Here is a 115,343-nt window from a genome sequence, read left to right as displayed (position 1 = left end):
AACGGTTTGTCCCGGCGCAGTGGGTCGGGATGCTGGCGGCGGCGGCCGGACTGCTGTACCTGCTCGCCCCGGGCGGCGCGCCGCCGTCGTGGGCCGGCGCGCTGACGATGGGGGTCGCGGGCGTGGCCTGGGGATGGTATACGCTGCTAGGGCGTGGCGCCGGCGAGCCGCTGAGCCGCACCGCGGGCAATTTCATCCGGGCGACGCCGCTGATGGCGGTCGTCATGCTGGCCGGGTGGGGACGCGCGGAGGTGACACCCGCGGGCGCCGGCTGGGCGATCGCTTCGGGCGCGCTGACGTCGGGGATCGGGTACGCGATCTGGTATGCCGCGCTGCCCGGACTCAAGACATCGAGCGCTGCCGCCGTGCAGCTCGCCGTGCCGGCCCTCGCGGCCGCCGGCGGCATCCTGCTGCTCGGCGAACCGCTCACGCTTCGCTTCGTGGTCGCGAGCGCCCTGACGCTTGGCGGCATCGCGCTCGTCCTCCGCCTTCGGTGATCCGATGCCGGGCTACTCCCGCTCGGCGACGATCGGGTTTTCGGACAGGACCGTCGCGATCGCCTCTTCGGCATTGATCTGGAGACCGACCTTGCCGGAGTCGGACAGCTTCGTCCCGGTGTCCTTCAGGATCGCGTACGCCGCGTCGGGCGTGAGGTCGGGGTCGAGCGCCCGCATGACGCCCAGGAGGCCGGAGACGAGCGGTGTCGCCATCGACGTGCCGCTCTTGGGCTGGTAGCCGTTACCCGGCACGAGCGATACGATGTCGACCCCCGGCGCCGCGATGGGGCGCGTCAGGCTGGTGTTGGTGTTGGAGAACGACGCCTTGCGGCCCTGCGAATCGGTGGCGGAGACGGTGATCACGCCTTCGATGTTCGACGGCATGTGGAATTTCGCGTCCTGATTCGAGTTGCCGGCGGCGGCGACGACGATCACATTCCGCTTCAGCGCGTAGCGGATCGCGTCGGCCACGACTTTCGGGGGGATGGGCGAGTAGCCGCCGAGCGACATCGAGAGCACGTCCGCCCCGTCGTCCGTCGCGTCGATGATGGACTGCGCGATGGACTCGAGCGATCCGAGGCCGTCGGCGCCGAGGGCGTTGTAGCCGGAGACGTCGACATACGCGCCGTTCCAGTTCAGCGAGGCCATGCCCAGTTCGTTGTTGGTGACGGCGCCGGCGATGCCCGCGCAGTGCGTCCCGTGCCCGTGTTTATCGGTATTCCCCGGGCTGTTGACGAAGATGCCGGCGATGTCCTCATGCTTCGCGTCCACCCCCGTGTCGAGGATGGCGACATGCGCCTTGCGAACGGGCTTCGCGTGGCTCAGCATCTCGTGGGCGGCGTTGGCGTTGATCGCGTCCATCGCCCACTGGCGCTCGATCAGCGGATCGTTCGCGAAGATCGGCCGGCGTGTTTTGCGCTGCACCTCGGGCCATTCGCCTTCCGGCGGGGCCAGGCTCACCGTGGCGTTCCAGTAGACGGCGTCCACATTTTCTTCGTCGCGCAGGAGGTAGTCGATGATCTTCTTGAGCATCTCCCAGGAGCCCTTGAGAAGGTAGACCTGCGAGAGATCCGCATCTTCGTCGAGCGAAACGGTCGGGAACGCGCGTTCGGCCGTGACGCCATAGGTGTCGAGCAGCGGCTGGATCTCTTCGATGCGGTCGTCCGGCCCCAATTCGACGAGTACGCCCTGCGCATCGGCCGGCGCGGCGCCGCTCGCTTCCCCGGCGCCAACCAGGCGGCCTGTGAGGAAGAGCATCCCGGCCAGTGCCAGCGCGAAGAGGCCGATCGTGAAGAAGGGCTTGGCCTTGCCGCGACGGACGAGGAGCACGCCGGCGCCCATCCACATGCCGATCCCGAGATCCGTGAACGCGCCCGAGAGGGTCATGAAAAGGCCGGCGGGCGAAAAGAGACGCAGAAGCCCCATCGCGCCGATACAGGACAGCCCGATGATTACCGTCCACGGGTTTTTATTCTGGCGCTTGCTCGCGTCCCAGGCGAGAAGGAGGCATCCCAGGACGGCAAAGATCGTCGGCGTGGATAACGAAACGTTGAACATGGCGGATCAGAAGCTGAGTCGAGGATGCCAGGCCGTGGCTGAAACATCGTTCGGGTTGCCCCGGAGCCTGCAGCGCGCCTCCAACACGGGGTTGGGTCCTGAATGGCGTTCAGGAGACGGTTCTGCGGACCGATTTTTCAGATGGAGCCTAGACGCGATGTATCGTAAGCACGCGAACAGGTTGTCCCCACATGCGGAAGGAGATGGCCTGGACGGGTTCGACCTCGGCTTCGACGCGCGTCTGATTGCGCTGGAGGGAGACGGGGATCCCTTCGATCGGTTCGTACTGCACCTGATCGTCAGTTACGATGCCCCAGAATCCGCCCTCGATGTCCTGATAGACGACGTTGCCCGTGATTTTCATGGACCGGCCTTCGCGTGGTGATAAACGGTAGATGCCACGCTTACGGCCGGCGGGGCGGCCAGGTTGCAGCCGCCCCGCGGGTGGGTCATCCGACGCGCAGGTAGTCGATCATGCGCGCCCGGGACAGCTTGAAGAGGTACTGGAGGACATTGCGGTGGTGGATCTGGTAGGCCTCGCGGGACAGGTCCGGCATGTAGCTGCGCAGCGCGTCGTACTGGGACCGGGCCGGCGAGGCGTCGCTCAGGAACGTGGCGGCGAGCAGTTTCTTCACCGTGCGGAAGTACGTATCGAACAGGTCGAGGCTCATTTTGCCGCGGTAGACGTACGTGGAGACCATCGACGTCTGCACCTCGGTGGTGGCCGACTGGATGGCCTCCTCGACATCGTTTTCACCGTACACCGGCGACTCGCTCGTTTCGAACTCGTGGGCTTCCAGCCGGGCGAAGGCGCCGCGCAGCACCTGGGCGAAGGCGCTCAGCGGATACGCGTTCGAGTAATGCGGATGGGCCTCTACGAACGTGCGGAACGCGGAGACGGCTTCGTAGGTGTTGCCGGCCGGCCGGAGGGCGCTCATCATGTGCACCTCGAGGATCTCGGGCGGCGCCGACGGCTTCATGTCCGGCTCGCTCCCGTTCGCCACGACCCACGTGTTCTCCCGGTGGCGGATCAACGCCAGGCCGGCGTCTTTCTTGACGCCTTCCTTGATGTTGCGGATGATCTTGGACAGGTTGGGGTCTTCTTCCCGGTAGCTGCGGAAGAGGTTCTCGTGCACCTTGCTGAAGCAGAGCCGGCGGAGCGTGATATGCAGGTCCATCGCCGACATCCGGCGCCAGGGCATGCTGGCGAAATATTTTTCGAGGACGACGAAGCGGCCGGCGTCGTCACGCTGAAACAGCTCCGCGATGCAGTCCATCGCCAGATCCTCGGCCTGGAGCCCGAAGGCGCCGTCTTGCAGGCTGCCGCTGCGCAGCCGGTGCTTCAGATACGCATGCGCGAAATGATAGCAGCGCTGGACGAGTTCGTTTACGGCGGCGCGGTCCGGATGGGAGGACTGCAGGATGGCCTCGAGCGTGGCATTGAGCGGTAGGTTGTACACGGTGATGCGGATGGATGGGTTCTAGATGACGCACCGATCGCCCCTCGCAGGACGTCGTGTTAACCATCACTGCGAGGAAAGCCGGCAGAACCCGACAGGTCAGTCCAAAATGAAATGGGCACCGTGAAAAATGATGCCGGGGGAGGATCAACGGTGAATCGCCTCCCTATGCCTTTGCCCTGGTAAACGGGCGTTATGGGCCTGGTGCTACGATCCGATGCGGGATGCGGGATACAAGATGCAGGATACAAGATGCAGGATGCAGGATGCAGGATGTTTACCGGAAAACCGTGTCGTCGATCGGTGATCTCGCATCCCGGTATCCTCCTCTATCCCGCATCTTGCATCCCGTATCCCACATCTAGCATTCCTCCAATTATTTTAAAACGACCTGTCGGGTTTACCCAAGCTACTGCGCATATCCCTCTGAGCAACCCCTACGAAGTCGCTATCGCTCGGGTCCTTGCTACTCCTGGCGTACCAGGAGAAATACCCATGCAGGACCCTGGCGTCGGTCGCCCAGTAGCAGCCACGTGTTGCCTGATTGCCGTACGCTATATGCAGAGTTGGAGAGGAGCAGACCCTTTTGCGTGTGAATCGGACCTTTTGGTACGGTCTGATGATTGCACACACTCGCACGCGAAGGCTCGTCGATTCACCTCCCGGGGAACGCCAGGGGCTTGTGCCCCTGGCGCCTACCTCTCGACCCATGCACCCACAACACCCAAGGCCATGAAAAAAGAACAAGACGTGACGCAAGTCCTCATAGCGGCAAGCCAGGGGAATTCGCGGGCGTCCGAACAGCTGTGGTCTATCGTCTATAACGAACTGCGAAGGATCGCGCATCGCCAGTTGATGGGCGAGCGGGATCGCCGGTTGCTCTCGACCACAGGTCTCGTCCACGAAGCCTACCTGCGGCTGGTGGACGACATTCAGATCTCCTGGCAGGATCGTTCCCACTTTTTCGGCATCGCCTCCCGCGTCATGCGCCGCGTCATCGTCGACAACGCCCGCCGGCACTGCGCCCAGAAGCGCGGTGGCGGGCTGATGGACGAGTCGTTCGACGAGGAACGCTTCCTGCCCGACGACCGGATGCAGGAGGTGCTCGACCTCGACGACGCGCTCTCGCGCCTCACCGAGCTCAACGCGCGCTGGAGTCAGGTCGTCGAATGCCGCTACTTCGGCGGCCTCACCGAGGAGGAAACCGCCGAAGCCCTGGGCGTCTCCGTCCGCACCGTCGAGCGCGACTGGGTCAAGGCGCGCGCGTGGCTCTACAACCATATGACGGTGCCGGTGGAGGGCTGACCCGGGGGATCCCGAGCACAAGGTAGACGCACGGTGTACACCGTGCGAGCGAGGCCGCACAGGGGGCTTGAGGCCGGCGGACAACCCGTCCCGGCCTCGCCTTCTTCTGCGTGCCCTTTTCGATCTTCGCTCTTCCTTTCCTATCTTGGGCGTCTCCTCCCGCTATCGCTATCTCTGTCCCGATACGTCCTCCGCTCTTATGGAAGGTCCTACACGCGTCTGGGGCGCTCCCCGAACTGACGGTGCGGCGCCGCTGATCTCGCCCGAAGACTGGGAAGAGATCGACCGGATATTTGATCAGGTGCTGGATGCGCCGGCCTCGGAGCGCGCCGCCCTCCTGGATACGGCTTGCGAGGGCCGGCCGCTGATCCGTCGACAGATCGAACTGCTGCTCGCGGCCAGCGTCGAGGCGCAGCAGGAAGACTTCCTCGCGCCGCTACCGCACCAGCTCGACGGCGGCATGATCCGGCAATTCGTCGGCGAGGAGCAGCTCCGCGCCGGCGAACGCGTCGGCGTCTATGAAATCGTCCGCCCGATCGGAAAAGGCGGCATGGGCGTCGTTTATCTGGCCGAACGCCCGTTCGGACGCTTCAAGAAGCCCGTCGCGCTCAAGGTCGTGAAGCGCGGGATGGATACGGACGACATCCTCGAGCGCTTCCGGTTCGAACGCCAGATCCTCGCCGGCCTCGAACACGCCAATATCGCGCGCCTCCTCGACGGCGGCGTGACGGACGACGGGCTCCCGTATTTCGTGATGGAATACGTGGAGGGCAAGCCGATCGACCAGTATTGCGACGAGAAGAAGCTCGGCATCCGCCAGCGGATCGCGCTCTTCAAGGCGGTGTGCGATGCCGTCCAGTATGCCCACCGCAACCTCGTCGTCCATCGCGACCTCAAGCCCGGCAACGTCCTCGTCAGCGCCGACGGCGAGGTGAAGCTGCTCGACTTCGGCATCGCGAAACTGGTGGATCCCGAGTCGCCGAACGCGACCGTCCCCATCACCGACGCATCGAACCGGCGCATGACGCCGGAATACGCGGCCCCCGAACAGGTTCGCGGCGAATCCGCCACCACGGCGACGGACGTCTACGCCCTCGGCGTCATCCTGTATGAACTCCTGTCCGGCCGCCGGCCCTACCGGTTCAAGACCCGGCTGCTGACCGAGATCGAGGAGAAGATTTGCCAGGAAGTGCCCGGCCGGCCCAGCACGGCCGTCCTCCGCGCCGAAGGCGAGGAGACGCCGGACGAGATCGGCAAGCAGCGTAGCGCCACACCGGAAAAATTACGCAAGGAACTCGCCGGCGACCTCGATGCCATCACGATGATGGCCCTCAAGAAAGAGCCCGAGCTGCGCTACGCCTCGGCCGGCGAGCTGGCCCGCGACCTCGGGCGCTACATGGACCGCCGGCCCGTCCGCGCCGCCCGGGACTCGGCGACCTACCGCCTCCAGAAGTTCGTCGAACGCTACCGCACGACCGTCCTCGTCGCCGCGCTCGGGGTGTTTGTCCTCCTGGCCGGCGCCGGCACGACGTGGTGGCAATCCTACCAGAAGCGCCAGGAGGCGCAGCGGGTTCAGGACGAGGTGCGGGGTAAAAACGCGACGATCGGGTTCATCAACCGCATCTTCGACAAGGTCGACCCGGACCGCCCGCAGGGGCTCACGTTCTCTGCGACCGAACTGATTCGAGCCGGTCTCGAGGAGATCGAATCGCTCGACGGGCTCCCCGTGATCCAGGCCGATCTCATGAACCAGATCGGAAAGATCAGCGTCAACGCCGGCCTCGTTTCGCTCGCGGATTCCCTCCATCAAGCCGCCTATGCCATCCAGGAGCGCGTCCTTGGACCCGACGATCCCGCGTTGTCGATCACGTTGACGCGTCAGGGTGATGTATATGAGGCGATGGGAGACGCCGCCCGGGCCGAGGACTTCTATCTTCGCGCGATCGCGCTCAATCCCGACAACAGCGTCGCGCACAACAACCTCGGGCGCCTTTATCTGACGATCGGGCGGAATGACGAGGGCGGCGCACAACTCGAGAAAGCGATCGATCTCGAGCCCCAGAACCTGATGTATCGCCGCAATCTGGGTTCCTATTATTACAATACCCTGCAATGGGATAAAGCCAAGGAAGTATATCTGCAGACCGCAGCGGTAGATTCCTTTTATCTCGCCTACGCCAATCTCGCGACCATCTATTATTTCGACAAGGATTATGCGCAGGCGGCCCGCTGGTACCGTGCATCCATCCAGCTGAATCCGAATGACTACCGCATCTGGGGATATTACGGGAATGCGCTGTACTGGCGAGACGAAGCCGGACGAGCCGAGGCGGTGCCTGCGCTCCGCGAGGGAATTCGCCTGGCGGAAGAGCGGCTCTCCGCGCTCCAGAGCAGGGATCCCGAGGTGCTGGCTCAGATCTCGACGTTCTACGCCCTGCTCGGGGACAAAACGAATGCGTTTCGCTACGTGGACGCAGCGGCGGGCGAACAACCGGAAGATCCCTATCTTTGGTACGATCTGGCGTCGGCGCTGGAGACGGTCGGAGAACGCCAGGCCGCCATCCGCATGTTGCGCACGGCGATCGAGAAAGGGATTCCGGCAGAAAGCATCACGGATGATCCCGGTATGGCATCGCTACGAGACGATCCGGAATGGCTGGCCCGCTGACCGGATGGATGCCTGCAAAAAAGGGCGCACGATATGGATGAATACCTTCAGTCTACTGCATTTATCCGGACCCACTTTATCCCACTAAACATTGATCCCCATGGAAGAATCTAACATGCACGGCGTCCTTGAGATTATTCTTTTTCTTTTATGGCTTGTATTGATCTGGCTTTTCTGGTCGCGACGCAAGAAGGAAACGGGCGGTGGCGGCGATACGCCGCGGCCTCCGGCCGGCACCAAGCAGGTGTCGATCGGACTCGACGCGAATAGCGGCCGCTGGCAGATTCAGAACGCGGCGGGAGGCGGCCTGGCCCCGCCGATCGTCGCGCGACCGGGCGATGTGGTGACCTGGACGAATCCCACCTCGGCGCAAATCGATATCCAGTTTCCGAAGGATTCGCTCTTCGAGCTGGGCGGCGCGCCCAATGCCGGCGGAGAGCCCATCGATGGCTTCGTCGTCGTGGTACCGGCCGGCGCGACGCTCCGCCTGCCGGTGTCGCGCAAGGCGCTGCACGGGACGTACGAATATGCGTTCTGGGTGCGGGAAGCCGGCAGCGCGACAGGTTATGCCGTGGGAGGCTCGCCCCCGCGCATCATCATCGAAAAAGCCTGAACCTGGATCCTGTAACGGATCGGACACCGGGCGTCCTGTGGGGCGCCCGGTTTTTTTATTCCTCGTTGGGCGCCGGCGGATCGCCGAACGCCTTCTTGATCCGAGATAGAATGGAGCGGGTGTTCGGCAGCGGTTTTAGAAAACCGGGCGGGACATCGTCCTCGATACCTTCGAGTAAGATGTTGAGCCGCTGGCGGAGCGCCGGCTTGTCTTCGCAGATGCGGTCGAGGTAGGCCTGCCGGGCGGGGGTGGGGAGGTTGAGCGCCTGTTCGAGATAGGCGTCGATGTCGCCGGCGTCCTCGTTCGTTGGGGGCGGTTCCGATGCGGCGAACCAGGGAAAACGAATCGTATGCCGGTCCAGCCGAGGACGCGCATATCCCGGCAAATGGATCGTTTGCTGAACGGTCATGTGTTCGGCTGAGGCTGATTGAGTGGTTGTACTGCGTGGCGGGCTATAGGATGGTGCGCAGTTCCTCGCCCAAACCCGACACGGTCTCAGCCGTGGATGCCGTTCCTAGAGCGCGATTTCACGCGCGCGGCGCAGCTTCTCGTCCTTTTTTTCCTTCACGTAGTGGCGCCAGCGCCCAAATACGTAGGTGCCCATCGCGAGGTCGTACCCGATGCAGACGAACACGTACCAGCTGGGCACAAAGGTGGCGATGCGCCCCGTCTCATGGAGGATGTCCCACACGGCGTGCCCGATCATGCCGGCGGCGATGACCGCCAGCGACGTGCCGTAGCCGAAGACGGCGATGTTGCCGTAAAGCAGGAGTCCCCACATCTCCGGCCCCACGCGCTGTCCCGTCCATAACGCGATGAACACATACAGGAGGGGCAAGAGCAGGAGCAACAGCGTAAACTTGGTCTTCTCCGTGAAATTGCGGATGGCCCGGAGAAGCGGTAGCGTGAAGAGGGCCAGGAGGACGCCGGCCAGCATCTGAATAAACGACAACATAGTTCAGAACCGTTGGTTGGCGCCGGTGTGCGTCTCGTTATTGCTGCCGGCTGGGATCGGGAGGCCGTATGGTGGGCTTGTCGGTAGTGTCGAACCGGATCGGTACGCCGCTGAGCTCGTCGCCGAGCGCCTGCTGTGCGTGGATCGCGAGCGAGTCGTCCTGGCAGAGCACCTGGATCCAGGCGTCCTCGCTCGTGCCGGCGATGCCGACGCTGACGACGCCAGGAATGGCAAAGGCGCGGGCGTCGATGTCGCTCGCCTTGCGGATGGCGGCGACTTCGGCGGCCGTGTACGTGGGACGTTCGGCGCGCGCATCGGGTTGCGAAACCGATGTCTCGCCGGTCTTGCAGCCGGAGGACAGCACAACGCAGAGGGATAGCGTCCCTGCAATGAGCGCCGCCGGCAGGTGTCGGATGGACGGTTTCATGCGGATAAGTTCAAGGTTTGGTGTTCAAGGTTCAAGGGGGCGTGCCGATCGGGCCTTGAACTTGGAACGTCGAACCTGGAACGTCCGGCGCGAAGCGCGCCGGTTTTCGGCATGTACGCTGTATCGGTCGGTATGTTTTGTTTCACGTCGCCCCCTGGCCAGGCCCGCCGGCACGCCGCATCAGGCGGGCGCCGGCGACGACGATGACGATCGTCAGGGCCATGAGCAGCAACGCGATCGGGCGATCGAAAAAACTCGTCAGGTCCCAGCGCGATTTGATGGCGCTGACCATGAAGTTCTGCTCCAGAATCGGGCCGAGCACCATCCCGAGGACGACCTGCGCCAGCGGAAATCCGCCGCGCCGCAGCGCGAACGCCACGGCGCCCATCGTCGCCATCACCCACACGTCGAACGGGTTGTTGTTGATCGCGAAGGCGCCGACCACGCAGAGGATGGCGATGATGCCGAGCAGCTGGTTGAACGGCGCGCGCACGACGACATCGGCAAGCCGGCCCGTCAGATAGCCGTAGAGCGGGAGCAGGACGATGTTCGAGACCATAAAGGTCAGATAGAGCGTCCAGACGAGCGACATGTTCTGCTCGAAGAGGAGGGGACCGGGGGTGATGCCTTTCATCAGGAAGACGCCGAGCACGATCGCCGTCACGGTGTCGCCGGGCAGGCCGAGCGACAGCGCGGGAATCCAGGCGCTGGCGACGGCGGCGTTGTTGCTGCTCGTGCCGGCGAGCACGATGCGATCGGTTTCGTCCTCATCCTGTCCCTGCCGCATCTTCTGCACGCTGGTCGCCACCCACGAGCCGATGTCGGCGCCGGCGCCGGGCAGGAATCCGACCACCACGCCGAGCAGCGACGACCGCGCGACCAGCCAGCGCTCGCGCAGGATGAGCCGCAACGGCCGCCCGTAAAAGGCGGATGCCGTGTCGCCGTCGCCGGCGGACGCGATCGCGGCGGGCGCGGCCTGCTTGCGGTAGAGATGCTCGAGGACTTCCGAAAACCCGAACAGCCCGATCATCACGACGATGTAGTTGAGCCCGCCCAGCATATCCGGATGTCCGAAATCGAACCGGGGGAAGCCGAGCGTGGGGTCGATCCCGATCGACGCGAAAAAAAGCCCGATGAGCAGGGAGACGGCGCCTTTGATCGGCCGGCCGCCCGACGCAAAAATGCCGGCCGTGAGCCCCAGCACCGCGATCCAGAAATATTCGAACGACGAGAAGTTGCGCGCCAGGGCGGCGATGCTGGTCGCGAAGAAGATCAACAGCACCGTCCCGATCACCCCGCCCACCGCCGAGCCGAGCGCGCTCAGACCCAGGCTGTAGAGCGTGCCCTTCCGGCGGGCGAGGCCGTAGAGCTCGTCGACATAGGCGGCGCTCGCCGGCGTCCCCGGAATGCGCGCGATGGTCGATCCTACGTCGCCGGCGAAAATGGCGACGGATGAGATGGCGATGATGGCCGGCAGCGCGATGATCGGGTCGAGGAAAAACGCGATCGGGATAAACAGGGCGACGGCCAGCGTGGCCGTCAGCCCGGGGATGGCGCCGAAGAGCGAGCCGTAGAGGCCGCCGAGGAGCAACGCGAGGAGTCCTTGCCAGGAGAAGAGGGACATGGCGGTTTACAGCGGGACGCCCAGCAGACGGGTGAAGAGCAGGTAGACGACGCCGGCCGCCACCGCGGACGAAACGACCAGCGGCAGCCAGCGCGCGCCCAGCATCAGCCCGATCGCCAGCGCCAGCAGCGCGGCCACCGGCACGAAGCCCAGCAGGCCCTGCAGCCAGGGAAAGGCGACGACGAGGAGCAGTCCCGCGACGAAACGGCCGCGGCCGGCCCACCCGGCCGGCTCGACGTCGGGCCCCTCGGCCGGTCCGGGCTTCCAGAGCAGCAGGAGGCCGCACAGCACGAGGCCGGCGGCGACGAGCCGGGGGAACAGCGCGGGTCCGGGATGCCCGCCCTCGAGTTCGGGGAATGTGCCGGCGTACCAGCCGATCCAGCCGCCCAGCGCGAGGGCGACGAGGCCGGGCACGCGACGAAGCCAGGCGGACCGCGTCATGGGCTCGAAGCGCCGCCCGCGCCGAGGAGTTCGCCGTTGATCCGGTCCTGGGCCTCCAGGAACGCATCGAAGGCGTCTCCCGTGAGGAAACGCAGGTTGAAGCCGGCCCGTTTGAGCGGCTCGGTGTAGGCGGGGTCGTTGGCGGCGGCCGTGACGGCCTGCCGCAGCTTCGCGGCCACGGCGTCCGGCAGGCCGGCCGGCGCGCCGATCGACACCCAGCCGCCGAGGCTCCAGTCGATGCCCTGCTCCTTGAGGGTGGGGACATCCGGGAAGGCTTCGAGCCGCTCATCGGCCATCACGGCCAGCACCTTCACCTGGTTGGCGCGGTACATCGCTTCGGCTTCCGCCAGCGCGATGGTGACCACGTGTACGCCGCCGGCGAGGAGTTCCTGCAGGGCCGGCGCGGCGCCCTGGCTCGGCACCCACGGCATGGCCGATTCCGGCAGGCCGGCGGCCTTGAGAAAGCCCATCCGCGCCAGATCCCAGATGCCGCCCTTCGACGTGCCCGACGCCAGATACGTCCCGGGATTCGCCTCGAGGGCATCGAGCAACTCTTGCAGCGTATTCCAGGGCGCATCCGCCCGCACGGTGATCGCGGCCGGGTTATCCATCAGCAGCGCGATCGGGGTGTAGTCGCGGTAGGTCAACTCGGTGAGGCCGGCCCAGTGCATCATGGTGATTTCGACCGTCACCGCCCCGACCGTATAGCCGTCCGGGCGCGCCTGAGCGATGGCCAGATGCCCCACCACGCCGCCCCCGCCCGTCCGGTTCACCACGTTCATCGAGGCCCCGATACCGCCCTGCATCACGGCCGCGAGGGCGCGGGACACGGTATCGGTGCCGCCGCCCGGGTTCCAGGGTACGAGGTAGCTGATCGGCCGGCTCGGGTAGGTATCCTGCCGCTGGCCGCCGGGCTGGCAGCCGGAGAGGAAAACGATCAGCAACAGGGTAAGCGTACGCAACATGGACTTCGGGGATGGGGATGCGGGATGCTCGGTGCGGGATCCTCGATGGGGAGTGTGCATCGCATCCCGACTCAGGCATCCCCCACGACTATTCTGGAAAACGCATTTTCAGTATACTGCAAAACACACGGAATCCCGCACGAAAATACGGGTTGTTCGCTACCCCCGCCAATGCCTACCACGCTCTCCGTACCGGTTCTCGACGCCCGCAGGCTCGTTCTCGTCGTTCTGGGTTTTTTGCTCGGCTTGCCGGCCTCCGGGCAAACGCCGCTGTACGAGGCCGAAGAGCTCTTCGCACCGCAGCCCGCGCACGTGCACGGGTCGACGATCGTGGCGCTGCCCGGCGGGCAATTCCTGGCGGCCTGGTTTCAAGGGAGCGGCGAGCGCCAGGCCGACGACGTGGCGATCATGGGCGCGCGGTTCGATCCCGACACCGGGTGGAGCACCCCGTTCCTCATGGCGGATACGCCGGACTTTCCGGACATCAACCCGGTGCTCTTCAGGGATCCGCGCGGCCGCGTCTGGCTCGTGTGGTACACCGTCATCGCCGGCCAGTGGGAGACGTCGCTGCTCAAATACCGCATCTGCGACGACCCGGGAACGAACGGGGCGCCCGATTGGGACTGGCAGGATGTGATTCTCGTGCGGCCCGGCGACCCTGCCGGCTACGGCATCCAGCCCGGCGACCGGTTTGTTCGGGCCATCCGCGAAAAGGGCGCCGCCTATGCGGCGTATCTGCGCAGCGGGGGCGTCGACCCGGCGGAATGGCTGGCGCATGTCGCGCAGATCGACTCCCTGGCCACGGGCCGGAACTGGATCCGCGCGGGGCGGCTCTACGATGCGGAGGGCGGCTTCACCACGCAACCGCTCGGCTACCCGTATTTCCGCCGGATGGGCTGGCAGACGCGCAACAAGCCGCTCGTCCTGGACGACGGCCGCATCCTGCTCCCGCTGTATTCCGACGGCTTCGACCTGTCGATCGTCGCCATCACCGACGACCTCGGCGCGCACTGGTCGTTCAGCGAGCCGCTGGTGGGCGACGGCAACATCCAGCCGGCGATCCTCGCGCGCGACGACGGCACCCTGGTCGCCTACATGCGCGACAACGGCGGGCCGCCGAAACGGCTCCACGTCAGCGAATCGGCGGATCGCGGCATGACGTGGTCGCCCGTCACCGACAGCGAACTGCCCAATCCCGGCGCCGCGGCCGACGCCGTCGAACTCGCCAACGGGCACTGGGCCGTCATCTACAACGACGTCGAGGAAGGACGATCCAGCCTGGCCGTTTCCATCTCGGACGACGAGGGGCGCACCTGGAAGTGGACGCGCCACCTCGAACGCGACGACCGCCCCGAAGGCGCGCGGCGGAGTCATTACCCGGCCATCATCCAGACGGCGGACGGATCCCTCCATGCCATCTACACCCACCAGTACACCGGCGCCAACCCGGCCCGCACCATCAAACATGCCCGATTCAACGAGGCCTGGATTCGCCAGGGCGATACCCCTTAGTCTGATCGCGCTGCTTGCGCTGCCCCTCGCCGCGCCGGCCCAGACCTCCTACACCAACACCGCCGGCATGACCATGGTCGCGGTCGACGCCGGCACGTTTCTGATGGGGAGCGACGAGGGCGACCTCGACGAGGCGCCCGTACATCTCGTCATGATCGGGCAGTCCTTTTTTATGAGCGCCCACGAGGTGACGAACGCGCAGTATGAGCAGTTCGACCCGCAGCATCGCGCGCTGCGCGGCAAGCTCGGCTTCTCGACCGGGGACGACGAAGCCGTGGTGTTCGTCGACTGGCACCAGGCCGTTGCGTTTACCGAGTGGCTTTCGGAGAAGGAGAACCGCACCTACCGCCTCCCGACCGAGGCCGAGTGGGAATACGCCGCCCGCGCCGGCACGCGGACGCCGTATTTCACGGGCGACAGGCTGCCGGCTTCGATGCTGAAAAATGCGCGGGAAAGCTGGTATCCGGATCCCGAGCGTGCCGTCCCGGGCGATGTCGTCTCCCTCCGCGTAGGCCAGACGCCGCCGAACGCCTGGGGGCTGTACGACCTGCACGGCAATGTCGAGGAGTGGACGCTCGACTGGTACGGGCCGTATGAGGCGGATGGGCAGAAAGACCCGGTCGGCCGGTCCGACGGCGACTTCAAGGTGACCCGCGGCGGCAGCCACTCGACCACGCCCGAATACCTCCGCTCGGCCAACCGGATGGGCACCCTGCCGGAGGACGCGAGCTGGCTCATCGGGTTCAGGGTCGTGCAGGCGGACGCGCCGGCCACCACGCCGCTGCCGGCGCCGCCGGTCACGGCGTTGCACCAGCGCGACGTCAGCCAGGAGCGGCGTGCGGTGCGCCAGCCGGCATCCCGGACGCCCTATTTCGCCGAGCCGCGCCGCTATGTGGTTCTCGATCCGACGGAAAAAGGACCGTTCTTTTACCACAACCATCAGGACGCCATCACGGAAATGCCCAACGGCGACCTCCTGGCGATCTGGTACACGACGAAGTCGGAGGCCGGCCGCTATCTCGCGCAGGCGGCGAGCCGGCTTCGCTACGGCGCCGACGCCTGGGAGCCGGCGTCGATCTTCTGGGATGCGCCCGACCGGAACGACCACGGCAACGCCCTGTGGTGGGATGGCGACCGCACCATCTATCACGTGTCCGGTCTCTCCGCCGCGGCCACCTGGGGTAACCTCGCCATGCTCGTGCGGACCTCGACCGACAATGGCGCGTCCTGGTCGAAGGCGCGGATCGTGCATCCCGAACACGGGCTGCGCAATCAGGTCATCGCATCGATGGGCCGGCTGCGCGACGGCCGCATCTTCGTCACGGCCGACGCCGTGACCGGTGGAAACGGCGGGACGTCCTTCCACGTCAGTGCGGACGGCGGGCAGACGTGGACAGACGCCGGCGGCACGATCGCCGGCATCCATGCTTCGGCGGTGGGGCTCGAGGACGGACGCGTGCTGGCCTTCGGCCGCGGCGACGCCATCGACGGCCGCATGCCGAAGAGCATATCCTCCGACGGGGGCGCGACCTGGCGATCGACAGCCAGCGCGTTCGACCCGCTGTCGAGCACCCAGCGTCTCGTGCTCCTCCGCCTCGCCGAGGGGCCGCTCTTTCTCGCTTCGTTTGCCGATAACATGACGTTCACGGACGATCGGGGAGGGACCTACACCGGCTCGGGGATTTTTGGGGCCCTATCGTACGACGAGGGCGAAACGTGGCCCGTTCGCAAGCTGATCACGGCAGCCAATGCCCCGGCGTGGCGGGAAACGGCCCGGAGCCGGCCTTTCGTCATGAGCGCGCACACGGCCGAGCCGCGCGGCTACATGGCCGGCACGCAGGCGATGGACGGCACCATCCATCTCATCAGCACGGTGTACCATTACGCCTTCAACCAGGCCTGGCTCGAGACGCCCGCCGCGCCCAGCGCCGTGCCCCCCCTCGCGCCTCGCGGCGACCTCGCCGCGTCGTTTTCGCCGAACGAGGGCGTCTGGCGGTACGCCGGCCTCGGGGCGATGCCGGGCGATGCCGCACGACGGGACGGGGCCGGCCTGCTGCTGGAGGTGCCGGCCAGCGGCGAGGCGCGCTGGGCGATGGACCTCCGCGAGCCGACGCCGGTCGGCTCGACCGTGGAGATGACCGTTCAGGTGCAGGCAGCGGGCGCGCGCCGGCGTGGGGTCGAATGGGTCTACCGCCCGGTGTCGCACCCCGGCATGCAGTATCATCTCGCGATCACCCCCGATGGCGTATACAGCGACGACAGCTACGCGCTGGAACCCCTGGCGCTGGGCCTCGACAACGGAAGCGCCCCGCATACCTATCGCATCGGGGTCGCCGCGTCGGGGCTGGTGCACGTGTATCGCGACGGCCAGGAACTCGGCCGGTATTCACTGGCCCCTATCGATGAAGACGAGGGGCCGACGACGCCCGGCCTGCAGTGGGGCGGCGGAGCCGGCGTGCGAGCCCGCATCGATGCCATCCGTTTCGACCCCCGCGGCCCGTTTGCGCCGGCGCCGTAGCGTTCTTCCTTAAGAGATTACTCAAAACCCCCGCCTCCGTCATCCCCGACCCCGATCGGGGATCCATACGAGGCGTTAGGGTTGCATAAAATCGCGCCAGGAACCGCAAATGAGGTATTCTTGGGCCTTCCATGGATCCCCGATCAGGTCGGGGATGACGGTACGGAGCGGGTGGCGACGCGACGGAACGGGTGGCGGCGCGACGGCATGGAGTAACGGCGTGGACCTAACGGCCGGCGGGGCGCTCGTTTTTCAGGTAGTTGAGCGCCAACCCCTTGTTGCGCAACGCCTCCATATCCTCGGGGTTGATCTGCAGGGCGTTTTCGCTGGCCTGCAGCGCTTCGCGGTAGCGGCGCAGACGCATGAGGATGCTGCTTTTTTTGGTCCAGGCGCCGGAATGGGTCTGGTTGAGTTCGAGCACGCGTTCGTAGGCGACGTACGCTTCGGGGTATCGCTTAACGTGCTCCAGCGCGATCCCTTTGTTGAACCAGGCGTCGACGTCGTTCGGATGCTGATGCAGCACGCTGTCGTAGGTGGCGATGGCCTCGTCGAACAGCTTGAGCTTGGTCAGCGCGATTCCCTTGTTATAGGCGGCTTCCACGTCGTCCGGGTTGAGGCGCAGCGCGATGTTATAGGCATCCACAGCCTCGCTGAAGAGCCCCATGTTCGTGAGCGCGTTGCCCTTGTTGTAGGACGCGTCCCCATAGGTGGGGTCGAGCGCGAGGGCGCGGTCGTAGGCGGCGACGGCATCCCGATAGCGCCCCATGTGGTTGAGGGCGATACCGTTATTGTACCATACATCCACCGAAAGCGGGTCGAGCGCGAGGGCGCGGTCGTTCGCCTTCATGGCTTCCTGATACCGGCCCAGTTTGATGAGGGCGATGCCTTTGTGGTACCAGATCTGCGGGGAGGCCGGGCTCAACGCGAGCGCCCGGTCGTACGCCTCGATGGCCTGGATGTAGCGCCCCACCTGCGCCAGCGCGATGCCTTTGTTATACCACGAACTGGGGTCTTCCGGGTTGAGCACGAGGGCGCGGACGAACGCCGCCATCGCCTTGTCCATCTGGCCGAGTTGGAGGAGGGCGTTGCCCTTGTTGTTCCACGCGCCGGCGTCGTTCGGGTCCAGCTCCAGCGCCGTGTTGTACGCCTCGACCGCCTCGTCATAGTGGCCGAGATGCTTCAGCGCGATGCCCTTGTTGTTCCAGGCGCCCGGGTCGTTCGGCGCGAGCGACAGCACCCGGTTGTAGGCGTCGACGGCTTCCTGGTACAGGTTGATCGTCATGTAGGCGTTGCCCAGATTGTACCAGGAATCCAGGTCGGAATGATCCAGGTCGACGGCCCGCAGGTACGCCTCGACGGCCTCCGCGAAACGCTCCAGCGCGATGAGCGCATGCCCGCGGTTTTGCCACGCGACGGAGTTCTGTTCGATGGCCAGCGACTGCTCGCAGGCGTCGAGCGCTTCTTCGTACCGCCCGAGATGATTGAGGGCGATCGCCTTGTTGTACCACGCCGCCACATCCTGCTTGCTGAGCGTCAGCGTCTCGTCGTAGGCGGCGACGGCCTGTTCGTGCCGGCCCAGCGCCATCAGCGCGTTGCCCTTGTGGTACTGCGCGCCGGCATCGCCCGGGTCGATCGCGAGGACCCGGTCGTAGGCGGCTACCGCCTGTTCGTACCGCCCGATCTTGCCCAGCGCGATGCCCTTGTTGTACAGGGCCGTCGTATTGTTGGCATTGATGGCGAGCGCCCGGTCGCACACCTCGAGCACCTCCTCGTATTTGCCGAGCTGCGTCAGCGAATAGCTGGCGTTGATCAGCTCGCCGGCCTTGAGGTCGTAGTTGCTGAAATCCAGCTGCGCCTGCTTGCCGGCCACGCGCTCGTACCATGCCGCGCATTGATGCACGACTTCGTCCCACCCGCGCGGCCGTTCGTGGGCCGACTTGGACAGGCACTGGAGCACGAACGCCTCGAGGTCGTGCGGGATCGCGGGGTTGAGGACGCGCGGCGGCACCGGCTTCTGGTAGAGATGGACTTCCTGCCACTCATCGATCGTCTTCGCGGGGAAGAGCCGGTGGCCGGTGACCATCTCGTACAGGATGCACCCGAACGCGTAGATGTCGGTCTGCGCCGTGACGTCGAGCCGAAGCCATTGCTCCGGAGCCATGTATGCCGGCGTGCCGCTGCGTGCGTCGTTGGCGTAGACGAGGCCGAAATCCGCCACCAGCGCCCGTCGCTGCTCGTCGATCAGCACGTTGCCGGGCTTGAGGTCGCGATGCACCAGGCCGCCAACCTTGCGGGTGGCGTGCTGGAGCGCCTGGGAGATCTGGAGCGCGAGGTCGACCCCCACCGGCAGCGTCAGCTGCGGGTGGCCCAGCCAGGAACGCAGGTCGTTCCCCATGCCCTCCTGGCCGCGGATGTATTCGGTGATGACGAAAGGCTGGCCGTCGTAGATGTCCACCAGAAAGGCGCGGACGATAAACGGGTGTTTTTCGATGCGCACCCAGACGGAGGCTTCCTCCACGAACATGCGTTGCATTTCGTGGATATGCGCGAACCGCTGCTGGAGCGTCTTGAGCGCGCGCGGCATCTTCTCGACTTCGTCGAAGGTGGCGTAGATCACGCCCATCGAGCCGCGGTGGATGTCGAGCACGGTGTAGCGGTCGCCTATCCGGTCGCCGATCCGGTACCGTTCGGGGCGCTGCGGGGTGCGCGGCTGGTCGATCTGGGAAAGATGGATCGATTGATACCCCGATTCCTCGACCGCCTCGTCGTACGACTCATCCACCGGAAGATTCGCCCACGCATTCTGATGCGCATAGGATATGCCGGAGCGCTCCGCCGGCCTTACGGTGTACGGTGCCTTCCCTCCGGCATGTGATTCACTGTAATCCATGAGGCACAAACGGCGAATTCCTTCTTCAGTATCACCCGAAGACGAGGCAATCACCACCTACTGAACGATGGGCGAAACAAATACCTGCCATGGCGTGGGCCACAGAGGATAGCGCGATGTGGGTCGACCAGTGGGCTGAAAACCCCCAGCCTATGATATCCCAAACTGGCCACTTCGTCAAGCAGATTTGGACATTAACCATAGCGAGCGGTTCTACCCACTGTTCCGAAGCACCGGCGTAATCTACCGATCCGTTTGGCGCACGAATGTGGGGGGATTCCCCATTTTAGACGGCAACGCGCTCACAGGCCCGGGCGAGCCGGCCCAGCGCGTCGTCGATTTCGGAGGCGGTGATCAGCAACGAAGGGCCGATTCGGATAACATGATTGTTGAGCCCCCCGAGGCCGATCAGCAGCCGCTCCGATTTGGCCGCGTGGAGCAGCGCCTGGGCCCGTTCGGGGTCCGGCTGTTTGCTCTCGCGGTCGACGACCAGTTCGAGGGCCTGCATCAGCCCCATGCCGCGGACCTCCCCGATCCACGGGTAGCGCTCCGCGAGGGCATCGAGCCCGGCGCGCAGCTGCCGGCCTCGCGCCTCGGCCCGCGCGGGCACGTTCTCGCGCACCATCACGTCCAGCGTCGTCTCTGCCGCGGCCATCGCGACCGGGTTGCCGCCGAACGTCGAAATCATCTTTTTCTCCCAGGCCGCGGCCACGTCGGCGCGCGCGATCACGGCGCCCACCGGGAATCCGTTCGCGATGCCCTTCGCCATGATCATGATGTCGGGCTCGACATCCCAGTGCTCGATGCCGAACCAGTGCTGGCCCGTGCGGCCGAAGCCGGTCTGCACCTCGTCGCAAATGAAGAGGCCGCCATAGCTGCGGACGATCTCGGCGGCGCGCTGGAAGTACCCCGGCGGCGGGACGATGAAGCCGCCCACGCCCAGGATGGTCTCCGCCAGCAGGGCCGCCGGCCGGCCGTTTGTGGCCGTCTGGATGATGTTCTCGATGTCGTCGGCGAACCGTGCGGCGTTCAGTTCGGGGTCATCCCCGAACGGGCTCCGGTACGGATAGGGAGCGAGCGCGTGTTTGATGCCCGGGACGGCGCTCGAGAGCGGGCGCCAGGGGGCGTGGGCCGTCAAGTTCGTCGCCAGCACGCTGTTGCCCGAGTAGCCGAGCCGGAGCGCGATGATCTCGTCGCGCCCGGTATACATCCGCGCCACCATGACGGCGGCATCGATCGCGGCGGTGCCGCTGTTCAGGAAGAGCGACCGCTGCAGCCGGCCCGGGGCGAGGTCCGCCAGCCGTTTGGCCACCTGGATCTGCTGCTCGGTGACGTACAGCGTGGAGGTGTGCCCCAGGACGCCGACCTGCTCGCGAACGCGCTCGACGACTTCCGGATGGCAGTGCCCGAGCGAGGTCGACAGGATGCCGGCGAACAGATCCAGAAAGGGGGTGTCGTGCTCATCGTAGACCCACACGCCCTCCGCCCGCTTGAGCACCAGCGGCTCGTTGTAATAGGGGCGCACGCACGGGAACAGGTAGGTCCGCTGCTCGCCGGCCAGCGTGTCCTCCTCCTCCCGGAACGGCAGATCGTAATCCATCGAGAATGACGTCATGGGCTCGCATACGATTGGTTGACGCTACGCGGATGTACGACTCAGTGTGTCCGGAAAGGTTCACGGCGGATCAATCGGACACGCCCTCCCCGGATTCGATGCCATCGATGGGCAGGGAAATGCTGAAGACGCTCCCCGAGCCGGGGCTCGTGCTGATCGTGATGTGCCCGCCGAGGAGGTCTACCAGCCGCTTCGTCACGGTCAGCCCGAGCCCCGTGCCGGCGTGCGACCGGCTCAGGCCCTGGCTCCCCTGCGTGAACGGGGTGAACAGCAGCGGCAACATCGGTTTGGCGATGCCGGGGCCCGTGTCGGCGACATCGACGCAGAAACGGTCGCCCTCAGGCCGGACCCGGACGCGCACCTCGCCTTCGTCGGTGAACTTGATCGCGTTGTCGACCAGGTTGCCGATCACCTTGCAGAGCAACGCGGGGTCGCTCACCACCCGAACGGGCGCAGCCACCTCGGGCCCCAGCAGCGCGATGCCTTTTCGGGCGGCGAAGGTCGTGTACGGCGCCAGGGCCTCCCGGACGACGTCGTTGAGGTCGACGTCCGCCGGCTGGACCGTGTGCGCCGCGGCCTCGAATTCCACGAGCTCGAGCACGTTCGACAACGTCGCGTGCATGCGCTGGCTGTCCCGGATAATCATCTCGGTGAGTTCGCGCTGCTCGGTGTCGACGGCGTCCCTCAGGATTTGCGCTGCCGCGAGGATGCCTGTGAGCGGCGTGCGAAACTCGTGGCTCACGTTGTCGAGGAGCGCGGCCTGCATCCGGTCCGCCCGCGCGGCATTCACCCGCGCCAGGCGCCGGGCGTGCTGGAGCATGCGCTGCTCCGTCATCAGGTCGAGGCGCAGCGTGCTCGGAAGGAGATGCGGCCGGAGCCGCGACACGGTAAGGACGACGCTGAGGGTACTCAACGCGCCGAGAAACGCGACCGCCAGGAGAAAGGCGGCCAGCGCTGCGGGCGAAGGAGAAGGAAGTGGAAGCATGGTTCGGCACTACCTGGCAGAAACGCCCCCGTAAGGGGACAACGCGTTCCTGGTTCGGGAATAATTGGCGTCGTTGAGAGGATAACGACGCGCTATAGTGCCATAATCAAAGAGCGTACCCGGTGGGCCGGACGAGCCTCAGACGCGTGCGTGGCAGTTCAGGCAGGTGGGGAAGTCAAACGCATAGCCATTTTTTCCGCGGTGCTCGTTGTCCATCCGCGTCTGCGTATGCTGATGGCAGGCGCCTTCGCAACTGAAGTACGGGTAATTGTTGGCCTGCAGATGGCACGTCTGGCAGTTGTTCGACCATCGGCCTCTATGCTTTCCGGAATAGATGCGGAAGTAGAGCCCGTCGTGATCGAAGGCGGACGTGTCGTCCCAATCGGTGGTATTGTGACACTCGAGGCAGGTGGTCGGGAAGCCGGAGCCGGCATGGTTGGCGTTGTAATCCGGCTGATGGCAGGTGATGCAATCCTCATTGTCCGACGGATTGAACAGCGGCGTGAGATCCGGCAGGCTATGGCAATTCTCGCAGGCCAGTTTGTTGTGTGCTCCGACGAGTGCGAAGCCGTTCGACGCGGCGACGTGGTCGAAGTCCGCGCCCTCCCAGGTGGTCGTGCCGTGGCAGTTGAGGCAGGTGGTGGGGAATCCACTGCCGGCGTGGTTGGCGTTGTAGTCGGGCTGATGGCAGGTGATGCAGTCCTGGTCGCCGGCGGGGTTGAAGAGCGGCGTGAGGTCCGGCAGGCTGTGGCAGCTCTCGCATTGCAGCGTTTCATGCGCGCCGAGCAGTGCGAACCCATCCGATGCCAGGACGTGGTCGAAGGCGGCCCCGTCCCAGGAGTCCGGGCTGTGGCAATCCACGCAGGTCGTGGGGAATCCGGTATTGGCGTGGTGGTCGTCGTAATCCTCCTGATGGCAGGAATAACAGTCCTGGTCGTTGCGGGCGGAAAAAATCGGGGTGAGATCGGGCGAGCGGTGGCACGCGGCGCAGGCCAGGGCGTCGTGCGCGCCGAGGAGGGAGAAGCCGTTGGAGGCGATCGCATGTTCGAAGACAGCGCCCTGCCAGCCTACCGCGTTATGGCAGGTTTCGCATTCGGTGGGGAAGCCGGCCGCGACGTGGTCGATGCTCCGGGCGCCGTCGTAATCCTCCTGGTGGCAGGACGCGCACTCGGTCTCGATGGCGGTGAACGCGCCGCCGGTGTCGTTGGTGTGGCAGCTCGTGCAGTTCAGCTGGGCGTGGGTGCCGGTGAGCGGGAAGCTGGTCCGCGTGTGGATGGCGATGCCCTCCACATCCTGGAAGAGGGTGGTATTGTGGCAATCGACGCAGGCCTCGAGGTAGGCGCCCTGGTGGACATCGACATGGCAGGTGGCGCATTCGGTCGCGGCGACGGCCGGCTCGTCGAAGCGGAGGTCGATATGGCACGACGCGCAGGCGACCCGGTTATGGCTGCCCGTCAGCGGGAAGCCGGTCTGCATGCTGTGCGAGAAGGCGAGCGGCTCGCGCAGCGGCGTCCAGCCCTCCGTCTTGTGGCAGGCGTCGCAGCCCACGCCGATGGTAAGGTCGCCGTGCGGACTCGTGCCCTGCGGCGTCACCTGCGCGCGCAGCGGCATGGCGACGAGAAGTCCTGCAAACAGCAACAGAATGGATCTCATGGGATTGCTCCTGGAGCCGGGGCGGTCATGCCGTGCACCGTCGGCACGGCCTAGCTCACCAGCGGCTGGCCAAACTTCGTGTCAATCTTGATGCCGAGGTCTTTCAGCATGCCCGTGGGCAGGGTGCCGCCGATCATAATGAAGAGGTAGTCGTTGGCGAGCCGCTGCTCGTGGCCGGCGCTGTCCTTCACGAACACCGCGCCGGTCTCGATCTTGGTGACCTGCGATTCGGGCAGGAAGTGGACCTGCCGCCGCGCGATGGCCTCCTCGATCCGCGAGGCATTGTCCGGCTTGATGCGGGAAAACGAATCGCGGCGATAGCTGAGATGGACCGTGTTGCCCGGCTGCTGCGCGAGCGCGCAGGCGGCCTCGATGGCGCTGTCGCCGCCGCCTACCACGAGCACCTTGTTTTGCTGGAAGTGGTCGGGGTCGAGCAGCGAATAGGCCACGCGGGGGCTGTCTTCGCCCGGGACGTCCAGCTTGCGCGGCACGCCGCGCCGGCCGATCGCCAGGATCACGCGCTGGGCCAGGTAGGTTTCGCCCGATGTCTTCACTTCAAACCAGCCCTGGGGCGTCTTGTGCACGTTTTCGAGCGTGACGCCGGTCGCGATGTGTTCGCGGACGCCGGTTTTTTCGACGATCTCGCTCCAGAGCCCGATGAGATCTTCCTTGATGATGCTCTTGAAGTCGAGCTTGCCGTATCCCGGCACGTCGAGCGGGAACGTCATCACGAGCTTCTTGCGGGGGTAGTAGCGGACGGTGCCGCCGATGTCTTCTTTCTCGATCGTCCGGAAGCGGAGCCCCTGATGCTGGCAATGCAGCGATGCCGCCAGGCCGGCGGGGCCGCAGCCCACGATCAGGACGTCGTAGACCGACGGGTTGTTGAGCTGGTCGGCCTGCGACTTGATCCAGGAGATGCACTGGCGCGACTGCTCGAAGGCGTTGCGGATCAATCCCATCCCCCCGAGTTCGCCGAGGATGAAGAGCCCCTGGATGTTCGTTTCGAAGTTCTCCTTGATGCGGGGGATGTCCACGCCGCGTTTTGAGGTCCCGATCACCAGCTGGATCGCGTCCACCGGGCACGCCCGCTCGCAGAGGCCATGCCCCACGCAATGCGTCGGGTTGATGGTCAGGGCGGTGCCGCTCAGGAGCCCCAGGACGTCCTTCTCCGGGCACACGGCCATGCAGTTGCCGGTGCAGATGCAGGCGGACGGGTTGATGACCGGATGCAGGGTGTCCGGCTCCTCCGCGCCCATCTCCATGGCTTTGCTGTAGACGGCCTCGGCGTGTTTCTCCCGCTGGATGTGGGTGATCAGATAGGGCACCACAAAAACGAAGATCAACCCGATGGCGACCAGCCAGATGACGAACGTCTCGACCTGTAAACCCATTCCTTATTTTGACTGCTTCGATGATACGCCGGCGATCAGAATCGAATCTGAAGGCTCGTCTGCCCCGACACGCTGCTGAGGTACCGGCTCTGCTGGAAGCTCACCCGGGCGTTCCAGAAGAACGCCTTGCTGAGCGGCAGCGAGGTTGAAAAGGAGACCCGGTGCACGTCGATGGCGCTGTCCTGGTTGGTCGTCGTCGTGCGGTAAAACGCGTATTCGACGCGGCCGTTGCCCGACCCAAAGCTCCGCATGAGGCCAGCCGAGGCATAAAGCGCCTCGCCGAAACTCGACGACCAGAGGCTGGCGTTCGCGCTGATCGAGATGTTGAGCGGCTGGATGAACGGGGTGTTCGCGTACATCAGGATGCTGCGGCTGTCGTACGCGCCTTCGGTGTACCGGTTGGAATATTCGCCGCCGATGGAGCCCTCGCCACGGCGCAGGTTGAAGCCGACGCCGATCTGATCCCGCCGCGTCGAGATCGGGCTGACGGTGCTGTACATGCGATAGGGCTGCCGCAGGTAGTAGCGGCTCCGCACCTGGAGCTGGTCGGTGACTTTATAGCGCGAGTCGAGCTGGAAGAGGGTCACCACCATGTTCTGGGTGAGCGGGTCCTGATCGATCTGGATATCCTGGTCGACCGACAGCTTCTTCCAGTCGAATTCCTGGGTGAACTCGCCGAACTTGTGGTCGAGATACAGCGCGGTCGGGTGGACCTCGTGGTACGAGGCCGCCACGCGGTACGTGAACGGCTTGCCGGATGGCGTGCGGTACTGCGCGAAGCCGGAGATCCGGGGGAAATCGGTCGTAAACCCTTCGTTCGAGCGCTCCGGCATGAAGCCGACGGTGACGCCCACGCCGGCCTTCCGCGAACCCAGCAGGAAGCTGCCGCCGTCCCAGTAGCCGCCGTGCGGGGTGAAGTTGTTGTAGAAGCGCCCGAACTGCATCTCGCCGAACGAGAGGGACTTCTGCAGGTTCAGCTGATACGCCCGGACCGACCGCTCGGGCACCAGCGACGAACTCGACGAGCTGCGGTATTCAGACCGCACGTTGGCCTGGATACGTGCATTCGACGGCAGGTTGCGCACGGTGGCATTCACGTTGATCGACGGCGTGGCGAACTGCCGGCTCACCGGCGCCAGGTCCGTGTTGAGCGACTGGGTCTCGGAGCTGAGCATGCTCATACTCAACATGATGCGGCCGTCGACGCGCACCCGCCGGCTGTCCCTCCGCGGGGGCGTCGGTTTTTTGATCGTCCGCGTGACGGGTTGCGGCGTCGCCTCGGCCACCGGCGGGGGCGCCTCGGCCGGCGCGCCCTCGCCCGGCTGCGCCGAGCGGGTGAACGTGACGTCGATCTTCATCCCGCGCGTCAGCGGAAAGGACTGCGATACGAATCCCAGGATGGATTGGCGGCTCGATGTGCTGATCACGACCATGCGGCCCAGCATGCGCCCCGCGGCCAGAATCTGTAGCGTGTCCGCCGGCTGTACGCCGTCGGCACGGCCCACGTTGATGTAGGCGTTGTCGCCGGCGATATGGGTTATCGTCGCCGTGAGGGTCGTATCCTGAGCGAACACGCTGGCCACGCCTGCCTGTACACAGAGCAGTAGAAGGAGGAGCTTTCTGAAACGCATGGGTATCGGATTCAGGACGTTCGTCAGTTGCCGTTCGGATGGCAGTTCAGACAGAGCGGGAAGTCGAATGCGTAGCCGTTTTTCCCCTTGTGCTCGTTATCCATCCTGGTCTTCGTGTGCTCGTGGCATGCGCCCTCGCAGCTGAAGTAGGCGTAGTTGGTCGGCTGGAGGTGGCAGGTCTGGCAATTATTCGACCATCTGTTATTGTGCCGCCCCGAATAGATCGGGAAGTACAGGTCGTCGTGGTCGAATGTGGCGCCGCTCCACGTGTTCGTATTGTGGCAGTCGAGACAGGTGTCCGGGAAGCCCGTGCCCGTGTGCTCGTTGTTGTAGTCCTGCTGGTGGCAGGTGATGCAATCCTGATCGTTGCTGGGGTTGAACAGCGGGGTCAGATCGGGCAAACTGTGGCAGTTTTCACAGGCGAGCGCATCGTGGGCCCCGAGGAGCCGGAAGCCGTCGGCGTTGGCCGCATGGTCGAAATTGGCATCGTCCCAGGTGTTGGTGTTGTGGCAATTCAGACACGTGGTCGGGAAGCCCGAGCCGGCGTGGTTGTCGTTGTAATCCGCCTGGTGACAGGTGATGCAGTCCTGGTCGTTGGCCGGGTTGAACAGCGGGGTCAGATCGGGCAGGCTGTGGCAATTCTCGCACGCCAGCGCGTCGTGGGCGCCGAGGAGCCGGAAGCCGTCGGCGTTGGCCGCATGGTCGAACTCCGCGTTCTCCCACGTGGTCGTGTTGTGGCAGTTGAGGCACGTGGTCGGGAAGCCCGAGCCGGCGTGGTTGGTGTTGTAGTCCGGCTGATGGCAGGTGATGCAGTCCTGATCGTTGGCCGGGTTGAACAGCGGGGTCAGATCGGGCAGACTGTGGCAGTTTTCACACGCCAGCGCGTCGTGCGCGCCGAGGAGGTCGAAGCCGTTGGAGGCGGTAACGTGGTCGAAGTCCGCGCCATCCCACGACATCGTGCCATGACACGTGAGGCAGGTCGTGGGGAAGCCCGAGCCGGCGTGTTCGTCGTTGTAATCCTGCTGGTGGCAGGTGATGCAGTCCTGATCGTTGGCCGGGTTGAACAGCGGGGTGAGATCGGGCAGACTGTGGCAGTTTTCACACGCCAGCGCGTCGTGTGCGCCGATGAGGTCGAAGCCGTTGGAGGCGGTGACGTGGTCGAAGTCCGCGCCATCCCACGACATCGTGCCATGACACGTGAGGCAGGTGGTGGGGAATCCCACCGGCGTGTTCGTCGTTGTAATCCTGCTGGTGGCGGTGATGCAGTCTGATCGTTGGCCGGGTTGAACAGCGGGTGAATCGAACTGTGGCACACACGCCAGCGCGTCGTGGCGCCGATGAGGTCGAAGCCGTTGGAGGCGGTGACGTGGTCGAAGTCGCCATCCACGACATCGTGCCATGACACGTGAGGCAGTGGTGGGGAATCCGGAGCCGGCGTGTTCGTCGTTGTAATCCTGCTGGTGGCAGGTGATGCAGTCCTGATCGTTGGCCGGGTTGAACAGCGGCGTGAGATCGGGCAGGCTGTGGCAGTTGTCGCACGACAGGGCGTCGTGGGCGCCGAGGAGGTCGAAGCCGTTGGACGCCGTCACGTGGTCGAAGTCGGCGTTGTCCCACGTGTTGATGTTGTGGCACTCCAGACACGTGGTGGGGAATCCGGAGCCGGCGTGGTTGTCGTTGTAGTCGGGCTGATGGCAGGTGATGCAATCCTGGTCGCTGCTCGGCGTAAAGAGCGGCGTGAGATCGGGCATGCTGTGGCAGTTCTCGCACGCCAGGGCGTCGTGGGCGCCGAGGAGGTCGAAGCCGTTGGACGCCGTCACGTGGTCGAAGTCGGCGCCGTCCCACGAGGTCGTGTTGTGACAGGTGAGGCAGGTGGTGGGGAATCCGGAGCCGGCGTGTTCGTCGTTGTAGTCCTGCTGGTGGCAGGTGATACAGTCCTGATCGTTGGCCGGGTTGAAGAGCGGCGTGAGATCGGGCAGGCTGTGGCAGTTGTCGCACGACAGGACGTCGTGGGCGCCGAGGAGGTCGAAGCCGTTGGACGCCGTCACGTGGTCGAAGTCGGCCCCGCTCCAGGTCTGGGTGCCGTGGCAGTTGAGGCAGGTGGTCGGGAAGCCCGAGCCGGCGTGTTCGTCGTTGTAGTCCTGCTGGTGGCAGGTGATGCAGTCCTGATCGTTGGCCGGGTTGAAGAGCGGCGTGAGATCGGGCATGCTATGGCAGTTTTCGCACGCCAGGGCGTCGTGGGCGCCGAGGAGGTCGAAGCCGTTGGAGGCGGTGACGTGGTCGAAGTCGGCCCCGCTCCAGGTCTGGGTGCCGTGGCAGTTGAGGCAGGTGGTCGGGAAGCCCGAGCCGGCGTGTTCGTCGTTGTAGTCCTGCTGGTGGCAGGTGATGCAGTCCTGATCGTTGGCCGGGTTGAAGAGCGGCGCGAGATCGGGCATGCTGTGGCAGTTCTCGCAGGCGAGGGCATCGTGGGCGCCGAGGAGGTCGAAGCCGTTGGAGGCGGTGACGTGGTCGAAGTCGGCGCCGTCCCACGAGGTGGTGTTGTGGCAGTTCAGGCAGGTGGTGGGGAAACCGGAGCCGGCGTGTTCGTCGTTGTAGTCTTGCTGGTGGCAGGTGATGCAATCCTGGTCGTTGCTGGGGTTGAACAGCGGCGTGAGGTCCGGCAGGCTGTGGCAGGTTTCACAGGCGAGGGTTTCATGGGCGCCGAGGAGCGCGAAGCCGTCGGATGCGGCGATGTGGTCGAACACCGCGCCATCCCACGTTTCGGTGTTGTGGCATTCGAGACAGGTGGTGGGGAAACCGGAGCCGGCGTGGTTGTCGTCGTAATCGGGCTGATGGCAGGAGATACAGTCCTGGTCGTTCTGCGCGGTAAAGATGGGGCTGAGATCGGGCGAACGGTGGCAGGCCGAACAGGGCTGCTGTTCGTGGGCGCCGAGGAGCGCGAACCCGTTCGACGCGAGGATATGGTCGAACAGCGTCCCCTGCCAGCGGATGGTGTTGTGGCAGGTTTCGCATTCGAGCGGGAAGCCGGCCGCGACGTGGTCGACGCTCCGGGCATCCTCATAGTCGGGCTCGTGACAGGTGACGCAGGCCGTCTCGAGCGGGGTGAAGGCGCCGCCGACATCGTCGGTGTGGCAGCTCACGCAGGTGAGCTGGGCGTGCGTGCCGGTGAGCGGAAAGCTCGTGCGCGCATGGACGCTGATGCCCTCCACGTCGGCGAAAAGGGTGGTGTTATGGCAGTCGACGCAGGTTTCCGAATAGGCGCCCTGGTGGACGTCGACGTGGCAGGTCGCGCACTCCGTGGCCGTGGTGTGCGGCTCGTCGAAACGCAAATCGATGTGGCACGACGCGCATGCGACGCGCTGGTGGCTCCCCGTGAGCGGGAAACCGGTCTGCATGCTGTGCGAGAACGCCATCGCCTCCTTCAGCGGCGTCCAGCCCTCGGTCCGGTGGCAGGCATTGCAGTCGGTGCCGATGGAAATCGTCCCGTGCGGGCTCGTTCCCTGCTGGGCGAGCGCCGACGTGCCGGCCAGGGTGAGCAGCCAGAACGTCAGAAGTGCGATGCGTCTCATACGTTATTCTTCCCCATGACAGTCTTCGCAAGCCGTTGGGAGGGGACGGTAGCGTGTGAAGAGGGAGCGATCGGGGGTGTTTTCCTCCTTGTGGCAGGAGGCGCATTCGACTTCCTTGTGTGCCCCGGTGAGCGAGAACCGGGTGGTTTCATGGTCGAATGCGGGAATGGTAAAGGCCTTCGTTTCGTGGCAATCGTTGCAGGCCCTGCCGGGGAATTGATCCTGATGCGGATCGTCCTCGTCGTGGCAGGTGATGCAGGTCGTTTCGAGTCCGCGGTAGGCGGGGCCGTCGAAGCCGGCATCCGGGCCGGCGGACTTGTGGCAGTCCTCGCACGCCGTGGTGGCGTGTTTGCCGGTGAGGGCGAACCGGGTTTTGCTATGGTCGAAGCCGGTGGCCTCGTCCCACTGCTCGGTGACGTGGCAATTCGCGCAGGCCGTGACGCCCAGCTCGTCGGCGAACTGATCGCCGTGGGGGCTGTCCGGCACGTGGCAATCCTGGCACTCCGTCTTCTCGATGACGAAGGTGGGCCGCTTGCCGTCCGGGTTGTGGCACGACACGCAGGCGGTAGCCAGGTGGGCGCCGGTCAGCTCGAACGCGGCCTCCTTGTTGTGCCGCTCGATGTCGTACGTCGTCGGAAACCACTCGTGCTGGCCGTGGCAGTTCTCGCACACGGCGCCGCCGCCGGGGCTTTCGATAAACTCCTTGCGGTGGTAATCGACATGGCACGACAGGCAATCGTTGACCTTGATGCGCGGATAGGTGTTGCCGGTCGTGTTGCCGATAAACGCTACCCGGATGTCGGCGTCGCGCCGCGCCGGCTTCTGATGGCACGACGCGCATTCGAGGTCGGCATGGTTGCCGATCAGCTTGAAGCCGGTCTCGTCGTGGTTGAATTTGGATTTGCTCAACTGGGTGAGCTCGTGCCAGCCGGCCGTCTGGTGGCACGTGGTGCAGTCGGTGCCGAAGCGGCCGTCGTGCTGGTCTTCATGGCAGTTCAGGCAGGCCTTGAATTCGAGGCCCACGTACTGCGTAAACTCCTCGCCGGCCGGCGTGCGCAGGGTGCCGTGGCAGTTCTCGCACGCCACGTCCTGGTGCTTGCCGGTGAGTTTGAACCGCGCCTCGTTGTGGTCGAACGCCGGCGCCTCCTCCCACGTCTCGGTCTCGTGACACGTGTCGCAGGCGCGGTCGTCGAACTGGTCCTGGTGCGGACTCTCGGGGGCGTGGCACGACCGGCATTCGGTCAGCAGGCCGAGGAAGGTCTTGTCGAGTGCGTTGTGCTTGCCCTTGAACGCGAGCACGTCGGGCGCCTTGATGTTGTCCGGCTCGTGGCAGGTGCGGCAGGCCGTCTCGAGGTGCGCGCCCGTCAGGTCGAACGTCGTCTTATCGTGCTCGAACGCGGTGGTGTCGAACCGCACGGGCACGAAATCCACCCCGAAATGCTCCTTGTGGCAGTCGCCGCAGGGCTGCTCGTCCACCGTGATGTGAAACCCGGTCTTCGCCGCGATGCGCGCCTGCATCGGCGTGTGGCAGTTGAGACACAGATTGTCGTTCACGCTCCGCTGCCCCAGCGCATGACACTGGGTACAGTTCGTCACGCCTTCGAGATCGGCGTGCGAACGCGACAATTTGCCCGGTGAGATCAACTGGGACATGGCGGCGGTAGGCGTCAGGCCATAGACCAGCAGCACGGCGAACACCGCGCGGCATGCCGGCGACGACAGAAAACGAATCATTAAGAGGGAGGCAGCTTTTGCAGGGAATGACGCGCCATCACCGCGACGTCAGGATCGTCGATCTGGTCGGCGACCTTCGTCCATATGGCGCGCGCTTCCTCGAAACGGGAGGTGTTGGCCAGAATGGCCCCCTTGTTGTACAAACCAGACGGGTCGTCCGCGTACCGCGCGAGCATGTCGTCGACGGTGCGCAGCGCTTCGTCCCACTGTTCGAGTTCGCCGTAGGTCTGCGTGAGGTCGAGCCAGACCTGCCGGTTTTCGGGATGGAGCGCCAGATAATGCTTGTAGTTGCGCGCGGCCTCCTCGGGCTGGTGCGCGTCCTGCAGCAGGCGGGCGAACCGGAAAAGGTGCGTGGTGTCGTCCGGCGTCTCGACGAGGCGCATCCGCAGCGCTTCGAGCTGGGAATGCATCGAGGGATTGACGTTGCTCTTGTCGGGCGTGAACGTCTCGTCGCCGGCGGCGGCGGTCTGCGCCCGGGCCGTCTCCGGCGCGGCGGTCCAGTTCGAGGCGACGCCGGCAGCCGGCGGGCGGCGCGCGCCGAACCAGATGGCCGCGAACAGCGCGAAGCCGGCGAGGACGTACAGCAGGAAGTAGCGACTCTGGGTGATTCGTGCGAGCATGATGGAGCGTGGCTTGCGTTGGATGGAGCTCAGAGGACCCACGTATAGCCGAAGGCGATGGCGACGGCGATGTGGATCAGGAAGGCGGCCAGCATGACGAGGGCGAGCGGGATATGCAGCACGTGCCAGTAGCCGAAAGCGCGCACGAACGGCCCCAGCGTCTGCTGCCGGAGCTGGAGTTCGATGTGGTTCAGGAACAGCGGCAGCGCGGTTTTGACCCGGTCGCCGTCGACGCCGCGCGCCTGTAGCGCGCCTTCGAGGTTCGATTGCAGCCTCCGCTTGCCCAACTGGAACCGCAGCGTCTGGACGACGGCGCCCGGGATGCTGCTGGCCGCCGGCATCCCGGCGAAGAGGCTCTCGATCTGGTCCTGGGCCAGCCCCGTCACGCCGGCCAGGCGCTGGCCGAGCACCGACTGCGCCCGCTTCAGATCGCTCGCGGTATAGAACTGCCCGTTTGCGGTCTTCGGGATGTGGACGTACACGTAGCGCCCGAATATGCCGCTCCCCACGACGATGGCCATGCTCCAGAAAGAGATGGAGGCGATGTTGCCAAACTTGAACGTGGTGTGCAACAGCACCAGGAACGGCCCGAGCGTGCACAGGAAGATGTGAAACGTGAGCCAGCCGCGCAGCTTGCCGAGCTTCTGCATCATCGTCGAGCGCTTCCGGAACATGTAGGTGCTCACGCCGACGAGCATCATCAGGCTGCCGATGATCCCCAGACCCTGCCCGATAAAACCGGACGGCCTGAATTCGGTGTGCGCCGCCATGTACGGCCGCTCCTGGAGCGGCGCGTGGTAATAGGCGAAGCCTTCGATGAGCGGGTATGCGGCGATGGCCAGCCAGAGCACGGCCAGGAGCGCCGAACGGTGCGACTTCATACGGTGTATCCGAGGAGGGGATGAGTGAATCGGCCGGCCCGCATCGCAGGCCGCAGTGCTAATGGTCTCTGGATCGACCCCTTTTGGTTATTCCGAGGGCTCTTGGAGGAGCTTAAAACAGTGCAGCGACATGAGATCTTCGGTTTTCAAAAACAATGCCGCGCCACCGGATAAGATGCGCACGAACCGATGAGAACTGCGTGAGAGTCCGATTAGAAAGTGAATGTAAGCGCCATTCCGTCGCGTCCGAGCCGTGCCTGGACGGGCATCGGGCGGTCGTCGAAGCGGTGATGAAGCCGGGATAGGCTGATCGCCATGGTCGTCCCGATGAAGCCGCCCATGGCGACATCGGAAGCCCAGTGCCGATTCTTGGCGATGCGCGCCAGCGCCGTCCCGCCGGCGCCGAACCCGACCAGCGCCCAGGTGATCGGGTGCGGATAGTAGAGCGCCCAGGGGACGAGTATCGCCGTGACGGCGGTCGTGTGGCCCGAAGGAAAGGAGGTATCGCCCGAAAACGGCGTAAAAACGTACGGCGAGTCGCTGTCCGCCGGCCGGTGCCGGCCGATTACCGCTTTGATACCGATCGTGAGCAGGCCGGCATACCCCAGGGCCTGCGCCGACGTAAAGGCGGCGTCCTGAAACCGGCGATTTCTGGTCAACAGCGACACGCCGAGCACGCCGGCCACGGGGGCTACGGCGTACGGCCCGCCAAAATTGTTCGTAAAATCGGTGTACGTCTTGAACGCCCCGCGATACCCTTCCTGCACCTCGTCCGTGATGCCGGCATCCACCAGACTGATCGTGCCGACGACGACGAGCGCCCCCGTGAGGATATAGGCCGACGTGCGGTCCGGCATGCGGGCGAGGCGGATCGGGTCGCGCAGCCCCCAGTCGACGTAGCGCCGGAGGTCAGCCCGCTGCGCCTGCGCGGGCATCCCCGCGCCGAAAAGCATCACGACAAGACCCATCACGACCCATGCGCGCGTCCGTCCGCCGGCGTAGATGTACTGCTTCATGCCAGGGAGGGGTGCGGTTCGGGGGGATGGGTGACGTCTCGATGCGCATCCCCGGACGGCGTCGGGTCATCGGGCATGCGCGGGAAATGGATGCGCACCGTGGTGCCCACCGACGGTCGGGACGAAATCTCGAGCGACCCGTCGTGCAGCGCCACGATCTGGTCCACCAGCGACAGGCCCAGCCCGCTGCCGGCGCCCTGCGCGGACTCCACCCGGAAGAAGCGCTCCGTGACAAAGGGAAGCGACTCGGAATCGATCCCGATGCCGCTGTCGTTCACGGTAAACGCAATCCGATCCCCGTCGACTTTCGTCGAGACGGCGATTCCGCCCTTCTGGGTGAACTTCAGGGCATTTTCGAGGACGTTCCGGATCACATCCCGCATGAGGTCGGGATGCCCCTTCATCAGGGCCGGCGTCTGGAGGTCTTCCGTCCAGCTCAGCCCTTTTTCCCTGGCCAGCCGCGCGAAGGGGACGGTCTCTTCCCGAATCAGTTCGGAGAGGTCGAAAAAACCGCCGGCCAGGACGACGCGGCCGCGCTCGAGCCTGGCCAGCGTAAGCAGGCTCCGGATCGTGCGGCTCATGCCGTCGATCTCGCCGGCCAGGGTGTGGAGCGTCGCCTGATACGCCTCGGGTGTCCGCGGCCGGCGCAGCGAGATCTCGACATGCCCGCGCAGGACCGTCAGCGGCGTCTGCAGCTCGTGCGCGGCATTCGACGTGAACCGGCGCATGTTCTCCAGCGCGCCTTCGAGCCGATCCAGCAGGGCATTCAGCGTCTCCGCGAGCCGGGTGGTCTCCCAGTCGGCCTCCGCCGGGATGGGGATGCGCTCGTCCATCCGGTTCGGCGAAAGCGCGTTGGCGAAGCGGGTGATCGAGGTCAGCGGCCCCAGGGCGCGGACCGCCACGCGGTCGGTGAGGAAGAGCAGGAGAAACAGCAGGACGATCAGGCCGATCGAAAGCCCGACCGCGATCTCCTTCAGCCGCCCGGGGATGTTGGGTTCGTACCGCGCGATCTGCAGCGTTCCGAGCTTCCGGCCGTTGCGCCCGATGATGGGGTAGTTGCCGAAATACAGCTGGGAGTCGTCGATCGTGAGGGTGTTCAGCACGCTGAAGGTGCCGAAAGCCGACGTGCTGTAGGTGACCAGGGTGTCCGGAAAGGGGGCGAGGAACAGCCGCGTATTGCTGGACGCGTGGATGACGTCGCCGCTGAGGTCGAATACCTGGGCGAAGTACGGGTCCAGCCGGGGCTCCCGGTAGAGGTGGTGCGGCTCGTACCAGGCGTAGCGCTCGGGCGCCAGCTCGCCGTCGAGGCCGACGATATGGAAATTGATCTCCTGCGCCTCCTCCTCGAGGAGCGTCCAGGCGTGGTAATGCAGCCAGCCGAAGGTGGCCAGCCAGCACAGCACCCCGATGATGAGGAAGGCGAGGGCGAGGACGAGGCCCTGGGACAGGACAAGCCGGCGCCGAAAGGTGCTGCGACGGGAGGCTCGGTCTGTCGATGACGTGCTCAACGGATGTTCTCTATAAGATAGCGTGACGCGGTGCCGGCCCGGCGATCAGTCCGGGTTCGGCAGAAACCGATACCCGATGCCGCGGACGGCCTCGATGCGGGCGGCACTGCCGGCGTCCTGCAACTTGCGCCGGACATATCCGACGTACACATCGATCAGATTGGTGCCCCGGTCGAAATCGTGCCCCCAGACGTCCCGGTGGATATCCTCCCGGCTGAGCACCTGTTCCTTTCGGGCAAGAAAATACGCCAGAAGATCGAATTCTTTCTGCGTTAGCTCGCAGGGGGTGCCTCCTGACGAACAGGTGCGGGTGATCGGGTCGAGCACGAGCGATCCCTCGCGGAGCGCCTGCGCCCCGGGAGCCAGCCGGGCGCGGCGAAGCAGCGCCTCGATGCGCGCGAGGAGTTCGTTGAAGGCGAACGGCTTGGGGAGATAGTCGTCCGCGCCGGCGCGCAACCCGGCGACGCGATCCTCCACGGCGTCGAGCGCCGTGAGCATGAGGATGGGGAGCGCCGGCGAAACGAGGCGCAGCTGGCGGCACACCTCGATGCCGGAGATGTCGGGAAGCCGTACGTCGAGCAAGACGAGATCGTACGTCCCTTCGAGCCCTTTCGACAGCGCTTTTTCGCCGTCGGCAGCCCAGGTGATGTCGTACCCCTCTTCGCTCAGACCCTGTTCAACAAACGCCGCGACGCGCGGCTCGTCTTCCACGAGCAGTATTTTCATAGACATATTAGTGGTGCTTCGCCGTCATACTACCCAAAATACCCGCCGCTTTCATGATATCGCTAACGATAGAGGTCCATTCTCATGGAGTTCTCATGCGCGTGATACTCATGGTCTTCTCATGTTAGGGGTGGTTCTGTTAAACCGTTGCGACGTACCATAGACCTGTTGGCGATGCCGAGGTGAACCGCGGGCCATCCTCCGCTCCTCGGCGTCCGATGTATGTGCCCGTACCCGTTGTTGCCGGTAGGGTGGTGCATCAGCCCATCGCCGGCGCGTCCCGCCCCCGTTCCCGGCGCGCGCGCTTACCTGGTCAGTGCTAGCTTTTACAGGACCCCGTCATGTCCATTTGTCTTGTGTCCCGCAAGGCGCCGGCTACCGGCGCGCGCTTGCCCTTCCTTCGTCCGGCCCTGGGGCTGTTTACAGGACTCGTGCTGGTCGTCAGCGGCTGCGGCGACCCCGAACCGCCACCGGTGGCCGCGGCCGTGGAGGTGCCTCCGTCGCTTCAGATGGAGGCCGTCGCCGCGACCAACCTGGTGCGTCTCGACGCGCGGCAGGTCGACCAGCTCGACGTGCGCACCGAGGCCGTTTCGGCCTCCGCGATGCCTTTTTCGCTGCGCGTGCCGGGCGAAGTGCTGCCGGCTCCCGAACATTTTGCGCTCGTCAGCGCGCCGATCAGCGGGCGTATCGTCCGGATTCATGCCCATGAGGGCGAAGCCGTGCGCCAGGGGCAGATTCTGCTCGAACTCGAAAGCCTCGAATACGCCGGCCTGGTGGCCGACGTGATGCGCGCCCGCGCCGAGCTGAGCTACCAGCAGCAGCAGGCCGAACGCCTCAAGCAGCTGGTGGAGAAAAAGATCGCCGCGCAGAATACGCTGGAGAAAACGGAAGCGGATCTCAGCCGGGCCAAAGCCGAATACAGCGCGGCCAACGCCCGCATCTCCGCCCTCGGCATCTCGCCGGAGACGGTCGCCGGCTGGTCCGAAGAAACGGGCGCCGGCCCGATGCTGGCCGTCCGCGCGCCGATCACCGGCGTCATCGACCAGCACGATATCGATCTCGGCCAGTCGGTGACGGCCTATCAGCAGATGATGAGCCTGGTCAACCCCGCGCACGTCCTCATCCGCGGGTTCGTGCCGCCGGAGGAAGCCGAACTGATCCAGTCCGGCGACACCGTGTCCATCCAGAGCGTCGAGGCGCAGGGGCGCCGGCTGCTGGCCCGCATCGCCACGATCAATCCGGCCCTCGGGGAAGAAAACCGGTCGGTCATCGCCAACATCCTCGCCGCCACCGAAAACGGGTGGCCGCGTCCCGGCCAGGCCGTGCAGGTGGACATCCGCGCGCAGAGCGCCCCCCACACGCTGTCGGTGCCGCTGGCAGCGGTTCTGTATGAGGGCAACCGGGCGTCGGTTTTCGTCAAGGCCGGCGACAACGGGTTCGAGCAGCGCATCATCACCCTCGGCCGGCTGACGGACGACCGCGCCCAGGTGGTCGAGGGATTGCGGGAAGGCGAGGAAGTGGCCACGACCCAGGTGTTCAATCTGAAGGCGTTGAGCCGGTTCGAGCAATTCGGCGAAGAATAGCCCCGTCCATCCTCCAGCCTTTCCACCAGGCGTTCCGCCAGCTGTCCCATCGGTCCGATGCTAAACAAGATCATCGATTTTAGTCTGCGCCAGAAGTTCGTGGCGCTTTCACTGGTGCTGATCATCGCGCTGGGCGGGGTATCGGCGCTGCTCAACCTGCCGATCAACTCGCTGCCGGATGTCACCCCGGTTCAGGTGCTCGTCATCACGAAGGCCGGCCGCTACTCGCCGTTCGAAGTCGAGAAACTCGTCAGCTTCCCGATCGAAACCGCGATGAACGGTCTTCCGGAAGTCCGCGAGGTCCGCTCCATCTCCCAGTTCGGCCTCTCGGCCGTGACGATCGAGTTCGACGAGTCGACGGACATCTACTTCGCCCGGCAGCTCGTCAGCCAGCGCCTGCAGAGCGTGGCGGATGTCCTCCCGATGGGGGTCTCTGCGCCGCAGCTGGGTCCCATCTCGACCGCGCTGGGCGAGATCTACCAGTACCGGGTACGCGGCGACAACTATTCGCTGACCGAGTTGCGGACGATCCAGGACTGGCTCGTCGCGCCGCAGCTCAAGACCGTCTCCGGCGTGACGGAAATCACGGCCTTCGGCGGGTACGTCAAACAATACGACGTCATCGTCTCGCCCGATCGGATGCGGACCTACGGCATCGGGCTGAAGGAGGTGATGGACGCCATCGAGCAGAACAACAGCGTCTCGGGCGGCAACTACCTGACCCACAACCGCGAGCAGTACATCATCCGCGGGTTCGGTCAGATCGGGCAGACAGGCGATATCGAGCAGGTGGTGGTCACGCGGCGCGGCGAGCGCCCGATCTACGTTCGCGACATCGCCACGGTGAAGGAAGGCCGGCAGCTGCGGCAGGGCGCCGTGACGCAAAACGGCGAGGGCGAGGTGGTGACGGGCATCGTGATGATGCTCCGCGGCGGCAACGGCCGCGAAGTCATCCGCGACGTCGAGGCCAAGCTCGACGAGATCAACGCCGGCCTGCCCCAGGGCGTGACCGTCGAGAAGTTCTACGACCAGTCCGATCTCATCGAACGCACCACGGGGACGCTCGAGGTGAACCTGGTCGAAGGCGGCATGCTCGTCATCGTCGTGCTGCTGATCATGCTGGGCGAAATCTCCGGCGCGCTGCTCGTGGCCTCGGTCATCCCCCTCTCGATGCTCTTCGCGTTTATCGGCATGCGCGAGTTCGGGCTGGCGGCCAACCTGATGAGCCTCGGCGCGATCGACTTCGGGATGGTGGTGGACGGCTCGGTGGTGATGATCGAGAATATGGTGCACCGATTACAGGAGAACCAGCGCCGGCCGGTGGCGGAGGTCCTCCGCGAGTCGGCCCGCGAAGTGGCGCGCCCCATCTTCTTCGGCGTCCTCATCATCCTCCTGGTCTATGTGCCGATCGTCACGTTCCAGGGCATGGAAGGCATCCTGTTCCGCCCGATGGCCATCACCGTGGCCACGGCCGTGCTCGGATCGCTTGTGCTGGCGCTCGTCTACATCCCCGCCATGGCGGCCATCGTGTTCCGCAAAGGGATCCGGGTCCGGCGCAACTACCTCATGGAATGGCTGCGCCCGCTGTATCAGCGCTTCCTGGAGACGTTCCTCGACCGCAAGTTCGTGATCTTCGGCGGGGCGCTGACGGTGCTGGTGGCGGCGCTGATCCTGATGCCGATGCTCGGCACGGAGTTTCTGCCGGAGCTGGACGAGGGGTCGATCCTCGTCGAACAGGTGCGCATGCCCAGCGTCACCCTCGAGGAGTCGGTGGAGAACGCGAACTGGTTCGCCGGCAAGCTGATGGCCAACATCCCCGAGATCCAGACGGTCGTCCCCAAGACGGGCCGCTCCGACCTCGCGAACGACTGGATGGGCGTGCATCAGACCGACGTCTGGATCATCCTCAAACCGCGCGAGGCATGGCGCGCCGGCGTCACCAAGGAACGCATCGCGGAAGAGATCGAGCCCTACCTGAAGTCTGAACCCGGCCTCGCGTACAACTTCACGCAGCCCATCGCCATGCGCGTCGACGAGCTGACGAGCGGCGTCAAGTCGGATGTGGCGGTCAAGGTCTTCGGCGAGGACCTCGACGTGCTCCAGCAGGTGGGCGACGCCATCAGCGGGGTGCTGCCGTCGCTGCCCGGGACGGCGAACTATTATGTCGAACAGACCGTCGGCCAGCCGTATCTGAACATCGAGATCGACCGGTCGGCGGTGGCCTCGTTCGGGCTCAACGTCGACGAGGTGCAGCGCATCATCGAGGCCGGCATCGGCGGGCAGGCGGCCGGCGAGGTGTTCGAGGGGCAGCGCCGCTTCGACATCGTGATCCGCTACCCGGAAGCCATCCGGGCGAGCTTTGCGGACATCATGAACGTGCCGGTGCCGCTGCCGGGCGGCGACAACATCCCGCTCAGCCGCGTGGCCCGGATCCAGGCCGAGGAAGGCCCCCGCGAAATCGCGCGGGAAAACGGATGGCGCCGCGTGATCGTGGGCATCAACATCCAGGATATCGACATCGGGACCTATGTGTCGAACCTGCAGGACGCGATCGCGGAGAAGGTGAACATCCCCGCCGGCAACTTTATCGAGTACAGCGGCGCCTTCGAGGAGCAGCAGCGCGCGATGCGCCACCTGATGATCGTCGTGCCGCTGGCGCTGCTGATCATCCTGGGGCTGCTGTATCTCACCTTCGGGCAGATGCGGTACGCGTGGATGATCTTCCTGAACCTCCCGTTCGCGCTCTCCGGCGGCATCTTCCTGCTGTGGGTCCGCGGACTGTACCTGTCGGTGTCGGCGAGCATCGGCTTCGTCGCCCTCTTCGGCGTGGCGGTGCTCAACGGCGTGGTGCTGCTGTCTCACCTCAACAGCCTGCGCGAGCGCGGCATGGGGGTGCGGGAAGCGACGATCGCCGGCGCGGTGGACCGCCTCCGGCCGGTGCTGATGACGGCGCTGGTGGCGAGCCTCGGCTTCATCCCGATGGCGTTCAACGTCGGCCCGGGCTCCGAAGTGCAGCGGCCGCTGGCTACCGTCGTGATCGGCGGCCTCATCACGGCGACCCTGCTCACCTTGCTGGTGCTGCCCACGATCTATCACTGGCTCGAGAAGGGACGCGCGATCCACGCCCCGACAGAGCCCTGGGAGGATACCCCCGAACCTCGCGGCCGCAAACATTCGGCCGCGGTAGCGGAATGATGACGATGCTTAGAACGGGTTTTACGGCCGTCCTTTTGTTCGCGATGCTCGCCGGCGACGCGGCGGCGCAGCAGCCGGCGGGATGGCTCACGGTGAAGGACGCCCTCGAGCTGGCGGAACAGAACAGCCCCGCGCTGGGCCGGCTTCGCGCCGAGATCGACGCCAAATCGGGCGAACGCCTCGCCAGCTACGGCGTCCACGCCCCCCAGGTGAGTTACGCCCGCGAGGGCATCCCCACCGGCGGCGGCGACTACAACGAGCAGCGGTGGGTGGTCGCGCAGTCGATCGATTTCCCCCTCGAGACCTACTACCGGCTCAAACGCGTCGGGACGGAGTCGGGGGCGCTGTCCCTCGGGCTGGAGGCCGCCCGGCGCGACCTGCGCAGCCGCGTCAAGACGGCCTACACCGAGGTGCTCTACGCCCAGGAGCTGCTCCATCTGGGTCTGCAGGGCGTCGAACTGGGCGAGTCGCTCAAGGATGCCGTCGCGGCGCAGGTCGCCGTCGGCGCCGCCGCCGAACTCGACGAGATGAAGATCGACCTCCAGCTTTCCGAAGCCCGCAGCACGCTCGAGGAGCGGCTCCGGCTCTACGAAGACGCCCGGTACAGCCTCTACCAGGTGATCGGGATCGACCCCGGCCAGCAGGTTTACGGCGTCGTGTTTCCGGATACGATGGCCTATCTGGATGTGGAGATCTCGCAGGAAGACGTCATCGCCTTGCTGCCCGGGCAGCCGGAACTCGTCAGCGCCGACGAGACGGTGCGCGCCGCGCGGATCCTGATCCAGGAGAAACGCAGCGCGGCCCTGCCCCAGCTTCATATCAACTACTGGCCGCAGGACTTCGGCAACGGCTACCGGTACCGGGCCTTCGAGGTCGGGTTCACCGTGCCGCTCTGGTTCGCGCTCAACAACCGGGGCGCCATCCAGCAGGCCCGGGCGCGGGAGCAGTACGATGCCTGGAACCGGCAGGACATCCAGCTGGGGCTGAAGCGCGACATCGAGCGCGCCTGGCACGGGTACCAGACGAGCAAACTCACCATCGATCGGTACGCCGATACGGTCCAGGCTCTGGCGGACGATCTCCTCGCCCGGACGCGCGAAGGCTACCAGCTCGGCCAGCTCGATCTCCTCACCCTGCTCGACACCCAGCGGACCTATCTGGCGGCCCAGGCGCGCTACTATGAGGCCCTCCGCAACTACTACGTCAACCTCGTGCAACTCGAGCGCTTTCTGCAGCAGGATCTGGTGTTTGTCGACTGAATGGGGGCCGCGCCGGCCGTCCGGGAATTTTTTTCCTTCCCCGAACTCCACGAAAGAATGCTCGTTGAAGTGGGCTATGCGTTAACTTACGCTCCATGTTCCTTTCATCTAGCTTCGCTGACTGCCTCGTGCTCGCAAGGCCCGGTGGAAAAGAGCGAGAGTACGACCATGACATTTTCCATTCAGGTTGCTGGTCCAGAACATGCCCCTCTGGCTGAAGCTATTTGTTCGTTGATTGAAGACGCCGCGCGCAAGCGAGGGACCGGTATTGCCAAGCGAGACCCGGAATACATCCGGAAGAAGATGCAGGATGGCAAGGCGATTATCGCGCTGCAGGACGAAGCGCTCGCCGGCTTCTGCTATATCGAAACCTGGGGACACGGTAAATACGTGGCGAACTCGGGTCTCATCGTGGCGCAGGAGTACCGCAATTACGGGCTCGCCCGCCGCATCAAGGAGCGCGCGTTCGAGCTTTCCCGGGAGAAGTATCCGAATGCGAAGCTGTTCGGCATCACGACGAGCCTCGCCGTCATGAAGATCAACTCGGATCTCGGCTACCGGCCGGTGACGTTTTCGGAACTGACGACGGATGTCGAGTTCTGGAACGGGTGCCGCAGCTGCCCGAACTTCGACATCCTGACCCGCACGGAGCAGAAGATGTGCCTGTGTACCGGGATGCTGTACGACCCGGAAGAGGAGGAGAAACGCGAGCGGAAAGCCGCCGAGCAGAAGGTGGAGCGGGAAGAAAAGCCCCTGGAATTGACGCAGTAAGCGCTTGAGAGCGGCCGGCGAACCACAGCCGGCCGCTTTTTTTTATCCCGTCGGCGCGCTGATGCGCGCGCCCGGCGATCCCGGTCAGGCGCCCGGCTCGACCACCGCCATCAACTCCTCCAGCTCGGGCAACTCAGAGACGCGTTCCGGCACGGCCGGCGCCGGATCGTCGCGGCGCGGCGCACTCGTCGCAAGCCGGGTGGCGTTCGGGATCGGGAACAGGTCGGCCGTCGATACGCCGTTTCCATCCAGCTTCTCGATGATCTCCCAGAGATCCTTGGTAATCTCGATCAGCTGGTTCGAGCGCTCCCGCTCTTCTTCCAGCTGCGACTGCAACCGCTTGTTTTCGGCGCGGAACGACGTATCGAGTTTGCAGAGGTACTGATACATTTCCTTCAGCGCGCGCGCATGCAGCTCTTTCTGCTCCTGGAGATGCTCGATCTCCGTACGACACGCATTCAATTGGTCTTCGCAGCTGGCGGTCCCGTCGATGATTTCGGAAGGCTGTGCCGGCGTTGCTTCCGCAGATACTAGCTTGCGCAGGAAGTTCATGGCCATGAGGAATGGGGATTTGAGAATCGTAAGACGCGAATCTTTTCGGGGGGGACCGGGGGGGAAGATTCTTCCGATTACCTTCTCAAAACGCGTTCCAAAAATAGGATGGGCCGTGTGAAATGCCCCGTCGCCTCGCTACGCCGGCCCGTGCGGGGCGCCTCGCCGCCGGCCGGCGCGGCGGCGCAGGGAAAGGCATGCCGCGCGCCGGCAGGTGCTGCCCGGCCGGGGGCTACTTGATCCGCTCGAACGCGGCGAGGGCGACGTCCCGCGCCGCGGCATGGTCGACCATCGGATCCGGGTACCCCGTCCCGTGGCGGAAGAGGGGAGCGGCCTCCCAGGGGGCGTGGATGTCGGAGGCGGGCAGCTTCGCCAGCTCCGGCGCCCAGCGGCGTACGTAGGCGCCGTCCGGGTCGAAGCGCCGCCCCTGGCTCATCGGGTTGAAGATGCGGAAGAACGGCTGCGCGTCGGCGCCGCAGCCGGCGGACCACTGCCAGCCCATCGTGTTGTTGGCGAGGTCGGCATCGACGAGGGTATCCCAGAACCACCGCGCGCCGGCCTGCCAGGGGATGAGCAGGTCCTTCGTGAGAAACGACGCCACGATCATGCGCACCCGGTTGTGCATCCAGCCGGTGGTCCACAGTTCGCGCATGCCGGCGTCGACGATCGGGTAGCCCGTCTCACCCCGCTGCCAGCGCCGGAGCGCTTCCGGATCCTCCCGCCAGGGGAAGGCCTCGAACCGCGTGTTGAGCGGGGATTCCGGGGTGTGGGGGAAGTGATAGAGCAGGTGATACGAGAACTCGCGCCAGGCAACCTCGCTGAGGAAGACGTGCGCCGGCTTGCCGTCCGCCATCGCCGCGCGCCGCGCGCTCGCGGCGTGCCAGACGGTGCGCGGGCTGATCTCTCCGAAACACAGATGCGGCGAGAGGCGCGAGGTGCCGATGCGATCCGGCCGGTTGCGGTCGCTGTCGTACGCTGCGATGGGGCCCTCCACGAACCGGTCCAGCGCCTCCCGGGCGCCGGCCTCGCCGGGCTGCCACGCCGTGTAGAACCCGCGATCCCACGGGATGGTGGGGAGGAGCCCGAGCGATGCGATCGACGCCGACGCCGGCCACGCGTCCGGCCGGTGCGCCGGCGTGAAGACCGCCTCCGGCAGCGGGCGCTCGACCTCCAGGTTTTGCTGGAGGTTTTTCCAGAACGGCGTGAAGACGCGATACGGCATATCGGACCCCGTCCGCACCGCGTCCGGGTTGTGGAGCAGCACGCCGTTGTGCACCGACGCCTCCACGCCGGCATGGCGCAGTGCCGCGGCGACGCGGTCGTCCACCGAGCGCCCCGCGGGCTCGAAACGTTCGTGCCAGCAGACCGACGTGGCGCCGGTTTCGCGCGCCAGCGCGGGGATGACCTCCACGGCGGATCCCTGCCGCACGATGAGGCGGGAGCCGAGGGTTTCCAGCCGTGCCCCGAGCGCCTCGAGGGCATGGTGCAGCCACCACCGGCTGGCGGCGCCCGGCTGCCACGGGGCCTCGTCTTCGGGCGACCAGCAGTACACCGGGATGACGGGGAGCGATCGGCGGAGCGCGTGCTCGAGCGCCGGATGATCGGTCAACCGCAGGTCGCGGCGAAACCAGACAAGCGTACAGGCCATGCGGGAGGCGGTTTGGAGGATACGGGCAAAATAAGGCCGGCCGACGCGCATCGCTACACGCCGGCCGGCTGTGGGTCAATCGAACCGATCCGCTTCGATCATTTTACGAGGAGCATCTTCCGCACCTGCGAGCCCGCAGGGGTGTCGATGCGGTAGAGGTACGTGCCCGTCGGGAGTCCGGCGGCGTCGAAGCTGACTTCCATGCGTCCCGCCGCCATCGGCTGATCCACCAGCACCCGGACCACGCGGCCCAGCAGGTCGTAGACCGCGAGGCGAACGGGGCCGGCTTCCGGCGTCGTGAAGGCGATGGTCGTCACCGGGTTGAACGGGTTGGGATAGTTGGCCTCCAGCACAAACGCGGTGGGCACGCTCGCGCCGTCTTCCTCGGCGAGGGCGACTTCATCGAACGCCTCTTCGCTGTGGCCCGAGAGACCGGCCACGCCGGCCATCTTGCCCGCCGTGTCGATGACCACGAACGCTACGCTGAGCGCTTCGCCGGCCGAGCCCTGGGCCCGGCGCGCGTCGTACGGGGTCGCCACGAGCGTGTGGCTGCCGACGGGGAACGCGCCGTTCAGGTAGTCGCCGCTCAGGTCCCCGAACAGCGCGAACGGCGTAACGTTTTCGAGCCGGCTATAGCCGATCGATTCGATCTCGAACCAGACGCTCGCGACGCCGTCGCCGACTTCAGCGCGCAGGTTGACCCGCTCGGGCAGCGCCGAGGCGTCGAGGGTGTCGCCCGGCATCAGCATGCCGAGGTCTTCATCCGTCTCGGCGTCCACCAGCGTGAAGCCGGTGACGGCATTGCCGCTGTTGACGACCGTGAAGGAGACGCTGGCCGTCTCAAGCACGGCTCCGCCGGCCTGGGCTTCGGCGAAGGCCGTGGCCGACAGGGTGTGCGAGCCGACGGGAAGCCGGCCGGCGGCGTAATCCCCATCCACATCCCCGAAGAGCGCATAGGGCGCCTCGTTTTCCACCCGGATGCCTTCGATGTCATTCAGGTCGAACCGTACGCTGCCGGCATCGCCGGTCAGGTTGGCCCGCACGGTGAGGCCGATCGGAAGTGCGCTCAGGTCGAGCACGGCGCCTTCCGCGATCGGGTCGAAACCGGGGATCGGGCTGTCCGTGCTGGCATCGATCAGGCTAAGGCTCGCCCCTTCAGGCTGGTTGACCGGCAGAAGGGCGGTGGTGCCGTCGGCGAAGACGGCGAGGAGGCCGAAACCGGGGTCGGTGCTGTCGGGCGGAGCGAGGAAGCCGGAGGCGAGGACCGCGACGGCGGCATCGGCGGCGCCGCTGAGGTCGGCGACGAACGAGGCGGCGACGGCGCTGTTGTCGGCCAGCTCGATGTCGACTTCATAGACGGCGGGCGGTACGGAGAGGTAGCCGGCGGAGAATTCGCCGAAGGCGATGTCGTCCACGAGCACGCCGGCGCCGCGGGCGGAGACGTCGACGACGGGGGCGTCGGGGGCGCCGTGGAAGACGAGGAATTCGGCGTTGCCGGCGGTGGCGGCGGCCTCACGGGCCGGGGTATAGACGAAGAGGTCGAAGGCCGGGTTGCCCATGCCGCCCAGCGGATCGCCGGCCGCGACAACGAGGTAGGTCTCGTTCGGCGCAAGGCCGTCGGCGAGCGTCGTCGTAAAGACCGGGCTGCTGTTGTCCGCAGCGGTCGACCCCGTGATGTCGATCTTCACCGGCACGCCGGCCGGGAGCGTCAGGTACGGCGTGGCCTGCCGGAACGCGACATCGTCCAGGGCCAGGGCATCGTTGATGTAGACGTCGACCACCGCCGCGGCGGCGTAGGGGGAGTTGTGCACGACCTGCACGCGCGCCGTTTCGGGCTCGGGTTCATTCACCGGCAGGAGGGCGGTGGTGCCGTCGGCGAAGACGGCGAGGAGGCCGAAGGCGGGGTCGGTGCTGTCGGGCGGAGCGAGGAAGCCGGAGGCGAGAACCGCGATGGCGGCATCGGCGGCGCCGCTGAGGTCGGCGACGAACGAGGCGGCGACGGCGCTGTTGTCGGCCAGCTCGATGTCGACCTCATAGACGGCGGGCGGTACGGAGAGGTAGCCGGCGGAGAATTCGCCGAAGGCGATGTCGTCCACGAGCATGCCTGCGCCGCGGGCGGAGACGTCGACGACGGGGGCGTCGGGGGCGCCGTGGAAGACGAGGAATTCGGCGTTGCCGGCGGTGGCGGCGGCCTCACGGGCCGGGGCGTAGACGAAGAGGTCGAAGGCCGGGTTGCCCATGCCGCCCAGCGGATCGCCGGCCGCGACGAGCAGGTAGGTCTCGCCCTCGGTCAGACCCGGCGCCGGGATCGTCTTCGTGAAGACCGGACTGCTGTTGTCCGCCGCGTCCGGCGTGGTGATGTCGATCGTTACCTCGGCGCCGGCGGGCAACTCGACAAAGGGCGTCGCCGAGCGGAACGCGAAGTCGTCGAGGGTGAGGCTGCCGTTGATGTAGACGTCCACCGCGGCGGCGGCGGCGTAAGGGGAGTTGTGCACGACCTGCACCCGCGCGGTCTGGGCCTGGACGCCCGTCGCTGCAAGAACGAGAGCGAGGCATGCGAGTAGTATCTTGCTCGCGCGAGATAGCGGTAGGAAAGAATAGAGTTTTTTCATAGCCATTGTCGGGTCTGGGGTGTGTTGGAGCAGCTCGCGGACGCCCTTGCGCGGTACCCGGCGCGGTCGACGGCGGCCGGCGAGCTCGTGTCTCGCTGCAGCAGTCTCATAACACAGCCCGATGTGTAGATGACTACCCCGACGTGTACAAGCATGAAACAATCCGATCACACCCCGACGCCCGGATGCGGGAAATACCCCATGCTTCCATGCGTGCCACGACGTGTTACGACAGGGCGCCGCAGGACCGCCGTTTTCGGCCGCCTGCGCCGTTGCCGGACGCTTCTGGGCGCGCTGATCCTTGCATCGACCATGGCTACGACCTCCATCGCACAGATCGCCGATGCCCCCGTCGACCGCCTCCGCGCCTTCTTTATCGATAGCGTGGAGGACGAGACCGCCATCGATCGCGCGGAAGCGTATCTGGCCACGATCGACGTCCACGCCGAGCCCGTGTGGGAAGCCTATGCGGCGCTGTTCGAGATCATGCGGGCCAAACACGTGTTCTGGCCCGGGCGCAAGATGGACCATCTGAACGCCGGCCTGCCCGTGCTCGATCGTCTCGTCGAGGCGCTTCCGGATGATGTGGAGATCCGCTATATCCGGCTGATGAGCTGCTATTACCTGCCGCGGTTTCTGGGGCGCGGATGGTCGGTCGATGCCGACTTCGCCGCCCTTTCGCGGCTGCTTCCCGGAGCGCAGGGCCGCTTTCCGGCCGGCCTCTATGCCGATATGCTCCAGTTCGTCTACGAGGCGGGCGACCCGGACGACGCGACGCGTCTGGATCTCGAACGCGCGCTGGCCCGGCTGGGGCCCATCACGGCTCGCGAGCCGGCGGCCGGCGGGGATTGATCGTTGATTTCGTTATCCAACCCATCTGCTGCGCGCGCGGACCGGCGCATGCCGCCCCGCTCGCCAGCACAGCCCAGCACCGACACGGCATGACGGATGAAGTAATACTGGTAGATGAACTCGATCGGGAGGTCGGCGCCGCCGAAAAACTGGCCGCGCACCAATCGGGACAGCTCCATCGAGCCCTTTCCGTTTTTGTATTCAACAGCGCCGGCGACATGCTGCTCCAGCAGCGCGCCCGCGACAAATACCATTCGGGCGGGTTGCTGTCCAACACCTGCTGCAGCCACCCGCGGCCCGGCGAAGCGTCGGAAGACGCCGCGCATCGCCGGCTCATGGAGGAGATGGGATTCGATTGCCCGATGCGGCCGCTCTTCACGTTCACGTACCGCACGGATTTCGGGAACGGCCTGATCGAGCACGAGCTGGATCACGTCTTCGTCGGCATCCACGACGCCGACCCCGTGCCCAACCCGGAGGAAGTCGAGGCGTGGCGCTGGCAATCGGTCGAGGAGACGGCCCGTGACATGGCGCGCCGGCCGGAGGCGTACACGTTCTGGTTCAAGCACATCTTCCAGCGCGTGATCGACGCCCTCACCCCTTGAGCTGTACCGCTGAAACGAAAAGAGGGCCTTCGATGAAGGCCCTCTTTTCGTTTCAAGATGGGGGATGCAAGATGCATGATGCAGGATGGATGCAAGATGCAAGATGCAAGATGCAAGATGCATGATGCAGGATGGATGGATGGATGGATGGATGCAAGATGGGGGATGCAAGATACTGGATGCAGGATGGATGGATGCAGGAGCATCACCCTTCAACAAGGAATTCCCGGCCCAATCCCGCATCTTGCATCCCGCATCCTGCATCCATCCAACATCCCCCATCCCCCACGTCACATCTTTTTGACGAGCTTCAGCGAGAGCGCCTCGTCGGCGTTCATGTTGCCTCCGTCGGGCTGGCTCATGCTTACTTTTTCGAGCGTGAAGCCGCCGGGCGACACGTCCTTGATGGCGAAGACGATGGTGCTCTCGACCGATTTGTCGGCGGCGCGGGTGGCGCCGGTGCCGCGGCCGGTCCAGTCGGCCATAACGTGCAGCGTCAGCTGATCGCCGGCGATGGTAAAGCTGCCCTCGTTCTTGAGGCGCGTCATGTAGCGGGTGCGGCTCGTATTCTGGAAGCGGTTGAGGTTCGTCATGAGGTCGCCCTGCGAAATGACCACGTCGCCCGAGGCGAGGAACTGGATGGTGCTGTTGGGCGAACCGTCGAGCGCCCAGGTACCGAAATACGGGCTCGCGGCCGTGCTGGCCTGGTCGGCCACTTTTTTCGAGGAGCCGCAGCCGGCGCCAACGACGAAAAGGAGAAGCAATACACTATAAATAATCGATTTCATGGATCCAGAGGATTGAGTGAACAGAAACGAACAGGGTCGGATAAGCGTGGGCACGATCGTGCGAAAACCCGGTAGACCGATATGATTCGTTCGGGTCTTGGAGACGCCTTAATCCCTTACGGGCGCTATTCGGTTCCGATTTGCAGGCCGGCGAGGTGTTCGAGCGCCTTCACGAGCGCGTGGTTGCCTTCCGCGCCAAGGCCTCGCTGCTGGAGTGTGCTGTAGAGTTGGTAGACGATGCTGGTGCCCATGAGAGGGACGCCGAGCGATTTGCCGGCCTCGAGAACGAGCCGCAGGTCTTTCTGCTGGAGGTCGATCGTGAACCCCGGGCGCCAGTCGCGTCGGATGACCTGGGGGCCGCGGTTGCTGAGCATCCAGCTGCCGGCGGCGCCGCCTGTGACGGCGGCGAGGGTTTTTTCGAGGTCGAGCCCGCCGGCCTCCGCGAGCAGCAGGGCTTCGCTCACGCCAAGCATCGTCACCACGACCAGGATCTGGTTGACGAGCTTCACGGTCTGGCCGGCGCCCACGCCGCCGACGTGCGTGATCGTCTTGCCCATGGCCTCGAAATAGGGCATGGCGCGCGCCACCTGGCCGGCGTCGCCGCCCACCATGATGCTCAGGGTTCCGCGTGCCGCGCCCTCGCTGCCGCCGCTGATGGGCGCATCCAGCATATGGATGCCGCGCGCCTGGAGGCGTTCCGCGATGACGCGCGTGGCGTCGGGGCTGATCGTGCTCATGTCGATCACGAGTGCGCCGGGGGCCGCCCCCTCGATAACACCCTCCTCGCCGAGGATGACGCGTTCCACGTCGGGCGTGTCGCTCACGCACGTGATGACGACGGGGCAGCGCCGGGCGACGTCGGCCGGCGTGCTGGCGACGGTCGCGCCGGCTTCCTCCAGCGCCCGCGATCGCTCGACGGTCCGGTTCCAGACGCAAACCTCGAAACCGGCTTTCAACAGATTGGCGGCCATGCCGCGTCCCATGATGCCCAGACCGATAAACCCGACGGATTCTGCCATGATAGTGCGTGATGGTGAGGGAAAAGCGCCGGCGGCATGATAGGGGAAAAGGGCGCTTCGATCAACCCGCCGCGATGCCGGTGGCGATACGCCCGCAGGCCAAAGGCGCATGGCGGTTGCGTGGAAGACCCAGTTCCGCTGCGCGCAAGATAAAGCCGCGTCCCCCGCGCAGAGCCTATCATGTGCTCACCCACTGCCTATCCTGCCAGAAAACCCCCAGACGAGCTATGAATCTGCTCCGTATCAACGATCAGATCGTGAATGTCGATCTGATCCAGTCGGTCAACATCCGAGGCAACGAATTGACGCTCTATGTCACAGGGCGCGAGATGTTGTTTCGCGGCGAGGAGGCGATGGTGCTGCGGCATTGGTTACTCAACAATGCCCGCGACCTGTCGGCGCATCCGATGACGCAGGCGCTGGAACCGGTGGTGTCGCCGGCGTCCTACGCATCGGGGGATGGGGCAACTTCGGGCGTCAACTTGTTCAAAATGCCGCTTCCATAACCCTTTTCTGTATGCTGGGCCGCGCAGATCTAACCAATCTGTGTCGAAAGTGTGGAATGTTTGCTGCGAAAGCATGTATCCGCCCGCAACGAAAGGGAAATGTGGCGAAATTTGATCAAAATGAGGCCTTCGGCGACGGCCCATGCCGGCCGTGGGAGTATCCCCTACAAGGCGCGCATGCGATTGCGCCAAAAGTAGATAGACGCTGCCCTGCCCGTTCGTTATACTACTTTTGATCAGTTATAACCTGCAGGCAACTGCACATTGTCAGATGGCAAGCGAAGTACATGAAACGAGTGGATTCGACGAATCCACCCAGCGTCCTGAGGTCTTGGAGCCCGTCTCCTTGAGGCGCAGGGCGATGATCAAAGCGGTCTGGACCGTACCCGTTATCGCGGGACTGTCCCTGATGAACACCGCGACGACCATGAGCGGCGGCATGAACGGCGGTCCTGGTGACGACGGTGGATGGGGCGGCGGTGGCGATGACCACGGCGGCGACGACCACGGCGGCGGCGGCTGGGGAGGTCCCGGCGGCGGTTCCGGCGGTGGCGGCGGCTGGGGAGGTCCCGGCGGCGGCTCCGGTGGAGGCGGCGGCTGGGGAGGTCCTGGCGGCGGTTCCGGCGGTGGCGGCGGCTGGGGAGGTCCCGGCGGCGGCTCCGGTGGAGGCGGCGGCTGGGGAGGTCCTGGCGGCGGCTCTGGCGGTGGCAAAGGCGGAAAATAACAGGTCGAGTTTTTGCTTCAAGGTTGACTGAACGATACGCACGTTTTTTTACACACCTTACGGGGTTAAACAGGCGACGTTAACCCGGATGGTAATCGAATGAGTGAACACAATAACCAAGCGACGTCGGCTGCCGAGCAGCTGATCGAGACGGCCGAAAAGAAGGCGTTCTCGCGTCGCGCAATGCTCCGAGCAGGCTGGGCCCTTCCTGTAATTGCAGCCGTCCCGCTCCTGAACACGGCTTCGGCCATGAGCGCGTACAACTGCGACCGCAATTTGCAGCGTTTCCTCGACGCCCTTGCTTCGGGTGACAAGACGACCGCCGCGAATATCCGGAAGGAGTTGCAGGCGAACAATTGCCGTTGCTAGTTCAGGCAGCTTTCTGGCTGCCCTCCTGGTAGGGAAGTAGTTTGCAAGGCATTGTGAACATGCTGAAGAAAAAACCTCTTGAGGTATAACCTATGCACGAACACAACACACACGAAGTGATGAAGGCTGAAGATCAGCTGGTACAAAAGGCTGAAAAGAAAGCCATCTCGCGTCGTTCCATGCTCCGAGCAGGCTGGGCCCTCCCCGTGATTGCAGCCACTCCGCTCATGAACACGGCATCAGCGATGAGCGCGTTCAATTGCGACCGCATGTTCGACAAGATGATCGACTCGATCAATGCGGGCGACGTGGAGAAGGCGCAGAAGACGCTTCAGCAGTTGCTCGACAACGGTTGCCGTTTCTGACGGGAGCTTTTTGCGGACAACGGTCCGGCCCGACACGGGTCCGGACCGTTTGCTGTTTATAGGCCTCGCATCGCGCTTCGGCCTTTTTAACGCCCGGCTGTGCATACTGCCGGGCGTTCTGTATTTTGCGGGATGATCGCAACCTCCTCACCTCGCGGAATCTGTCTCTCGTGAAGCGCTTCGTCCTGGTCCTGCTCCTGTTCGTCCTTGTTTCCTGCGGCCACCGGGAAACGCCCCGCATCCTCGTCTTCACGGCCACGGAGGGGTACCGGCACGCGTCCACCGACGCCGGCGTCGCCGCGCTGCGCGCGCTCGGCGCCGCGAACGGCTTCGACGTCGACGTGTCCGACGAGGCGTCCGCCGTGTCGGAGCCGAACCTGCAGCGCTACGCCGCCGTCGTGTTTCTGCATACCATGGGCGACGTGCTCGACTACGCGCAGGAAGCCGATCTCGAACGCTTCATCCAGGCCGGCGGCGGGTTCGTGGGGATCCACTCGGCGGTCGATACGGAGCCGAGCTGGCCCTGGTACGGTCAGCTCGTCGGCGCGCGCTACCACAGCCACCCCGAGTCGCCGTCCAACGTCCAGACGGCCACGCTCCGCGTCGCCGAGCGCGGCGACGTGCTGGCGGACGCCGTGCCGGCTTCCTGGAGCCAGGCGGACGAGTGGCCGAACTTCGCGGACATGGACGCCGGCATCCGGGTCGTGCTCACCGTCGACGAGTCGACCTATCAGGGCGGGATCCACGGCGACGGCCATCCGGCCGCCTGGTATCACGCGTTCGACGGCGGCCGCTCGTTTTATCTCGCCGGCGGCCACGCGCCCGAAAGCTTCGACCAGCCCGCTTTCCGCGCCGTCCTCCTCGACGGCCTCCGGTATGCCATCGGCGAAGGCCATCTGGATTACGCCCGGGCCCGCACCCGCCGGCCGCCCGAGGAGCGCCGCTTCCACCGCGACATCCTCCTCGAAAACCTGAGCGAGCCCACCGAACTGGAAATCCTGCCCGACGGGCGCGTCCTCTTCACCCAGCGCGGCGGCCAGCTCAAGCTGTACGACCCCGCCGCCGGCACCGCCCGCATCGTGGGCGAACTCGACGTGAACAACACGTTCGAGGACGGACTCATGGGCCTCGCGCTCGACCCCGGCTATGCCGACAACCACTGGATCTACCTCTATTATTCGCGCCCCGGAGACGACCCGTACCAGCAACTCTCGCGCTTCGTGTTCGACGGCGATCAGCTCGATCGATCCAGCGAAAAACGGATGCTCGAGGTGCGCGTCCAGCGGCAGGAATGCTGCCACACCGGCGGCTCGATCGAGTTCGGGCCGGACGGCAACCTCTTTCTCTCCACCGGCGACAACACCAACCCGTTCTTCAGCAACGGCTTTGCACCCATCGACGAGCGGCCCGGCCGCAAGCCGTTCGACGGGCAGTGGGGGCCGGGCAACACGAACGACCTCCGCGGCAAGATCCTGCGCATCACCCCGCAGCCCGACGGCACCTACACCATCCCGGACGGCAACCTTTTCCCGAAAGATGACCCGCTGGCCCGTCCGGAGATCTACATCATGGGCGACCGCAACCCGTATCGCATCGCCATCGATCAAAAAACGGGCTTTCTTTACTGGGGCGAAGTCGGACCCGACGCCGGCGATGACGATCCGATGCGGGGACCGCGCGGGCATGACGAAATCAACCAGGCCCGCCAGGCCGGCAACTTCGGGTGGCCCTACTTCGTGGGGGATAACAAGCCGTATCGCGACTACAACTTCGCCACGGGCCGCTCGGGCGACTTCTTCGATCCCGCGCACCCGGTTAACGATTCGCCCAACAACACGGGTCGGCGCGAGCTGCCGCCGGCGCAGCCGGCCTTCATCTGGTACCCCTACGCCGACTCGCCCGAGTTCCCCATCGTCGGCAACGGCGGCCGCACCGCGATGGCCGGCCCCGTCTTCTACGCCGACGCCTACACGCCCGGCGACGGCACCTTCCCCGCGTATTTCGACGGCAAGCTGTTCATCTACGACTGGATTCGCGGCTGGGTGCTCAATGTCACCATGGACGAACAGGGCGATCTGGTGAAGATCGATCCGTTCATGCCCTCGACGCGCTTCACGAATCCGATCGACATGATGTTTACCGACGACGGGGTGATGTACTTGCTGGAGTTCGGGAAAGGGTGGATCTCCAACAACATCTACGCGCGGCTCAACCGGATCTCGTACGTCAGCGGCAACCTGCCGCCCGAGGCCGCCATCGCCGCCGATCGCCTCGAAGGCGCGGCCCCGCTGACCGTCACGCTCTCCGCCTCCGGCAGCTCCGACGCCGACCACGATGCGCTGACGTTCGTCTGGTACCGCGACGCCGGCGACGCCGTCGCCGCCACGGGTGAAACGGCTACGTTCACGTTCGACACGCCCGGCGTCTATCACCCGCGCCTCGTCGCGAAGGACCCCTCCGGCGCCGTCAACGAGGCGTCCGTCACCGTACTGGTAGGCAACGCGCCGCCGGAAGTCCGGCTCGCGATCGAGGGCAATGCCACCTTCTACACCGACGGCCGGGTGCTGCGGTATGCCGCCACCGCCACCGACGCCGAGGACGGCCCGGCGCCCGACGACCGCCTCGTCGTGCAGGTCGACTACCTCGAGGAAGGGTTCGACCGCACGCTCATCGAGCAAGGCCATCGCCAGGCCGACGCCGTGTCGCGGTTCTCGGTCGGGCAGCGGCTCGTCGAGGGCGGCGACTGCCTGTCGTGCCACAGCGTCGATCAGGCCTCGATCGGGCCGAGCTACCGGCAGGTCGCGGCGCGCTACGCCACGCAGGACGATGCGGAGGCCTATCTCGTCCAGAAGATCATCAAGGGCGGCGGGGGCGTCTGGGGCGAACAGGCCATGGCGGCGCACCCGCAGCTCGGCGAGGAAGATGCGCGCGCGATGGTGCGCTACATCCGGTCCCTCGCCGGCGATGCCGCCGCGCCGCGCACGCTGCCGGCGAAAGGAGCCTACCGCCTCGACGCCCACCGGGCCGCCGACAACAAGGAAGGGATGTATTTCGTGCGCGCCGCCTACACGGACCGCGGCGGGGTCGAGATCGGCCCGCTGAAGGGCCAGGAACTCATCGTCCTCCGCCATCCTCGCGTCGAGGCCGAGTGGTTCGACCGGTCCAGCCGCGTCGTAGTGGCCAACGAACAGATCGCCGCCGCCTATGACGGATCGTACATCGCGTTCGACGGGATCGACCTCACCGACGTCGCCGCCGTCACCTTCAGCGCGCTGCCCCCGGGCACCGGCACCGACGCCGGCCGCCTGGAACTGCACGTGGACGCGGCAGACGGACCGATGATCGGCTCCGTCGACATCGGGCGCCAGCCCGCCGGCGACTTCCGGGCGGAGGTCGCGCCCACCGCCGGCCGGCACGACCTGTTCGTCGTCTTCAAGGCCAACCACGACACCGGGCACCCCCTCGCCCGGCTGGATGCGCTGCGGTTCGAACTGGGGAATTGAGTTTTGGGGCCGGGCGTGTGGGGGTATGAGCGTGTGGAAGAAGCCGCTCTCAATCCCCCATCCCCCAAAATCCCACAGTCAGACGATCTGTTGCTTCCACGTCCCCCGGCGGAAGAGCACGACGGCAATGACCGCCAGGATGGCCTGGGCGAACGCGATGGCGATGAAGGCGCCGCGTGGGCCCATCCCCAGCGGGTGGGAGAGGATGTAGGCGATGGGGACCTGCAGCATCCAGTAGCAGATCACGTTGATCCACGTCGGCGTGCGGGTGTCGCCGGCGCCGTTGAACGACGAGACGATCACCATCCCGAACGCAAACAGCACGTAGGTGTAGCTGACGATGTGGAGGCAGTCCACCCCGTAGGCCACGGCCGTGGGGATGTCGGTGAAGATGCGGATCAGCGGTTCGCTGAACACGAACATGGCGATGGCGACCACGCCCAGGAAGGCGACGTTGGTCCAGCACGCGAACCATACGGCGCGCTCCGCCCGGTCCGGCTGCCGCGCGCCCAGGTTCTGCCCCACCAGCGTCGCCGCCGCATTGCCGACCCCCCAGGAGGGCATCAGCGCGAAGAGAATGATGCGGATGGCGATGGTGTAGCCTGCGAGGGCGTCGCTGCCAAACGACGCCTGGATGCGGAAGATGAGCATCCAGCTGGCCGTGCCGATCATGTACTGGATCATGCCCGGCATGGACACGCGCAGGAGCCGGCGCATGATGTCCAGGTTGATCCGGAGCTGCTCGCGGTGCACGGTCAGGTGCCCCGTGCCCTTGATCAGCTGCGAGATCTGGTAGGCGACGCCGATGCCGCGCCCGATGGCCGTGGCGACGGCGGCGCCCGTGACGCCCATCTCGGGGATCGGCCCCCACCCGAAGATAAAGGCGGGGTCCAGGATGATGTTGAGGATGTTGGCCAGCCACAACACGCGCATCGCCTTGACGGCGTCGCCGGCGCCGCGGAAGACCGCGTTGATAATGAACAGGTACAGGATGAGGGTGTTCGTGCCGAACGCGATGGCGCAGTAGCCGCTGCCGACCGCGACGACGCTCTCGCTCGCACCCATGAGCCCGAGCAGCTCGGGCGCGAAGATCACGCCCAGCACGGCGACGGGGATGGAGACGAGCGCGCCGAGCACCAGCGCCTGCACCGCGGCGACGCCGGCTTCCTCGTGCTTTTTCTCGCCGATCCGTCGCGCCACCATCGCGGCGGCCGCCATGGCGATGCCCATGCCGATCGCGAACAGCAGCACCATCAACGAATCGGTCATCCCCACGGCGGCGACCGCGTCCGCTCCCAGCTTGCCGACGAAAAACACGTCGACCACGCCGAAGATCGACTGCATGATCATCTCCAGCACCATCGGAATGGCGAGCAGGACGATCGCGCGGCCCAGGCTTCCGGTGGTGAAATCCCGCCGTTTGCCCATAAACATGTCCCGCAGCTCCGCCCAGAAATTGAGGGGCTGCGAAGAGGAAGTCTGGTCGAGTAGCATACGAGCGACGGCGAAGTGGATCGGCAGAAGCTCAGCTAAACGGCGCTTTGCGCGAAAAGGGTTCGCGTCTATATGTGAGAAATGTGTGAACGTTGTGGCCCGATGCGTGGAAGCACCCGGCTAGCGATGCGTTAGCCCCGGGGGAGCCGCTCAGCCCCGCAGCACCGCCTCGATGCTCGCGCCGATCCCGAGGATGCGTTCGTCCTGCATCGCGAGGCCGGCGACCATCAGGCCGGCGGGCGGCGACCCGGGCCGGCTGCACGGGATGGTCAGGGCGCAGCCGTCGAGCGCGTTGATGATCGACGTGTTGCGGAGTGCGCGGGCGTTGATCGCGAAGTAGTGCGCGTCGTCGCCCTCCTCGATCTCGGCGATGGGCGGCGGGAGGCAGGGGACGGTGGGGAGGATGACGGCGTCGTAGCCGGCCAGCTCGGCGGCGGCGTGTTCGATGAGGCGCCGGCGGCTGGCGAGCAGGTCGATGTAGTCCACCGCCAGCAGGTCCACCCCGGGCGCCATGCGGACATGCACGCGCGGGTCGTAGGCGTCCTGCTGGGTGTGGTACCAGGCCCGGTGCACGGCATAGGCCTCGACGGGGGCCATCCCGCCGTGTTTACGGCCTTCGGCGAGCAGGTCGAGCGCGTCGAGCCGGCGATCGACGATCGTCGCGCCGGCATCGGCCATGCGGGCGCGTGCGCGCAGGAAGCCGCTGGCGACGGCGGCGTCGAGGTCGTCCAGCACGAGGTTCGACGGCGCCAGGAAGGTGAGGCCGCGCAGCGGGATGGGGTCGAGGTCGCGGACCGGCGCCCCGCTCATGATCTGATCCAGCAGCGCGCAGCAGGCCACGCTCCGCCCGATGGGGCCGACCGAGTCGAGGCTGGGCGCGAGGGGGAAGACGCCGGCGGTGGGGATGCGCCGGGCGGTCGGCTTGAAGCCCGTGACGCCGCAGAACGCCGGCGGGATGCGCGTCGAGCCCCCGGTGTCCGTCCCGATGGCTGCCACCGCCATTCCGTCCGCCACCGACACCGCCCCGCCCGAGGTGGAGCCTCCGGGGATGCGGCGGACGTGTGCGCGGTCGTACGGCGCCGCCGGCGTGCCGTAGTGGGGGTTGAGGCCGAGGCCCGAGAAAGCGAACTCCGTCATGTTGGTCCGCCCGATAAAGATCGCCCCCGCGGCGCGGAGCCGGGCGATGGCCGGCGCGTCGTGGTCGGCCGGCGGGGCGTCGGCGAGCAGCACCGAGCCGGCGCGCGTGGTTTCGCCCTCGACATCGAACAGGTCCTTGATGGAGATCGGCAGCCCGAGGAGCGGCAGCCCATGCCGGCCGGCGGCCAGCATGGCGTCGGCCCGGTCGGCGGCCTCGAGGGCGGCGACGTCGTTGACGTGCAGGAAGGCGCGCGAGCCTTCGCCGGCAGGGTCGAGGATGCGCTCCAGCGCGGAGGCGACGAGCTGGCGGCTCGTCAGGCGGCCCGCGCGCAGCGCGCCGGCGAGTTCAGGGAGGGAAAGGTCCGTCGACACGTGCGCTTTTCCAGACAGGGGTGTAGGGGTTTTTAATCGCAGCAAATCGCGCATAACCCCCTATAGGAGGGTCTGTAAGCGGGTGCGATATTAACAACGAACGAACGGAAAAAGGCACATCTTTCCGAACGCATGTCTTTCAAAGGACGGGAGTCTATAGTGGGTAGGACTCCCGTCCTGCACTTCTTTCCAAGATAGGCATTTCGCACGTTGTGTGCTCGGGGGGCGTTTGCGCACGTTGTGCGCGGTCAAGAGGCTCGCTGCGCTCGCTGTCAGGGGGCTCGCTGCGCTCGCGGTCAGGAGGCTCGCTGCGCTCGTGGTCAGGAGGCTCGCTGCGCTCGCTGTCATTGGTCACTGGTCATTGGTCATGGGTGGGGTGAGGCGAATGAGGGCCATATCCCACGATGTCATTTCGAGCGGACGGTCGCGTCAGCGACCGGGAGTCGAGAAACCTCCTCGAGCCTGGCACCACTCATTGAGTCCGGCAATCCTCCCCGAGCCTGGCACCACTCATTGAGTCCGGCAAACCTCCCCGAGCCCGGCAAACCTCCCCGAGCCCGGCAAACCCTCCCCGAGCCCGGCAAACCTCCCCGAGCCCGGCAAACCTCCCCGAGCCCGGCAAACCTCCCCGAGCCCGGCAAACCTCCCCGAGCCCGGCAAACCTCCCCGAGTCCGGCAATCCTCCCCGAGTCCGGCAATCCTCCCCGAGTCCGGCAATCCTCCCCGAGTCCGGCAATCCTCCTCGAGCCCGGCAATCCTCCCCGAGTCCGGCAATCCTCCCCGAGTCCGGCAAACCTCCCCGAGCCCGGCAAACCTCCCCGAGCCTGGCACCCCTCATTGAGTCCGGCAATCCTCCCCGAGTCCGGCAATCCTCCCCGAGTCTGGCACCCGTCATTGAGCCCGGCAAACCTCCCCGAGTCTGGCACCCCTCATTGAGCCCGGCAATCCTCCCCGAGTCCGGCACGCCCCGTAAAACCCCTCCCCACTAAAAACTCGGTATCACCAGCCGGACGGTCTCTCCGGGGGTGACGAAGATTTCCTGGGTGGTCGGCGTCCGGTTGCCGCCGACGGGGTCGGCGAGGAACTGGATGCGGGTGCTGCCTTCGGCGAGGTAGACGGGGATGCGGAAGGTGCGGGTTTGCCCGCTGTTGATGAACCCGAGGCGCGTCCGCTGGCCGGCGCGGACGATATAGAGGTTCATGTCGTAGAAGTTGTTGTTCTGGACCTCGACGCTCGTTTCCGGCGTCGCGTCCCGGTCGAACGGCTTTTTGGCGCAGCCGGCGAGGGCCAGGGCGAGCAGGATGACGGCGGCGATGGGGCGCATGGGGGCTGGGTCTATGAAGAGATGTCAAAGATTGCACGGAATACCGGGTGGGGAGGTTTCCGGTGCAGGAACAGCCGGCGGGTTCAGACGTGGTAGGGGCCTGTCGACGGTTCGAGGTTTCAGGCACCGGGTTCAACGAGGGTACGTTGAACCTCAAACCTGGCCCCTTAAACCCTCAAGCCTCTGTAGCTCAGTTGGTAGAGCAGCTGACTCTTAATCAGCGGGTCCAAGGTTCGAGTCCTTGCGGAGGCACCACTGATTGCCCGGTATGATCCCCGTAACTCCATGCGATGCATGTGGTTGCGGGGATTCTTGTTTGTGGTCGATTCCGTCATTGTTGGCCCGGTTGTGAGCGCTTGTTTTTACTTTCGATCGCGCCGTTTTCTTCATCCTCGGCAAACATCGCGGACTCGATGGCCTGGGCCTGGTCAATGCTGAGCACGGCCGCGCGCTGCTGATAGCGACGCGTCATCATCTCGTTGCTGTGTCCGAGCGTCTTCTGCGCCACCGTGATCGGGATGCCTGCCTCCTCGGCGTATATCGCGGTCTGGGCGCGCAGGTCCTTGAAGCGGATGCCCTTCAGGCCCGCCTGGCGCCGCGCCGCCTTCCACTGGAAGTCCAGCTGCTGATACTTCATTTCGAACACGGTACTGTCCGGATCCTTCCCCTTGCAGCAGACGAGCAGCTCCCGGCACAAGCTATCGGTGAGCGGCACGCTCCGGCTCCGGTTCTTCGCCTTGGTGTCGTGCAGGAACACCTCGCCGCTGTACTCCCCGCTCTGGGAGTCGAGATAGATCGTGAGGTCCCGCACGCGCAGGCCTCGCAGCTGCTGCCCCATGTTCTGCCCCGCCAGGAGCACGCCGCGATCGGCCGAGGTGAGCAGCGCCGTGCGGACGATCGTGCCGAGCTCGGCATATCCCAGTTCCTTCATCGCGGTGAATAGTCGCCGCAGCTCCGCCGGCGTGAGGTGCACTTCCCTCGTGTCGTTCTCCCCGTGGAAGACGACATCGGCGAAGATCCGATTACGCTCCGCGTTGCCGATGTGAAAGCGCAGGAGGAGCGAGATGCCGCGCAGCATCGATCGCCGGACCGTGTTGCGCTTGCGCCCGTCCTCCTCCGCCTCGATACAAAGCTTGGTGATCGTCCTCGATGTGAGATCGCCCAGGCGCATCCCGGCCGGCGCGTAACGCATCAGCATGCGCAGGCCAATGATCGCCGATCGGTTCTGCGGCGCCGCGCGCTGATACGCCGCGACCGCTTCCGTGAGCGTGGGATCGGTGAGGCTTCGCTTCAGCCCCTCGAGCGTCCCGATATTGCGCGCCTTCAGCAGGTCGGGCATCGGCACCGTCTTCTCCCGGCATACCGCGTCAAGCAGGCCATACCATGAGGCGTCCTCCAGTGCCTTGTGCGCGAGCTCCTCGAGGACGCGCTCCATGTCGCGCGCCAGCTTCTTGCTCCCCACCTTGGAGGAGAGCACACCGGTGTCGCCATAGCCCGCGAGCCTACGACGGCGGATCTGATAGTAGGGAGAGCCCTCTCGCTTGTACGGCATCACAGCACCCGGGTAAGTCCTTCGGTGAGCCCCATCGGCAGGACGTTGCCCCGCCCTTCGGTGAGACGTTTCCTGTATTCCTCGATGGCCGCGTCTATGTCGACCGGCGGCCGGCCGGCCATGTAGCAAAGTACGTTGATCCCAAGATACCCAAAGCTCTTCCCGATTCGCCGCACGCGTGGCAGTTCGTTCTCTGGTATCTCATAGACGGATTCGACGCGACTGGTGCCCAGTAGCTCGGCTACTTCCTTTGCGGAGTAGGCGCGCATAAGGTCCAGGCCTCGGCCGCCCAGTTTCTCGATCGCCAGGCCATCCGTAGGCTCGCCGCCCAGGCTCGCGCGCCCAATCTCCTCCATCAGCTTGCGCACCACGACGTCCGCGATCGCTTCGTAGAAGGCGCCAGCAGGGTCGGTATGCGGGGTGTGGTTGTTCATCGCGATTCGCATTGACGCCCCCTCACGCTGCATTTCTTTCCGTGGACTCCCAATCGAACGCCGGCGGCTCTAGCGTGAGCACGTCGCACGCGTCTTTCAGGAGCTCGCCGGGCTCCGTTCGATCGTCCAGCACGCGGGGCGCCGCCGGCACGTGCTTGGTTGCGAACGCGGCCAGATCGCCGAAGCCGAGCGCCGCCAGGTGACGCCCATCCAGCTGGCAGCCGCCATGCCCCCTGTAGCGAAGCCAGTGCTCAAGCGAGTCGAAACGGTACATGGTGCGTCGCACCCGGACGAGCATGGCGGACGCCGGCACGGGCTTCCCGAACTCGAGGAGCGCCGGGATGAAATACCGCTCCGCCGGCTTCGCGCGGTTCGGTCCGGCCTCGATGGCGTACTGAGCGAGTGCCAGCCAACGGCCGCCCTCCTTCGCCGGCGCGGAGTGCGCGCGCTCGGCCTCGCCCAGCTGGAGGAACTGTGTGGCGTTGCCGCCGGCAACAGGCCGAGGCGCTCGGCGCAGCTTGTCCGCCGCGTACCGCTTCGCACGCGCACTCCCCTTCCCAACCAGGGCACGCATGAAGGCCTCGGGCGTAGTGGCCAGGCCAACCGGTGCGGGCAGCTCGATGAGCTCGCGGAGGCCCGTCCAGGTGATCAATCGGCGCTCGTTCTGGCTCACGAAGAAGGCGCGCCATTCTTCGGTTTCGACGAAGGCAGTGAGGCGGTCTCGGATGGCGATTTGGGGGGCGATCAAAACGGACATTTTTCACCCTCCTTATTGTCTGCGTCCAGGGAAGGGGCACCACCTGTGGCAAAATCGGCAAAACCGTCATATTCCCCCAAATCAGCCCGATTTGAGGGTTTTTGCTCAATTTCATAAGTGGCAATATTGCCACTTATGCCACGGGGTATTTCTGCGCTATTCTGCGAAATTGGCTCAGAATCGCAGGAATTGACGATATTGCCACTTTTGACATACCCCCCATGCCTCTGGCGGACGAGTAGTGCGTCCGGGCCTTCTGACCACGCACGAATCCACCTGTCCACACTCCTCGTTCCGGCCCCCAGAGTTCGCCCAACTTCTACGGCTTCCTTCCTGCCAAATTCGTCCGGTAGCATCTGCAGTAGGGACTGTTGCTGGCCGGTAAGCCGGCCGGATCCTGCGGACTCGGCGATCGCTGAGAGTACGTTGTCTGCGTCTCGGCTTTGAAGCATATCAAGCGCCTGGCGCATGGCCTGCTCGACGTAAACGAACGCGAGGGCTGTTGCCGCTTCCGCATCTTGCTGCCCCACCTCCAGTGAGGCCACACGTTCCAGCGGAATACCCTCCTCAAAGCGTCTGAGTACCGTCAGGATCGTTGCGATCCGGAAGGCGATGACGACACCTCTAAATATTGATGCGGCCAGTTCACCGGGCGCCCCCGCGTCGCGAAGTGTTGAATTGAAGAGCTGCTGGAATGCCTGGTCAATTTTCTCCCATCGCGCCGCCGGCATGTCCACATAGAGCGGCTCTTCTCTCGTCGCCAGGATCTTGTACAAAGCCAGGAGCCGCTCCTTCGCCTTCTCGATGGCCTTCACGAAGGCGACATCCTCCGGGCGCGGCCGCTGCGATCGATACTCCAGGGGCGCTGAGAACCGGTACACTGCGAATCTCGAAAACAGCCCGTTTTCGACACTCTCCACCAGTGGGGCGAATTGGTCGCGGGTTCCAGACAGCACCAGCGCTATGCGTGGCTCATGTACCCTGACCGTGCCTTCCGTTTTTGTTGCTTTCTGGGCGCGTTCATGCTCAAAAGCTTGCCGGAAAAGCGCGCTGAAGCCGCCGAAGTCGCCCCTTTTGTTTGCTTGACTCAGGATATCTGCCTCCGTCGCGCCGATCAGGATGCCCTCGCGATTCGCTGCCAGGTTTTGGTACAGAACAGGAAGATTGGTGTCCTCCGCCGCTCGGAGAAGGAGCTCAGGCGGTTTCGGGCCTGGTGGATCTGGGTCGGTGAGTGCAAGTCGCTTTGAGCGCTTCGCTGTATCGTATGCTCGGACGGCCTCGTCCCACTCGCTCTTCGCACGGTCACTACAGCTCACTAGGTATTCGTCAACCAGATCGGCTAGAGCGAGAGAATGTGTCAGCACACCCTTCCCCCTTCCTGCCTCCGCCAGAACGAAAAAAAACAAATGAGCGCTGTACAGTTTTTTCCCGTACCGAAATCGGACCTTGGGGAGAAGGGAACTGATCGTGCCTAATGCTCCGGTTAGAAACGCATCTCGCTCGAACCACCTGTCGAGATTCTCGCAGCATTCGCTGATAATCGCAGGCAATTTCTCGAAAGCGGCGGCCGGTAGTGTCGGCAAGTCATCTCGAAGGCTCTCGGCTTCCGCGAGTTGCTCGGCCTCCATCATCAGCCGCAAAAGCGTGTCATCCGATACAGCTGCCAGCTCGATGACGTCGCGCGCCGGATCGGATCCGCCCAATTCGTATGCGTCGTAAACTTGCCTGACGAGCTCGGCGTAGTCGCCGCAGCTATCGGGTCGCGTTCCGTTCGGTGCCTGCCCCGCTAAGAGTCGAAGGATGGCCCGCCTTGCACCGGCGTTGAGGTGAAGTTGTTTTTTTGACGGTTCTGGCTTACATTTCATCTGTTGATTTTGCTTTTTCGGGCCGACGTCTTTTCAGGGCAGTCGGCCCGATTTCTTTCATGAAAAAGGTAGCTCAATCGACATCTGGCCCGAACCGGTTGCCGCCGGCGCGGGCCTTCTTCATTGCGCCAACTCAGCCAGACGATGCGTCTGGCTCCGGCTCTCGATCAGCTCCTTCTTGAGCAGGTCTCGGACTACTTCCGACATGTCCAGCCCGCGCGCGTTTGCCTCGGCGGCCAGCGCTTCCTCGATGTCCCGGGTGAGTCGCACGCCCAGGTGATATGAGTATTTTCTACGTGGTTTTCGGCGTTCCATCTGTCCTTTGGTTTGTTCGTTGCGAAACAAGCTAGGCACGCTTTCTCGGTTCAGCACAGGACGAAACGGGAAATCCCTAATTTTCCCGAATTTTCCTGTCCTCGCTTGGCTGAATACCGAAATATTGCTTGAATTTCGAGGGTGTCCTGGGCATCGGATGGCCTATCGATTTGAAGTATCCCCTCACGCCCTTCGGGATCGTGCTCTCATCGATACCTAGGTCCTTGAACTTGGCCGTCGCCCGGAACAGGTCCGCATTCGTGGAGATGTTCAACAGTAGCGGATTCGACTCGATATAGGCCCGTACCCACTCCACCTTCTCCCCCTGGCTCGCCTTCGCGGCATCGTCGCTCGCTATCACCCGCCGTGTTTTCTTGTCGACACGGCCATAGGGCTCCAGCTGGCCGAACATGATCAGGCGCCAGAGCACATTCTCCAGGACGCTCAACCGGAATTCGGTCTCCTTGTATCCGACGAGTGCTTTTTCGTACAGGCCCGCCCGGTACTCTTCCAGCCGCCTCTGAGCTTCAGAGGGTTCTTCCGCCCCATCGCGAGCCCTTTCCTTCGCGTTCGTTTCGAGGACGTACGGATCGTATTCCTGGTATTCCCAGAAATCCTTCTCGAGCTGGGCCCGCCAACGGATCAAGACTTCGCGCGCCGACTGGAGCTCCATGACGCCGCGAGTCTTCGCCATCTCGACGTATTGATCCCAGACCGATTCGATGCGCGCATCAAAGGCCTTCACGATCGTGCCGGGCGGACCTCCTGCTTGCCAGAGATCATCGACATCGTCCGGATTCACAATGCCGAGCGATCGTGGCACCTGGGCGGGCACGTGCTTGATCGGCTTCATCCCTCCACCTCCGCCGGCTCATCCTTGAGTCGCCAGAATGGCCCCTCAACTTGCCGCCCGCTCAATTCCTCTATGATCTGCACGCGAAGCTTATCAAGCCCTGGGTATTCCGGGTTCTCCGCATAAGAAATACTCTGCTTGCTCACCTTTCTCTCCAATCGAGATTCCAGGTGATCCGCCACTTGCTCCTGCGTCCACTTCTTGATCGCTCGGAGCGTTCGGCACATTTGCGCCATCGTCTTGCTGTCCATGAGTTCGCCAGAGACTAGCTGAAAGGGTCCGTCCATGAAAATTGATACCAAGTTAAAATTATCTTGTACTCTTGTCAAGTAATTCTTGACAAGTAAAGAAAATCCTGGTATAATACGGCATTCAAACGAAAAAGGCCGCCCGGTGCTGAGAACACCGAACGGCCAATTGTCCCCAATCAAGCTGTTAACCCAACTTGGAGACCTTCATGCAACGCATCTCCTTCTCGCCTGTTGCCCTGCCGGTATTCGCCGCGATCGCAGCAGCTCCCTACACCCTGCTCGTCCTCTACGTGAGGCACGCCACACGGCTCCGCCGGCTCCTGGCGTACTACGATCCGCTCGCCTCCTCCCTCGCCTGCCTTCCGGCCGGCCAGGCGACGCGCGATGCCCTGGCCATCTGGGACGCCGGCGCCGGCCGCGTGCTCTGGCTCCCCCTCTCCCGCGTCGAGCGCGTCGTGGCGAAGGGCCGCCCGGTCTATGTCCGCCCAGCTCGCCTCCAGCCGCTCGAGCGCGACCCCCAGGCCCGCGCCGCCGGCATGACGCCAGGCCGCTACCGCCACACCATCCACGTCGGCCGCTGAGCCGCCCTCCCTCTTCCACGTCCCGAATTCCGACAGGTATCCCGATATGAAATCGATCAAGCACACCCCGTCCGCCCCCATCGTCCGCCGGCTCAACGAAAAGCCGCTCCTCAAGTTTTTCGGCCCGGGCTACGAAGGCTGCATCCATGAACGCCGCGTCACCGAGCACCCGGATCACGTGATCGTCGAAGATCAGCGCAGCATGATGGTCGAAGCCAATATGTACCGCGAGCTCGAGCCCCTCAAGGTCCGGCTCCCCGGGGATGCGGACAACGTGCACCGCATCGCCGGCCCGGGCTACGAAGGCATCGCCCACGAGTGGACCAAGCACGTCGTTTACGATGGCTCGCGTGTCGCCTTCTGCGAGAACCGGACGATCCGCTACCAGCGCTCGCTCTACGAGCAGCTTACGGCCGCCGGCTCCTGGCTCTTCGATCGCTACGAGGAGCGCGCGGCGCCCTACTCGGCCGCCGGCATGGCGCCCGCATCGCCGGCGCTCGCCGCTGCCGCCTCCAACTCCTGACTCCCCTTCCCGATGTCGACCGTAACGCCTGCGCGTCCCGCCCCATGGCGCCCAGGCGTGACAGTTTCCCGACACCTAAGAAAACTGTAACACATTTCGAAGCATGTCACAGGAAAAAGCAACACTTAACCGGGAGATGCCGGCGCTGGATAAGATCCATCTGCTGTTCCTCCTGTACTCCGGCGCACACAACACGGTGAACGCCTTCACTCACAGCGGCAACGTCGTCTTCTTCGTCTTCGTGCTGGTCGGTATCCTCTCGGTGGAGCTCATGCTCTGGGCGGTATACCAGCACTGGAAGGACGGACGCCTGATCGGCCCGATGCTTCGGGTCTCGCTCTGGGCCGGGCTGTTCGCCATGTTCTTCGCGACGGCCGGCATCCTTGCTCAGGCGCAGGGCGGGGCAGGGGGGTGGACCTCCACCTACTATGCCTGGATCATGCCGACGTCGGCACCGTGCATGTTCCTCTTCGCGTTCCTCATCCAGGCCGTGGATCCGATCACGAACGCCGATCGGAAGGCTACGGGCGCCGAGCACATGACGGAGGTGGAGGGCCGCCTCGAGGTCGTGGACAGGAAGCAGCTGGCGCTCGACAACCGGCGCAACATCCGCCGGCTCAAGGCGCACGTGCAGCACCAGCGGATGGATCTGCTCTGGAAGGAGTCGATGGCGCGCCGGACTCGGAGTCTGCTCAAGAAGTCGGCGCGCATCGAGCTTCCGTATCTGCTCAAGTCCATCGGTGTGCCGGTAGAGCGCGCGGCGAAGCTGACATCGAAGTGGTTCGGCCTCGGATCGCTCCAGCTGCCGCCGCATTCGGGCGATAGTGGAAGCAAGGGCGGGGAGATCGATCACAGCGTCATCGACGTCACGCCGGGTGAGCCGGGGGAGTGATGGGGCAGGGGAGCCCTGAAGAGGGGGCCCGTAAGTCCCAAGGATCCGCAGCCGTCGTGGCCGCGCCGCCGGCCCGGGCTGGCAAGCGTACGACAGCCTATCCATGCGTCCGGTGCGGCCAGCCGCTCACGGGCAAGCAGAAGCGGTATCACGCCGAATGCCGGCGCCTGGCGGACGCGGAGAGAAAGCGGGCGGGCACGTACGCTCCGAACGATCGCAAGGTGTGCGCCTGGGTGAAGTGCTCGAATCCAGCGGGGCAGGGGAGGTACTGCTCCGATGCCTGCCGCCAGGCGGCCTACCGGGCACGGAAGAAGCGGAAGTAGGAATGCGCCTTTTCGGGCGCCGGCACTCACGCGACGACGAGAAAGGTGGTCAACAGCGCATGTTGCCGTCCACGTTGGGAGAGCGTCATGCGCAAAGTCAAATCATGCATCAGGATCGGGGCATTCCTCCTGATTGCTTTCGCGTCCATGAGTGTACTTCCTGCTTGCGATACCTTGGAGGGAGGTGCATGCTGCAAAGTCTGCCGCAAGGGGAAGGCCTGCGGAGACTCATGCATCGACAAGGATACGATCTGCAGGACAGGAGCTGGATGTGCGTGCAATGGGTGAATCCGATTCAGCGCAAGGGCGCGCCGGCGAGGTTCGGCGCGCTTTTGCTTTTTCCGATGTGCACGGTGAATCGGACGAGATTGTCAATGTGCCGTTATTGTGGACGCGACCCCGAAACCTGGCTGCCGGCATCAATGGGCTGACTATGTTCGCGCGCAAACACGTATGTGCGCGACGGCCCGGCCGGCATGTTCACACGGCGGAATCAACCTTTGGCGCAAATTGAACACTTCACAAAATCAAGGCATCCGCCCCCTGTATTCCAATCAATCGATGGACGATATTACCCCGGTAACAAAAACATGTGCCATACGTCAAATATATGTATGACATATGGTTGGCACTGCCGTGCAGGAGCTTGATCCTTGCTCTCCACAGGCCATTGAGACCACCAGGAGCCCGCTCCTCTCAATGACCGACACAAGAAATCTACTTCTGGTGCACGACGATGGAAACGATGGAATTCACGATCGCTGAGTTGCTGGGGACACTCAATAAGGAGGAGTCAAAGCGCCAGCTCACTGTGCTGTATGCTGCGGGCGATATCGATCTGTGTAGGAGAGGATCTCGGATTTCCGTTGTTGGCTCCAGGAAGGCGACACCCGAAGGGCTAAAGCGCGCCGAACTCGTCACCAAGGCACTCGTCCGTCACGGAATCACCGTGGTGAGTGGTCTGGCGGAGGGGATTGATACTGCAGCACACGAGACCGCGATCAGTGAGGGAGGGAATACGATAGCTGTTCTTGGCACTCCGCTGGACGAATTCTATCCGCCTAAGAATCGATCATTACAGGAGCGCATCATGCGCGATCACCTGGCGGTTTCTCAGTTCCCGATCGGATATCCGATGAAGCGGTCCAATTTCCCGATGCGAAATCTGACGATGTCGCTTTTGACCGATGCGACCGTCATTGTCGAGGCAACGGAGAACAGCGGCACACTTCACCAGGCCAAAGAGACACTCAGGCTTGGCCGCCAGCTCCTCATAATGGAGTCCGTCCTGACCAACCCTGAATTGAACTGGCCGAAGGAGATGATGAAGTACGGCGCGATCATGCTCTCCAGGGGCAACATGGACCACATTCTAGCCGAGATGCCGGAGCGAACCGATGCAGAACCGTTCTCGCTCTAGCATTGAATACGCGTCATATCTGGCTTATTCCCCGAGGGGAGAATCATATCTTATTGAGCGATCGCGCAAGGCGATGAGTGCGGTCAAGTTTGGAAAAATAGAGGAGCTGAGAATCGTTGCCCAATCGATTCGGAAACATATTCACGAGCCACCGCTGAGCACGTTTCTGCACGCCGGCACGGTGCTCGTACCTGTACCTCGCAGTACTCCGCTCATTTCCGATGACACAGTCTGGCCAGCAAAACTACTCTGCCAGGCGCTCATTGAAAATGGCGTCGGATCCGAGATGCTCCTGCTCCTGAAAAGGGATTATGCAGTCCCCAAATCTTCCTCATTTGCGAAGGGCAGGGGAGATGAACGGCCAACGGTTGCGTCCCATATGGAGACCATGTCTGTCCTCGAGACACTGCTCTTCTCCGATTCGATCACGATCGTTGACGATATCGTGACCAGAGGAAGCACCCTTTTAGCGTGTGCTCGCCTCATCAAGCAAGTCTATCCCGGAGCCAAAGTGCGCACCTTCGCGCTTCTGCGTACAGTGCAGGAGGAAAACATGAATAGTTTGATCGATATCCGTGACGGGTTGATTTGGGATAACGGAAAGGGTCATGGAGTAAGGCGACCGTCTTAACGGCATCATGACCGTATGGCCCCACTTTCGAGTGTGTCCGAACGAAAAAGCCCCGCGACCTTCAGCGAAGAACTCAAAAATAGACCATGATCTTTATCTCGGAACTCCGAGACTAAAGCCAGGAAATTGCTCTTTCACGAGATGTTCAAGCAACTCATAGATCAGAGTCGACTTTAGTACCAGCCCCAAGTGCAGGTAATGTCTGTATGAGATATTTAGGCCGCTGGATCGGTCTTTGTCCTCCTTGAACAGCGTATCGGTCACTACACCAACGAGCCTATATTTGCCGTCGATGATGCTAAAGACAGCGCTGCCACTCGATCCTTCAAACACTGGTGCATCAATTAGAAAGGCCTGCTCGCCACGAAAATCGACGCTTGGTACTGTCGCGATGTGTCCAAACCTCATGATGGGGAGATTGTGGCTCCAATCATACTGCCCATCCGGATAACCAACGAACAACACCTCTTTGCCCGCATAGATATCATCTTCTGTGAGGTCTGCCAAGATGCCGGGGCCGACGTATCGAAAAAAGATGTCATCGCGGAATCGCAAGCCAACGGCACCTATGCAAGCGAGATCTATTTTGGGGTTCGGGTGAGGCAAATAGTGGTCGCCGAAATTCTCGGTTAGAGGTATGGGTGTGCTGCCGAGTTGCGGGCCACTCTTGTCTGGCTTCGCCTGGTGAAATTTAAGGCTGATCGGCTTATTGGCTTCTTCAAAGACATGCCGGCAGGAAACGAGCACGACAGTATCTTTATCGTCGCCCTTCTCATTTGTGATCGGGACGCCCATAATGAAGCCGGTGCCGACCGAAAGATCTTCTCCATGACTGTCTTCGATTGTTATGCGGACGGTGCTGAAGAAGATTTCCTCTTCCCACTTATGCAGCTTCATTGTTCGCTCGGCAATTGTAATTCACCCTGTTGAGGTACTTATCACCAAGATACACCAGATGCGCCTTTGACGTTAGCCCGCCCGACGGGCATTTTTTCAGCGTGTCAGTGTTGGAGGACTATTGCCTCTTGACATGTCTTACAAAATAAGATATATTACCCTTATCCCGAAACGAGTCAACGCCGCCATGAAATCACATTCACTCAGCCCTAAAGAGGCTATCATCCTTCAGCTACTTACGACAAAGCAGAAAGCTTACGGTCTGGAACTTGTCGATGATTCTGGGGGACATCTAAAGCGTGGTACTATCTATGTCACATTGAGTCGTCTTGAGAAAAAAGGGTTTGTCCGTTCTTGGTTGGCTGAATCGAAACCAGGAGAGATGGGTCCAGCACGACGTCTTTACCAGCTGACTGCCGACGGTTCACGCGTTTTAACTCACTGGATGGCATCACTTCAGGCGCTGAACGCTCACTTTGCCGGACTATGAAGACACTGCCCTCAAAGGAAGAACTGATTGCCGAAATCGGCTCACTCACTAATCAGGACCCTTCGCTGTCATGCATCGACAACGATGATGAGTTCGTATCAAGAGCTCTTGTGTGTGCATTTGATGCATACGCCCTCTACAGCAGCGGGAAAATGACCCTTGAAGAGTTTGATCCTATCAGGCCTGTACTCACGGGCTTGGTTGAGATGCGCGCGGAACTGGCTCATGAGCTCGAAAAGGATAACCTTCCTGAGCGGTCCCAGGGGTTTAAGGCTTTCTTCCTCTATTCTCTAGATCACTATGCCGCATCGTTCCGCATCTCGGCTAGTGGGCAACCATCGACCACGGAGCCGAAACGCCTGCATAAGCCCCCTGGTCAGTTGGCATGGCGCATAGCAAATTTTCTACTCCCCGAAAAAACACGCGTGCTTGCCTTCGACCCGGCCCTGGCTGATTTCAGGCATGAATACTTCGAAGCACTCAAGAATGAGCGACCTCGAAAAGCGACATGGATGATGATCATGTTCCATCTAACTCTTTTTCAACTTGCTGCAGCAGTTCTAATCGATGCAGTGAGGTACGGGGAGAGTTGTGGCGTGCTATTGCGGGAGGTGATTAAGCTGCTTGTAGTCCTTTGTCCGCTATCTTCGACCATGGTTAGGGGATTAGGTTGACTATCTGAGGGGCCGCCACCATCCAATCGCACACTCTCGACCAGATTGTAGCCGGCTTCTCGCGGTGCTCCGCCTGGTAGAATCGCCCCACAGCCTGCCTCTCGTAGGCCCGCGCGTCGCGCTCGATCGCGCTCGTCTCCGCGATCGACACCGCGTTCCAGTGCCGATACTGCCAGGCATGCCGCAGCTCGTGCGCCGTGACCGTGGCCGCCTCCCGTGGGGTGAGGTCGTCGCAGATCGTTATCCGGTCCTCGTCGGGCCAGTAGAGCCCGATCGTTCCCTTGCCTTGTCCCCCTTGCCTCCGCACGACGTCGGCGATCCGCTCCCGCTTCCAGAACGCAATCGGAATCGGGAGCGGATCGCCCGCCTCTCTCAGCCCCAGATCGAGCGTCACCCACCAGGCCATGTCCTCCACCGCGCGGTAGACCGCCTCCGGCGCCCCGAACCTGTAAATCATCGCGCCTCCGGCCCCGGACCCTTCTCGTCCGCGTCCTTCAGGATGTCGGCGAACGGATTCGCGAGATTGCCCTTTTCCGGCACGTGGATCCGCGCCCGGCTCGCCGGCGTCATCCCGAACTCGACCATGTAGCCGCGCAGTTGGTCCATCGCTCGGCTCCGGATGGCCATCTCCGGGTGCGCAACAAGTTGGCCCTTCGCGTTCACGATCGTCCTGCCCTCGGCGCTGATCACCTTGTCTGATTCCACCAGGGTCTCCCAACTCGCGCAATAGCCGCACAGCGCCGCGCGATCGATCCGGGAGAGTAGACCCATCTCCTGCAGCTCGGGCACGATCCGGCGCCATTCCCGGCGCGCCTCGCCCTTGAGAAAGGAGGGGCACTTGGGCACGGCCGCCTCGGGCTCCGGCTCGTTCGTGTTCGCGCGGTCCTTCCGGTACGTCCCCTGCAGAAGTTTGAGTTTCGTCGGCTTCGGCGCCGGGCCTCGTCTTCCCATGGTTGTCTCCGTCAAAGGTCGATGCCGCGCTCGGCCAGGGCGAGCCGGCGCCGCATCTGCGCTATCTTCTGCGCGTCCGACATCGCCGGCCGGCGCGGCGCTCCGTCCCAGGCGCTGCCGCGCTCCGCCGCCTCGAGGCGCCGCAGTCGCTCCGCGTACGCGGGATCGGTCTGGATGCGCCGCATCAAGTTGCGTACAGAGACGGAGACGTCGGTCTGGGCGTATGCGGGAAACGTGACCGGCGAGACGTCGAAGAGCTGCTTGATGCTCAGGATCTCGCGCAGCTGGCGGCCGTCCTCGAGGCTCGTCCAGGCATCCTTACCCACCGAGAACGCGAAGGACATCTGATCGACATCGCCCCGGCCGATGGCCTCGACCGCGTTCTGGCCGATCGGGCTCTCCGGCGGCACGAGCTCGATGCGGAGACCGCGATCGTCCTCGGCCAGCTTCAGGGTGCCCGCCTTCGTGCGCCCCAGGACCAGCTTCTGGTCGTGATTCCACAACGCGCGGACGTCGGACGTCAGGATCGCCTGGCGGAAGGCGCCCGGGCGGATCACCTCCATGAAGCCGCCCAGGTCCTGGCTCCGCTCGTTGAACACGGCCGCATAGCCAGTGATCGTCTTCTGGCCACGGCCGCCCCGGAGTTGGACGGTATAATAGCGCCGTTCGAGGTCTTTCTCAGACATGGCTCTCCTCCGTCTGGGTGGCCGTGTACCCCATCGCGCGCAGCGTCCGGAGGTGATTCTCCATCACTTGCAACACGCCCTCGTAGCCGAGGGTGCCAATCGCGAGCACGGGCGTGTCGTGCGGGGTGCGGATGTTCTGGTGCACCCCGTACTTCCGATGGGTCGCCTGCATGCTGTGACTGAGCGCGCCGTAGATCTCGTGGAGATCGCGCCCCGCTGATGCCATCATTGCCAGGCCGTCGGTGTACTGCTGGGTCAGAGCGCGGAGCACCGGATCCAGGAGCTCGGTGGCCTCCCGGCCGGCCTCCTCGATCGCCGGCCCGATCTCGGCAGCGACGTCGACCGAGATGCCGCCCCGGCGCTGGGCCTCCTCGGTGACCACGTCGAGGTCGGCCTCGGCCGCCTGCAGGTCGCGGATGGCCGCTTGGCGGGCCGCCGCGTCGACGTCGCGCCCCATGGCCGCGTCGAGCTCGAGGCGCCCCAGGGTCTTGCGGGCCTCGGTGGCCCGGGCCTGGCGTTCGGTCACCATCTCGTTGAGGCGCTGGATGTCCTGCTTCAGCCGGCGCAGGCGATCGATCACCGTTTTGACGGCCGGATGCTCGCGAACGTCCAGGATGAGGGTCGAAAGTTGCTGCTTTTTCATATAGTTTTTGGGGTGTTTTGGCATGAAAAAATGTGGTTTTGAATCGGCCCCGGATCGCGTGGATCGCGTCTGGCCGCACGAAAAACGGCGATTCACGGGGGAGCCCTGGGCCGCGAAAACCGATTCTGGAAACCTGACGGCGTAAAAATTTGACTGCCTCCGCCGGTCCCGAGGCTGGTAGTGCTGGAGATTTGTACCCCCCTCCCCGGATGCATGGCCTCCACATGCTCCAGTTTAATGCTAGGATAACTCATGGAGCCAGTCCTTCAAGCAATAGGCAGCTTCCCACCAAAGAGCCACCATGTCGGAATCGGCCTCAACGGTTTGACCAGCTTCATTTCGAAACTTCAACTCTCCTCTATGAGCGATCTTGTTGCGACATCTGAATAACTCATCTATATGATTGTATTCATTCTTGTGCTCATTCTTGAAACTGCGATTGAAAGCTTCAGAAGCTATTTTATCAATGAGATCCAACACACGCACTCTGATCTGTGATTTGTCCTCTAGGTAATCAAATGCTGCTCCCGCTGGTGAGGCCTTCTCAAAATATTTCCGCTTCACCATGACTTCCACGCAAATGGCAAGTTCGAGCACGGCTCTCCGATAATTGTGCTCGAACCATGCAGATTTCGCATCGGCCAAGAGCTCATCTGCTAGACTATGGTCCGGCACATTGGTCAGGTACTTCTGAAGAATAGACTCATCTGCAGGCCTGAATTTATACGTTCTCAACTCTCCATGTAACCCTGCTACATATTCGACTGTGAAGGTTACCTTATTACCAGCTATCTGTTCGTCATCATCGATGAACCATCTAGGGTTTGCAAAGCCATTGTGTCCCTCCGGAATAGGCTCTATCAATGGGGCATGGAGATGATATTTGTAGAAATTCAACAGGCGATTGGCAGCCTTTACAGCGATGTCACGATAAGGAGTCGCACGTTCATTGATAAAAGGGTATTGGTCTGAAAAATCAGTTCCTCCCTTTGCATTCAATCGTGAAGGAGGTGGTGATTCGTTTTCTTCGCGCGAAACGAATATTTCAAGGGAGTCAATGCTAGTGACATAGTAGTTCTCTTCCTTGTGTGTCAATCGCCAGTCTTTTACGGGTTGCAGTACAATTCGTACAGAGAAGCCGTCTATCGTTGCGTCAATCGTAGGCGTCTCATCTATCGGCCACTGTATCAGGCAGGGACTGGGGATGTCAATTGAGTACTCTGCAGTTAATCTCGACATAAGTTCAAAGGCTGCGGTTCTATAAGGATTGGTTTCTTGTTCCCTTGTCGAACAAATGGATGTTCCCAAAAATATTTGCGTGGAAGAATGTAGGCTGTAATGTGAGCGCAGCCTACGGGGAATTGACCTTCGAAATTTGATCCTGTGAGGCGATGTGTTGCCGCAAGCCCTTGATTTCGAAGGGTTTCAGCGGGACAGGTGTGGAGTGGCGCAGACGTGCGTAAATCAGGGTAAGCCCTTGCGGAGGCACTGCATTTCAAACCCGAAGGGTCTCAAAGACCCTTCGGGTTTTTTTTGCGTTTGCGTGCACCCATCTCGCCGGAAATGCCAAGGTCCTACCAATATGCCTAGCGTGGTAAGTCATTTATGGGATGCGTCGAAGAGCAATGCAATTTCTGTGCATGTGCACGGGAAGTGTGAGCGAGTGATATCGATTGAAGTTAGACTACACTGAATTTGATGTGATTTTATGCCCTTTGTGTAGTCTTTATTTTAAATCGACTCCTCATCAGGTCTTAAGTCCCTGAGCAGTTTTTGGAATTCATTGTGGTACTTATCATGTGACTTCCATTCGGTGAAATCAGGTATGTAATATTCGCGAATTTCGGCTGCGAGATCTAAGACAAGGTCAGAGTCGAAGAGCTTCCAGTTTTTTAACATTTTATATGGCACTAAGCTAATAGGGAAAAGTCGTCTCTTTCCGTCTTCCTCCTCCTGATGCCTCGCTCGGCGTATTTCTCTTTCGACCCACTTGCTTGTGATACTCGCTGGACTCAGGATTAATACCAGTTTGTCGTGCATCTTGATGCCTTGGTCAATCTGCTCATGAGTTTTCTTGCCGCCTTTCATGTCCACGGGGGCATAATAGCATCTAACGCCTTGGTCTTGTAAGTCCGCATAAAGTCTTCGCGCGAACTCGTGATCTTCTGTTGAGTGGCTGATGAAACACGAGTAGAACTGGATTGCGTTATGGAATAATGCAGGGATATAATCAATGTAATTGTCCGGGAATCCCACGCCTCTGAGAAAGGCCAGCGGCAGTGCTCCAGAGAGACTTAGTGTACCGTGGTCGACTGAGCTAGGCGAATAGTGGATAATGGAGTCGAGACTTTTGCATCCGGACAGGTCACTTGAGAATAAGATAGTATCGCCGAATCTGGCTTTGTCAAGATGTGATTCTCGTAGATCGCTGAACAAGAATATTGCCCCCTCGAGATCTGCATTATTTAGATTGCATGAAGCCAATTTGGCTCCATGGAGATAGGCGCGTGAGAACTCTGCATATGAAAGATCTGAGCCGGTGAAGTCCGTCCGAAGAAGTTGGGCTGATTGAAACTGGGACTGATGTAGGTTCTGGGAAACAAGTCTTGCTTCGGTTAGATTGCAGCCTTCGAGATATACATTTTCAAGATTGTATCCGGATAAATCTCGTCCAGACAAATCAGTAAAACGTAGATCTGGTTGTGTCTGATTATTTTGTCTCCAGCCATTCCATGCCTCGGGCCCTCTGTTGAGGAGTTCAACGTGTTCTGGTATCGCCTGTAGCATATAGCCTCATTATTCTTTTAAGAATTCCGGTCTACATTCGGTACTAATCATAAATGCGGATTTTGAACGCATGAGCTATTGTTGTCCAAGATCTTGCAAATGATCGAAGTCAACAATGATTGCTCGAATCTATCAATGGACGTCTATTGCATTGTGCATGGTGTTGTTGCGGATTATTCAGTGTCGCATAGATAGGGGTGCGCGAAAACATCCCGCTCTGGATAAAGCAAAATGTGATTTGACCGCGCGTCAAATCATGATGCACTACTACTGAAAGGGTCAGGCTGAACGGTGCCCACTTAACCCAAAGTAGAGCAACCGCTTCGTGACTATCCCATCTCTTGAATCCTTAGAGCCTTTTGTGACTACGGGGAGATGCTGCTCTGCACCCCGTATCAGGTGCCTATGATGTCGTCGTTCAGATGATAAGCTGACAAGGGCCAGCACTGTTAACTTTACGAAATTGGAAATTCGGATCGTCGTATTGTAACGGTATTCGAATACTGGACATATCAGTCCAGTATTCGGCAGTTGATGACACTATGTCGCTAGCAACGCTGACAACAAAACTTCAATCCCGCGAGCTGTTTCCCTTGCTGCAACGTCGCGCAAGTCCCCCACCACAAAATCCGCCTCGTGCAGCGCCGGCACTTCATTGGTCGAAGCCACGGCGATCACCCGCGCCCCCGCCGTCTTCGCCGCCCGGATCCCTGCCGGCGCGTCCTCGATGACGAGGCATTGCGCAGGGGGAAGGCCGAGCTTCTCGGCGGCGAGGAGGTAGGGGTCAGGACTCGGTTTGCCGTTTTTTACATCGTCGACCGTCACGAGCGCGTCGGGTACCGGCAGACCGAGAAACTGGAGTCGGGAAAGGGTCAGCCCCCTGAAGGAACTGGTGGCGATGCCCCAGCGACCTGCCGGCAGGCCGGCGAGCAGCGCGCGCGCTCCGTCGTAGACCTTCAGGTCCTCCATGTCGGTGGCTGCCCATTCCTCGAATACTTTCGACTCGGCGGCCGCGTCGAGATGCGGCGCCACGGCGGCGACGGTGCGGACGGGGGGCAGGCCGTGGTGAATGGCCGCGATGTGCTCGAACGAAACCTGGTTCAGCTCGGCCCAGCGCTTCCAGTGCCGGTTGGACACGATGTCGGAGTCGATCAGCACGCCGTCCAGGTCGAAGATGATGCCCTTGCAGTGGAGTTCGGTCATGCGGCGGTTTTGCATTTGAGGGTTTCCGGAAGCAGGCATAAAGATGACTCTTTATCCACGGTGAGGCCCTGAAGGTACAGCAGGATTGGGTAGATGAACACCATGCCGGCGGGTATCGGTGCCCGCTTCATTCCACCCCAGGCGTTGCATTGCGGGTCCGCTGCTGTATGTTATGTGGAGCGCCGTAACCCGGAGACCCCCATGAAACGCCTCCTCACCTATCCGTTCCTCCTTTTCTTCGCGATGGCCGCCTACGGCCAGGCCGAGCCGTTCGTCCCCAAACAGAGCGACCGCCCCGAGCCCGTCGCCGGCGACGAGCCGGGCTTCGTCTCCATCTTCAACGGCGAGAACCTCGACGGCTGGAAAGGCAACGACACCCACTGGCGCGTCGAAAACGGCGCCCTCGTCGGCGAGATCACGCCGGAGACGCTCGTCAAGAGCAACACCTTCATCATCTGGCAGGGGGGAAAGCCGAAGGACTTCGAGCTGAAACTCGAGTACAGGATCACCGACCGGGGCAACAGCGGCGTCAACTACCGAAGCGTGGTCATTCCGGACCCCGTCACGCCGGAGAACGCATTTTCGATGCGCGGCTACCAGTGCGACATCGACGGGCCGCTACGGTACGCCGGCAACAACTACGAGGAGAAAGGCCGGCTCTTCCTCGCCCTGCGCGGGCAACTCACGCACGTGGTCGGTGGGCGCACGCCGATCCTCGTGTCGGAGATCGGAGACAACGACGAACTCGCGAAGGCGGTGACGGACGGCTGGAACGCCGTCCACCTGATCGTGCGCGGCAACACGATGATCCACCTGATCAACGGGCAGGTGATGAGCGTCGTGGTCGACGACGACCCGAGCCGGCCGGTCGACGGCCAGATCGCCGTCCAGGTGCACGTCGGCCCGCCGATGAAGGTCGAGTACCGCAACATCCGGCTGAAAACGTATCCGGATTGACGCATCATACTCAGCAGAAATAAGCTAGCGTTCGATCGAAAAATTGAGCATCAGCATAAACACCGATATGGGGTTTGCCGCCGAGTGGTGTGAATAAAAAAATGCGTTGTCATCCCGACCGTACGTACCGGCGCAAGCCGGGACGGTAGCGGAGAGACCTCCTTCTGGTTGGCAACTTGCCAGACTTAAGGAGGTCCCTCCACTTCCTCCCGTGGGCACGGGAGGGCGGTCGGGATGACACGACGTTTTAGAAACTACACCACTCGGCGCCATCCTGAAGCCCTCCCGTCCCCGAGTTTTCGCTGACTCTACGCCAAAGCATTGTCATGCCTGGTAAGAAAGCCCGACGAAGAAGGGCTAAGAGTCTCAGCTTGACATGATCACAAGAGTGTGCAAGGTCAGTCAGAGACTCACACTCTTGTTTTTATTTGGGTTTACTCCCTCAGGTCGAATCTATCTGTTGAGTTTCTTTGGATCTGTGCTTGAGTCCGATAATCTTCTGAATTCGTCCAACTCAGGGTACAATTTTCTGCATCGTTTATAGATCTGTTGGACCTTTTCGCGGGCAGGGTCAGGATTCAGGCGAGAGTGTGTCCAATCAATAAAGCCTTGGAATAACTTTCCAATCGCAGATGACTCTAGTATGCCTTTCCCCGCCACTTCTAGTAGAGCTTGCGGATGGTTGTCCTGTTCGTATAGGTCAATTAAAAAGGTGAGGAGAAAGGCGAGTTCATCATTTGATGTGACCGCATCCGGTAATCCTCTTTGCGTTACGCGGATCGAAGACAATTGATCTCTGTTTGAGGCCTGAAGTGCCGATAGAAGGGCGCCGATGGTTTCGAGTGCTTGATTTAGCTGATTCTGGTTCTGCAGTTTCAGTATGAGCCTATCATCAGATCGGACGATGTCAAAATCCTTCTCATAGATTGCCATGATTCTGAGCGCGTGCTCTATTGGCACCAAGTCTCTCCAGCTACTCTCTTTGAATATGATCGTTATTGAGGCATCGTGTGAGTAACTTCTGACCTCTTCCTTTGAAAGTCCAGCGTTTAAAAGGAAGGTAGTGGATAAATCGACTGATCGATTAAGAGTTCTGTTGTCAATAATTACGTTTCCTTCAAAAATACAAGTCTCAAGATATTGAGCTCTACTGAGATCGCAATCAATAAAAGCAGTACTAGCTTTGCCTGCTACTTGATTTGGACTTGCCCAAACGCCTTCTTGGAATTTGGTCTTTATTAATATCGTGTCTTCAAACTTTGCATCTTGAAAATTGCCGCCAACTATTATTGCATGCGATAGATCGCAATGTTCGAGATTTGTGTTGACAAGAGAGGTGGGTATAATGCTGCAATGGCTAAGGTTTGCGCCAGACAGTCTTGCCGCCAGAAAACTGCATTTATCAAAAGTAACCCCTGACGCGTCAATAAAAGAAAGGTCAGAGTAGTTAAAGTCCCATCCACTGTAATCTTTAGCATCCAGTCTGTGGTGGGATAGATCGGGGAACTCTGCAGTACCTTTTCTCCAGCTATTCCACTCTAGAGCTCCTCGTTGGAAAATTTCCAGGTGCTTTGGATTAGCCATTTAGTAGCCTTGCTTGTGGACTATTGCCGTCAATTCACCAGATCCTGGATCGTCACGATCCCCAGTCGGTTGGAGCTGCTCTGGTGGATGAGGAGCCGGCCATCCCGCGTCACCCACATATTCCGGATGATCCCCACGCCGGACGGGATTGCCCAGCTCTGAAACGACTCGGTCTCGGGGTCGAAGCGCACGAGCGCGTCGGGGCGCATGCCGGACTCGTTGTACCAGATCTTGTCGTCGATCACGGCCATCGCGTACGGGTGCGACGTGGGGCCGCTCGGGGAATCCCATTCCTTGATCTCGCCCGTCGCCGGGTTGAGCCGGCCGATCTTGCCCATCGTCGAGTTTCCGTACCAGACCATCCCGTCGCTCGTCAGCCCCAGCCGGCGGATGCGCGAGCGCTCGTTCGGGACGGTGTAGTAGCGGACTTCCATCGTCTCGGGATCGAGCGCGCCGAGCTTGTTGGTGCCGTTGTAGGCCACCCACAGCGTACCGTCCTGCGCCACCTGGATGCCGTAGGGGCGGGGTTCGGTGTCGACCTCGATGAGTTCTCCGGTGCGGGGATCGAGCCGGCCGAGCATGCCGGCGCCCTGCGACGTGAAGTAGAGTTTGCCGTTCGGGTGGAACGTAGGCGTGTGCGGATCGCGGGCTTTCGTCTTGTATTCGGTGATGGCGCCCGTCGCGGGGTCCAACCGGCCGATGGTGCCGTTGTTGTTGCCGGTGTACCAGATGATGCCGTTCGGGTCCGGCACGATGCTGTGCGGCCGGGCCTCCGGCGGGAGCTTGTATTCCTTCATCTCGCCCGTGACCGGATCCATGCGTCCGACGAGGCTGGCCCACATCCCCGTCCACCAGATCGCGCCGTCCGGCGCCTCGATGGGGTCGCGGGTGCGCTGCCCGAGCGTGGGGGTGAGGTATTCCTTGATCTCGATCTCGATGGGGCCGTCCACCAGCGTCGGCCGGCGGCCGGGCTTTTCGGGGAAATGCTCGGCCAGGTATTCCGCGATCGCCGTCGCCTGGGCGTCGGGCAGGGTCACCATCGACGAGAACACCTCGCGCCAGCGGGTGGGCGTATCGTAGCCGGCGGACTGGCTGATGTTGGCCGTCGTGTGGCAGACGGTACAGGTGCCTTCGACCAGCGCCTTCGCGGATCCGTCGGGGAGGGCCGGGGCGCGGCCGGGTTGCGCCAGCGCGGCGCCGGCGGTGAGGGTAGTCGTGAGCAGCAGGGCGATGGCGGCGCGATGCATCATACCGAAGGTCCGGGCTGTGGGCGGGGCGAAATCGACGAAGAAAGTCGGTTCTCTACAGTACGCGAACGCAGCCGGCGCGTCAAGCGGCGGATGTAAAATGGGGGATAAAGCTCAATCCACCTTCACCATCGTGCGCACCTGCGCCGGCCCGGAGGGCGTGCTCAGGCGCAACACGTACATGCCGCTCGGGGCGTTCGATCCGTCCCAGACGACCTGGTGGAAGCCGGCCGGCTGCGCGCCGCGCACCAGCACGTCGACTTCCCGCCCGAGCACGTCGTACACGGCGAGTTCGACGTCGCCGGCCTCGACCAGGCTGTATTCGATCGTCGTCGACCGCGCGAAGGGATTCGGGTAGGCCGGCGCCAGCTGGAAGGTCTCGGGCGCCAGCTCGGCCTGCTGGTCGTCGATGAAGGCGTCGGTGCCGACGAGGAGGCGGTAGCGGCGCTGCGCGGCGCCGGCGGGCAGCGACAGCGTCGGGCGGCCGTGCAGGTCGGTCATCTCGCCGGTCGCGCGGTCCATCAGCACCACGCGCTGGTCCTCGAAGGCGGCGAGGCCTTCGGTGGAGATCGTGACGCGCTGGCTGGCGGGCGCGTTGAGGACGAGGTCGAACACCGCGCCGTCGACGATCTCGGGCCGGGCTTCGAGGGCGAAGTCGCCGTAGGGCGTAGCGAACGCCGGCTCCACGACCAGGCTGAGGCCGGCGAACGCCTGGTGCGGCGCATACTGGTCGAGCCGGTCCAGCCCGCGCAGCGCGTCGTCGCTGAGGTAGATCTCGGCGGCGGAGGCCAGGCTGTCGGTCGCGGCGACGAGGCGGAGCGCGCGGGGGCCCGACACCGCGGCGACCTGCTTCGAAGCCTCACCTGTTTTGCCGGCGCCCGTCTTGCCTGCGTCGGTTTTGCCGGCATCGAGATAGAGGCCGGGGTAGGGCAGCGCCAGCGTCAGCGCCGTCGCCTGGTCGTTGAATACATAGTAGCCCTTGTACGGCTCCATGGTGGTCGCTTCGCGGAACGCGCCGTCGAACGCCCACAGCTTGGCCGTGGCCGGCAGGGCGGGATTCATGAGCTTGACAGTCGACCAGGGCAGTGGCAGGAGGAACGGCGAGCCGATCAGGTTCCAGCCGGCCTGGAGGCGGACGTCGTAGGTGCCGTCGCGGTCGAGGTCGACCGTGTTAACGGTCTGCTCGGGGACGGTCCAGTTCGTCTTCGCCAGCATCCAGAAGGCGCGGCCCGGGCGGAAGCGGAACTGGCTGGATCCGTTGAAGGCTTCCAGATAATTAGCCGCCTGTCCGTTGTCCCGGTAGATATTCCAGTCGGTGCCCTGCACCCCGTCGAGCGTGGGGCCGGCGTTGAGGTCGACATCGCCGGGCAGGCTGTAGAGGCGGTAGCTGAGGCTGTCCAGCTTGCTGCCGAAGGCGCGGTCCGCCGAGATCTGGTAGCTGGACCGGTAGGTCGTGAACGACTGCACCGGGCCGGTGGTCTTGCCGGCGTTGTTCTCGGCCACCACCCGGAACAGGTACGTGGCGCCCTCCTCCAGGTTGTCGACCCGCGTGGCGATCGGGATTTCGATGCCGACGACGGGCGTCGGCGTCGCGAGGATGGACGCCTCGTTGACGTTGTCCTTCCCGTACTCGAACGTCACCGTGGTAGGGCTGCCGTTGGCGCTGATGACGGCGGCGAATGTATACGAGGTCGGCGAGATGATCTCGATTTCCTGCGAACGGAGTACCGCGACCGAACTCGCGTTTTCGACCCGGAGGGTGAAGAGCTGGCTCGAGCTGCCCTGCGAGTTGACGGCCTGGACGGATACGTTGAAGTTGCCCGTGGCGCGGGGCGTCCAGGAGATGACGCCGGAGGCGGCGTCGATCGTCATGCCGGCCGGAGAGGCGAGGAGCGCGAACGTCGGGGCCGGGTTGCCGGAGGCGGCGACGTCGTAGCTGTAGGGCAGGTCGACGATCGTCTGCGTTGGCGGCGCGGAGGTGATCGCCGGCGCGGTGAGCCGCTCGCCCACCACGACATCGAAGGTCTGCTCGTCCGTCCCCTGCGAGTTGCCGGCTTCGATGACCACCGGATACGTGCCGGCCGCCGCCGGCGTCCACGTGACGACGCCCGTCGTCGGGGCGATCGTCATGCCCTCGGGGGCCGTCTTCAGCGTGTAGGTCGGCGCCGGGTTGCCCACGGCGTCGGCGTCGTAGCGGTAGGCCTGGTTCACGATGCCCGTCTCGACGGGTGTGGACGAGAAAGACGGCGCCGCCAGGCTCTGGCTGACGTTGATCGTGAAGAGCTGGGTGGCGCTGCCCTGTGAGTTGGTGGCGCGGACGGAGACGTTGAAGGCGCCCGTGACCTGCGGCATCCAGGCGATGACGCCGGTCGCGGCGTCGATCGTCATGTCGTCCGGCTTCGACGTCAGCGTGTAGGTCGGCGCGGGGTTGCCCGTCGCTTCGATGTTATAGCTGTACTCCTGCCCGATAAACGTCTGCGTGGATGGCGTCGACGTAATCGTCGGCGCGGCCAGCGGCTCGCTGACGTCGATGCCGAAGGTCTGTGTGTCGCTGCCGACCTCGTTGGAGGCCTCGACCGTGATCGAGAACTGGCCGGCTTCGGACGGCGTCCAGTTGATCACCCCGTTCGTGCTGTTGATCGTCATGCCCGCCGGCGCGGACGTGAGGGCATACACGGGGTCCGGGTTGCCGTTGGCGTTCACGTTGTAGCTGTACGCCTGGCCGGCCGTCGCCTTCCGGACGGGGTTGGACGTGATCGACGGCGCCACCAGCGGCGCGCTGACGATGATCGAGAAGGACTGGGTGTCTTCACCCTGCGAATTCGTAGCGCGCAGCGCCACGTTGAAGGTGCCCGTGGCCGACGGCGTCCACGCGATGACCCCGGTGGAGGCATTGATCGTCATGCCCGCAGGCGACGTGGTCAGCGCATAGGTCGGCGCGGGATTGCCGGTCGCGTTGACATCGTAGCTGTAGGCCTGCCCCGTCGTGGCCGTGAGCCCCGGGGTGGACGTGATCGACGGCCGCGTGAGCGGTTCGACCACGTTCAGGGTATAGGTCTGGCTGTCAGCGCCCTGGGAGTTCGTCGCGACCACGGTGACCGGGTACGGGCCGACCTGGTCGGGCGCCCACGTGATCAGGCCCGAGGTGGCGTCGATCGTCATGCCGGTCGGCGATTCCGAGAGGCTGAACGTCGGCGCGGGGTTGCCCGTCGCGTTGACGTCGTAGCTGTAGTCCTGCCCCAGCGTGACCGACGTGACCGCCGTCGAGGTGATCTGGGGGATGGAGAGCGCCTCCGCGACCGAGATGACAAACGCCTGCGTGACCGAGCCGGCCGAGTTGCTAGCCTGGATGGTTACATTCACGTCGCCGGCGGCGCCCGGCGTCCACGACACGAGGCCGGTCTTGGGTTCGATGCTCATGCCGGTCGGCGCGACGGTCAGCGTATAATCCGGCTCGGGGTTGCCCGAGGCGTTCGCGTCGTACTGATACACCTCGTTCACCCGGGCCTGGGTCGGCGGCATGGAGATGAACACGGGCACCTCCGGGGCCGCACTGACCGTCAGCACGAAGGTCTGCGTGTCCGAGCCGAGCAGGGCGTCCGCCGTGATGCCGACGTTGAATTCCCCGGCCTTTTCCGGCACCCAGGCGATCAGGCCCGACTGGGCGTCGATCGTCATGCCGTCCGGGGCATCGTTGAGGGAAAACGTCGGGAAGCCGGTCGCTTCGACGTCGTACTGGTAGAGTTCACCTACGACGGCCGAGGTTACGGGCTCCGACGTGATCTGCGCCCCAAACTGCGCCTGGGCCGTCGAAAAAGTGAGGGTGAATATCGTGAAAGCCGCGAGGGCTCCTTTCAATATCATCCGATGGAATCGGTTAGGCTTCGGCACGGCGCAACGCGCGTTCGGCCGAAGGGCATCTTGTTTTCGGGGATGACGCGAAACAGGGAGGTCGCGCTGCATGACGTGGTGACGCGCCGGCTTCGATCTCAAAAGAAGACTGGACGCGTCGTATTCTGGGACTTTTTTGAGCGCACGGCACGGCTCCAGGAACCGCATCGCTCGAGGTATGGCATGCAGAAGCGACGTCAGGAGGGCAATTGAGGCCGATGGGGGGCAGACGGGCCGGCTTCTCCTCCGGGTGATTTTGTTTTGCTTCTTATAGTAAAAGCAATAAAAATGCCAAGCGGCGAGCGGCGGCGGCTTGAGCCGGCCCGCCGGGTTTCGGAGCCTATGCAGACACGACTCTCCGATGCGTTTCGCAGGCGCCTGCTCGGGACAGCGCGTGCGGAACACCGAGTGGCGATTCGTCGGCGAGTTGATTATGATAGAGCGGCCATCGGGGCGAAGGCTCCGGTGGCCGTTTTCATGGATCGCCCGTCTGGTGTTATGCGCATTTGTTTTCTCCTCGCGCTGGTTGCGTGCGTTACGATGGCCGGCTGCAGCCGGCCCCCGGCCCTCGTCGTCAGCGGCGCGGCCGACAACGACCTCGTCCGGATCCTCGGCCCCGCCGTGCACCGCGTCGACACGCCGGCGCAGGCGATCGACGCCGCGCCGGAGGGCGGCGGCGTCCTCGTGCTGGCGGACGGGTACCCCGACCGGCCGACGACGGTCTCGCCGGCGCTGCTTGAGGCCGCGGCGCGCAAGCAGCTCCGTGTCTATGTCGAATTCCCGGCGTCGATCCCCGGCCAGGACGCCGGCGCCCTCCGCACCGCGGCCTGGGAGCGCGGCGTCGTGACGACGGACGCGTTCGGCCCGCGCCTCGCCCGCGACCGCATCGTGATGATCCACGACGGGCGGTTCGTGGCGGCCCGGGCGGACAGCGCGTGGCTGGTGATGGCGAAGGTCGCCGGCTTCGAGTCCGCCGTGTTCGGCCTGGCGGATACCGAGACCTGGCCCGTGCTCTTCGAGGCCGACGACGCCGGCCTGCTCATCGCCACGACCAAGCTCAGCCAGTTCGTCACGGCGCGGTACGCCCCGGCCGAGGCGTGGACCACGATCTGGAATCGCATCCTCGCCTGGGCGGCGCCGGAAGCCGGGGTGACGCTGCCCGAGTGGGAGCCGGCCGTCCATCCCACTTACGCATCCGATGCCACGCTGCCTCCCGATGCGGCCCGCTCGGCGGTGCGCCGCGGGGCCGACTGGTACCGCAACGCCCGCATGCTCATGGATGCCTCGTGGGCCGACCGCTACGATGCCGCCGAGGCGTTCGACGACCGCACCGGGCCGGCGCCTGGGCTCGACCTCGCCAGCGGCGACGGCTCGCTGGGTGTCCTCGAAGGGTTCAGCTCGCGCATCGGGTGGGACGGCTCGCAGGCCGCCCGGTGGTGGCTGCGCGCCGACTGCGCCAGCGAGACGGCGATGGCGCTGGCCCTCGCGAGCCGGCTGGGCGCCGCGCCGGACTACGCCCCGATCGCCGCCAATATCCAGGAATTCGTCTACCGCGGCTCCCCCCTGCAGCAGGCTACGCGCGCCGATCCCGCGAGCCCGGATTATGGCCTCGTCGGATGGAATACCCTCTACCGCGAAGTCCATTACGGCGACGACAACGCCCGCGTCATCCTAGGCACCCTCGCCACGGCGGCGGTCCTCGATACCACCGCCTGGGACGAGGCGATGCTCCGGGCCATCCTCGCGAACTACCGCACGACCGGGCCCGACGGCTTCCGGGGCGGCCGGCTCGAAGGGCCGGATATCCGCCGCAACGGCTGGCGGTATTACTTCAACCAGTCCCGCCGCAATTACGCCCCGCACTACGAGTCGTGGATGTGGAGCGCGTACCTCTGGCTGTACGACAAAACCGGCTACGCCCCCCTGCGCGACCGCGCCCGGCGCGGCATCGAATTGACGATGGCCGCCTATCCGGACGAGTGGACCTGGACCAACGGGCTGCAGCAGGAGCGCGCCCGGATGCTCCTCCCGCTCGCCTGGCTCATCCGCGTGGACGACACGGTCGAACACCGCGCCTGGCTCGACCGGATCGCGGCCGATCTGCTGGCGCATCAGGGTCCGACCGGCGCCATCCAGGAAGAACTCGGATCGGCCGGGCACGGGCGCTACGGCCCGCCGGCGTCGAACGCCGACTACGGCACCACCGAGGCGCCCCTCATCCAGGAGAACGGGGATCCGGTGGCCGACATGCTGTATACGTCGAACTTCGCCTTCCTCGGGCTGCACGAGGCCGCCGCCGCCACGGGCGACCGCCGGCTCGCCGAGGCCCGCGACCGCCTCGCGGCGTTTCTGATGCGCATCCAGGTGCGGGCCCCCGAGCATCCGGAGCTGGACGGCGCCTGGTTCCGCGCCTTCGACCACCGCCGCTGGGAGTACTGGGCGTCGAATGCGGACCTCGGCTGGGGCGCCTGGGCCGTCGAGACGGGGTGGACGCAGAGCTGGATCACCTCGGTGCTCGCCCTCGGGGAGCTGGACACGAACCTGTGGGACCTTTCGGCCAGATCGCGTGTAGCGAACCACTTCGATCGCTACCGCGCCTCGATGCTGCCCGGCCTGTGAGGACGCGCATCGTGGAACGCGGTTTGCCGGCGATCGGGCCCATCCCACGCCTCGAAACCCATCCGTTTTCCTCATGCGCACGCAAGGCCTCTTTTGCGCGCTCCTGGCGCTGGCCGGCCTCGCCGCCGGCTGCGACGGCGCCTCCTCGAACGAGCCCGACCCCGAAGCGAACGTCGTCGCCGAGGTCGCCGTCTCGATCGACGTCGATGCCCAGCACACAGCCATCAGCCCGTTGATCTACGGATCCAACCAGGATCGGAACGGCAGCGTCTGGACCGTCCGCCGCCTGGGCGGCAATCGCATGACGGGGTATAACTGGGAGAACAACTACTCCAACGCCGGCAGCGACTTCCAGCATTCCAGCGATCAGTTCATCCCGTCGTACCTCGGCATCCCGAATGCCGAGCAGACCGAACCGGGCCGCGCCCTCACCTTCTGGCACGACCAGTCGCTCCAGATGGGCGCGCACTCCGTCATCACGCTCCAGCTGGCCGGCTATGTGTCCGCCGACGACTTCGGGACGGTCACGGAGGCGGAAACCGCGCCCTCCAACCGCTGGGTGCGGGTGGAACCCCGCAAGCCGGCGGCCTTCGCGGCGTCGCCCGATCTCCGCGACGGCGTCGTGTACCTGGACGAGCTGGTCGCCTTCCTCGTGCGCCGGTACGGTACGGCCGCGAGCGGGTCCGGCGTCCGCTTCTACAGCCTGGACAACGAGCCGGCCCTCTGGCCCTTTACTCACGTCCGCATCCACCCCGAACGGCTCGGCGCCGCCGAACTCGTCGACCGGTCCGTCGCGGTCGCGTCGGCCGTCAAGGACGTGGACCCCGACGCCGAGATCCTGGGGCCGGCGCTCTACGGCTTCGGGGCCTACCTGAACCTGCAGGATGCCCCCGACTGGGCGCAGGCGGGGCAGGGGGCGACGTGGTTTATCGACTATTATCTGGAGCAGATGCGCCTCGCCGAGCAAAGCCAGGGCCGCCGGCTGCTCGATGTGCTCGACGTACACTGGTACCCCGAGGCGCAGGGCAGCAGCCGGATCACCGGCGACGGCGTCTCGAACGCCGACGTCGAGGCGCGCGTGCAGGCCCCGCGTACGTTGTGGGACCTCTCGTACGTCGAAACGAGCTGGATCGCCGACTGCTGCGGCGCCTTCCTGCCGATCCTGCCCCGGCTGCGATCCGCCATCGCCGCGCACTACCCCGGGACGAAGCTGGCGGTTACCGAATACGACTACGGTGCCGGCCACACGATCTCCGGCGGACTGGCCCAGGCGGACGTGCTCGGCGCGTTCGGGAAATACGGCGTCTACCTGGCGACGCGCTGGGGGATCGAGGCGAACGACGTCTTCGCCGCCGCCGCGTTCAAGCTGTATCGCAACTACGACGACGTAGGCGGCCATTTCGGCGACACGAGCGTTTTCGCCGAGGCCGGCGACCGGGGGCGGCTGTCGGTCTACGCCGCGATCGAGGGGACCGAGACGTCGCGGCTGCACGTGGTGCTGATCAACAAAAGCCGCGACGGCGCCGTCGGGACGAACTTCGCCATCACGAGCGATGCCGCCTACGCCGGCGCGGAAGTCTGGGGATTCGACAGCCGCAACGCGTTCGTGATCCGGAAGGACGACGTGGCGGATATCGCCGGCAACGCCTTCCGGTTTGTCATCGAGCCGATGCAGGCCGTGCATCTCGTGCTGGAATAGCGCCGGCGCATCCCGTATGTTGCGGGAAGGGGGGATGCCTTTCGTGTCGCCCCTTCACGACACATCAGCAACCGGGAACGATGACGTCTGCTGTTACCGACCGTATGGAGGGGCTGCTGGCGCGCTGGGGGATGGATGACGATCCGCGCGCCGGCTTTCTGCGCTGCTACCGGCTGATGACGGGCAACATGCTCGCCGCGCTCGAGGACGGGACCTTCGGCGACCCGGTCTGGGTTCGCGTCCTCCTCGAGCGGTTCGCGGCCTACTATTTCGATGCGCTGGATGCCTACGATACGCGCCCCACGGCGACGCCGGAGGTCTGGCGATTCGCGCACGAATGTACGATGGCCAACCGCCTCTTCGTTGTGCAGCGGCTGCTGCTGGGCATCAACGCGCACATCAACTACGACCTGGTGCTGACGCTCGTCGATGTGCTGCGCGACGAGTGGACCGATGCGCCGGCCGGCCTCCGCGAACGCCGCTACGCCGATCATTGCGCCGTGAACCGCGTGATCGGCCGCTCGATCGATGTGGTGCAGGATACGATCATCGAACCGGAAGAACCGCTGATGCAGCTGGTAGACGTGCTGATGGGGCCGGCGGACGAATGGATGCTCTCGCGGCTCATCGCCGCATGGCGGGAGGACGTGTGGCGGCAGGCCGTGCGCATGCTGGATGCCGGCGATGACGCGGATTGCGAGCAGATCCGCCGCGCACTGGAAGCCGCGACCCTGCGCCGGGCGCACCGCATCCTGCGCTACGCGGGGTGAGGGATGGATGGGGGATGGGGGGTGCAGGATGTAGGATGGGGGATGCAGGATGCAAGATGCTGGATGGGGGATGGGGGATGCAGGATGTTGGATGCAGGATGTCTGTCGAAGACTTGTGTTTTTGACCAAATTATCCTGCATCCCGCATCTTGCATCCCCCATCCTGCATCCCATCCCCAATTCGAATCGCCCTGGCAGCAAGATGCGCTATTTCGCCAGGGTCAGCGTCCGGCTCGTCTCGAACGTTTCGCCCATCACCCGCAGCACATAGCGTCCGCTCGCGAGGCGCCCGGCGTCGAACGAGAAGACGTGCTCCTCGTTCGCGCCGAGCACACCGTCCTGTATCATGGCGACAGAACGGCCGAGTAGGTCGAAGACCTCGATGTGAACGCGCTGTGATTCAGCCAGGGTAAGCTGAAAGGCTGTTGTTGGGTTGAACGGGTTCGGGTAAATGCCGGAGAGCATATAGCCTTCGGGGGAGACGCCGGCGGCGGCGCGGGACGTTTCGGGTGCGGACGGGTAGTGCGCCCGCACGTCGAAGATGCCCAGCAGGAAGTGGTCGCCGGCGGTGACGGGGGTGCCGGGGATCGGCAGAATCGGCACGCCCGGGTTGATGCCGTGGGTCTGATCGTCAACATGGACGACGACGGCCAGGAAGGCGACCGGGAGCGGGCTTCGCACCAGCATCGGCCGGCCGTCGGCATCCAGTTTCTGAAACCCGGTTTCCAGGTCGAACACGCGAAGGAACGAGGCGCCCACCGATTGCACGGCCGGCGTGGGCGAGCAGCACAGGGGCTGCTCGACGCCGCTGCCAGCGGGCGCGTCGGTCTGGTTCGTGATCACGAGATCGTTCCGCAGCGGGCCTTCGCCCGGCAGCAACGGGTTGTAATCCAGCACCACGACGAGCCGCGCCTTGCCGTTGGGCAGGAGCTGAAACTCGTTGGGCTCGGGGCCGAGCCCTTCGGTGAACCCCGCATAGGTCGGCGCGAGCGGCGCGGAGACGCCGGCGATGGCCGGAAGTCCGGGCCCGATCGGCGCGAACAGGGGGTGCGGCGCCGGGCCGCCGGGGAAGTAATAGGACGTCCACACCGTCAGCGACAGGTCGGGCGCCAGCCCTTCGAGATCGACCGTCACCTTGGTCGTCCCGTCGGCCCGGACGTGGAAGCGCGCCGTGCCCGTGGGGTTCGGGGAGACGAAACGCGTATCGACGCCGACCGGCAGGATGCAGGGCGGGGGCGGCCCGATGCCCGGTACGCCGCCGGGTGCCGGCGGAGGCGGGAAACACGTCATTTCGACAGAAAATTGCCGGCCACCGCCCTGCTGGGCGAGGACCGGAACCGCGCCGATGACGGTGAGCGTGAGGGCAATGAGAAGTCCGGCGCGTCGGTGACGCGCTTGAAGGGGTCTGAACATAACGATTGGGGGTAGATTGGGGTATGTAACGGATGTGTCGGCCGGGAAGGATGCGGTGCATCGGTCGGCTCTGCGGTATTTAATGAGCTGCTTACTTATAAGAAAGTGCATCCGCAAATTACACCAGAATTGAGGGTGACGAAATAGAGGAAAGCCGCCAATTCATTACCGGCAGTATGTCCGGCAACGCGCTGGAAATCCCTGTCAGGGGGATGCGCCATTTCGTCGCGTCGGCGCCATCTTCTTTTCGTCGACCGGCCCTTTTTTCGCCGATATATCGTATTATCAAGGGCATATTGCATGCTCTGATCGCCTTTCGTACTGGACGGCAAGCCCATTGGCGAGGCTTAATTCGATGGACTCATCTGACTGGACCCGGCTCGAACAGGTCTTCGAGAAAGCTCTTGCGCTCGAGGGGCAGGAGCAGGCGAGCTACCTGGATCAGGCCTGTGCCGGCGACGACGCGATGCGCGCCGAACTCGACGGCATGCTCAAGGCCTACGAGGCGGCTCCGGGATACTTCGATAGCATGCGCCGGCACGTCCCCGGGCAACAGGGTCCGACGCGCCCCTCCGCACCCGCCGCATTGCGCCACGGCGTCCTCCAGCCGGGGGAACGGGTGAACCAGTACGAGATCGAGCGGGAGCTCGGCGCCGGCGGGATGGGGGTGGTGTACCTCGCCCGGGATACCCGGCTCAATCGGCTCGCCGCGCTCAAGTTTCTCCCCACGATACGCCGCGGCGACCAGGAGTTGTCGCGCCGCTTCTTGCAGGAAGCGCAGGCGGCGTCGCTGCTCGATCATCCCAATATCTGCACGATCTTCGAGTTCAACGAAACCGAGGAAGGGATACATTTTATCGCGATGGGCTACTACGAGGGTGAAACCCTCAAGGCGCGGATGAAGCGCGACCTGCCGTATCCCGAAGCGATCGACTTCGCCCGGCAGATGCTCCGCGGTCTGGCGCACGCCCACGAACACGGGATCGTCCATCGGGACATCAAACCGGATAACCTGTTTCTCACGGCCGTCGGCGCCGTGAAAATCCTGGACTTCGGGCTGGCGAAGATGCAGGGCGTCGATCTGACGCGCACGGGCATGACGATGGGGACGGTGGCGTACATGTGCCCGGAGCAGGCCCGGGGCGGAAGCGTCGATCACCGGTCGGACATCTGGTCCGCCGGCGTCGTGCTCTACGAGATGGTTGCCGGGGCGCGTCCGTTCGCCGGCGACTACGACCAGGCCGTCATCTACAGCATCCTCAACGAAGACCCCGAGCCCCCGAGCGCGCACCGGCCCGACCTGCCCGCCGGGCTGGACGCCATCGTCCTGCGCTGCCTTGAGAAGGAGCCGGATCGGCGTTTCGCGCGGGCGCAGGACGTGCTCGATGCGCTCGACGCGCTGGATCGGGGCGAGCCCGCCGCACCGCCTTTGTCGACGGCCGAGCGTCCTGCCGCGCCGCCGACACGCCGGCTCCGCGTGACGCCCCTGCAGGGAGCGGCCGTTCTGCTGCTGGCAGCCCTCGTCGGCATCGGGTTCTGGCTCTGGGCCCGGCCGGCGCGCCCCGCCCTGGGATCGGATGAGGTGCGGCTGGCCGTGCTGCCGTTTTCGGCGGTCGGCGTCGACTCGGCCCTGGTCAACGGTCTCGCCTACACCATCACGGGCAAGCTGACGCTGATGGAGCGCTACCGCGGCCGGCTCGCCGTCGTGTCGCCGAGCGAGGTGCAGGCCGAGCGGGTGCGTTCGGCCTCGGCCGCCGCCGAGCGGCTCAACGCCAACCTCGTGCTGAGCGGCAGCGTGCAGCAGCGCGGGAGGGGGATCCAGCTCGTGCTCCAGTTCATCGACACGGGCACCAACGCGATCGTCAATTCCAGGGTGATCGATGTGGCGCCCGAGCAGATGGGCGGTCTCGAGGAGCGCATCGTGGAAAACCTCGCGGAACTGCTTGATGTGAAGCTGAACATGGAGACGACCCAGTTCCTCACCGCGGGGTTCTCGAGTGACGCGGAGGCCTATCGCGATTACACGCGGGCGCGCGGCTACCTGCAGGCGTACGAAGACGAGACCAACCTCGACGCCGCCATCAGTCTGTTTGGTCTGGCGCTCAAGGAGGATTCCGGCTTCGTGCTGGCCTACGCCGGCCTGGCCGAAGCCTATGTGCTGAAGTACGAGCTGGACAAGAACAGCGCCTGGATGGATCGGGCGGTCTCGCTGGGCCGGCAGGCCGTGGCGCACGACGACGACCTCGGAGCCGTCCGCCTCACCATGGGGATGATCTATCTGAATACAGGCGACTATACCGAGGCGGAACGCCAGTTCCTGCGCGCGTACGTGCTCGACGGCGAGAACGTCGAGGCGCAGTACCAGCTGGGGCGCGTCTACCGCTCGATGGCCGAATACGACAAGGCCGAGGAGTTTTACCTGAAGGCGATCGAGCGCCGGCCGGATAACTGGCAATATTATCTCGCGCTGGGCAACCTCTATCACGAGATGGGGCGGCACGCCGACGCCATCCCCATGTACCAGCACGTGATCGACCTCCGCCCCACCAACCCCTGGGGGTACAACAACATGGCCGTGCAGTACCAGCGGCTGGGCCGGCTCGATGAGGCGGTGCCCCTGTACGAAAAAGCGGCGGAAGTGAACCCCAACGCCGTGTCCGCCCGCGCGCTGGCCCTGAACAACCTCGGCGGCATCGCCTACACCCGCGACGCCTTCGCCGAGGCGGCCGCCTACTACGAGCGTTCGGTGGCGTTGCAGAATGCCCAGCTCGACTCGTGGGATCAGCTCGGCAACGCCTACCACTGGCTCGGCGAACCGGAGAGGGCGCGCCGCGCCTGGGATTCGACCGAGGCGCTGACCCGGCGCCGGCTGGAGATCAACCCGCTGGACGAGGGCGCGCTGCGGTCGGGGCTCGAGGCGGCGGCCAAGCGGGGCGACCGCGCCGCGATGGGGGGCTACATCGCGCGCATCGAAGCCATGAAGCCGGTCTCCGGCGAGCTGCTGGTTTCGATCGGCATTGCCTATGAGATTGTCGGCCGCAGGGCCGATGCCCTGCGGTATCTCCGCCAAGGATTCGAGGCCGGGTACGACCCCGATCGGCTTGAAGCGTCGGCGTGGATGGACGAGCTTCGCGCGGCGCCGGCCTACGGGGACCTCATCGCGGGGTTGAGCGCGCCTCCGGGCTGACCCTGTCAGGGGGTGTTATTGTCCCCCGACGTTGCCGCCCCCCTCGCCGCCCGTCGTGCCGCGCGCTCCGCACTCGGCTTCGATGTCGCCGGCGATGCTCGTGAAGGAAAACGCGCCCGAAGCACCGGGCTGGACGGTCGTCTCAACGCTGGTCCCGGCCGGAATGGCGATGCGCTCGCTGCCAAAGATCGTTTCGGGATCCATGCAGAGTACGATGTCTTCGCTGCCCGCCTCGAAGACGACGGTGTCGCCGGGCTGAATGGCGAAAGAGGCCGGCGTCGGGTTGCCGTTGCTGTCGAAAAGGATGTTGATCGTGGCCATAGGTGGGTGGCTGTTGGTTCCTGGTGGGGATGCTCTAGATGCATACAACGATGGGGAGGCTCCTGGCTCATCCGGCGCCATGCCCTTCGGACGCTGCAGTATACGCAATATGAAAAAAACAAAAGGGGCGCGAACGATACGTCGCGCCCCTTTTGCGTGCGGTTGCCGCGGTTCGTGATGCCGGACGCCGGCGTTATTTCAGCAGCGACATCTGCCGGACGACGGCGTGAGACGGCGTCTCAAGGCGGTAGTAGTAGAGGCCGCTGGCGAAGCCGGTGGCGTCGAATGTCACCTCATGGCGGCCGGCCGGCAGTTCTCCGGATGCCAGGGTGGCGACGGTCCGCCCGATCGCGTCGAACACCGTCAGGCGCACCTGCGCCGTTTCAGGCAGGCTAAAGGCGATGGTCGTCGTCGGGTTGAACGGATTCGGGTAGTTCGCCTCGAGGTCGAACGCGGTCGGCGTTTCGGCTGCGACATGGAGCGTGGCTTCGGCGTCGGCATCCATGCTGCTGGCGGTCTCGGCTTTCGACCGGCTCAGGAGCAGCAACTGTCCGCCCTGCACCAGGTTGTTCTCCGCGATGCGGCCGTCGGACAGGCTGTGGGCCTGTACGTCGAGCGCGAGGAGGCGCTCGCCTTTCGCGGTCTTGAACAGCGACGTCACGTCGAGAATGCCGCTGGTTTCCCAGTTGCCGATATCCGTCGGATCGGTGTCGGTCTGATCGGCCGGTACATGGGCACGATCGACCTGCGCGATCCGGCGCAGCTTGCCGGTCTTGGGGTTGATCTCCCAGATGGACGCCTCCATGCCGCTCGTGCCACCGAACACGCCGATGCTCGTCGAGCGGTCCTCCTGGGCATAGATGAGCCCGTTGTCGGCCCAGTCGAGGTTGTCCGGGCTGCGAAGGCCGAAATCGGGGCCGGCGAACTGGCCGGCGCCGGCGTCGTCGCCGTCGTAGAGGATTTCGATGGTCGCCGCGAGCGCGCGGACGTCGATGTCGACGCGGTACAACGTGCCCCAGTCATCCGACGGGAAGAGGCTGCCGCGGCCCGTCGAGGCAAACACGAATTCGGAGCCGTTGCGGGGATTCGTAGCGAGGTCCTCGGGACGGGAGAACCGGAAAGCGCCAACGGCCGCCGCCAGTTCGTCCTGCTTTTCCTGCGTTGCGAACCCCTGTTCGTCGTACCCGTTCATGCCGGCCTGGCTGGCATCGTAGTGGTCGATCTGGACGAATTTGCCCGACCGGTAGGTGCCGGTGCCGTTGAACGCTTCCGGGCTCGTGTCGCCACTGTCGGCCACCCAGACATAGAGCTTGCCGAAGGCGAGGCCGTTGCGATCGAGGAAGCTGCCGTCGCCGACCGCGTTTTTGCGGCCGAGATAGAGGATGAGCGGGGCGCCGCCGCGGTCATCGCCGGCCAGGATCGCCACGATGTTCTTGTTGCCGCTCTCCACCATCGTCAGGTTTTCCCACGCGGCCCGGCCGAGCCAGGGCGCGGCGTAGAGGACGCCGGAGTGCACGTCGAGCGCGAATTCCTGGCCACCGTCGGTTTCCTCGCCAGTGAAATAGATGTCATCCACGAGGTTATACGATCCTGCCGTGAAGAGCCCGCTCGAGCAGAGGCGCCGCAATCCCTCGTCGGAATCGTTACCTGGCCAGATCTGCGCACCCGACGTCACCGGCACGCCGGCGCGGTCGATGATCGTGTGGTATCCCGCGCCAGCTGCCAGGACGTGGCGCGTGTTGGCGTCGATATCGAAATAGGTGACCCGGCCTCCCTTGAGCGACGTGCCGTTCGCGAGCGTATAGGGATAGCCGGCGCCTTCACCGAGTTCATTGTTCACAAAAAAACGGACGACATCGGGGCTTACCTTGATCGCGCCGATGCCGTCGAAAATACCGGTCGGCGTAAACCCGCCGAGGCTTTCGCCGACGGTGAAGAGGGGTTGTGCGTTCCAGCCGCGATCGGTGGCCGGCGTGTCGCCGGTGATCTGGGCCGGTTCGGGGGTTACGAATTGCGCGTACGTCATCGACGGTGCGCAGAGCATGAGCGCGGCGGCAATGCCGCGACGCAGTCTCGTCAGTTTCATGGTTTCTGCGGTGATTATGGTGTGTGATAGGAGGCGCTGGTTAATCGCGCACAGCCGGCGAAAGCTTGCTGGATGCCGGGGCGCCCGAAACAGGCAAGTGATCCAGGAGAGGTCCGAACCGTACGCGATTCACAACGGAGAGAGGCGACGATTGAAGGGAAGGATATCGAGGCCTCTGCAGCAACATAGATCCCCGCTGTGAAGGCAACGTAACCGTGGTGTTAACCCAGGATTAGGGAGCCGATGGGTACGGGTGGCTCCCCGTCGTCCGCGAAGGGCGCGCGAGTGGGATGACTTTTTGCCTGAATGGCGTGACGCCCCTCCTTATCCACTCCTCCCAAACACGCACAAGACCATGAAGACGGTGCTTCAACGCCTCCTTGCGTTCTCCCTGATTGTCCTTCTGAATGCCGATTCCAGCGCGCAGGCCCCTGAATTCGACATCAAGCCGGGTGAGCGGGCGCCGGCGTTCGAGGTGTTCGATTCCCGCGGGGAGCGCCAGAGCCTCTCGCAGTATGCCGGTTCGTATGTGGTGCTCGAGTGGACAAACCTGTCCTGTTCTGACGTCGATATGCGCTATGAGCTGGGCTATTTGCAGGATCTGCAGAAAACCTATACCGAGCGCGGCGTCGTCTGGCTCTCGGTGATCTCGTCGGCCACCGGCCGGCAGGGGAATGCGCCGCGCGAGCGGATGAACAGCATGCTCCAGAAACGCGGCGCCCGCCAGACGGCCGTCCTGCTCGACGGGGAGGGAGTGATGGGGCGCGCCTATGGCGCCCGGGTTACGCCGCAGGCCTTCGTGATCGACCCCGAGGGCGCCGTCATCTACGCCGGCGCGCTGGACGATCAGCCCAAAGCCAACGAGGATACGCTGCCGAACGCCGTGAACTACGTGGCTCTCGCGCTCGAGGACGCCCTGGCGGGTCGGCCGGTAGCCATCCCGCGCACCGAGCCCTACGGGTGCGACGTCCGGTACGCGCGCCAGAAAGGAAATCGATAGGGACGTACTCGTTCGCCCTGCGCGAGACCGGATCGCGCGAGTCTCAAACAAAGAAAACCCGACCTGCTGGGGACAGGTCGGGCTTTCCTGGAGTATTTAAACCCGCATAGCTAAGACATACGAATAGTAGGTGTTTTGAATAGAAAACGCAATAATTGTATTAATAAGGACAGGGGATCGGCGGGTGTCCGTCGGAATTGAAATCAAAAAAGCGCTTACAGTAAATAAAATAATTTTTGCACGGTTTGTTCGTTTCACGGCACGGGGTTCGGGCCTGCCCGCCTTCCATACGCCTGCCGGTAGTTGGCACCTGATTTGTAGTCCATTTTACCGCCCTCTTAAGTAGCCTGTCGGCTCATCGAAGCCATTCCGCTTATCCGTAGGGGCTCTGTAGCGATCACTGTCAGGTATCCCCCCCACACCTCTTACAGGAACGAGCATGATTAAAACCGATCAGCATTCCCATCTCCGGAATCAGATCATCGCGATGCGCGATGCCTCCATCGGCGCGCTGGAAGCGGCCCGGCGCCGGTATGAAACACTCAAGACACAGACCGAACAAGTAAGTATCAACTACATTTACGGCCGCGCTCCGCGCGCCACGGTGCGTTCGGTCACCGAGCGTTTTCTCGCCGCGGAGACCGCGCTCCACGAAGCCGCCACTCGCGTGCGGGTGAATCAGCAAGCGTTGGACGACCTCGCGAAGCGCAGTCGCCCCCAGGCGACCCTGGCCCACTGAGTTCCGGACATTGTTCGATAGCGAAGCGAGCAGGCACATCCCGTGTCTGCTCGCTTTTTTTATGGCGTTGTATTATGGCCGGGGTCCTGATTTTGCGTACGTCGATCGCGTCGCCGGGGCCACGCGGTCTGAGCAGGTCGATTCGCCTCTCCCGGTCACACGGTCTCCGGAGCGCCCGTCTGCGCCCCCGCGGCGGTTGCATGGGTCGTCCGGTCTTCGTTGATTCATGCGTATAAACCCCAAAAATCACAGAGCGATGTCGAAAAGCCTGTCCAGACTTGTCCCGGCCCTATGGCTGCTTCTGATGGCCGGATGCGAGGCGCCCGGTCCGGCCGCATCGCCGCCGAACATCCTGTTCGCCATCGCCGACGACGTCTCGTTTCCCCATATGGGTGCGTACGGGACGGACTGGGTGCGGACGCCGGCGTTCGACCGGGTGGCGCGAGACGGGCTGCTGTTCATGCGCGCCTATACCCCCAACGCGAAGTGCGCACCGTCTCGTTCGGCGATCCTGACCGGGCGCAATTCGTGGCAGCTGGAGGCGGCGGCCAACCACTGGCCGTACTTCCCTGAAGGGTACGGGACCTATGTCGAAGCCCTCGCGGCGAACGGCTACCACGCGGGGTATACGGCCAAGGGGTGGGCTCCGGGCGTCGCGCGGGACGCGGAGGGGCAGGTGCGCCGGCTGACCGGCACACCCTACAACGAACGCAAACTGACGCCGCCGGCCTCGGGGATCGGCGACATCGACTACGCCGAGAACTTCAGGGCCTTTCTGGACGACCGGCCGGCCGATCAGCCGTTCGTCTTCTGGTACGGCGGGCTGGAGCCGCATCGGGGCTACGAGTTCGGGTCGGGCGAGGCGAAGGGCGGAAAATCGAAGGATGAGATCGATGCCGTGCCGGCGTTCTGGCCGGATATCGATTCGGTGCGGACGGACATGCTGGACTATGCGTTCGAGATCGAACATTTCGACACCCACCTGCAACGGATGCTCGACCTCCTCGATGAGCGGGGAGAGCTGGAAAACACGCTGGTGGTGGTGACGGCGGACAACGGGATGCCGTTTCCGCGCGTCAAGGGGCAGAGCTACGAATTCTCGAACCACTTGCCGCTGGCGATCATGTGGCCCGCCGGCATCCGGCAGACAGGGCGCCGCATCGATACATTTGTGAGCTTTATCGATCTGGCGCCGACGTTCCTCGATGCGGCCGGCGTCGACCTCGCCGGCGCGCCCATGCGGCCCATCCAGGGCAAAAGCCTGATGCCGCTGTTGCGCGACGAGGCGGGCGCTACGCATCGGGATCACGTCCTCATCGGCAAGGAGCGGCACGACATCGGCCGGCCCGGCGACGTCGGGTATCCGATGCGCGGCATCGTGCGCGATGGCTGGCTGTACATCCGGAATTACGCGCCGGATCGCTGGCCGGCGGGGAATCCGGAGACGGGCTATCTCAACTGCGACGGCAGTCCTACCAAGACGGTGTGTCTCGACCGCCGCCGCGCGCCGGACGAGGCGCGCTACTGGCAATGGTCGTTCGGCTTTCGCCCCGGGGAGGAGTTATACGATATCGCCAACGACCCCGAGTGCCTGTCGAACCGCGCCGACGACCCGTCCGTGGCGGCGCTCAAATCCGAGCTGGAAACCCTGCTGGTCGCGGAGCTTACCGCCGAGGGCGATCCCCGTATGCGCGGCGAGGGGGCTGTTTTCGACGCGTATCCCTACGCCGACGAGAAGCATCAGCATTTTTACGAGCGCTACCGGGCGGGCGAGCCGCTGGAAGCGGGCTGGGTGAATGCATCCGATTTCGAAGCGATCGACTGAGTGCGCCGGCGCGTCAGGGCCATCGCATGCTCTTCAAACGTGAGCATCTCCCGGTCTGGGAGTATGGGGGTATGGGAGGTTTTGCGGTAAAAATGCCCCCATGCACCCAAATTCCCATACGCTCCTCATGGCCACGGCAAGAATGCGATTCCCCTGGCCGGCGCGTGCGTAATGCGTGCATTCCGGTAAAATGGCGTACCTTGCCGCCCTGACCGCCCCTATCCTTCCGCCTCTGACCGTTATGCTACGCAACGCAATCGCCTCGCTGGTGGTGCTGGTCCTCGCGGCCGGCTGCCAGCCCCCGGCGCCTTCCGATCCCTTCGCCGGCGAGTGGATCGATCTTTCATACGCCTTCTCGGACGAAACACTGTACTGGCCGACGGCCGAACCCTTTCGCATCGACACCGTCAGCGCCGGGGTGACGGAGGCCGGTTTTTATTATTCGGCGTTCGCGATCTCGACTGCCGAACACGGCGGGACGCACCTCGACGCCCCGGTGCATTTTGCGGAGGGCAAGCAGTCTACCGAGCAGATCCCGCTCAAGCACACGATCGGGCCGGCGTTTGTGATCGACGTGTCGGACAAGGCGCTGGCGGACCGCGACTACCAGATCGGGGTGGACGACGTGACGGCGTGGGAGGCGCGCCATGGCCAGCTGCCCGATAAGGCCATCCTCCTGTTCCGCACCGGGTACGGCCGGTACTGGCCGGATGCGCAGCAGTACATGGGCACGACCCTTCGCGGGGCGGAGGGCGTGGCGAACCTGCACTTCCCCGGCATCCATCCCGAGACGGCGCGCTGGCTCCTCGCCAACCGGTACATCCACGCCGTGGGCATCGATACGCCGAGCATCGATTTCGGGCAATCGACGCTTTTTGAGACGCATCAGACGCTGTTTGCGGAGAATGTGGCCGCCTTTGAGAATGTGGCGAACCTGGATCAGCTGCCGGAGGTCGGGGCGTTTGTCGTGGCGCTGCCGATGAAGATCAAGGGTGGCAGCGGCGGGCCGCTGCGCATCGTGGCGCACGTGCCGGCCGGCGAGTGAGCCGGCGTCAGGCGGCCGAGGCGACCGGCTCCTCTTCCTTGCGGTGCGAATCCTTGCGCGAGAACGGGATCTCCTTGCGACTCACGGCGCCGCCCGAGATGATGAAGGCCATCGCCTCGTCCACCGTCCAGTCCGTCGGCGTAAGCAGCTCGACGGGAACGACCTCGAGATAGCCCGAGGTCGGGTTGGGGGTGGTAGGCACATACACCGCGGCCAGTTCGCGGCCTGTGTGCTTGTCGCGCAGGGTTCGGGTGACGAGGCCGACCGATTTCATCTCCGAGTGCGGGAAATCGATGAGTACGACGCGCTGGGTGCTGCCGGGTTTGGTCTGGAGCAGGTCGAGCAGCTGGCGCGTGGAGCCGTAGATGGTGTTGACGAGCGGGATGCGCGTGATGAACTTCTCGAAGAGGGCGATGAGGCGCTGCCCGATGACGCGGCGGGCCAGGGCGCCGACGAAGAGGATGAGCAGGATCGTCCCGAACAGGGCGACCAGGGTCATGATGGCGGGTTCGTTGAGCCAGGAGAACAGGTCGGGGTGAGACTCCGCGATCACGTTGAGGATCGGCTCCACGAGCGGCTTGCTCACGTCGGACAGGACGCCGAAGACGAACTTGAACACGATCCAAACGAGCCACATCGGCAACAGGGTGAGCAGGCCGGTGAGGAAGAAGTTGCGAAGTCGTTTCATCGAGTTTTCGGGCTGCCTGCCCGAGACCCGAAGGGTTTTGAAAACCCTTTGGGTCTGCGGCGACAGGTTGGTACGTTCATGTAACGAACTAGACACCTGACGGATGAAAAATGTACCGTCTCCATTCAATTTTTTCAGACACTTCACATCCGGTGGCGGTCTGAAAGTCCCAATACAATGCCAAACTCGCCCCATCCAGTACCGGGTATCGACCGTTCAGACACGTTTCCGCAGGCTACGCGCCCATTCCGTCAAGTTTGATCCTCACGGCCTCCGGTTCTTGGCAATCACCAATCTATCATTTATGTTCGACTGACCCACCAGAGCCGGCGCCCACCGGTTTCCTCGTTGTCCTCATCAGGAGCAATCTGTATTCGAATGGCTACATCCTCCGTCGCCGAGCGGCTCGACGCGCTCTACGAATTCGACCGCGAGCCGGTATCCGAAGGCCGTCTCCAGGGCGCATCCAGTTTTATCGGCATTTATGCCGGGGAGCATGTGGCCGGCACGGAATTCGTCATCGGCCCCCTGTTTGTCGCGCACGGGGTGGCCGCCGGCGACCTCTTTCTCGGCCTGCTGGTGGGCAACCTGCTCGCCGTGCTCAGCTGGGCCTTCATCACGGCGCCCATCGCCACGCGCACCCGGCTGAATCTGTACTGGCAGCTGCGCAAGATTGCCGGCCCGTATCTGCTCTTCGCCTACAACATCGTGAATGCGCTGATGTTTTGCTTCCTGGCGGGGTCGATGATTTCGGTGGCCGCGACGGCCGTCGGGCTGCCGTTCGGGATGGACATGCCGAGCCTGACCGACGTCTACCCCAACTCGGCCGGCTGGGTCGTCGTCGTGCTGCTGGTGGGAACGGTCGTGACGGCGCTGGCGATCCTGGGGTTTGAAAAAATCGCCACCTTCTCGAAGATCGCCGCCCCCTGGATGTTTCTCGTCTTCGTCGCCGCCGGCGTGGCGGTGCTCCCGCAGCTCGGCGTGCATTCCCCGGGCGAATTCTGGCAGGTGGCGCAGACCAAGATCTGGACGGGCGTGCCGCAGGAAGGCCGCGTGCACTTCACGTTCTGGCATGTGATGTTCTTCGCCTGGTTCGCCAACATGGCCATGCACATCGGCATGGCGGACATGACGCTGCTCCGGTACGCCAAATCCTGGAAATACGGATTCTTCAGCGCGTTCGGCATGTACCTGGGCCACTACGTCGCGTGGATCGCGTCGGGCATCCTGGTCGCCCTCGCGATTCAGAACGGCAGCGAGATCACCCCCGGTCCGATCGCGTTCCTCGGCGCCGGCATCGCCGGCGCGATCTGCGTCATCATCGCCGGGTGGACGACGGCGAACCCGACCATCTACCGGGCTGGCCTCGCGCTTCAGACGATCTCGCCGAACTGGGAGCGGTGGAAGGTCACGCTCGCGGTCGGCGGCATCACCACCATCGCGGCGCTGTTCCCGGCGCTGATGATGCAACTGCTCGACTTCGTCGCCCTCTACGGCCTGCTCCTCATGCCGATGGGCGCGGTCATCTTCGCCGACTTCTGGCTCCTGCCCTGGCTCGGGTTGCAGTCCAACTTCGCGGAATGGAAAGGGCTCTCGTTCAGCTGGCCGGCAGCGCTCAGCTGGGGCGTCACCCTGCTCATCTGCTTCCTGCTCCCGATCGAGATCTTCTTCAAGGGCCTGCCGGGGTGGTTTATCGCCACGATCATCTACATCGGCCTGAGCCGGGTGCAGCAGAAGCGTACATCGAACAACACGATCCAACAAACGGTATGAAAGGCATAGCAAAAATCGTATCGGCGGTCGGGCTCGGGTTGACGGTCGTGCCGGCGTTCCTCGTCTTCGGCGGCTCGATGTCCATCGAGCAGCACACGACCCTGATGCTGATCGGCACGGTGCTCTGGTTTGGCAGCGCGCCGATCTGGATGACTGAGAAAAAGGGGTGACCCATGTTGCATGCAGATTTTATTGCGCGGCAGAACGCCGGCCTGCAGGTCGGCCATGATGCCGACATCCGGTATCTCGGCGACCAACTCGCGCGCCAGGGCGTGAGCCTGGACGCCATCATCGAGGCGGTACAACACTTCGAGGTCGCGATCCCGTCGTGGGCGCTCGGCACCGGCGGCACGCGCTTCGGCCGCTTTCCCGGCATCGGCGAGCCGCGCGACATCTACGAGAAGATGGAGGACATCGCGCTGATCCACCAGCTGATGCGATCCTGCTCGAAGGTGTCGCTCCACATCCCGTGGGACGAGCCGGAGGACCCGGCGGCCCTCAAGGCCCACGCCGACGCGCTCGGGCTGGGCTTCGACGCGGTGAACTCGAACACCTTCCAGGATCAGGCCGGCCAGGAACACAGCTACAAGTTCGGCTCGCTCTGCCACACGAGCGCCGACGTCCGCCGCCAGGCGATCGATCATCACCTGCACGTCATCGACGTCGGCAAGACGCTGGGGTCGGACGCGATCACCGTCTGGCTGGCCGACGGGAGCAACTTCCCGGGGCAATCGAGCCTCCGGAAGAGCTTCGACCGCACGCTCACCAGCCTCCACGCGATCTACGCACACCTTCCCGCCGACTGGCGGATCTTTACCGAACACAAACCCTACGAGCCGGCTTTTTATTCGACCGTCGTGCAGGACTGGGGTTCGTCCTACCTCCTCGCGTCGGCGCTCGGCGAGCGGGCGTTCTGTCTGGTGGATCTGGGGCACCATCTGCCCAATGCGAACATCGAGCAGATCGTCGCGCGGCTGATCGGGGCCGGCAAGCTGGGCGGCTTCCACTTCAACGACTCCAAGTACGGCGACGACGACCTGACGACGGGCTCCATCCGGCCCTACCAGCTCTTCCTGGTCTTCAACGAACTCGTGGATGCGGCGCACGACCGGGTGCCGAACTTCCGGCCGGCGTACATGCTCGACCAGAGCCACAACCTCAAGGATCCGATCGAGGCGCTCCTGCAGAGCGTGCAGGAGCTCCAGCGCGCCTATGCCAAGGCGCTCCTCGTGGACCGCGAGGCGCTGGCGGCCTATCAGGACGCCAACGACGTCCTGATGGCCGAAATGACGCTGAAGACCGCGTTCGAAACGGATGTGCGCCCGCTGATCGCCGAGGCGCGCCGGCGCGCCGGCGGAGCCATCGATCCGCTGCTCGCCTTCCGGCATTCCGGGTACCGTGAGGCGGTCGCGGAATCGCGTCACAGCGCGGCCTATGTGCCGCCCCAGAGTCTGTGACGGCGTGAGGATGCATGCCGCGTAGCGCCCGATCATGATGCCTCAGGCCCTTTCGTCCGTCTCCTCGAAACGCGCGCTCCCCGCCTATCTCGCATTCGACCTCGGCGCGTCGAGCAGTCGGGCCCTGCTGGGTATCTGGGACGGGGAGCGGATGCATCTGGAAGAGGTGCACCGGTTTGTCACGCCGATCGTCGAGGAAGGCGAGCGGCTGTACTGGGATCTGGATACCATCGAACGCGAACTCGAAGCCGGCTTCCGCACCGCGCGGGACGCCACCGATGCGCTGCGCTCGGTCTCCGTCGATGCCTGGGGCGTGGATTATGTGCCGCTGGATGCGGACGACCGGCCGCTGCGCCGGCCGTTCTGCTACCGCGACACGCGCACCCACGGGATGATGGATCGCGCCTTCGGGGTCGTGCCGGCGGCGGAGATCTACCGGCAGACGGGCATCCAGTTTTTGCCCTTCAATACCCTCTACCAGGTGCTGGCCGATCAGGCCTCCGATCCCGAGGCGCTGCGCCGCGTGCATCGGCACGCGTTTCTGGCGGATTATCTCCACTACCGGCTTTGCGGTGTTCTCAAGACGGAAATCTCGATCGCGAGCACCAGCCAGATGATGGAGGCCGGCCGTCCGCGATGGGCCCGGCCCCTGATGGACGCCTTCGGGCTCGACGCGCGGCAGTGGACGGAGATCGTCCCGTCGGGGACCGTGCTCGGACCCCTGCATGCGGACCCGGGCGTGCAGGTCGTGGCCACCTGTTCGCACGACACCGGATGCGCCGTCGCCGCCGCGCCCGCCACGCCGGCATCCGGGCATTGGGCCTACATCAGCTGCGGCACCTGGTCGCTCCTCGGCGTCGAGCGGACGGCGCCGCTCGTGACGGAAGCGGCCCGGCGTGCGGGCTACACGCATGAGGCCGGCGTCGATGGCACCATCCGATTCCTGAAAAACCTGACCGGACTCTGGTCGCTCCAGGAGTGCATGCGCGAATGGAACGAGGCGGGGCAGGCGCTGAGCTGGGCGGCGCTGATCGAGGAAGCCCGCGCGGCCGGACCGGCGCCGGCGCTCATCACGCTCGAGGACGACCGGTTCCTGGCGCGGGGCGGCATGGAGGCGCGCCTGCGCGGCTGGCTGACCGAACGCGGCCTGCCCGACCCGGCTTCGCGCGGCGTCCTCGCCCGCATCGTGCTGGAAAGCATCGCCGACAGCTATCGGCGCGCGCTGCTCGACCTGGAGGACGTGCTGGGCGAAACTATCGACACGATTCATCTGTTCGGTGGTGGATCGCAAAACGACTTGCTGTGCGCCTGCACCGCGGCTGCGTGTGGCCGGCGCGTCGTCGCCGGCCCCGCCGAGGCGACCGCGCTGGGCAACCTGCTCATCCAGGCGCGCGCCATGGGCGACCTGCCGGCGGACCTCAGCCTCCACGAAGCGGCTGCGCGGTCCTCCGACCTCGCCACGTACGGGCAGACGGCTGCCCGCTCCCCGAAATCCTGACTTGCTCCCGTACGGGCGGACGGCCGTCCGCCCTTCAGACGATATGAACTTGAAACACGTGCAAAACCTCTGGGACGACGCCGTTGCGAATCGTCTCGACCCTGTCGAACGCCTCGTCTATCGCTCCAACCTGCTCGGCCAAGATTGGCGGATCACAAACACCGGCGGCGGCAATACCTCCGCCAAACTGGCCGAAACGGACCCCATGACCGGCGAGACGGTCGAGGTCCTTTGGGTGAAAGGGTCGGGCGGCGACCTGCGCACGTCGAAGCGGGAAAACTTTGCGTCGCTGTATCAGGATCGGCTGATTGCCCTCCAGGACGTGTACGCCGGCATGACCCCCCGCGGCCCCAAAACGCCGGCGGAAGACGCCATGGTGGACATGTACCGCCATTGCACGTTCAACCTGAACCCCCGCGCCTCGTCGATCGATACGCCGCTGCACAGCTTCGTGCCGTTCAAGCATGTCGACCACACCCACCCGGTGGCGTGCATCGCGCTGGCGACCGCCCAGAACGGGCCGGCGCTCACGCGCGAGGTGTACGGCGACGACGTGATCTGGGTCGACTGGCAGCGCCCCGGTTTTGAACTCGGGCTCACCCTGCAGGAGGTATGCCGCGCGCATCCGAGCGCACGGGGCGTCATGCTGGGCGGCCACGGCCTCATCAACTGGGCGGACGACGACAAGGCGTGTTACCTGCTCAGCCTCGAACTGATCGACAAGGCGGCGGCGTTTCTCGCCGCGCGCGACAACGGCCAGGCGGTGTTCGGCGGCGCGAAATTCAAGCCGATGGCGGATGCCGATCGCGAGGAGATCCTCGCCGGCCTGCTGCCGTGGCTCCGTGGCCGGCTCGCGCAGGAGCACCGCATGATCGCCACCGTCGAGGCCGATCCGGCCGTGCTCGATTTTGTCAACGCCGTCGGCGCCCCCCGCCTCGCCGAACTCGGCACCTCGTGCCCGGACCACTTCCTGCGCACCAAGATCAAGCCGATGTACATCGACTGGGACCCCGCCAGCGAGTCGGTCGATGCGCTCAAGCAGAAACTCGTAGACGGCATCGCCGCCTACCAGAATGACTACGCGGCCTATTACAACGCCTGCAAACGCCCCGATTCGCCGGCGATGCGCGGCGGCAGCCCGACGGTCGTGCTCATCCCGGGCCTGGGCATGGTCGCGTGGGGCAAGACCAAAAGCGAATCCCGCGTCACGGCCGAGTTCTACAAGTGCGCCGTCGAGGTCATGCGCGGGGCGGAGGCGGTGGACCGTTACACGGCGCTGCCCCGTCAGGAGGCGTTCGACATCGAGTACTGGGCGCTCGAGGAGGCCAAACTGAAGCGGATGCCGCGCGAGAAGGAGCTGTCGCGCCGGATCGCCGTCGTCTTCGGCGCCGGCAGCGGGATCGGGAAGGAAGTCGCCGGCCGGCTCGTGGCCGAGGGCGCCGTCGTGGCGTCGGTAGATCTGCAGCAGGCGGCCGCCGAACAGACCGCTCTGGACATCCTGGACCGCGTCGGCCTCGGGATCGGCGTGGCCGGCACCGGCATCTCGGGCTGCGGCGACGCGATCGGCGTGGCCGCCGACGCGACCAACCGCGCCTCGGTGGCCGCCGCGCTGCGGCAGACGGTGCTGGCCTACGGCGGCATCGACCTCGTGATCTTTACCGCCGGCCTGTACGTCGCCCCCGACGCGTCGGGGCGGATCCCGGACGAGCTGTGGGCCAAGACCTTCGCCGTCAACACGATGGGCCCGAATATCGCCGCCGAGGAAGCCGCCGGCATCTGGCGGGCGCAGGGGCTGTCCGGCAGCATGGTCATCACCACCAGCGTCAACGCCGTCGTCGCCAAGCGCGGCAGCATCGCCTACGACGCCAGCAAGGCCGCATCGGACCACCTGATCCGCGAGCTCGCGATCGAGCTGGCGCCGCTGGTGCGCGTCAACGGCGTCGCGCCGGCCACGGTCGTCGCCGGCAGCGCCATGTTTCCGCGCGACCGCGTCATCGCCTCCCTGATCAAATACGGGATCGAATGGAGCGACCGCGAGACCACCGAAGCGCTGCGCGACAAGCTCGCGGGCTTCTACAGCCAGCGCACCCTGACCAAAAAAGCCATCACTCCGGCCGACCAGTCGGAGGCCATCTTCCTCCTGGCCAGCGACCGGCTCGCCAAAACCACCGGCCAGATCATCAATGTCGATGGCGGGCTGGCGGATGCCTTCCGGCGGTAACGCCGGAACGGTTTAAGGTTCTATGTTCAAGGTTCAAGGAGACGTCAGATCCTTGAACCTTGAGCCTTAAACATGAAACCATGAACGTAGCCCTCTTCGTGCCCTGCTACATCGACCAGTTTTATCCGGGCGTCGCGATCGCGACGCTGGGATTGCTGGAGCGGCTCGGGTGCACGGTCGCCGTGCCGGAGAACCAGACGTGCTGCGGACAGCCGCTGGCGAATGCCGGCTTCGAGGCGCAGAGCCTCCCCATCATGGAGGGGTTCGCGGACACGTTCGGGCGGTTCGATTATATCGTTTCGCCGTCGGGCAGCTGCGTCCTGCATGTCAAGGAGCATTTTGGCGGCCTGGGCGACGCGGCGATGGTGCAGCGTCTGCACGACCGGACCTACGAGCTGTGCCAGTTTCTGGTGGATGTGCTCCGGGTGGACCGGCTCGATGCGCGCTTTCCGCACCGGGTGGGCATCCATGAAAGCTGTCACGGGCTGCGCGGGCTGCGGCTGGGCAAAAGCTCGGAACGGAACGAGCCGGCCTACAGCAAGCCGCGGCAGCTCCTCGAGATGGTGGAGGGCATCGAACTGGTCGATCTCGACCGATCCGACGAATGCTGCGGGTTCGGCGGCACCTTTGCGGTCAACGAGGAAGCCCTCTCTGTCAAGATGGGGCGCGACCGGCTCAACGATCACGCGCGTCACGGCGTGGAAGTGATCACAGGGACCGACATGTCGTGCCTGATGCACCTGCAGGGTCTCGGCCGGCGCGAGCGTCGCCCGGTCCGCTTCCTGCATGTCGCGGAGATTCTTGCGGGGCAGGTTGCAGGTTCCAGGGTGCAGGTTCCAGGTCCGTAATTGGGAGGCTTGCCTCCATCGATTTGTGCTAATCGATGCCCTTGCATTCATTTTGCATGTTTCATTTTGCCCTGAGCCATCCCTGTGTCCCATTCCGAAGCCGCCGCCCGATTTATCGCCGATGAGGCCCGCACCGACTGGCACGACGAGTCGATCTGGTTCGTTCGCGCGAAGCGGGACCGGGCGAGCCAGAGCGTGCCCGAGTGGGAAGCGCTCCGCGAACGCGCTTCGGAGATCAAGGAGCACACACTGACGAACCTGGACACCTATCTCGAACGATTCGAGGCCCGGGCGGTGGCGAACGGCATCCAGGTGCACTGGGCGCGCGACGCGGCGGAGCACAACCGGATCGTGCTCGACATTCTCCAGCGGCACGGCGTGCAGCGCCTGGTCAAGAGCAAGTCGATGCTCACCGAGGAGTGCCACCTGAATCCGTATCTCGAAGCCGCCGGCCTGGAGGTGGTGGATACCGATCTGGGCGAACGCATCGTGCAGCTGCTCGAGGAGCCCCCGAGCCACATCGTCATGCCGGCGATCCACCTCAAGAAGGAAGACATCGGCGTGCTGTTTCACGAAAGGCTGGGTTCGGAGGCCGGCGCGACCGATCCGAAATACCTCACGGAAGTCGCCCGCCAGCATCTCCGCAGCCGGTTTCTGGGGGCGGAGGCGGCCATCACCGGCGTCAACTTCGCGGTGGCGGAGACGGGCGGGTTCGTCGTATGCACCAACGAGGGCAACGCGGATCTGGGCGTGCACCTGGCGCGCGTGCACATCGCGTGCATGGGCATCGAGAAGCTGATCCCCCGGGCCGAGGACCTCGGCGTGTTTACCCGGCTCCTGGCGCGCAGCGCCACGGGGCAGCACATGACAGTGTACACGTCGCACTTCTCCCGCCCGAGGCCGGGGACCGAGCTGCACGTGGTGCTGGTGGACAACGGCCGCACCGAGCAGCTGAGCCGGCCCGATTTCTGGCGGTCCCTTAAATGCATCCGCTGCGGCGCCTGCCTGAACACCTGCCCCATTTACCGCCGGAGCGGGGGCTACAGCTACCAGGCCACGATCCCGGGACCCATCGGCGCGATCCTTTCGCCCGGCAAGGATCTGCAGAAACACGCCGACCTGCCGTTTGCATCGACGCTGTGCGGGTCGTGCAGCGACGTCTGCCCGGTCAAGATCGATATCCACGAACAGCTGTATCGCTGGCGGCAGCTCGTCGTGCAGGCCGGCCATCTGCCGGCGGGGAAAACGATGGGGATGAAGATGGGTGGATGGGTGCTGCGCAGCGCCGGCCGGCTCTCGTGGGCCGGCGCGATCGGGCGGCGCCTGCTGCGGGTCGCGCCCGGCTGGATCACCCGCCGTCTGCCCTGGGGGCGGGATCGGGAGTGGCCCGGGCCGGCGACGACGAGTTTTCAGCAGTGGTACCGCAAGAACAGGAGAGCGACATGAACAGCCGCGATGCCATCCTCAGCGCCGTGCGCGCCCACAAGCCGGCGGCGACGCCGCTGCCCGGTTCTGTCGCGCCGTTTTCGTCGAGCACGGACGTCTCGGCCTTCATGGAGACCGTTGCCGCCATCGGCGGCCGCGCCGAGCAGGTCGCGCGCGCCGGCATCGCCGACGCCGTGCGGCGGGTCTACCCGGACGCGAAGGTCGTGGCTTCCGCAGTGCCCGAGATCGCCGGCACGCTTTCGCTCGATGCGATAGCCGACCCGCACGATCTGGCCCCGGTCGACGTGCTCGTCCTCGAAGGCGTGCTGGGCGTCGTGGAAAACGGCGCCGTCTGGATGCCCGAGCGGCGGATGGTGCACCGGGCCGCGCCCTTCCTCGCGCAGCATCTGGTCATCGTGCTGGACGCCGGCGCGCTGGTCGCCGACATGCACGCGGCCTATGCCGCCGTCCGGATCGACGAGGACGGCTTCGGCGCCTTCATCGCCGGCCCGTCGAAGACGGCCGATATCGAACAATCCCTCGTTCTTGGAGCGCACGGGCCGCGGAGCCTGCTCGTCCTGCTCGTGTGATTGGCAGAATTGCTCGGGGTATCGTAACATGCCGTCGTCCTCACCCGACCACCTGCATCCAACCTCGATGAAACGTCGCGCCATCACTTCGTACGCCGTCCTCCTGGCCGGCAGCCTTCTCGTAGCAAGTTGTCAATCCTCTGACGATATGTCTTCGACCGATCTGCCCAAAATCATCAGCACGTCCTACGGCACCATGCCCGACGGCCGCAACGTCGGCCTCTACACGCTGGTCAATACCCGGGGGATGGAGGTGCAGCTGACGGCGTACGGCGCCATCATCACCTCGATCAAGG

General features: G+C 64.3%; 94 protein-coding genes and 1 tRNA gene (2 of these 95 running past the window's edge). 42 read left to right on the top strand and 53 right to left on the bottom strand.

Annotated features, from left to right (window positions below):
• Positions 1-497 carry the 3' portion of a DMT family transporter gene (locus tag R2834_03195; protein ID MEZ4699312.1) on the top strand. 340 nt of this gene lie to the left of the window's left edge, so 497 of the gene's 837 nt are visible here — the last part of the coding sequence; its start codon lies off the left edge, out of view; its stop codon occupies positions 495-497.
• Positions 498-509: 12 nt separating this feature from the next.
• Here the strand turns inward: R2834_03195 and R2834_03190 are convergent, their stop codons facing one another.
• The 3 genes from R2834_03190 to R2834_03180 form a co-directional block, all read right to left on the bottom strand.
• Entirely contained in the window at positions 510-2,054 is a 1,545-nt protein-coding gene (locus R2834_03190; GenBank protein MEZ4699311.1) for a S8 family serine peptidase, read from the bottom strand.
• A gap of 148 nt (positions 2,055-2,202) precedes the next feature.
• A complete protein-coding gene (locus R2834_03185; GenBank protein MEZ4699310.1) occupies positions 2,203-2,418 on the bottom strand; it encodes a hypothetical protein in 216 nt (71 codons plus the stop codon).
• Between the two features lie 85 nt (positions 2,419-2,503).
• Positions 2,504-3,514, bottom strand: a complete 1,011-nt coding sequence (locus R2834_03180) for a hypothetical protein (protein ID MEZ4699309.1) — start codon at positions 3,512-3,514, stop codon at positions 2,504-2,506.
• Between the two features lie 732 nt (positions 3,515-4,246).
• Between R2834_03180 and R2834_03175 the strand changes: the two genes are divergently transcribed.
• The 3 genes from R2834_03175 (at position 4,247) to R2834_03165 (ending at position 8,100) form a co-directional block, all read left to right on the top strand.
• Positions 4,247-4,819, top strand: coding sequence for a sigma-70 family RNA polymerase sigma factor (locus R2834_03175; protein ID MEZ4699308.1), 573 nt, complete (start codon positions 4,247-4,249; stop codon positions 4,817-4,819).
• Between the two features lie 199 nt (positions 4,820-5,018).
• Entirely contained in the window at positions 5,019-7,487 is a 2,469-nt protein-coding gene (locus R2834_03170) for a protein kinase (GenBank protein ID MEZ4699307.1), read from the top strand.
• 100 nt (positions 7,488-7,587) lie between these two features.
• On the top strand, positions 7,588-8,100 hold the full coding sequence (locus R2834_03165; GenBank protein MEZ4699306.1) for a hypothetical protein: 513 nt from the start codon (positions 7,588-7,590) through the stop codon (positions 8,098-8,100).
• Positions 8,101-8,155: 55 nt separating this feature from the next.
• On the opposite strand, the gene R2834_03160 is transcribed toward R2834_03165, so the two are convergent.
• The 6 genes from R2834_03160 to R2834_03135 all read right to left on the bottom strand — a co-directional run bounded on the left by R2834_03160 (position 8,156) and on the right by R2834_03135 (position 12,512).
• A complete protein-coding gene (locus tag R2834_03160) occupies positions 8,156-8,509 on the bottom strand; it encodes a hypothetical protein (protein ID MEZ4699305.1) in 354 nt (117 codons plus the stop codon).
• 105 nt (positions 8,510-8,614) lie between these two features.
• Positions 8,615-9,055 carry a hypothetical protein gene (locus tag R2834_03155; protein ID MEZ4699304.1) on the bottom strand — a complete coding sequence of 147 codons (441 nt, stop codon included), beginning with the start codon at positions 9,053-9,055 and terminating at the stop codon, positions 8,615-8,617.
• Between the two features lie 37 nt (positions 9,056-9,092).
• Complete coding sequence (locus R2834_03150) at positions 9,093-9,482, bottom strand: hypothetical protein (GenBank protein ID MEZ4699303.1); 390 nt, start codon at positions 9,480-9,482, stop codon at positions 9,093-9,095.
• A 142-nt stretch (positions 9,483-9,624) separates the two neighbouring features.
• The gene (locus tag R2834_03145) at positions 9,625-11,106 is read right to left on the bottom strand and encodes a tripartite tricarboxylate transporter permease (protein MEZ4699302.1); all 1,482 of its coding nucleotides are present in this window, start codon (positions 11,104-11,106) and stop codon (positions 9,625-9,627) included.
• Between the two features lie 6 nt (positions 11,107-11,112).
• Positions 11,113-11,547, bottom strand: a complete 435-nt coding sequence (locus tag R2834_03140; protein MEZ4699301.1) for a tripartite tricarboxylate transporter TctB family protein — start codon at positions 11,545-11,547, stop codon at positions 11,113-11,115.
• Positions 11,544-12,512: a tripartite tricarboxylate transporter substrate binding protein gene (locus tag R2834_03135; protein MEZ4699300.1), complete on the bottom strand. Its 969-nt coding sequence runs from the start codon at positions 12,510-12,512 to the stop codon at positions 11,544-11,546. Before R2834_03135 ends, R2834_03140 begins: the two co-directional genes overlap by 4 nt.
• A 171-nt stretch (positions 12,513-12,683) precedes the next feature.
• Here R2834_03135 and R2834_03130 point away from each other — a divergent pair, with 171 nt between their 5' ends.
• Entirely contained in the window at positions 12,684-14,024 is a 1,341-nt protein-coding gene (locus R2834_03130; GenBank protein MEZ4699299.1) for a sialidase family protein, read from the top strand.
• Positions 13,978-16,542 carry an SUMF1/EgtB/PvdO family nonheme iron enzyme gene (locus tag R2834_03125; GenBank protein MEZ4699298.1) on the top strand — a complete coding sequence of 855 codons (2,565 nt, stop codon included), beginning with the start codon at positions 13,978-13,980 and terminating at the stop codon, positions 16,540-16,542. The genes R2834_03130 and R2834_03125 overlap by 47 nt, the downstream gene beginning before the upstream one ends.
• 226 nt (positions 16,543-16,768) lie before the next feature.
• On the opposite strand, the gene R2834_03120 is transcribed toward R2834_03125, so the two are convergent.
• From R2834_03120 to R2834_03060, 13 genes are all read right to left on the bottom strand, one after another.
• On the bottom strand, positions 16,769-19,432 hold the full coding sequence (locus tag R2834_03120; protein MEZ4699297.1) for a tetratricopeptide repeat protein: 2,664 nt from the start codon (positions 19,430-19,432) through the stop codon (positions 16,769-16,771).
• Between the two features lie 286 nt (positions 19,433-19,718).
• Entirely contained in the window at positions 19,719-21,047 is a 1,329-nt protein-coding gene (locus R2834_03115) for an aspartate aminotransferase family protein (GenBank protein ID MEZ4699296.1), read from the bottom strand.
• A gap of 70 nt (positions 21,048-21,117) precedes the next feature.
• Positions 21,118-22,032, bottom strand: a complete 915-nt coding sequence (locus R2834_03110; GenBank protein ID MEZ4699295.1) for a HAMP domain-containing sensor histidine kinase — start codon at positions 22,030-22,032, stop codon at positions 21,118-21,120.
• Positions 22,033-22,170: 138 nt separating this feature from the next.
• Positions 22,171-23,685 carry a cytochrome c3 family protein gene (locus R2834_03105; GenBank protein ID MEZ4699294.1) on the bottom strand — a complete coding sequence of 505 codons (1,515 nt, stop codon included), beginning with the start codon at positions 23,683-23,685 and terminating at the stop codon, positions 22,171-22,173.
• 50 nt (positions 23,686-23,735) lie between these two features.
• Entirely contained in the window at positions 23,736-25,076 is a 1,341-nt protein-coding gene (locus R2834_03100; protein MEZ4699293.1) for an NAD(P)-binding domain-containing protein, read from the bottom strand.
• Between the two features lie 35 nt (positions 25,077-25,111).
• Positions 25,112-26,707 (bottom strand): hypothetical protein, encoded by a 1,596-nt coding sequence (locus tag R2834_03095; protein ID MEZ4699292.1) that lies wholly within the window; start codon positions 26,705-26,707, stop codon positions 25,112-25,114.
• 23 nt (positions 26,708-26,730) lie between these two features.
• Positions 26,731-30,273, bottom strand: coding sequence for a hypothetical protein (locus R2834_03090; GenBank protein ID MEZ4699291.1), 3,543 nt, complete (start codon positions 30,271-30,273; stop codon positions 26,731-26,733).
• A gap of 3 nt (positions 30,274-30,276) precedes the next feature.
• Entirely contained in the window at positions 30,277-32,007 is a 1,731-nt protein-coding gene (locus tag R2834_03085; GenBank protein ID MEZ4699290.1) for a hypothetical protein, read from the bottom strand.
• A complete protein-coding gene (locus R2834_03080; GenBank protein MEZ4699289.1) occupies positions 32,007-32,627 on the bottom strand; it encodes a tetratricopeptide repeat protein in 621 nt (206 codons plus the stop codon). Before R2834_03080 ends, R2834_03085 begins: the two co-directional genes overlap by 1 nt.
• 29 nt (positions 32,628-32,656) lie before the next feature.
• Entirely contained in the window at positions 32,657-33,508 is an 852-nt protein-coding gene (locus R2834_03075) for a hypothetical protein (GenBank protein ID MEZ4699288.1), read from the bottom strand.
• A 212-nt stretch (positions 33,509-33,720) separates the two neighbouring features.
• On the bottom strand, positions 33,721-34,524 hold the full coding sequence (locus R2834_03070; GenBank protein MEZ4699287.1) for a phosphatase PAP2 family protein: 804 nt from the start codon (positions 34,522-34,524) through the stop codon (positions 33,721-33,723).
• Positions 34,521-36,032, bottom strand: a complete 1,512-nt coding sequence (locus tag R2834_03065; protein MEZ4699286.1) for a HAMP domain-containing sensor histidine kinase — start codon at positions 36,030-36,032, stop codon at positions 34,521-34,523. The genes R2834_03070 and R2834_03065 overlap by 4 nt, the downstream gene beginning before the upstream one ends.
• 45 nt (positions 36,033-36,077) lie before the next feature.
• Complete coding sequence (locus R2834_03060) at positions 36,078-36,758, bottom strand: response regulator transcription factor (GenBank protein MEZ4699285.1); 681 nt, start codon at positions 36,756-36,758, stop codon at positions 36,078-36,080.
• A 341-nt stretch (positions 36,759-37,099) separates the two neighbouring features.
• Here R2834_03060 and R2834_03055 point away from each other — a divergent pair, with 341 nt between their 5' ends.
• The 4 genes from R2834_03055 to R2834_03040 all read left to right on the top strand — a co-directional run bounded on the left by R2834_03055 (position 37,100) and on the right by R2834_03040 (position 43,566).
• Positions 37,100-38,341, top strand: coding sequence for an efflux RND transporter periplasmic adaptor subunit (locus R2834_03055; GenBank protein ID MEZ4699284.1), 1,242 nt, complete (start codon positions 37,100-37,102; stop codon positions 38,339-38,341).
• Between the two features lie 57 nt (positions 38,342-38,398).
• Positions 38,399-41,536, top strand: coding sequence for a CusA/CzcA family heavy metal efflux RND transporter (locus R2834_03050; protein MEZ4699283.1), 3,138 nt, complete (start codon positions 38,399-38,401; stop codon positions 41,534-41,536).
• On the top strand, positions 41,536-42,795 hold the full coding sequence (locus tag R2834_03045; protein ID MEZ4699282.1) for a TolC family protein: 1,260 nt from the start codon (positions 41,536-41,538) through the stop codon (positions 42,793-42,795). Before R2834_03050 ends, R2834_03045 begins: the two co-directional genes overlap by 1 nt.
• Positions 42,796-43,026: 231 nt before the next feature.
• On the top strand, positions 43,027-43,566 hold the full coding sequence (locus R2834_03040; GenBank protein ID MEZ4699281.1) for a GNAT family N-acetyltransferase: 540 nt from the start codon (positions 43,027-43,029) through the stop codon (positions 43,564-43,566).
• Between the two features lie 84 nt (positions 43,567-43,650).
• On the opposite strand, the gene R2834_03035 is transcribed toward R2834_03040, so the two are convergent.
• The 3 genes from R2834_03035 to R2834_03025 all read right to left on the bottom strand — a co-directional run bounded on the left by R2834_03035 (position 43,651) and on the right by R2834_03025 (position 48,378).
• Positions 43,651-44,124: a DUF2046 domain-containing protein gene (locus R2834_03035; protein MEZ4699280.1), complete on the bottom strand. Its 474-nt coding sequence runs from the start codon at positions 44,122-44,124 to the stop codon at positions 43,651-43,653.
• Positions 44,125-44,350: 226 nt separating this feature from the next.
• Positions 44,351-45,766: a deoxyribodipyrimidine photo-lyase gene (locus R2834_03030; GenBank protein MEZ4699279.1), complete on the bottom strand. Its 1,416-nt coding sequence runs from the start codon at positions 45,764-45,766 to the stop codon at positions 44,351-44,353.
• A gap of 98 nt (positions 45,767-45,864) precedes the next feature.
• Positions 45,865-48,378, bottom strand: a complete 2,514-nt coding sequence (locus R2834_03025; GenBank protein MEZ4699278.1) for a DUF4397 domain-containing protein — start codon at positions 48,376-48,378, stop codon at positions 45,865-45,867.
• Between the two features lie 312 nt (positions 48,379-48,690).
• Here R2834_03025 and R2834_03020 point away from each other — a divergent pair, with 312 nt between their 5' ends.
• Together R2834_03020 and idi are read left to right on the top strand one after the other, a co-directional pair.
• A complete protein-coding gene (locus R2834_03020) occupies positions 48,691-49,230 on the top strand; it encodes a hypothetical protein (GenBank protein ID MEZ4699277.1) in 540 nt (179 codons plus the stop codon).
• 89 nt (positions 49,231-49,319) lie between these two features.
• The gene (idi, locus tag R2834_03015) at positions 49,320-49,835 is read left to right on the top strand and encodes an isopentenyl-diphosphate Delta-isomerase (GenBank protein ID MEZ4699276.1); all 516 of its coding nucleotides are present in this window, start codon (positions 49,320-49,322) and stop codon (positions 49,833-49,835) included.
• A 290-nt stretch (positions 49,836-50,125) separates the two neighbouring features.
• Here idi and R2834_03010 read toward each other — a convergent pair whose 3' ends face one another.
• The gene (locus R2834_03010) at positions 50,126-50,623 is read right to left on the bottom strand and encodes a hypothetical protein (protein MEZ4699275.1); all 498 of its coding nucleotides are present in this window, start codon (positions 50,621-50,623) and stop codon (positions 50,126-50,128) included.
• Between the two features lie 125 nt (positions 50,624-50,748).
• The gene (locus tag R2834_03005; GenBank protein ID MEZ4699274.1) at positions 50,749-51,642 is read right to left on the bottom strand and encodes an NAD(P)-dependent oxidoreductase; all 894 of its coding nucleotides are present in this window, start codon (positions 51,640-51,642) and stop codon (positions 50,749-50,751) included.
• 227 nt (positions 51,643-51,869) lie between these two features.
• On the opposite strand from R2834_03005, the gene R2834_03000 reads away from it, so the two are divergent.
• The 4 genes from R2834_03000 to R2834_02985 all read left to right on the top strand — a co-directional run bounded on the left by R2834_03000 (position 51,870) and on the right by R2834_02985 (position 57,109).
• Complete coding sequence (locus R2834_03000; protein ID MEZ4699273.1) at positions 51,870-52,148, top strand: hypothetical protein; 279 nt, start codon at positions 51,870-51,872, stop codon at positions 52,146-52,148.
• 823 nt (positions 52,149-52,971) lie between these two features.
• Complete coding sequence (locus R2834_02995) at positions 52,972-53,241, top strand: hypothetical protein (protein ID MEZ4699272.1); 270 nt, start codon at positions 52,972-52,974, stop codon at positions 53,239-53,241.
• Positions 53,242-53,333: 92 nt separating this feature from the next.
• A complete protein-coding gene (locus R2834_02990) occupies positions 53,334-53,606 on the top strand; it encodes a hypothetical protein (GenBank protein MEZ4699271.1) in 273 nt (90 codons plus the stop codon).
• Between the two features lie 170 nt (positions 53,607-53,776).
• Positions 53,777-57,109 (top strand): ThuA domain-containing protein, encoded by a 3,333-nt coding sequence (locus R2834_02985; protein ID MEZ4699270.1) that lies wholly within the window; start codon positions 53,777-53,779, stop codon positions 57,107-57,109.
• A gap of 78 nt (positions 57,110-57,187) precedes the next feature.
• On the opposite strand, the gene R2834_02980 is transcribed toward R2834_02985, so the two are convergent.
• From R2834_02980 to R2834_02970, 3 genes are all read right to left on the bottom strand, one after another.
• Positions 57,188-58,603, bottom strand: a complete 1,416-nt coding sequence (locus tag R2834_02980; GenBank protein MEZ4699269.1) for an MATE family efflux transporter — start codon at positions 58,601-58,603, stop codon at positions 57,188-57,190.
• Positions 58,604-58,753: 150 nt separating this feature from the next.
• A complete protein-coding gene (locus tag R2834_02975) occupies positions 58,754-60,112 on the bottom strand; it encodes an amidase (protein ID MEZ4699268.1) in 1,359 nt (452 codons plus the stop codon).
• A 985-nt stretch (positions 60,113-61,097) separates the two neighbouring features.
• Positions 61,098-61,436: a hypothetical protein gene (locus R2834_02970; GenBank protein ID MEZ4699267.1), complete on the bottom strand. Its 339-nt coding sequence runs from the start codon at positions 61,434-61,436 to the stop codon at positions 61,098-61,100.
• Positions 61,437-61,615: 179 nt separating this feature from the next.
• On the opposite strand from R2834_02970, the gene R2834_02965 reads away from it, so the two are divergent.
• Positions 61,616-61,691: transfer RNA gene (locus R2834_02965), tRNA-Lys, on the top strand.
• A gap of 76 nt (positions 61,692-61,767) precedes the next feature.
• On the opposite strand, the gene R2834_02960 is transcribed toward R2834_02965, so the two are convergent.
• The 7 genes from R2834_02960 to R2834_02930 form a co-directional block, all read right to left on the bottom strand.
• A complete protein-coding gene (locus R2834_02960) occupies positions 61,768-62,988 on the bottom strand; it encodes a site-specific integrase (GenBank protein ID MEZ4699266.1) in 1,221 nt (406 codons plus the stop codon).
• Entirely contained in the window at positions 62,988-63,422 is a 435-nt protein-coding gene (locus tag R2834_02955; protein MEZ4699265.1) for a hypothetical protein, read from the bottom strand. Before R2834_02955 ends, R2834_02960 begins: the two co-directional genes overlap by 1 nt.
• A 22-nt stretch (positions 63,423-63,444) precedes the next feature.
• A complete protein-coding gene (locus R2834_02950) occupies positions 63,445-64,170 on the bottom strand; it encodes a hypothetical protein (protein MEZ4699264.1) in 726 nt (241 codons plus the stop codon).
• Positions 64,167-66,044: a DUF3987 domain-containing protein gene (locus R2834_02945; protein ID MEZ4699263.1), complete on the bottom strand. Its 1,878-nt coding sequence runs from the start codon at positions 66,042-66,044 to the stop codon at positions 64,167-64,169. The genes R2834_02950 and R2834_02945 overlap by 4 nt, the downstream gene beginning before the upstream one ends.
• Positions 66,045-66,164: 120 nt before the next feature.
• Positions 66,165-66,314 carry a hypothetical protein gene (locus tag R2834_02940; GenBank protein MEZ4699262.1) on the bottom strand — a complete coding sequence of 50 codons (150 nt, stop codon included), beginning with the start codon at positions 66,312-66,314 and terminating at the stop codon, positions 66,165-66,167.
• Between the two features lie 121 nt (positions 66,315-66,435).
• The gene (locus R2834_02935) at positions 66,436-67,212 is read right to left on the bottom strand and encodes a hypothetical protein (GenBank protein ID MEZ4699261.1); all 777 of its coding nucleotides are present in this window, start codon (positions 67,210-67,212) and stop codon (positions 66,436-66,438) included.
• The gene (locus R2834_02930; GenBank protein ID MEZ4699260.1) at positions 67,209-67,463 is read right to left on the bottom strand and encodes a hypothetical protein; all 255 of its coding nucleotides are present in this window, start codon (positions 67,461-67,463) and stop codon (positions 67,209-67,211) included. Before R2834_02930 ends, R2834_02935 begins: the two co-directional genes overlap by 4 nt.
• A 206-nt stretch (positions 67,464-67,669) precedes the next feature.
• On the opposite strand from R2834_02930, the gene R2834_02925 reads away from it, so the two are divergent.
• From R2834_02925 to R2834_02915, 3 genes are all read left to right on the top strand, one after another.
• Positions 67,670-68,044: a hypothetical protein gene (locus R2834_02925; protein ID MEZ4699259.1), complete on the top strand. Its 375-nt coding sequence runs from the start codon at positions 67,670-67,672 to the stop codon at positions 68,042-68,044.
• A gap of 46 nt (positions 68,045-68,090) precedes the next feature.
• Positions 68,091-68,567 carry a hypothetical protein gene (locus R2834_02920; protein MEZ4699258.1) on the top strand — a complete coding sequence of 159 codons (477 nt, stop codon included), beginning with the start codon at positions 68,091-68,093 and terminating at the stop codon, positions 68,565-68,567.
• Between the two features lie 103 nt (positions 68,568-68,670).
• Positions 68,671-69,459, top strand: coding sequence for a hypothetical protein (locus tag R2834_02915; protein ID MEZ4699257.1), 789 nt, complete (start codon positions 68,671-68,673; stop codon positions 69,457-69,459).
• A 349-nt stretch (positions 69,460-69,808) separates the two neighbouring features.
• Here the strand turns inward: R2834_02915 and R2834_02910 are convergent, their stop codons facing one another.
• Positions 69,809-69,931 (bottom strand): hypothetical protein, encoded by a 123-nt coding sequence (locus tag R2834_02910; GenBank protein ID MEZ4699256.1) that lies wholly within the window; start codon positions 69,929-69,931, stop codon positions 69,809-69,811.
• Positions 69,932-70,527: 596 nt separating this feature from the next.
• On the opposite strand from R2834_02910, the gene R2834_02905 reads away from it, so the two are divergent.
• Entirely contained in the window at positions 70,528-71,202 is a 675-nt protein-coding gene (locus R2834_02905; GenBank protein MEZ4699255.1) for a DNA-processing protein DprA, read from the top strand.
• Positions 71,180-71,833, top strand: a complete 654-nt coding sequence (locus tag R2834_02900) for a hypothetical protein (GenBank protein ID MEZ4699254.1) — start codon at positions 71,180-71,182, stop codon at positions 71,831-71,833. The genes R2834_02905 and R2834_02900 overlap by 23 nt, the downstream gene beginning before the upstream one ends.
• Before the next feature lie 93 nt (positions 71,834-71,926).
• On the opposite strand, the gene R2834_02895 is transcribed toward R2834_02900, so the two are convergent.
• Complete coding sequence (locus R2834_02895; protein ID MEZ4699253.1) at positions 71,927-72,730, bottom strand: serine protease; 804 nt, start codon at positions 72,728-72,730, stop codon at positions 71,927-71,929.
• Positions 72,731-72,917: 187 nt separating this feature from the next.
• Between R2834_02895 and R2834_02890 the strand changes: the two genes are divergently transcribed.
• Together R2834_02890 and R2834_02885 are read left to right on the top strand one after the other, a co-directional pair.
• Positions 72,918-73,220 carry a PadR family transcriptional regulator gene (locus R2834_02890; protein MEZ4699252.1) on the top strand — a complete coding sequence of 101 codons (303 nt, stop codon included), beginning with the start codon at positions 72,918-72,920 and terminating at the stop codon, positions 73,218-73,220.
• On the top strand, positions 73,217-73,894 hold the full coding sequence (locus tag R2834_02885) for a hypothetical protein (protein ID MEZ4699251.1): 678 nt from the start codon (positions 73,217-73,219) through the stop codon (positions 73,892-73,894). The genes R2834_02890 and R2834_02885 overlap by 4 nt, the downstream gene beginning before the upstream one ends.
• On the opposite strand, the gene R2834_02880 is transcribed toward R2834_02885, so the two are convergent.
• The 7 genes from R2834_02880 to R2834_02850 form a co-directional block, all read right to left on the bottom strand.
• The gene (locus R2834_02880; GenBank protein MEZ4699250.1) at positions 73,878-74,351 is read right to left on the bottom strand and encodes a DUF6782 family putative metallopeptidase; all 474 of its coding nucleotides are present in this window, start codon (positions 74,349-74,351) and stop codon (positions 73,878-73,880) included. The two genes, R2834_02885 and R2834_02880, sit on opposite strands and share 17 nt — an antisense overlap.
• Positions 74,348-74,845, bottom strand: a complete 498-nt coding sequence (locus R2834_02875) for a phage terminase small subunit P27 family (protein MEZ4699249.1) — start codon at positions 74,843-74,845, stop codon at positions 74,348-74,350. Before R2834_02875 ends, R2834_02880 begins: the two co-directional genes overlap by 4 nt.
• An 11-nt stretch (positions 74,846-74,856) precedes the next feature.
• A complete protein-coding gene (locus R2834_02870; GenBank protein MEZ4699248.1) occupies positions 74,857-75,531 on the bottom strand; it encodes an HK97 family phage prohead protease in 675 nt (224 codons plus the stop codon).
• Positions 75,524-76,198, bottom strand: coding sequence for a hypothetical protein (locus R2834_02865; GenBank protein MEZ4699247.1), 675 nt, complete (start codon positions 76,196-76,198; stop codon positions 75,524-75,526). The genes R2834_02870 and R2834_02865 overlap by 8 nt, the downstream gene beginning before the upstream one ends.
• Before the next feature lie 216 nt (positions 76,199-76,414).
• Positions 76,415-77,482: a hypothetical protein gene (locus R2834_02860; protein ID MEZ4699246.1), complete on the bottom strand. Its 1,068-nt coding sequence runs from the start codon at positions 77,480-77,482 to the stop codon at positions 76,415-76,417.
• Positions 77,483-77,905: 423 nt separating this feature from the next.
• Positions 77,906-78,961, bottom strand: a complete 1,056-nt coding sequence (locus tag R2834_02855; protein ID MEZ4699245.1) for a toll/interleukin-1 receptor domain-containing protein — start codon at positions 78,959-78,961, stop codon at positions 77,906-77,908.
• Positions 78,962-79,501: 540 nt separating this feature from the next.
• Positions 79,502-80,164 carry an HAD-IA family hydrolase gene (locus tag R2834_02850; GenBank protein ID MEZ4699244.1) on the bottom strand — a complete coding sequence of 221 codons (663 nt, stop codon included), beginning with the start codon at positions 80,162-80,164 and terminating at the stop codon, positions 79,502-79,504.
• A 201-nt stretch (positions 80,165-80,365) separates the two neighbouring features.
• Here R2834_02850 and R2834_02845 point away from each other — a divergent pair, with 201 nt between their 5' ends.
• On the top strand, positions 80,366-81,121 hold the full coding sequence (locus R2834_02845; GenBank protein ID MEZ4699243.1) for a DUF1080 domain-containing protein: 756 nt from the start codon (positions 80,366-80,368) through the stop codon (positions 81,119-81,121).
• Between the two features lie 453 nt (positions 81,122-81,574).
• Here the strand turns inward: R2834_02845 and R2834_02840 are convergent, their stop codons facing one another.
• The 3 genes from R2834_02840 to R2834_02830 form a co-directional block, all read right to left on the bottom strand.
• Entirely contained in the window at positions 81,575-82,705 is a 1,131-nt protein-coding gene (locus R2834_02840) for a pentapeptide repeat-containing protein (protein MEZ4699242.1), read from the bottom strand.
• Positions 82,706-82,734: 29 nt separating this feature from the next.
• Positions 82,735-83,955, bottom strand: coding sequence for a lyase (locus R2834_02835; GenBank protein MEZ4699241.1), 1,221 nt, complete (start codon positions 83,953-83,955; stop codon positions 82,735-82,737).
• A 111-nt stretch (positions 83,956-84,066) separates the two neighbouring features.
• Positions 84,067-87,816 carry a putative Ig domain-containing protein gene (locus tag R2834_02830; protein MEZ4699240.1) on the bottom strand — a complete coding sequence of 1,250 codons (3,750 nt, stop codon included), beginning with the start codon at positions 87,814-87,816 and terminating at the stop codon, positions 84,067-84,069.
• Between the two features lie 525 nt (positions 87,817-88,341).
• Here R2834_02830 and R2834_02825 point away from each other — a divergent pair.
• From R2834_02825 to R2834_02815, 3 genes are all read left to right on the top strand, one after another.
• Positions 88,342-90,462, top strand: coding sequence for a hypothetical protein (locus R2834_02825; protein MEZ4699239.1), 2,121 nt, complete (start codon positions 88,342-88,344; stop codon positions 90,460-90,462).
• Positions 90,463-90,535: 73 nt separating this feature from the next.
• Positions 90,536-92,161, top strand: a complete 1,626-nt coding sequence (locus R2834_02820; GenBank protein ID MEZ4699238.1) for a glycoside hydrolase family 44 protein — start codon at positions 90,536-90,538, stop codon at positions 92,159-92,161.
• 80 nt (positions 92,162-92,241) lie between these two features.
• Complete coding sequence (locus R2834_02815) at positions 92,242-92,931, top strand: DUF5995 family protein (protein MEZ4699237.1); 690 nt, start codon at positions 92,242-92,244, stop codon at positions 92,929-92,931.
• A gap of 207 nt (positions 92,932-93,138) precedes the next feature.
• Here the strand turns inward: R2834_02815 and R2834_02810 are convergent, their stop codons facing one another.
• A complete protein-coding gene (locus tag R2834_02810; protein ID MEZ4699236.1) occupies positions 93,139-94,344 on the bottom strand; it encodes a T9SS type A sorting domain-containing protein in 1,206 nt (401 codons plus the stop codon).
• A 355-nt stretch (positions 94,345-94,699) separates the two neighbouring features.
• Between R2834_02810 and R2834_02805 the strand changes: the two genes are divergently transcribed.
• On the top strand, positions 94,700-97,531 hold the full coding sequence (locus R2834_02805) for a protein kinase (protein MEZ4699235.1): 2,832 nt from the start codon (positions 94,700-94,702) through the stop codon (positions 97,529-97,531).
• A 15-nt stretch (positions 97,532-97,546) separates the two neighbouring features.
• On the opposite strand, the gene R2834_02800 is transcribed toward R2834_02805, so the two are convergent.
• Complete coding sequence (locus R2834_02800; protein MEZ4699234.1) at positions 97,547-97,852, bottom strand: hypothetical protein; 306 nt, start codon at positions 97,850-97,852, stop codon at positions 97,547-97,549.
• Between the two features lie 193 nt (positions 97,853-98,045).
• Positions 98,046-99,938 (bottom strand): DUF839 domain-containing protein, encoded by a 1,893-nt coding sequence (locus R2834_02795; GenBank protein MEZ4699233.1) that lies wholly within the window; start codon positions 99,936-99,938, stop codon positions 98,046-98,048.
• 355 nt (positions 99,939-100,293) lie between these two features.
• On the opposite strand from R2834_02795, the gene R2834_02790 reads away from it, so the two are divergent.
• The 4 genes from R2834_02790 (at position 100,294) to R2834_02775 (ending at position 104,547) form a co-directional block, all read left to right on the top strand.
• Positions 100,294-100,938 (top strand): redoxin domain-containing protein, encoded by a 645-nt coding sequence (locus R2834_02790; GenBank protein MEZ4699232.1) that lies wholly within the window; start codon positions 100,294-100,296, stop codon positions 100,936-100,938.
• A gap of 439 nt (positions 100,939-101,377) precedes the next feature.
• Complete coding sequence (locus R2834_02785; protein MEZ4699231.1) at positions 101,378-101,677, top strand: hypothetical protein; 300 nt, start codon at positions 101,378-101,380, stop codon at positions 101,675-101,677.
• A 256-nt stretch (positions 101,678-101,933) separates the two neighbouring features.
• Positions 101,934-103,502 (top strand): sulfatase, encoded by a 1,569-nt coding sequence (locus tag R2834_02780; GenBank protein MEZ4699230.1) that lies wholly within the window; start codon positions 101,934-101,936, stop codon positions 103,500-103,502.
• A gap of 241 nt (positions 103,503-103,743) precedes the next feature.
• Positions 103,744-104,547 carry a cyclase family protein gene (locus R2834_02775; protein ID MEZ4699229.1) on the top strand — a complete coding sequence of 268 codons (804 nt, stop codon included), beginning with the start codon at positions 103,744-103,746 and terminating at the stop codon, positions 104,545-104,547.
• Between the two features lie 7 nt (positions 104,548-104,554).
• Here R2834_02775 and R2834_02770 read toward each other — a convergent pair whose 3' ends face one another.
• Positions 104,555-105,235 (bottom strand): DUF502 domain-containing protein, encoded by a 681-nt coding sequence (locus R2834_02770; GenBank protein ID MEZ4699228.1) that lies wholly within the window; start codon positions 105,233-105,235, stop codon positions 104,555-104,557.
• Positions 105,236-105,613: 378 nt separating this feature from the next.
• Between R2834_02770 and R2834_02765 the strand changes: the two genes are divergently transcribed.
• The 9 genes from R2834_02765 to R2834_02725 all read left to right on the top strand — a co-directional run.
• Positions 105,614-107,008: a hypothetical protein gene (locus R2834_02765; protein ID MEZ4699227.1), complete on the top strand. Its 1,395-nt coding sequence runs from the start codon at positions 105,614-105,616 to the stop codon at positions 107,006-107,008.
• Entirely contained in the window at positions 107,005-107,178 is a 174-nt protein-coding gene (locus R2834_02760; protein MEZ4699226.1) for a hypothetical protein, read from the top strand. Before R2834_02765 ends, R2834_02760 begins: the two co-directional genes overlap by 4 nt.
• Positions 107,179-107,181: 3 nt before the next feature.
• On the top strand, positions 107,182-108,465 hold the full coding sequence (locus R2834_02755; protein ID MEZ4699225.1) for a TIM barrel protein: 1,284 nt from the start codon (positions 107,182-107,184) through the stop codon (positions 108,463-108,465).
• A gap of 34 nt (positions 108,466-108,499) precedes the next feature.
• A complete protein-coding gene (locus R2834_02750; protein MEZ4699224.1) occupies positions 108,500-109,963 on the top strand; it encodes a rhamnulokinase family protein in 1,464 nt (487 codons plus the stop codon).
• A gap of 49 nt (positions 109,964-110,012) precedes the next feature.
• Positions 110,013-112,184, top strand: coding sequence for a bifunctional rhamnulose-1-phosphate aldolase/short-chain dehydrogenase (locus tag R2834_02745; protein MEZ4699223.1), 2,172 nt, complete (start codon positions 110,013-110,015; stop codon positions 112,182-112,184).
• Between the two features lie 80 nt (positions 112,185-112,264).
• Positions 112,265-113,032, top strand: a complete 768-nt coding sequence (locus R2834_02740) for a (Fe-S)-binding protein (protein MEZ4699222.1) — start codon at positions 112,265-112,267, stop codon at positions 113,030-113,032.
• Positions 113,033-113,116: 84 nt separating this feature from the next.
• On the top strand, positions 113,117-114,478 hold the full coding sequence (locus R2834_02735) for a lactate utilization protein B (GenBank protein MEZ4699221.1): 1,362 nt from the start codon (positions 113,117-113,119) through the stop codon (positions 114,476-114,478).
• Positions 114,475-115,047, top strand: a complete 573-nt coding sequence (locus tag R2834_02730) for an LUD domain-containing protein (protein MEZ4699220.1) — start codon at positions 114,475-114,477, stop codon at positions 115,045-115,047. Before R2834_02735 ends, R2834_02730 begins: the two co-directional genes overlap by 4 nt.
• Positions 115,048-115,195: 148 nt before the next feature.
• On the top strand, positions 115,196-115,343 hold the 5' end (the start) of the coding sequence (locus tag R2834_02725; protein ID MEZ4699219.1) for an aldose epimerase family protein. It continues 929 nt past the right edge of the window; the window shows 148 of its 1,077 coding nt (coding positions 1-148); its start codon is at positions 115,196-115,198; the stop codon falls past the right edge of the window.

This window comes from Rhodothermales bacterium (genome assembly GCA_041391505.1).
GTDB lineage: Bacteria > Bacteroidota > Rhodothermia > Rhodothermales > JAHQVL01 > JAWKNW01.
Note: the sequence above shows the minus strand (reverse complement) of the source record. Positions and strands in the feature narration are given on the sequence as shown.

Bases quoted from the DNA above. Each gene is read 5' to 3' on its own strand.
- R2834_02825 (MEZ4699239.1), top strand. From the start codon at position 88,342: ATGCGCATTTGTTTTCTCCTCGCGCTGGTTGCGTGCGTTACGATGGCC.
- R2834_02910 (MEZ4699256.1), bottom strand. From the start codon at position 69,931: ATGGACGCGAAAGCAATCAGGAGGAATGCCCCGATCCTGATGCATGAT.
- R2834_03045 (MEZ4699282.1), top strand. From the start codon at position 41,536: ATGACGATGCTTAGAACGGGTTTTACGGCCGTCCTTTTGTTCGCGATG.
- R2834_03175 (MEZ4699308.1), top strand. From the start codon at position 4,247: ATGAAAAAAGAACAAGACGTGACGCAAGTCCTCATAGCGGCAAGCCAG.
- R2834_03060 (MEZ4699285.1), bottom strand. From the start codon at position 36,758: ATGAAAATACTGCTCGTGGAAGACGAGCCGCGCGTCGCGGCGTTTGTT.
- R2834_03020 (MEZ4699277.1), top strand. From the start codon at position 48,691: ATGGCTACGACCTCCATCGCACAGATCGCCGATGCCCCCGTCGACCGC.
- R2834_02740 (MEZ4699222.1), top strand. From the start codon at position 112,265: ATGAACGTAGCCCTCTTCGTGCCCTGCTACATCGACCAGTTTTATCCG.
- R2834_03160 (MEZ4699305.1), bottom strand. From the start codon at position 8,509: ATGACCGTTCAGCAAACGATCCATTTGCCGGGATATGCGCGTCCTCGG.
- R2834_03135 (MEZ4699300.1), bottom strand. From the start codon at position 12,512: ATGTTGCGTACGCTTACCCTGTTGCTGATCGTTTTCCTCTCCGGCTGC.
- R2834_02765 (MEZ4699227.1), top strand. From the start codon at position 105,614: ATGGCTACATCCTCCGTCGCCGAGCGGCTCGACGCGCTCTACGAATTC.
- R2834_02905 (MEZ4699255.1), top strand. From the start codon at position 70,528: ATGGAATTCACGATCGCTGAGTTGCTGGGGACACTCAATAAGGAGGAG.
- R2834_02945 (MEZ4699263.1), bottom strand. From the start codon at position 66,044: ATGAAATGTAAGCCAGAACCGTCAAAAAAACAACTTCACCTCAACGCC.
- R2834_02955 (MEZ4699265.1), bottom strand. From the start codon at position 63,422: ATGAACAACCACACCCCGCATACCGACCCTGCTGGCGCCTTCTACGAA.
- R2834_02930 (MEZ4699260.1), bottom strand. From the start codon at position 67,463: ATGGACAGCAAGACGATGGCGCAAATGTGCCGAACGCTCCGAGCGATC.
- R2834_02780 (MEZ4699230.1), top strand. From the start codon at position 101,934: ATGTCGAAAAGCCTGTCCAGACTTGTCCCGGCCCTATGGCTGCTTCTG.
- R2834_02875 (MEZ4699249.1), bottom strand. From the start codon at position 74,845: ATGGGAAGACGAGGCCCGGCGCCGAAGCCGACGAAACTCAAACTTCTG.
- R2834_02730 (MEZ4699220.1), top strand. From the start codon at position 114,475: ATGAACAGCCGCGATGCCATCCTCAGCGCCGTGCGCGCCCACAAGCCG.
- R2834_03170 (MEZ4699307.1), top strand. From the start codon at position 5,019: ATGGAAGGTCCTACACGCGTCTGGGGCGCTCCCCGAACTGACGGTGCG.
- R2834_02870 (MEZ4699248.1), bottom strand. From the start codon at position 75,531: ATGTCTGAGAAAGACCTCGAACGGCGCTATTATACCGTCCAACTCCGG.
- R2834_02755 (MEZ4699225.1), top strand. From the start codon at position 107,182: ATGTTGCATGCAGATTTTATTGCGCGGCAGAACGCCGGCCTGCAGGTC.
- R2834_02925 (MEZ4699259.1), top strand. From the start codon at position 67,670: ATGCAACGCATCTCCTTCTCGCCTGTTGCCCTGCCGGTATTCGCCGCG.
- R2834_03000 (MEZ4699273.1), top strand. From the start codon at position 51,870: ATGAATCTGCTCCGTATCAACGATCAGATCGTGAATGTCGATCTGATC.
- R2834_03030 (MEZ4699279.1), bottom strand. From the start codon at position 45,766: ATGGCCTGTACGCTTGTCTGGTTTCGCCGCGACCTGCGGTTGACCGAT.
- idi (MEZ4699276.1), top strand. From the start codon at position 49,320: ATGACGGATGAAGTAATACTGGTAGATGAACTCGATCGGGAGGTCGGC.
- R2834_02785 (MEZ4699231.1), top strand. From the start codon at position 101,378: ATGATTAAAACCGATCAGCATTCCCATCTCCGGAATCAGATCATCGCG.
- R2834_02770 (MEZ4699228.1), bottom strand. From the start codon at position 105,235: ATGAAACGACTTCGCAACTTCTTCCTCACCGGCCTGCTCACCCTGTTG.
- R2834_03120 (MEZ4699297.1), bottom strand. From the start codon at position 19,432: ATGGATTACAGTGAATCACATGCCGGAGGGAAGGCACCGTACACCGTA.
- R2834_03155 (MEZ4699304.1), bottom strand. From the start codon at position 9,055: ATGTTGTCGTTTATTCAGATGCTGGCCGGCGTCCTCCTGGCCCTCTTC.
- R2834_03005 (MEZ4699274.1), bottom strand. From the start codon at position 51,642: ATGGCAGAATCCGTCGGGTTTATCGGTCTGGGCATCATGGGACGCGGC.
- R2834_02865 (MEZ4699247.1), bottom strand. From the start codon at position 76,198: ATGCCAAAACACCCCAAAAACTATATGAAAAAGCAGCAACTTTCGACC.
- R2834_03105 (MEZ4699294.1), bottom strand. From the start codon at position 23,685: ATGAGATCCATTCTGTTGCTGTTTGCAGGACTTCTCGTCGCCATGCCG.
- R2834_03080 (MEZ4699289.1), bottom strand. From the start codon at position 32,627: ATGCTCGCACGAATCACCCAGAGTCGCTACTTCCTGCTGTACGTCCTC.
- R2834_03140 (MEZ4699301.1), bottom strand. From the start codon at position 11,547: ATGACGCGGTCCGCCTGGCTTCGTCGCGTGCCCGGCCTCGTCGCCCTC.
- R2834_02795 (MEZ4699233.1), bottom strand. From the start codon at position 99,938: ATGAAACTGACGAGACTGCGTCGCGGCATTGCCGCCGCGCTCATGCTC.
- R2834_02775 (MEZ4699229.1), top strand. From the start codon at position 103,744: ATGCTACGCAACGCAATCGCCTCGCTGGTGGTGCTGGTCCTCGCGGCC.
- R2834_02915 (MEZ4699257.1), top strand. From the start codon at position 68,671: ATGTCACAGGAAAAAGCAACACTTAACCGGGAGATGCCGGCGCTGGAT.
- R2834_03050 (MEZ4699283.1), top strand. From the start codon at position 38,399: ATGCTAAACAAGATCATCGATTTTAGTCTGCGCCAGAAGTTCGTGGCG.
- R2834_03150 (MEZ4699303.1), bottom strand. From the start codon at position 9,482: ATGAAACCGTCCATCCGACACCTGCCGGCGGCGCTCATTGCAGGGACG.
- R2834_03110 (MEZ4699295.1), bottom strand. From the start codon at position 22,032: ATGCTTCCACTTCCTTCTCCTTCGCCCGCAGCGCTGGCCGCCTTTCTC.
- R2834_02850 (MEZ4699244.1), bottom strand. From the start codon at position 80,164: ATGACCGAACTCCACTGCAAGGGCATCATCTTCGACCTGGACGGCGTG.
- R2834_03075 (MEZ4699288.1), bottom strand. From the start codon at position 33,508: ATGAAGTCGCACCGTTCGGCGCTCCTGGCCGTGCTCTGGCTGGCCATC.
- R2834_02840 (MEZ4699242.1), bottom strand. From the start codon at position 82,705: ATGGCTAATCCAAAGCACCTGGAAATTTTCCAACGAGGAGCTCTAGAG.
- R2834_02835 (MEZ4699241.1), bottom strand. From the start codon at position 83,955: ATGATGCATCGCGCCGCCATCGCCCTGCTGCTCACGACTACCCTCACC.
- R2834_02960 (MEZ4699266.1), bottom strand. From the start codon at position 62,988: ATGCCGTACAAGCGAGAGGGCTCTCCCTACTATCAGATCCGCCGTCGT.
- R2834_02750 (MEZ4699224.1), top strand. From the start codon at position 108,500: ATGATGCCTCAGGCCCTTTCGTCCGTCTCCTCGAAACGCGCGCTCCCC.
- R2834_02890 (MEZ4699252.1), top strand. From the start codon at position 72,918: ATGAAATCACATTCACTCAGCCCTAAAGAGGCTATCATCCTTCAGCTA.
- R2834_02815 (MEZ4699237.1), top strand. From the start codon at position 92,242: ATGACGTCTGCTGTTACCGACCGTATGGAGGGGCTGCTGGCGCGCTGG.
- R2834_03185 (MEZ4699310.1), bottom strand. From the start codon at position 2,418: ATGAAAATCACGGGCAACGTCGTCTATCAGGACATCGAGGGCGGATTC.
- R2834_03190 (MEZ4699311.1), bottom strand. From the start codon at position 2,054: ATGTTCAACGTTTCGTTATCCACGCCGACGATCTTTGCCGTCCTGGGA.
- R2834_03090 (MEZ4699291.1), bottom strand. From the start codon at position 30,273: ATGAGACGCATCGCACTTCTGACGTTCTGGCTGCTCACCCTGGCCGGC.
- R2834_02895 (MEZ4699253.1), bottom strand. From the start codon at position 72,730: ATGAAGCTGCATAAGTGGGAAGAGGAAATCTTCTTCAGCACCGTCCGC.
- R2834_03025 (MEZ4699278.1), bottom strand. From the start codon at position 48,378: ATGAAAAAACTCTATTCTTTCCTACCGCTATCTCGCGCGAGCAAGATA.
- R2834_02970 (MEZ4699267.1), bottom strand. From the start codon at position 61,436: ATGCGCCCCATCGCCGCCGTCATCCTGCTCGCCCTGGCCCTCGCCGGC.
- R2834_02790 (MEZ4699232.1), top strand. From the start codon at position 100,294: ATGAAGACGGTGCTTCAACGCCTCCTTGCGTTCTCCCTGATTGTCCTT.
- R2834_02820 (MEZ4699238.1), top strand. From the start codon at position 90,536: ATGCGCACGCAAGGCCTCTTTTGCGCGCTCCTGGCGCTGGCCGGCCTC.
- R2834_02900 (MEZ4699254.1), top strand. From the start codon at position 71,180: ATGCAGAACCGTTCTCGCTCTAGCATTGAATACGCGTCATATCTGGCT.
- R2834_02880 (MEZ4699250.1), bottom strand. From the start codon at position 74,351: ATGATTTACAGGTTCGGGGCGCCGGAGGCGGTCTACCGCGCGGTGGAG.
- R2834_03130 (MEZ4699299.1), top strand. From the start codon at position 12,684: ATGCCTACCACGCTCTCCGTACCGGTTCTCGACGCCCGCAGGCTCGTT.
- R2834_02810 (MEZ4699236.1), bottom strand. From the start codon at position 94,344: ATGTTCAGACCCCTTCAAGCGCGTCACCGACGCGCCGGACTTCTCATT.
- R2834_02760 (MEZ4699226.1), top strand. From the start codon at position 107,005: ATGAAAGGCATAGCAAAAATCGTATCGGCGGTCGGGCTCGGGTTGACG.
- R2834_02990 (MEZ4699271.1), top strand. From the start codon at position 53,334: ATGCACGAACACAACACACACGAAGTGATGAAGGCTGAAGATCAGCTG.
- R2834_03145 (MEZ4699302.1), bottom strand. From the start codon at position 11,106: ATGTCCCTCTTCTCCTGGCAAGGACTCCTCGCGTTGCTCCTCGGCGGC.
- R2834_03070 (MEZ4699287.1), bottom strand. From the start codon at position 34,524: ATGAAGCAGTACATCTACGCCGGCGGACGGACGCGCGCATGGGTCGTG.
- R2834_03115 (MEZ4699296.1), bottom strand. From the start codon at position 21,047: ATGACGTCATTCTCGATGGATTACGATCTGCCGTTCCGGGAGGAGGAG.
- R2834_03085 (MEZ4699290.1), bottom strand. From the start codon at position 32,007: ATGATTCGTTTTCTGTCGTCGCCGGCATGCCGCGCGGTGTTCGCCGTG.
- R2834_03125 (MEZ4699298.1), top strand. From the start codon at position 13,978: ATGCCCGATTCAACGAGGCCTGGATTCGCCAGGGCGATACCCCTTAGT.
- R2834_02885 (MEZ4699251.1), top strand. From the start codon at position 73,217: ATGAAGACACTGCCCTCAAAGGAAGAACTGATTGCCGAAATCGGCTCA.
- R2834_03165 (MEZ4699306.1), top strand. From the start codon at position 7,588: ATGGAAGAATCTAACATGCACGGCGTCCTTGAGATTATTCTTTTTCTT.
- R2834_02830 (MEZ4699240.1), bottom strand. From the start codon at position 87,816: ATGATATTGAAAGGAGCCCTCGCGGCTTTCACGATATTCACCCTCACT.
- R2834_02800 (MEZ4699234.1), bottom strand. From the start codon at position 97,852: ATGGCCACGATCAACATCCTTTTCGACAGCAACGGCAACCCGACGCCG.
- R2834_03055 (MEZ4699284.1), top strand. From the start codon at position 37,100: ATGTCCATTTGTCTTGTGTCCCGCAAGGCGCCGGCTACCGGCGCGCGC.
- R2834_02845 (MEZ4699243.1), top strand. From the start codon at position 80,366: ATGAAACGCCTCCTCACCTATCCGTTCCTCCTTTTCTTCGCGATGGCC.
- R2834_02920 (MEZ4699258.1), top strand. From the start codon at position 68,091: ATGAAATCGATCAAGCACACCCCGTCCGCCCCCATCGTCCGCCGGCTC.
- R2834_02980 (MEZ4699269.1), bottom strand. From the start codon at position 58,603: ATGCTACTCGACCAGACTTCCTCTTCGCAGCCCCTCAATTTCTGGGCG.
- R2834_02805 (MEZ4699235.1), top strand. From the start codon at position 94,700: ATGGACTCATCTGACTGGACCCGGCTCGAACAGGTCTTCGAGAAAGCT.
- R2834_03010 (MEZ4699275.1), bottom strand. From the start codon at position 50,623: ATGAAATCGATTATTTATAGTGTATTGCTTCTCCTTTTCGTCGTTGGC.
- R2834_03100 (MEZ4699293.1), bottom strand. From the start codon at position 25,076: ATGGGTTTACAGGTCGAGACGTTCGTCATCTGGCTGGTCGCCATCGGG.
- R2834_02855 (MEZ4699245.1), bottom strand. From the start codon at position 78,961: ATGCTACAGGCGATACCAGAACACGTTGAACTCCTCAACAGAGGGCCC.
- R2834_02995 (MEZ4699272.1), top strand. From the start codon at position 52,972: ATGAGTGAACACAATAACCAAGCGACGTCGGCTGCCGAGCAGCTGATC.
- R2834_02935 (MEZ4699261.1), bottom strand. From the start codon at position 67,212: ATGAAGCCGATCAAGCACGTGCCCGCCCAGGTGCCACGATCGCTCGGC.
- R2834_03095 (MEZ4699292.1), bottom strand. From the start codon at position 26,707: ATGCGTTTCAGAAAGCTCCTCCTTCTACTGCTCTGTGTACAGGCAGGC.
- R2834_03035 (MEZ4699280.1), bottom strand. From the start codon at position 44,124: ATGGCCATGAACTTCCTGCGCAAGCTAGTATCTGCGGAAGCAACGCCG.